Source organism: Sphingopyxis sp. CR5, from assembly GCF_059693785.1.
The window spans coordinates 1-112968 of the sequence record NZ_JCATIE010000012.1; the positions used below are offsets into that span (position 1 = coordinate 1).

The window sequence follows — 112968 nt, forward strand, 5'->3', positions numbered from 1 at the left end:
TGTTCAACAAACTCAAGAATTGGCGCAGGGTCGCCACCCGCTACGACAAAACCAAGGAATCCTACCTCGGCTTCGTCGCGCTCGCCTCAGTTAAACTCTGGATACCCTTTGTCCACGAAGCCTAAACTATTGCCGTTGCGGAGTTAGGCCGGTCCTTTTGCCTGATTCTGATCGTGCGACCTTACATCCAACTTCGATTTTTGCATGGAATGCTTTGCCGGGTCGCAGATTTTATCCCGCCTTGAATTCGCGCGCGATAATCGCCTCGCACTCAGCGCAGCAGTGCGCAGGCCGCGCGGCCTGAATCGATCCCGCTTGCTGGGTAGAGCGAGCCTTGCATCGGATTATTTGCGGCATTATGGGACCAACCTCTCTCAAAGATGAGTTCGGTTGGCGGTTTTGTTGCATCTTGGAGGTTAGTGGTGGGACCTTTCGAGGCTTTTGAGTGCGCCGCAAGGGCTATCGGCCGATCCTAACCCTAACTTTTGCTCTTAAGAGGATAAGATGATAAGCATATAAACGCCTAACTGAAAAAGGACAGGCTGATGGGTGATATTACGCGGTGGACCGTCAACGTCGCATCCGAAACCGATATCGACGTGCGGACATATCTTGCCCAACGTGGCATGAAAAAAGGCGATTTGTCGCGGTTCATCGAAGATGCCGTTAAATGGCGCCTTCTCGATTTGACGCTGGCAGAGGCGCGTGCAGGGTTCGGCGATCTCACCGAAACCGACATGGATGCGCTTGTTGAGGAGGCGTTGGCCGACACGCGGCGGAATTGACCAATGCGCGTCGTTCTGGACACCAATGTTTTTATCAGCGCGCTACTGCATGACCGATCGCTGCCGTTGCAGCTTGTCGCATTGTGGCGGCAAGGCAAGGCGACGCTTCTTACGTCAGAGGAACAGCTTGAGGAGGTCCGGCGCGTTACGCGCTATCCGAAGATTCGGGCGCGACTGAATCCGGCCGTGGCGGGGCGATTAGTAAATGAATTGAAGCAGGTGGCGACAGTCATTTCGAACCTGCCCGAAGTCTCGATCAGCGCTGATCCTTGGGATAATTATTTGCTGGCGACCATAGAGGCAGGAAAGGCCGATCTGCTTGTTACCGGCGACAAGGCTGACTTGCTGCACCTTGAGCGCCATGCAGGGGCGCGGATCGTGACCGTCCGCGAATGTCTGAGACTGTTGACGGGGGCCGACCCTGCCGCCTGAACGAAATAGCGCGTATTTCCCCTTGCGGGCGATCGCCAAGGACTGTCGGCCCGCTAGACTCTCGCCGATCACCGGCTCGTCGCAATTCCGCGTCGCGCCGAGTTATCTGTCGATTGTTGCCTAGAAGTCGGTTTCTTCGAAGCAGATCTGAAACGTGTAGAGCTTGTTGACCACCTAGCTCATCAGGTCGCGCATCTTTCTATCGTCGAACTTCTTTGGACTGGGCTTTTCCTGTTGCCATTGGTCGGGTTTCGAAATTTGTATGCTTCGTGCTACATATTGCTCGAATTTGGAGCACGAAGATAGCATATGCCGACACCTCATAACCCTGCCGCCGCTGTACGGCGAGCGTTGCGCAAGCTGGGAGCGGACATCCACGATGCCCGCCGCCGACGCCGGCTGCCCATGGCGGTTGTGGCCGAACGGGCCTTCACGTCCCGTTCCAGGCTCCAAAGAGTCGAAGCCGGCGACACCAACGTCGGCATTGGCATCTATGCTGGTGTCCTACACTCACTCGGGCTGCTCGATGGACTGAGCCAGATTGCCGACATCGGCAACGATAGTGTCGGACAGGCCCTTGCCCGCGCGGCCCTGCCGAAACATGTTCATATCAAACGGTCAGCCGGATCGTCTCGCGACGGCTGACTTCGGGTTTCACATCGATCAGGAAGATCGCACGCGGCAGATTGGCTGTTGCGGGCTCGGCTAAAACATCTTTTCTCTTCGGGTACGACGGCGAATGTTTGGAACGCCCTGGCGGAATTGCACCGGAGCCCGCTCTCACTCTGCGGCGCGGCCCCTTCCACCGCCGATTGGCTTTTCAACCTTTGGCGATTCTGCGTCTGATACCTGGAGCCGCCGCTTGATGCAGCGCGCGGAGCGCCGCGTTGCCGATCCGTAGTCGCGCCGCCCGGACTCTCGCCGCGAGCGACTATGAGCCTTCGCCGATGCGCGGGAGCATCAAGCGCTGCCTCGTGCTTGAGCCATTGTCGGCACGGTGATTCGCCTGGCTCGGGCACGCGCCGCATCGTGGGCGCCTACGCCATCCTTTGTCTTTCTATCCGATTGTACGACGAACCGATTTTGCTGTTGAAGCTGGCGCATTCCTGCGTCTCTTAATCGCCCCCGTCGAGCCCGGCATACCCGCACGGCTCGCGCAGACGGGGTAATCGATGATCCACGAGCCGAACCGATCGGAAACGCAAAGCCGCAGCTCGCGGATGCTGCGTACCGCGCTCGGCGGCGCGATTGCCGAATGGCTCGCCGACCCGCAGGTCGTCGAGATCATGCTCAACCCCGACGGGCGACTCTGGGTCGACCGGCTGGGCGCAGGGGTCGCTGACACCGGCTGTCACATGCCCGCAGCCGATGGTGAGCGCATCATCCGCCTCGTCGCGCATCATGTCGGAGCCCAGGTCCATCGCGGTGCGCCCTGCGTCTCAGCGGAGCTGCCGGAAGGCGGAGAAAGGTTCGAGGGGCTGCTTCCGCCCGTGGTGGCGGCGCCTGCCTTCGCTATCCGCAAACCCGCGGTCGCGGTCTTCTCGCTCGCCGATTATGTAACGTCCGGCATCATGACAGCGGGGCAGGCCAAAGTTCTGCGGCGCGCCGTCGCGGATCGCGCGAACATTCTCGTCGCGGGCGGCACCGGGACCGGCAAGACCACGCTGACCAACGCCCTGCTTGCCGAGATCGCGCGATCCTCGGATCGCATCGTCCTCATCGAAGACACGCGGGAGCTGCAATGCGCCGCGCCCAACCTCGTCGCAATGCGCACCAAGGACGGCGTTGCCTCGCTTTCCGATCTGGTCCGGTCGTCGCTCCGCCTCCGTCCCGATCGCATTCCGATCGGTGAAGTCCGCGGCGCCGAGGCGCTCGACCTCCTCAAAGCATGGGGTACCGGCCATCCCGGCGGCGTCGGCACGATCCATGCTGGATCGGCGCTGGGGGCGCTGCGGCGCATGGAGCAGCTCATCCAGGAAGCCGTGGTCATCGTGCCGCGAGCGCTGCTTGCCGAGACCATCGATCTCGTCGCGGTGCTCGCCCGCGATGGGACGGGCCGCCGCCTCACCGAGCTTGCGCGCGTCGACGGGCTCGACCCCGCGACCGGTGATTACCGCCTCCATTCCGCCAGCCTGTCAGGAGATCCCCTATGACGTCCAATTTCGTGCATCGCGCGCGCTGCGCGATGCTCGCCTCATCGGCGTTCGTCCTTTCCATCATCCTCTCGGTTCCGGCTCACGCCGGCGGCTCGTCGATGCCGTGGGAGGCGCCGCTCCAGTCGATCCTCGAGAGCGTCGAGGGACCGGTCGCCAAGGCGGTCGCGGTGATCATCATCATCGTCACCGGTCTCAGTCTCGCCTTCGGTGACACGTCGGGCGGCTTCCGCCGGCTCGTCCAGATTGTCTTCGGCCTGTCGATCGCTTTCGCGGCATCGAGCTTCTTCCTGTCCTTCTTCTCCTTCGGCGGCGGGGCGCTCGTCTGATGGACCGGGAAGGAGAAGCGCCCGGCTTCTTTGCTCCGGTCCACCGGGCGCTGGCCGAGCCCATCCTGCTCGGCGGGGCACCGCGGAGCCTCGCGATCGTCAACGGCACGCTCGCCGGCGCGATCGGGCTCGGGCTTCGGCTCTGGCTCGCAGGCCTCGCCATCTGGGCGGTCGGTCATGCGCTCGCCGTTTGGGCGGCGCGCCGCGATCCCGCCTTCGCCGACGTCGCGCGGCGTCACCTCAAATATCCTGTCTGGATGCAGCCATGATGAACCTCTCCGAATATCGAACCAAATCCGACCGCCTCGCGGACTTTCTCCCTTGGGCCTGCCTGGTGGCGGAGGGCGTGGTGCTCAACAAGGACGGATCGTTCCAGCGCACGGCGCGCTTTCGCGGTCCCGATCTCGACAGCGCCACGCCCGCCGAGCTTGTTGCCGTCTCGGCGCGGCTCAACAATGCCCTGCGGCGTCTCGGCTCGGGCTGGGCAATTTTTGTGGAAGCGCAGCGGGTTGCGGCCCAAAGCTATCCGATCTCGGAATTTCCCGATGCCGTCTCCGAACTCGTCGACGTCGAGCGGTGCGAGCAGTTCCGCGAGGAAGGCGCGCATTTCGAAAGCTTTTATTTTCTGACTTTGTTGTGGATGCCCCCCGCGGAGGAGGCCGCCCGCGCTGAGGCATGGCTCTATGAAGGCAGCTTCAGGAAGGGTGTCGATCCGAAGGAACTGCTCGCCGGCTTCCTCGACCGCACCGATCGGCTGCTGCATCTCGTCGAGGGCTTCCTGCCCGAGGCCGCGTGGCTCGGCGATAGCGAGACGCTGACCTATCTGCACAGCACCGTTTCGACGAAGATGCAGCGCATCGGCGTCCCCGAGACGCCGGCCTATCTCGACGCGCTGCTCACCGACGAGCCGCTCACCGGCGGCCTCGCGCCGCGGCTCTGGGTCGCGAAGATCACGCTCGCATTCTTCTTGCGCAGCGTCTTCAGCCATTCGCGCAGCTGCGCGGCGAACGCGGGGCTGTCGAGCACGAGCCAACCCTCGTCGATGATGATGAGCGTCGGCGAGCCGTCGAGCCGACCTTCGATGCGGTGGAAAAGATAGGACAGCACAACTGCTGCCGAGGACGCGCCGACAAGGCCTTCGGTCTCGAGCGCCTGCACGCGGGCATTGCCGAGCCGCTCTTCCTCGGCGTCGAGCAGCCGTCCCCAGGGGCCGCCGACGAGATAGGGTGCGAGCGCCTGTTTCAGGTCCTGCGACTGGAGCAGAACAGCGAGACCGGTGAGCGTCCGCTCGCGCGGCGGCGCGGTCGCGAGCGAAGTGAGCGCCGTCCAGAGATGCTCCTTTGCCGCAGGATCGACGACGACGCCCTCGCCCGCCAGCAAGGCGGCGAGCCACTCGGCGGCCCAGGCGCGTTCGGCGGTCTCGTCGATGCGCGCGAGCGGCTGCAGCGCCACCCCGCGCTCCCCGTCGTGGAGCGCGCCGCCAAGATCCTGCCAGTCGCCGCCCATCGCGAGCGCCGCAGCGCGGATTGAGCCCCCGAAGTCGAAAGCGAAGATCTGGCTCGCGGCGTAGCGCCGGAACTGCATCGCCATGAACGCGAGCAACACCGATTTGCCAGCGCCGGTCGGACCGACGACGAGGCAATGGCCGACATCGCCGACGTGCAGCGAGAAACGGAACGGGGTCGCGCCTTCGGTCTTGGCGTAGAGCAAGGGAACGTCGCCGAAATGTTCATCCTCAGCCGGCCCCGCCCAGACGGCCGAGAGGGGGACGATATGGGCGAGATTGAGGGTCGAGACCGGAGGCTGGCGGACGTTGGCATAGACATGCCCCGGCAGGCTTCCGAGCCAGGCCTCGAGCGCATTCACGCCTTCGACCGTGCAGGCAAAGTCGCGGCCCTGGATTACCTTCTCGGCGAGCCGCAGCTTCTCGGCCGCGAGCGCCGGATCGCGGTCCCAGACGCAAAGTGTTGCAGTGACATAGGCGAGGCCGGCATTGTCGGCGCCGAGTTCCTGCAGCGCGAGGTCGGCCTCGGCGGCCTTGTTCGCCGCGTCGCTGTCGACGAGAACCGACGCCTCGTTCGTCATTACCTCCTTGAGGATCGCGGCGACCGATTTGCGCTTCGCGAACCATTGCCGCCGGATCTTTGTCAGCAGCTTCGTCGCATCGCTCTTGTCGAGCATGATCGCGCGGTTCGACCAGCGGTATCCGAAGGGTAGCCGATTGAGCTCGTCGAGGAGGCCCGGGAAGGTCGCCGACGGAAAGCCGGTGATGGTGAGCGTTCGGATATGATGATCGCCGAGCCTCGCCGACATCGAAAGCTCCGCGATCGCACCGGCGATCATCGAAAGCTGTCCGACGCGGATTTTCCTTCCCAACGAACGCGCGGGCGAACCACAGATCGCGCGGGTCTATGCGCGCTTCGGGCTCAACGACCGGCAGATCGAGATCCTGAGCCGGGCGACCCCGAAGCGCGACTATTATTGCCAGTCGCGGCGCGGCAATCGCCTGTTCGAGCTGGGTCTCGGCGACATCGCGCTCGCCTTCGCCGCCGCGTCCTCCAAATCCGATCAGCTTCGCATCTCCGAACTCGTCGAAGCGCATGCGCCGGCGCGTCAAGCCGCCGGGCGGGTTCGCGCAAGCTTCGCGGAAGGGAAGGCCGGTGCGGCCCCTGCGGCGGCGGCGGCGGCGGCGGAGCCGCCCGCCTGGGCCGCCGCAATGCGGCGGCGTCAGACCCTGACCCACGGCACGGCCGTTACGACGCAGGCGCTGAAGGCTGGCGACAGCCATGGCGCCGGCAGCGCCCCCGACATCAGCGAAAGGGATTGATCGCATGTTTCGACGACCTTCTGTCCGCTACGGGCGTGCGCCCGTTCCGGTGACGCCCTATCAGCGCGCAGCACAAGTCTGGGACGATCGGATCGGCTCCGCCCGCGTACAGGCGCGGAGCTGGCGGCTCGCCTGTTTTGCGTCCCTTGCGCTATCGGGCGGGCTCGCCGCGGGTCTCGTCTGGCAATCGGCGCGGGGCACGATCACGCCTTGGGTCGTCGAGGTCGACAAACTCGGCGAAGCGCGGGCGGTCGCGCCCGCCGATGCCGACTACTCGCCGAGCGATCCGCAGATCGCATTTCATCTCGCGCGCTTCGTCGAAAATGTGCGGTCGATTCCGGCCGACCCGGTGGTGCTCCGCCAAGGCTGGCTGCGCGCTTATGATTTTACCACAACCAGCGGTGCGCAGGCGCTCAGCGATTACGCCCGGACCAACGATCCCTTTGCCGAGGTCGGCAGGCGTCAGGTCGCGGTCGATGTGTCGAGCGTGATCCGCGCCTCGAAGGACAGCTTCCGCATTGCCTGGACCGAACGCCGCTACCAGGACGGAAGCCTGCTCGAAACCTCGCGCTGGTCGGCGATCGTGACGATCACCGTCAAACCGCCGCGCACCCCCGACGCCCTTCGCAGAAATCCCCTCGGCGTCTTCGTGTCCGCTCTCAATTGGTCGAAGGAGCTCAGCCAATGATCCGCATGTCTCTCCTGCTGGGCGCTTCTGCGCTCATTCTTCCCGCGCATGCCGCGCCCGGCGACCCCAAGTCCCAGGTTGGCCGTGCCAACGAGGCTGCGAGGGTGCAGCCCGAACGCGCGACCTTCCTCAATTCGATCCAGACATATGCCTGGGCCGACGGCGCCTTGTTCCAGGTCTATTGCGCGCCGGGCAAGGTGACCGACATCGCTCTGCAGGAAGGCGAGGAACTCGTGGGCGCCGGGCCGGTTGCCGCCGGCGACACCGTCCGCTGGATCATCGGCGACACGCTGAGCGGCTCGGGCGCGTCGCAGCGCGTCCATATCCTGGCGAAGCCGACACGGCCCGACATCGTGACGAACCTCGTCATCAACACCAACCGGCGCACCTATCATCTCGAGCTGCGCGCCACGCCTTCGACCTATATGGCTGGGGTCTCCTGGTCCTATCCGCACGACGAACTCATTGCACTCCGCGCCGCCGAAGCGGAACGCGAACGCGCCGCGCCAGTTGCGAGCGGGATCAGCTATGCCGCGCTCAATTTTGCGTATCGGATCAAGGGCGACAAGGCACCATGGCGTCCTGTCCGGGTCTTCGACGACGGCCGCCACCTCTTCGTCGAATTCGGCGACGATATCGCCAATGGCGAGATGCCGCCGCTGTTCGTGCTCGGCGAAAATGGGAAGGCTGAGCTGGTGAACTACCGGGTCGATAGTCGCTTCATGATCGTCGACCGGCTATTCGAGCGCGGCGAGCTTCGCCTCGGTGCCGGCCGCAATGCGCGCAGCGTTCGTATCGAACGCGTGCCCTCGCGCAATCGGGGCGGAAAATGAGCGCGCTGGAACGCGAAGGGGTAGGGAAAGGGCCGAACCCGGCGGACGCTGTGACGCCGGATGACGCTCGAACCCGTCCGCAAGTCATCCGGCTCATGGGAGAGTTGCCGCCCGTCATGCGTCTCTCGCGCAAGACGTTGGCGATCGCCGGCGGCGCCGCAAGCCTGGCAATCGGCGGCGTCCTGTTCTGGGGGCTCCGATCGCCCGACCCGGGAGCGCCGCCCGAGCCTTATGACGTCAGCTCGCCCAACAGTCCCGAGGTGGTGAGCGGCGCGCCCGCAAGCTACGACGCGCTGCGCAAGCTTGGGCCGCCACCTTCGGCAGAGCCCGCCAAGCCCGTCGGAGCGGGCGGGAATGCCGGAGTAGCTGGACCAGTTCCGCTGGCAGCGCCCGATCCGCAGGCTATCGCCGCCGAACAAGCACGCGAACGCGCACTGCAGGAGCGCGAGGCGGCCGCGGCGAGCCGGCTTTTTCTGAGAGCGAGAGCTGCGGCATCGTCCCCCGATATCGGCTCGCAAGCGGCCCCCACCGCGACTGGGCAGCCGAACGAGCCGGAAACACGCCGAACGCGATCGGCGGCCGGGCGCCAATTCCTGACCGGGGCCGACCGGCCTGCCTTCGAGAGCAGCGAGCGCGTCGTCGCGGCGAGTTCGCCCTATATCTTGCAGGCCGGCGCCGTCATTCCCGCAGCCTTGATAACCGGCATACGGTCCGATCTTCCCGGCCAGATCAGCGCGCAAGTGACGGAGAATGTCTATGACAGCCCGACGGGTCGCATCCTGCTCATTCCGCAAGGTGCGCGGCTTGTCGGCGAATACGACAGCGAGATTGTCGCCGGACAGAGCCGTGTGCTGCTGGCATGGGATCGGCTTATCCTGCCCGGCGGACGATCGATCCGCCTCGACCGTCTGCCCGGTGCCGACGCCGCAGGAATGGCGGGTCTGGAGGACAGTGTGAACAATCACTGGGGGAGGATGTTTCGGGCCGCGCTCGTTTCGTCGTTGCTCGGCGCCGGGAGCGAGCTGGCAGCGAGCGGCGATGGCGAGCTCATGCGGGCGCTGCGCTACGGCGTGCAGGACGGCGCGAATGAGGCAGGACGGCGCGTCGTTGACCGTGAGCTCTCGGTGCCGCCGACGCTCACGGTTCGCCCGGGCTTTGCCTTTCGCGTGCTCGTGACGCGTGACCTTATTCTCAAGCCCGCCGATCGGGGAGAACGGCCATGACCAAACTTCGTCTCGGCGCGATCGTTGAAGAAAAGCCGGTCAAGCTTACAGTGGAACTGTCGGGCGCTTTGATGCGGAACCTTCACGATTATGCAGCGGTGCACGCGAAGCTGACCGGCCTCGCGGCGGCGCTCCCGCCCGAAAAGCTCATCCCGGCGATGATCGATCGATTCATCGCGAGCGACCGTGAATTCAACAAGCAGCGTCGGCGTGGGTGAAAGTCGGGCAATGTCTTTCCCAACGCCTATCTCCCTGCCTGAACATCAACCTCGCTTCCTGAGCGTCCATGGCGCCGCCGTCTTGCTCGACTTGCATCCGAATACCGTGCGCGCCCACGCAAAGGCCGGGCTGATCCCCTGTGTGAAGATTGGTCGGTTCTGGAGGTTTCTGGAGAGCGACCTTGTTGCCTGGACTCGTGCGCGTTATCCTGCGCCCGCACGAATGCAGCCGAGTGCCCCAAACAAGGAGGCAGGCTTATGGCACTCTGGAAACGTGCAAGCATTTACTACGTCAAGATCACAGCAGCTGACGGAACGCTCATTAGACGCTCTACTGGAACGTCCGACAGGCAAAAGGCCCAGGAATATCACGACAGACTGAAGGCCGAGCTGTGGGATCTTGCCCGCTTGAAGCGGAAGCCCCGGCGTAGCTGGGACGAAGCGGCGCTTCGCTGGCTGAAGGAAATGGCGCACAAGAAGTCCTACAGGGACGATGTGAGCCGGATCCGCTGGTTCACGAAGTATTTGCGCGGCAAGATGCTGGATCAGGTGAGCCGGGACATGATCGACGGGATCATCTCGCGCCAGCTTGCCCGTCGCAGCGATCGCACCAAGGATCTCTATGTCGCGCTTATTCGCGCCATTTTCCGGAAGGCGATGCGCGAATGGGAATGGCTCGAGCATATCCCTGCGTTCAAGACCTATGTGAGGAAAGCAAAGCCGCGCGTGCGCTGGTTGACCCACGCACAGGCCGAGCGTCTCTTGCAGGAGCTGCCGGCGCACCAGCAGGACATGATGCTGTTCGCGCTCGCGACGGGCCTGCGGCAGGGCAATATCAAAGGGCTGACCTGGGATCAGGTCGACCTTTCCCGCCGCATCGTCACGATCGGGCACGGCGAGACCAAGAATGACGAGGCGTTGGGCGTTCCGCTCAACGATCTCGCGGTCTCGGTTCTCAGGCGGCGCATGGGGATCCAGCACGAACATGTGTTCACCTTCAAGGGCAGACCGCTCGGCCAGGTGAACACGAAGACATGGCGGGAGGCGCTCAAGCGGGCAGGGATCACCGACTTTCGTTGGCACGATCTTCGGCACACCTGGGCGAGTTGGCTGAGGCAGAATGACGTGCCCACCTGGGTGCTTCAGGAGCTGGGCGGATGGAAGTCGGAGACGATGGTGCGCCGCTACGCGCACATGTCGACCAAGCATCTGGCGCCCTATGCCGACCAGCTGACTTTCGGGGTCACACCGGAGAGTGGCGGACAACCGCCATTCGCGGTTTTGCCCGAAGGTCACAAAAATGGTCACAGCGAGAGCCGTCCGCGGCTCAAGCTCGTGGCCGGGACCGACCTAAGTCATTGAAAGATAAGGGTAAGAAATGGTGGACGCACTAGGGCTCGAACCTAGGACCCGCTGATTAAGAGTCAGCTGCTCTACCAACTGAGCTATGCGTCCACATGCCGATTTCGGCGGTCTCCATCAGCGGCTCTAAAAGTCTTGTGCTGCGAAGAGAGCGGCCCGCTATCATGCTAATCACCGCATGGCAATGGCTTTCGGAGATATTTTTCGAGAGAAACCATTTGACCTCGAACAGGCTTTCAGGACGCATGATGATCTATTTAACGGTCTCTCTCCAGCGTCAGCCAGGTTTGGAACGAACTGTGGGTCGCGTGACATCCATGACGGCATTCGGGGCCGGGATCCGTTGCGATACCGCGAGCTTCGCCTGTTGCGCAGCGAGCGCTATGTCGGCTTCTTAAGACCTGAACCCGAAAGCGGCCAGAAACGAAGAGTTGGTCCCCCTCCCGAATGCATGACCTGTCGGGCGCCCGTGTTCCGACCCCATCACTTCGCATAAGATCATCGAGTCTTTGAGTGGAATAGTCGAGGACAATTTCTGAGCGCAATCTGCCATCGGATCATCGAGGCGGAAATCATGCGAGCCGAACCCCCAACCTTGTCACGCATTGTCAAGAACAGTGTCCGGCTGAATGCCTTCCTGTCGGCACGAGCGAGCGTCCGCCTTGCTCGAAGGGCGCGTTCGCCGCGAGGGGAATTTCTTCGCAACGCATCGTCCCGAACATTCGAAATCTTGGTCACGCTCGTGGCGCTTTCGATGCGCCTTTCCCCTCTCGAGCGCGACATGGTCGCTGCCAGCGTGCTGAGCCTGTTGTATCGATTTCGAAGGTTGGCGCCGCCAGCGTATCGACTTTACGGGCGCGACATCCCGGCACCTCGCCCTGTGCCAAGGAATAGGCTCGCCTCGCCATCGGACTGCAATGGCTAGCCCCTCGTACGATAGGCGAGGGGCGGGCGTTTCGCGATGTTCGAGCCGATCCTCCCCGCGCCCGCATTGCAAAGCGGAGGAGACCCATTGAACGAGGAGAGTCCCGTGGCACAGAAAATCGTCATTATCGGAGCCGGTTTCGCCGGACTGCTGGCCGCCCTTTCGGCGGCACGACTGCGCGACGAGAAAGGCGTTTCCCCCGCGGACCTGACCATCACCGTCGTTGGGCCCGAACCGGCGCTGATCGTCAGACCGCGCCTCTACGAACGCAATCCCGCGTCGATGACGGCTCCCCTCGGCGAGCTGTTCGCAGCGACCGACATCGATTTTCGCGCCGGCTGGGTCGACACGATCGATGCGGCGAAGGGCACCCTCCGTCTGACGGGCGCGGACGGCTCGGTCGAAGTCCTGCTCTATGATCGTCTGATCGTTGCTGCGGGCAGTCAGGGATTTCAGCCGCCGATACCTGGCCTTGCCGACTTCGGCCATAGCGTGAACGACCGGGCTGCCGCGGTCGCACTCGATAAACATTTGCAGGCACTCGCCGATCGACCAGCGTCCCCGGCGCGCGACACTGTGGTGGTGGTCGGCGGCGGGTTCACGGGCATCGAGGTGGCGACCGAAATGCCCGGCCGGCTGCGCGAAATTCTCGGGCAGGACACCCCGGTGCGCGTGGTGATCGTCGAGCATGGGCCGTGCATCGCGCACGACATGGGCGACGAACCGCGTCCCTATATCGAGGCACGGCTGCACGAACTCGGCATCGAGACGATCGTCGGATCGGGCGTTGTCGGTCTCGACGAAGGCGGCGTCACGCTCGGCAATGGCGAGCGGATCGAGACCGACACAGTGATCTGGTCGGCAGGTATGCGCGCCTCGCCCTTGACCGCTCAGTTGCCGGCCGAGCGCGACAATCTCGGCCGCGTCATCGTCGATCCCGATCTGCGGGTGCCCGGAGCGCCGCATATCTTCGCAACGGGCGACACTGCAAAGGCTGCAACCGACGACAAAGGCAATTTTTCGCTGATGTCGTGCCAGCACGCGCGTCGCCTGGGCGCCTTCGCCGGGCACAACGCGGCAGCCGACCTGCTGGGCGAACCAACGCTGCCCTATGACCAGCCATCCTATGTCGTGTGCCTCGATCTCGGTCCCGATGCCGCGATCTTCACCCGCGGATGGTCGCCCCGGACCGTCGAGATCACCGGACCCGAGGCCAAGAAGGTCAAGATGGAGGTCAATACGGTGTGGATATATCCCCCCGCGGCGGAGCGCGAGGCAGCATTCCAGAATGCCTTCGAGGCGCGCACGGTCGATTTCTGAGAGGAGGCCGCTTGGCTCCTGACGGCGCCGAAGCCTCTCTTCAACCAACATCCTTCCGGAGGGCCGCATAGCGGCTCGCCGTTCCCTATCGAACAGGAGCTTCCCATGACGGCTTTGCAATTTCCGCTCGATACGCCCTTCGGTCCCTTCACCACCGCCGCCGACGTCGCCGATGGCGTCGATCTGTCGGGGAAGACCGCGATCGTCACCGGCGGCGCATCGAATCTCGGCTTTGAGACGGTCAAGATTCTCGCATCAAAAGGCGCCCATGTCATCGTGCCTGCGCGCGATGCGGGCGCGGCCCGGCAAGCCTTCCATCATATTCCGAAGGTCGAAATCGCCGCGATGGACCTTCTCGACCCGTCGTCGATCGCGGAATTCGCGTCGGGCTTTCAGGAGAGCGGGCGTGGGCTCGATCTCCTGATCCTGAGCGCTGGAGTCATGGCGACCCCGCTGTTCCGCGATGCCTCTGGTCGGGAAGGCCAGTTCGCGGTCAACCATCTCGGTCATTTCCGTCTTGCAGCGGCGCTGTGGCCTCGGCTTCGAAGCGCAGCCGGCGGCGCGCGTGTGGTCGTCCTGTCGTCGCGCGCGCACCAACTTGGCGGACTCGACCTGTCCGATCTCGATTTCCGGCACCGCGCCTACGACAAATGGTTGGCGTACGGCCAGGCCAAGACGGCAAACGCCCTCTTCGCCGTCGCGCTCGACGCGCGCGGCGGCGAGCACGGCATTCGCGCCTTTTCCGTCCATCCCGGTTCGATACTGGGACCGCTTGCGCGTCACTTGAGCCGGGAGGAGATTGAGCAGTTCGGCGCGGTGCATCCGGACGGCACGGCCGTTGTCGATCCGCGGCGCGACCTCAAGAGTCCGCAGCAAGGCGCCGCCACGACGATCTGGTGCGCCACGTCGCCCGCTCTGGCGGGTTTCGGCGGGGTCTATTGTGAAGATTGCGACATTGCCTTCATCGAGGCGGACGGCGAACTCGGCGGACCTGGCGTGCGTCCTTTCGCCATCGACCCCGACACAGCCGAAGCGCTGTGGTGCGAAAGCGCCCGGTTGCTCGATATCCGTCACCCCGGATATTGCTGATGAGCCCCGCGCCCAAGCAGGAGACGCCGCGCCGGCTTTGCGTTTTTTCCGGGTCGAGCACCGGAATCTCGGCGGCCTATGAATGCGCTGCGCGGCGCCTTGGCGAGCAGCTGGCACGGAGCGGCATCGACCTGGTCTATGGCGGCGCGGCTGTCGGCCTGATGGGCGCCGTCGCCGATGCCGTGCTGGCGGGCGGTGGCCAGGTCATTGGCGTCATCCCGCAGGCGCTGGTCGAAAAGGAGGTCGCGCATCGCAGGTTGACCGAGCTGCGCATCGTAAGCTCGATGCATGAGCGCAAGGCGCTGATGGCGGATCTGTCGGATGGCTTTATCGCGCTGCCGGGCGGGATAGGCACGCTCGAGGAACTGTTCGAGGTCTGGACCTGGGCGCAGCTTGGGACCCATGCGAAGCCGTGCGCCCTGCTCAACGGCCTTGGCTTTTACGACGGGCTGCTCACCTTCCTCGATCATGTCGTCGGACAGGGCTTTCTGAAGCCTGTTCACCGCGAGATGCTGATCGTCGAGGGTGATCCGGCATGTCTGTTGCAGACGATGGCGCGATATCGTGCGCCGGCAGTCGGGAAGTGGGTAGGCCGCCCCGACAGATAGCCGGATCGCCGCAATGGAACCGGGACGGACGCCGCGATCCGTCCCGGATTTTCCCATCAGCTCCGGATGAAGGCCAACATATCCTCGTTGATCACATCGGCATGGGTCGCGGCCATGCCGTGCGGATAACCTTCATAAGCCTTCAGCGTCCCCTTCGCGAGCAGCTTCGCCGATAGCGGGGCGGAGTCCGCGAACGGCACGACCTGATCGTCGGTGCCGTGCATGACCAGCGTAGGGACCGCAATCTTCTTCAGATCTTCGGTGAAGTCGGTTTCGGAAAACGCCTTGATGCAGTCGTAGTGGGCCTTGGCGCTGCCGACCATGCCTTGCCGCCACCAGTTCTGGATCAGGCCCTGGCTGACCTTCGCGCCGTCGCGGTTAAAGCCATAGAAAGGGCCCGAGGCGATATCGAGGTAGAATTGCGACCGGTCCTCGGCCAGTGCCTTGCGGAACCCGTCGAACACCTCGACGGGAAGACCGCCGGGGTTGCTCGCCTTCTTCACCATGACTGGCGGAACTGCGCCGACGAGGATCAGCTTTGCGATCGTTCCGGCTTTGGCGCGTGCGGCATAATGCGCAGCTTCGCCGCCGCCGGTCGAATGGCCGATATGCACCGCGCCCTTGAGGTCGCGCGAAGCGACCAGCGCCGCGACGTCGGCGGCATAGGTGTCCATCTCGTTGCCGTGATCGGTCTGCGTCGAGCGGCCGTGACCACGCCGGTCGTGGGCAATCACGCGGTAGCCCTGAGAGAGGAAGAAGAGCAGCTGGTTATCCCACTCGTCGGCGGTGAGCGGCCAGCCGTGATGGAAGACGAGCGGCTGCGCATCGCGCGGCCCCCAGTCCTTGTAGAAAATCTGCGCGCCGTCACTGGCAGTAATATAAGTCATGGGATCGGCTCCTTTGTGAGCTTTCGGAGGGATTGTGCCAAGGCTGACAGCCGACCAGCCCAGGCCGCCTGCAAGGGTCGCCGCGCCACCGGCGGCGACGAGCGCCCGGCGACCGATCATGAAATCCTGAAGTATGGGCATGCTGTGATCCTTCGCGTCGAACCGATGCCGTATACGGGATGCCCGGGACGGGATCGGCCCACTTGGGATAAGGATTTCAGGCGGCAGCGCGATTATACGGGGGATGCGCCGCGACTATGCCAAGGTCGAGGCAGGTTGGCGACTAGTCCTCGCCGCCCTTCGCTATTGGAAGGGTGAAGGTGAAGCGCGCGCCGGTGGGTTCGACGTTGTTGGCTCGGAGTGGGCCGCCGTGCGCTTCGACGATCGAGCGGCAGATGGCTAGACCCATTCCCATGCCGTGCACCTTGGTCGTGAAGAAGGCTTCCAGCGCGTGATCGGGGTCGGCAAGGCCTGGCCCCGTGTCGGTGATATCGATCCGTATGCGATCGCGCTCAACGGCTCCTTCCAGCCGTAACTTTCGGCTGCCCTCCGGGCTCGCAGCCATTGCCTCGATCGCGTTGCGCAGGATGTTGACGAGAACCTGTTGGATCTGGACGGCATCGATTGCGACGGGTGGAAGGCCGGGGGCGAGCCGAATGTCGAGCGATGTTCGACTTTGCGCGAAGGGCTCGGCGAGAAGGTCTCGCACTTCGCCGACCAGCGCGCCGAGGTCGGTGGATCGGCGCGGACCGGCGCTCTTTTGGAAAAGGGCACGGATGTGGCTGACGATGTCGGCTGCGGATTCGGCGCTTCGCACGATCCGGTCAACGATGCCCCGCGCGCGGGCAATGTTTGGCTCGTCGCCGGCCAGCCACCTCTGGCAAGCCTGGGCGTTGGTCATGATGGCGGCGAGCGGCTGGTTGACCTCATGCGCGATCGATGCCGAGAGTTCGGCAAGGCTCGCCGCCTCGCCGGCTTTCGCGAGTTTATCCTGCGCTTGCCGGAGCTCATCCTGCGCCCGGATCTGGTCGTGGATATCGAGACAAACGCCGTTCCACTGCACGATTTCGCCGGCTTCGTCGCGCATGGCGGCGAGCCGCGTTTCGACCCAGCGAAACATCCCGTCGAAGCGGCGCTGCCGATGGGTGAGCGCATAGGGCTCGCCCGTGCGCAGCGAATGATCGAGACGTTCGTTTACGCGGTCGAGATCGTCGGGATGGATGATGGCGCCCAACAGGCTTTGCAATCGCGGAACATCGGGTTCGTCCTTCGCCGCGACGTCGAAGCCGAGGAATTCGCGCATGTGGCGGCTGAAGTAGATCGGCCGGCCCGAGGGCGTCATGCACCAGATGAGAGCGGGCGCAGTCTCGAGCAGTTCGCGCAGGGAGCGCTCGCTCTCGTGCAGGGCGGCATCGGTCCGGCGGAAGACATCGACGTCGAAACCCGTGCCGTACCAACCCGTAACGCGGCCGTCGTCGGCGCGTGCAGGGCGGATCGCAAAGCGGTGCCAAACATATTCGCCGCTTGCCCGCAGCACGCGATATTCATAGTTGAACGGTGTTCCGCTGCGCATGCAGCGGCGCAGCTCGGCAGAAGCGCCGTCATAGTCTGCCGGATGCACGCCCCTCTTCCAGCCAAGGTCACCGCCGTCGAGGAAAGCCGCATCGCTGAGCGGCTCGTTGAAATCGTCCAATGTCATCGCAAGCGATGTCTGGGCCATGGGGGTCGCATAGGTGAAGCGTCCTTCAGCGTCGAAGGCGAACGCAGAGCCGTAGACGTCTTCGATGATCTTCGCGGCGTTTACCGCATCGCCGGTTTCCCCGAGCGAGGTGGCGAGCGCCCAGTTTTCGTCCGGGTCGTGAACCAAGGGGCGTACGGTGACATTGGAGGAATAGGCAGGTTCGGCGCGATATTTGTGCCATCGCCATCCGTGCCTTGACGAGCGCTGGCGGTAGCTGACGACCTGCGGCACGCCGCTGCAAAAGGCGCGTGCTTCGGCCTGTGCAATGGCTTGGCGGTCTCCGGGATGAATCGCCTCGCCGGCATGGATATGGGGTTCGGTATGGCGCCGCCATACAAGCGCGCCCATCGCGACGCCGATTGCCAGACCGGCGAACAGGCCAGCCGGCTCGATCATGATGCCTGACGCGCGGGCGGCAAGCGGACGCGAAATTCCGCGCCGCCCTCTGGATGGTTGGAGGCTGACACTCCGCCGCCGTGCGCCGCGACGATCGATCGGCAGATTGCGAGGCCGATTCCCATCCCTTGCGCCTTCGTAGTGAAGAAGCCGTCGAAGATTTGGCCGAGATGGTCAGGGTCGATTCCCGGTCCCCGGTCGCGCAAAGTGAACACGGCTTCGCCTTTTGAGCCTGCCGTCGTTGCAATATGGATTTCCCTGTCGGCCTCGCACGATGCCTCGACCGCCTGCGCCGCATTGATCAGCAGGTTGACGATGACTTGTTGGAGCTGGATGCGATCGCCGACGATTTTCGGAACGCGGCGTGCATAGGATGTCGTCACGCGAATGCCGCGTGTTTCGATCTCGTGGCGGACGAAGAGGAGGCTTTCCTGCACGACGTCGTTGAGCGCGATCGGTACCGGTTCGGGTGCCTGTTTGACGGCCATGCTGCGAATGCGGCGCACGATATCGTCGGCGCGGCGCGCGCTCGTCGCGATCCGCGTCGTCAGCTGCGCGACCTTGCCGATGTCGGGCTCGTCGCGGGCCAGCCAGCGAAGGCTGGTCTCGGCATTCGTCATGATCGCCGCCAGCGGCTGGTTGACTTCATGGGCGATCGAACTGGTCAGCTCGCCGAGGGTCGAGATGCGCGCGGCGTGGCTAAAATCGGCCTGGAGTTGCCTGAGTTCGGTTTCGATGCGGAGGCGTTCCGTCACGTCTTCGAGACTGAAGATCGTCGTATCGAGTTCGAGCAGCGGCTCAGGATAGGTGACCGAAAAACGGACGTCGAGCAGGCGGCCGTCGAGCGCGCGTATCTTCATGAACTCGCTGTAATTCTTGCGACCGCTGAACCGCCCGATCATGACGCGGCGCAGCGAGTCCGGGCTTTCGGTGAACAGATAGCCGACGGGCCGGATCAGATCCTGAACGCCCGCGCCGCCGACGAGTTCGATGGCGCAGCGATTGACGTCGGTGACCGGAACGCTCGCTGCTGCGAATTCGACGAGTTCAGGGTGATCGTCGAGATGTCCTGCAAAGTCGGTGACACCGCGCGAGCGCAACTCGGCGTATATCTTGCCCATGTGGCTCGCATCGACCTGCCAGAGCGCGACCGGCATATAGTGAATGAGCTTGCGGTAGCGCGCCTCGCTGGCGCGCAGATAGAGGTAGGATCGATCGTCGTCGGCCGCGCCGTCGACGGCAACGAACAACCGGTCCGGTCGATCGTCGCCCGCGCGCCAAACGGTAACGAGCGGATCGCGCAGGATGCCGTCGGAGGCAAGGCGGCGCTGGACGCTGCGGCCCCCGCGATCCGCGAGCGCATCGATTATGAGATCGGCGAGAATCGTCCGGCTCTCGACCGGCCAGAAAGCTGCGACCGACTGGCCGGCCATCAGGGCTCGCCCGCGGTTGCCGCCGACCAGTCTCGCGGTCCGATCGTTGACCTCGACGATCCGCGCGGCATTGACGAGGCCGTGGAGAAGCTCGTCGTATTCGGGCCTGTGGTCCCCGGGCGTGTGGGCTGCGAGACGAGCGAGGATGTCGGCGGCGGGCGCGACGTCGATTTCCCAGCTCGCCGCCATGAACCGATCCGGGACTGGGTCGTCCGCTCCCGTCCGGCCCGGTGCCTCGGGCTCCGCGTGGGCATATTCGACGACGTCGCGCAGCGTTCCGGCGGCGTCATAACGCAGATGCCGCCGGATCCTTGCGACCCGCACGTCGCCGTCGCGCGTGCGGCGCAGAATACGTCCCTCCCACGCGCCTTCCTGAAGCAATTGCGACCAGGCGTTCGCCTCATCGCCCGGCGCGGGCGACAGCTGGGCGCCATCGGTCCCGCAAACGGCGAGTGCGGGCCAGCCGAACAGGCGCTCGGCGGCCGGGTTCCAATAGCGTATGATCCCGGCGGGATCGAGGATGACGATGCTCTCCGATGCGAGTTCCGCAATGCGCGCCACATCGCTCTCAAGCGGGTCGAGCAAGGTCGCCGTCACCGCTTTGAGCCCGAACCTGAACTCGCGATTGCCTGCTCGATCGCGCCCAGCAGATGCTCGTCGGTGACGGGCTTGGTGAGCCACGCGTACGCGCCGATCGCGAGCGCACGGGAACGCGTCGATTCGTCGAGTACCGACGACAGCACGATCACCGGCAATTCTGCGCGCTCGTCGCGCAATCGTTCGATCAGCTCGATGCCCGACATACCCGGCATGCGGATGTCGGTCACGAGGCAGTCGAAGGAGCGGGTTCGCGGCGCCGCAAGAAACTCGGCAGCGCCCTCGAAACATTCGCAGGCGAGCCCCGAGACCATCAGAAGGTCGCCCAAGGCTTCGCGAACGGCCTCGTCATCGTCCACGATCGCGACGGTCGGCATATGGGACAAGCGGCGGCATCCTCTTTCACGCGGCCTCGCTGGCCGATGGAGTCAATGTCGCGCAGCTTGTAAGCCATTATAACCATACCAAAGTCTAGGCCGGGGCCGGTTCGCGCACCTCCGCCGGCAATTTTTCCCACGCGCGGATCAGTTCGCCGACCGAAGCCGCCTGCATTTTGCGCATCACATTGCTGCGGTGCAGTTTCACGGTGATCTCGGTTATGCCCAGATCATAAGCGATCTGCTTGTTCAGCCGGCCCAGTGCGACCTCGCGCATGACCTGACCTTCCCGCGGCGTCAGTGTCGCATAGCGTTCGACCTGCTCCTGGACGAGCTGCGCATTGGCGCGCTCGGCAATGTCGCGTTCGATCCCCGCAGTCACGGCGTCGAGCAAGGTCTGATCGCGGACCGGCTTGGTCAGAAAATCGACCGCGCCGGCTTTCATCGCCTGCACCGACATGGGGATGTCGCCGTGCCCGGTCAGGAAGACGATGGGTTTGGAAATGCCCGCAGAGGCCAGATGCTGCTGGAGGTCGAGCCCGCTCGCGCCCGGCATTCGTACGTCGAGGACGAGACAGCCCGCGCGATCGAGCAGCGGCGATTCGATGAGGTCGCGGGTCGAGGCGCAGCATTCGGCCTCTATCCCTACCGATAACATGAGCTCGCTGATCGCCGTGCGAACGTCCTCATCGTCGTCGACCACCAGCACGAGCGGCGGCGGCTGTTCCTCGGATGCCGGACGGATCATCTTTGCCTATCCTCTGCTTGCGACGGGCGCGACCGCCGTCTTGCGAGTCGCGCGTCGAACCAGGCTTTGGTGTCGCCGCCGAACTCGGCGGGGGCCTTGCGCTCGAGCCGGCCGCCAATGTCGTCAAGCGTCTCGCCCGCCAGCGCGTCGCGCATTGCCTTTTCGGCCTTGAGCATGACCGCATGGATCGAGCACACGCCGCGCGTCGCCCATTCGGGCGCGCCGTCCTCGAACAGAGCGCAATGCCCGCGTATGTCCTGACAGTCGAACAAGGGTTTGCGCCCCTCGATCGCATCGACCAGTTCGAGCACGCTGATCGCATGGGCCGGCCGCGCGAGCCGATAGCCGCCGCGCACGCCTTCCGCCGCCGTGACGATCCCCGCCTTCTCCAGCTTGGCGAAAATCTTGGCCGCGAAGCTCGGCGAAATTCCCTGGAAGAGAGCCAGATCGCGGGCGCTGCGCGGCGCATCGCCCGCATCGATCAGGCCCAGCAGGCAATGCAGCCCATATTCCACGCTCACGGTCATGCGCGCCATAACGCGGAGTATATTTGTCCGCGTTTGGCAAGGCAAGACATTCCTGCCTCGCCTTGCCTGCCATAGATGTGGCTTTTTGATGGATGACCGATCCTCAAAAGTTCCAGGCGACGCCCGCCAGGACTTGATGTCGGTCCCATTTGGTTCCGTCGCTGCCAAGGTCGCTGTAGCGATATTCGACACGCGCCGAGATATGGTCGGTGACAGCCCGTTCGACGCCGCCGCCAACCGACCAGCCGTCGAGATTGTCCTTGCCGCGGCGCGGACCTTCGAGATCGAGGATCTGCACCCTGGTGCGGATATTCTCATAACCGCCGCGCGCATAGACGAGCGTTTTGTCGGTCACGAGGTAACCGGCGCGGACGCCCAGGTCGAAACCATATTCGGGATTGATCGCGGCCGATGCGTCCTTTTGCGCACGCGACAGGTCGTCGTCGATCCCGAAATTGACCGCCCCTTCGGCCGACAGCACGACCTTGGCCGTTGGCTGGAGATTATAGCCGAAGAAGATGCCGGCGGTCGCCGCATCGCGGCTGTCGTCGATCGTGGCGGTGCCCAGGTCGGTCTCGACCGAGCCGAGCCTGTTCTGGCTCCAGCCGGCCTGCACCCCGACATAGGGACCTTCGAAGGTCTGGGCGGCTGCGGGGGCCGCCGTGCCGACGGCGATCAGCGCGCCGAGCGAGAGGGGGAGAGCAAGATTTTTCAACGCATGTTCCTTTCTGTCGTTTGAAAATTGGGGCGCGCGCGACTGGGGGGTCGGGGCCGCGCGCGCCCCGCAGTCAGGCGCCCTTCCGGGGAGGGAGGAAGGCGCCATCGATGCCGCCCGGCCAGGGCGTCACCGTTTCACCGGCGACCATCCAGGTGCCGGAATCCTTGCGCATGCGAAGCTCGTACATCGCGGGCGGAGCGTCGGAACTCATGCGGCGATAGAGAATCGCCGTCGCATGATCGCCCTGCTGCTCGACGTGAAGCACCCGATGTTCGGTCGAAAGCGGCGCTTCGCCCGCGTCGCGACGCGACCGGAATTCAGCAATCGAATCGTCGCGGCGAATTCGGGTCACCCCGCCGTCGCTGCCGAGCACCAAGAAAATCTGGTCGGGCGTGTAGAGCTTTTCCATGCCTTCGATATCGTAAGCACTGCCGACATGGACGACGTCGTGGATCAAGGCGGCGATGGCGGGGTCAACGGGAGATTGGGTCATGCTGTTTTCCTTTGATGCGTGGGGAGAGATCAGAGCAGCGCCATGCCGCCGTCGACGCGGAGGTTGATGCCGGTCACGAAGCTGCTGGCATCGGACGCGAGGAACAGCGCGCCGCGCGCGAGTTCGTTCGGTCGGCCAAGCCGCGCGAGCGGGATTGCGCCCGCCATCATTTCGGCAAAAGCGCCGCGCGCTTCGGGCGCCACGCCCAGCTTGCCGAGGATCTCGGTTTCCGTCGGCCCGGGGCTCAGCATGTTGACGCGAATGCCGCGGTCCTTGAATTCGAGCGCCCAGCTTCGCGCGAACGCCCCGATCGCCGCCTTGGTCCCGGCATAGACGGCGTGGCCGTCGAGTACCTTGTCGCTCGCGAGCGAACCGACAAGGATGATCGAGGCTCGCTTCTGCAGGTGCGGCGCGATCGCCTGGACCCCAAAGAAAGTGCCGCGGGCATTGATTCCGAACTGGGTGTCATATTCGGCTTCGGACACCTCGCCCGATGGCGTGATCGTGTTGACGCCGGCGTTCGCCATGTAGATGTCCGCACCGCCGAAACGTTCGCGAACAAGGTCCGCGACCGCGCGGTGGTGCGCTGGGTCGGCGACGTCGCCGCAGATCGCCGCCGCAGCAGGCCCGATCGACCGGACTGCCTCGTCGAGTGCGGCCTGGCGGCGCCCGGTAATCACCACCCGCGCGCCCTGCTCGGCAAAGAGTTGCGCGCTCGCGAAGCCGATGCCGCTGTTGCCGCCGGTGATCACGGCGACCTTTCCCTTCAAACTGTCCATGTTTCACCTCTGTGGTTGGAGACGGAGATGAATTTGGCTTTTCCTTTTCGGAAAATTAGACTGGAAGCGGGCATATTATTTTTGCTAAAAACTATCGAATGACCGCTGGCCTCGAACCGACGACCGGACTTCAAGCCTTCGTGCGCGCCGTCGAGACGGGTTCGTTCAGCGCCGCGGCGCGTCTTGCCGGGACCACCCCCTCCGCGGTTTCGAAGAGCGTCGAACGGCTCGAACGACGCCTCGGCGTCAAACTTTTCCTCCGGTCGACCCGGTCGCTGACGCTGACCGTCGACGGGACCGCCTATTACGAGCGTATCGCCCCGCTGCTGCGTGCCCTCGACGAAGCCGGCGATGCCTTGCAGGGTGCCGAACGCGCGCAGGGTGTGCTGCGCGCCAGCCTTCCCGGCGTGCTCGGTCCCGCTTTGATGGAAGCGCTCACCCGGGAATTCGTCCCGCGCTATCCCGAGATCAAGCTCGAGATCAGTATCACCGATCGCCATGTCGACCTGATCCGCGAAGGCTATGATGTGGCGTTGCGCGTCGGCGAAATGGGGAATGTCGACTGGATGGTGCGACGTCTTGCGACCCTGCCGCTCATCCTCGTCGCGGCCCCGCAATGGCTCGAACGCGTTGGGCATCCCGCAACGCGCGAAGCGCTCGCGCAATTGCCGCATATCCGGTATCGCCTTGGGTCGCAGGCCTATCCCATTCGCTTCGCCGACGGGACCGACCTGCTGCCCGAAGGGGCACTCGACATCGATTCGGGTCAGGCGATGCGGATTGCGGCGCTCGGCGGCCTTGGCATTGCGCAACTGCTTCGGCTGGCGGTGGCGGATGACCTCGCCGCGGGGCGCCTCGCCGAGATATTCCCGCACGATCCGCTCGCCGCGGTTCCCGTCCAGGCACTGCACGCTTTCGGTCGCCTCGCACCGCTGCGCGTCCGGTTGTTCACCGATTTTCTTGCCGACAGGCTTGCTGCACATTCGGCCTGAGGGGCCATAAGCGCGCAGCGAGGCGGGGTCGCACGGATGCTGCATTTCGAATATCCTGGACTGGAAGGATCGGGGTTCTGCCGGATTGGGGCGTACCGGCGCGGTCGGTCGGTACGCCCCCGGGGGGAGCCTTTGGTCGGCGATCAGAAATCCCAGAAAGCGGCGACCCAGCGGAAGGCGTCGCCATCGGCGGCGACGCGGCCTACCGACGGGAAGGGCAAATGCGTCGCGACGAGATACTCGCCGCTGGCGGCTGCCTCCTGCAACAGGCGAACGCGCACGCGCACCGACTCTTCGGGATCATGCTCGAAGCCGTTATGCCAGTCGGGATGGTCGAAACCGACGGGGAAGAGCGCGTCACCCGCGAAGGTCAGGCGCTCGCCGCCCGATGCGACATGGACGATGCAATGTCCCGGCGTGTGCCCGCCGGTCAGCTTGGCGACCACGCCCGGCGCCACTTCGCACTCATCGTCGAAGGCCAGGATCTTGTCGGCATAGGCGTCGATGAACTGCGTCGCGGTCGTGCGCAGCACCTCGGGAACGGGGTTCGGCATCGCCGTCTGTTCGAAATCGGGGGTCTGCCAGAAGGCGATTTCGGTGGCCGTGACATGGATGCGCACGTCCGGATTCAGCCGCCGTTTCACGTCCTCCACGAGCAGCCCGCCGACATGGTCCATATGCATATGGGTGATGATGATGTCGGTGACCGACGCGAGGTCGATCCCCGCGGCCTGGAGCCGCTTGGGAAATTGGCCGGCGCGCGGGAAACCGGGGAACTGCCCGCCGAGTCCCGCATCGACCAATATGGTCTTGTCGCCGCTGCGCAGCACGAGGACGTTGAGAGCCCAGTCGAACATGTCGGGTCCGACGAACATATCCTTGAACCATTCGGCGCGGACCGCGGGGTCCACGTTGGTGGCCATCGTTTCGGTGGGCAGCGGCAGTACGCCGTCGCTGACGACAAGCACGTCGATGTCGCCGATCCGCAGCGCATAGCGCGACGGAACCAGCTCTTCGAAGCCCGATTTCTCGGGCGTTGCAATAGTGTCGGGTTTCATGTCTCGATCCTCCTGAAAGCCGTGCAATCACGACGTTCGGCAAGCTAGGTGGCGGTCGGCTCCTGGTCGATTGGATCGAGGCATTGGTTGAGGCATACCTTCGGACAGGGCCGATTGCCGGCATCGATAGGCGCAAAGGCGCTTTCGAGTGCTTTACGCCGCGCGGAAGACGAAGCCAGGGGAGGGCGATCCGACCGCTCTTTCGATCAAGGACAGGTGCAGTTCCACCTTGGCATTGCCATAGCGCGTATCTTCGCGGCGGTGCTCTATTGCCCTGCGCCTGCTCCTTGATGAGTGGGATCGGTATGATCCTGCACTGGGGCCGCGCGAGAGATCCGCGCCTGATCTCGACCCATTGCGGGGCGCGTCCCAGCCGCGCGTTGAAAGGCCGTCGATCGGGCTTGGCGGAGTCGAGGGTGGCAATGCATTTCGTCGATATTTTTTCCGATCATCTCCTCCTCCGGCATCGTCGACGTGTCCGGAACCGCCCGCGCGTACATAGCCTTAGGTTATAGGAAGCCGCCGTCTTCGAAGACGCGCAAGGCCCGGCCTTCGGCCATGATGGCCTCATCCGAAAGCAAGAGGTTCCTTGATGATCGCCGCACCCTATCTTCTCTATCTTGGCAATGTGAACGACGAGGTCGGCATCAAGACCTCGCGCGGGCTCGCGGTCTTCCGGCCCGATCAGTGCGTCGGCGAATTTCGCCACGACGGGTGCGAACTGACGCTGGGGCTGCCGCGCCTGGGCTTTGCCGAGGCGGTGGCGGCGGGCGCCAGGACGCTGGTGCTCGGCATCGCCAATGCCGGCGGGAAGATGGGGGCCGAGTTGATCGCCGACGCGCTCGCCGCGATCGAGGCGGGACTCGATATCGCGTCGGGCCTCCACCACCGGCTGCGCGACGAGCCGGCGCTTGTCGATGCGGCGGCGCGCCACGGGCGCTTGCTCCACGACGTCCGCGACCCGCGCCCCGATATCCCGGTCGGCAACGGCAAGCCGCGGGCGGGGCGCCGGCTCCTCGCGGTCGGCACCGATTGCTCGGTCGGCAAGATGTACGCGACGCTGTGCCTCGAAAAGGGGATGCGCGCGCGCGGGATGAAGGCCGATTTCCGCGCGACCGGCCAGACGGGCATCCTGATCGCCGGCGGCGGCATCCCGCTCGACGCGGTGATCGCCGACTTCATCTCGGGCGCGATCGAGCAATTGTCGCCCGCCCGCGACGACGGCGGCTGGGATCTGATCGAAGGGCAGGGGTCGCTGTTCCACCCGTCCTTCGCCGGCGTGTCGACCGGGCTGCTCCACGGCGCCCAGCCCGATGCGCTGATCCTGTGCCACGACCCGGTACGTCCGCATATGCGCGGCCTGCCGCATTACCCGATGCCCGGCCTGGCCGAGACGCTGGAGGCGAACCTGCGCGTCGCGCGGTTGACCAGCCCCGATGTCCGCGCGGTCGGCATCGCGCTCAACACTTCGAAATTGTCGCCGGCCGACGCGCATCGCCTGTGCGGCGAGACGTCCGACGCGCTCGGCCTGCCGTGCACCGATCCCTATTCGATGGGTGTCGATCCCATCATCGACTGGATGAACCAATGCTTCGAACCCTCGTCGCGCACCGCGATGCCTTCCCTTTAAGGACCCCGTTCCGCATCTCGCGCGGGGTCAAGACCGTCGCCGACGTGGTGACGGTGGAGATTTCGGCCGAGGGTGCGACGGGCCGCGGCGAGGGCGTGCCCTATCCGCGATATGGCGAGTCGGTCGACGGCGCGCTTGCGGCGATCGAAGCGGCGCGCGGCGCGATCGAGGGCGGGGCCACCCGCGAGGAATTGCAGGGCGCGATGGCGGCGGGCGCGGCGCGCAACGCGGTCGACTGCGCGCTGTGGGATCTCGAAGCGAAGCTGGCGGGGCGCAGCGTTACCGAGCGGCTGGGCCGGCCCGCGATCGCCCCGACTCCGACCGCGATAACCGTGGGCCTCGACACGCCGAGCGCGATGGCGGGGGCGGCCGCGGCGCTCGCCGATGTTCCGCTCATCAAGGTCAAGGTCGACCGCTCCGATCCCGAAGCGCAAATTCGCGCGGTGCGCATCGCGGCGCCGACCCCCCGAATGATCGTCGACCCCAACGAAAGCTGGACGATGGCCGAGGTCGAGCGGCTCCAGCCCTTGCTCGCGGACCTGCGCATCGACCTGCTCGAACAGCCGCTTCCCGCCGACGACGATGGCGCGCTCGCGGGCTTTGCACCGCTGGTTCCGATCGCCGCCGACGAATCGGCGCACGTCGCGGACGATGTCGGTGCGCTGGCGGACAAATATCAGGTGATCAACATCAAGCTCGACAAGACGGGGGGGCTGACCGGTGCGCTCGCGCTCGCCGATGCCGCGGCGCGGGCCGGGCTCGGCGTGATGACCGGCAGCATGATCTGCTCGTCGTTGTCGATCGCGCCCGCGCTGGTCGTCGCAGCGCGCTCGGCCTTCGTCGATCTCGACGGGCCGCTGTGGCTCGCGGCCGACCGGCCGGGTGGGGTCCAGGGCGACGCCGGCGTCTTGACGCCGCCCGCGCCGGGCTTTTGGGGAAGCAGCTAGGACCGATTTTCGAACCGCAGAAACAGGGGTGTCGCCATGAAATCTTCGATCAAATTTGCCGCTGCAACGCTTGCGCTTCTTTCCGCGACGGCGATATCGACCCCGCCGGGCGCCGCCCAGCAAGGGGGGCAGGCCGACGTCATCCTGCGCGGCGGGACCATCTATCCGGGCGGCGCGGCGCCCTTCACCGGCGATGTCGCGATCCGCGGCGACCGGATCACCTATGTCGGCCCCGCGGCGCCGGGCGGCGCAAGGCAAGTGATCGACGCGAGCGGACTGATCGTCGCGCCGGGCTTCATCGATCCGCATACGCATGTGAACGACGCGCTCGATTCGGCCGACCCGGCGGCGCGGCTGGTGCTGCCCTTTCTGACCCAGGGCGTCACCACGGCCTTCATCGGCGTCGACGGCGGCGGCGATCCCGACATCGCCCGGACCTTCGGCATGACAACCGGAGAGGCGACGGGCGAGCGGGCCAGCGTCGGCCAGTCGTCGCGCGATTACGGGATCAATTTCGCGAGCTACGTCGGTCTCGGCGCGGTGCGGATGAAGGTGATCGGCCCCGACGACCGCGCGCCGACGCCCGCCGAACTCGAAAAGATGGTCGCCCTCGTCGACCAGGCGATGTGCGAGGGCGCGCTCGGCTTTTCGACCGGACTTTTCTATGCACCGCAGAGCTTTGCCAAGCGCGACGAAGTCGTGGCGCTCGCCCGCGCCGCGGCGGCGAAGGGCGGGGTGTACGACAGCCACATTCGCGATGAATCGAGTTATACGATCGGCCTGAAGGGCGCGATCGACGAAGCGATATCGATCGGCCGCGATGCGAAAATCCCGGTCCATATCGCGCATATCAAGGCGCTGGGCGTCGACGTGCATGGCGAAGCTCCGCAGATCATCGCCGAGATAGAGGCGGCGCGCAAAGCCGGGCTCGTCGTCCATGCGGACCAATATCCCTGGTCGGCGTCGGGCACCGGGCTCTCGGCGGCGCTGCTACCGCGCTGGGCGCAGGACGGCGGACGCGCCGAGATGCTGAAACGCTTTGCCGACGATGCGGTGATGGCCAAAATGCGGCCTGAGATTGCCGAGAATCTGCGGCGGCGCGGCGGTCCGGCGTCGCTTCTCATCACGTCCGGGCCCGCCGGCGTCGAGGGCAAGACGCTCGAAGAGGTGGCGAAGGCGCGCGGTGTCGATCCGGTGGAGGCGGCAATCGCGATCCTGACCGAACGCGAAGCGGGCGTCGCCTCTTTCAACCAGGACGAGGCCGACATCGCCGCCTTCATGAAACAGCCGTGGGTGGTAACCAGCTCGGATGCGTCGCGCGGCCACCCGCGCTATTATGCGTCGTTCGCGCGCAAATATGCGACCTATGTCAAGGACAAGAAGGTCATCGGGCTGCGCGATTTCATCGATCGCAGCACGTCGGTGACCGCCGGCCTGTTCGGCCTCGAAGGGCGCGGCACGCTGAAAGCCGGGGCGTTTGCGGATGTCATCGCCTTCGATCCGGCGACCTTCGCGCCGCGCGCCGACTTCACGCACCCGACGCTGTTTTCGACCGGCATGCGCTTCGTCCTGGTCAACGGCAAACTCGCGGTCGAGGACGGCCAGCCGACTGGCGAAGCCGGCGGGCGGCCGCTGCCGCACCGGCCCGCATCCGGCACCTGCCCGGCATCATAAGGAGGATGACCCGCCGCAACGCTCCGGCGGACCTTGAAGGCGTCCTGCACGCACAGTGATAGAAAAAAGGGGAAAATACATGTCCAGATCCATGCCGATCGTTTCGGTCGCGGCGCTCTCCGTGGCCCTGCTTTGGAATTCGCCCGCGCTCGCGCAGGAGGCTGCGGACGCCGACGGCGGCACCGTCGCATCGCCCGACGCCGAAATCACCGTCACCGGCACCCGCATTCAGCGCAACGGCTATCAGGCGCCGACCCCGCTGACGGTTCTTGGCGCCGACGATATCGAAGCGAACGCGCCCGCCAACATCGCCGACTATGTCAACGATATTCCGTCGCTGGTCGGCAGCGCGACTCCGGCGAACTCGAACCTAAACATCAGTTCGGGCACCTCGGGCATCAACGCGCTCAACCTGCGTTCGCTGGGGACCGAGCGTACGCTGGTCCTGCTCGACGGCCAGCGTTCGGTCGGATCGACGACCGGAGGGCTCGTCGACGTAAACACCTTTCCGCAAGGACTGATCAAGAGCGTCGAGATCGTCACGGGCGGTGCGTCGGCGGCCTATGGGTCCGATGCCGTGTCGGGCGTCGTCAACTTCATCCTCGACAAGGAGTATACGGGGCTCAAGGGATCGGCCGAATATGGCATCACCACTTATGGCGACGCGCCGACCTATCGCGCGACGCTGACCGCGGGCAAGGCCTTCGCGGGCGGTCGCGGCCACGTCCTGCTCAACGGCGAACTCGCGGTGAAAAAGGGGCTGTTCAGCGTCCCGCGCGACTGGAACCAGCAAGGCTGGTACATGATCAACAATCCCGCCTATGTCGCGGGAAATGGCGAACCCGAACGCCTCGTCGTCTCGGGCGCGGGGCTCAGCCTCGCGACGCCGGGCGGCACGATTACCGACACGGCGCTGCGCGGCACCACCTTCGGCGTCGGCGGCGCGGTCAGCCAGTTCGACTATGGGACGGTGCGCGACCCGTGGATGATCGGCGGCGACTGGCAATCGACCCAGGTCAACAGCTACCAGTCGCTCGACCCGGCGGAGAATCGCAAGAGCCTGTTCGGGCGGCTCAGCTACGAGGTTGCCGACTGGCTCAACGTCTTCGTCCAGGCCTCCTATGCGAAGTCCAAGAATCTCGGTCATCTGGGGATTCAGCTCAACCAGGGCAATGTCACGATGCAGTCGGACAATGCCTTCATTCCCGAAGAGGTGCGGACACGGCTCGACGCGCTCGGCATCACCCAATTCAAATTCGGCACGACCAATGCCAACCTGCCGGTGCGCAAGAACGACACGAAGCGCGAGTTGCAGCGTTATGTCGTCGGCGCGAACGGGACGTTCGGCCTGTTCGGGTCCGAGGCGCGCTGGGACGCCTATTATCAAAAGGGTATCAGCCGCACCCGCGAAATGGCGCGCGACATTTCGAACAATGCGCGCCTTGCGCTGGCACAGGATGCGGTGTTCGCCCCCGCCGGCAATGCGCTCGGCGTGGCCGAAGGGACGATCGTCTGCCGATCCTCGCTGACCGACCCCGATAACGGCTGTATCCCGTTCAACCGTTTCGGCATCGGCACCGCAAGCCAGGAGGCGCTCGACTGGGTAATCGGCAATCCATTCCGCAAGCAGAAATTCCAGCAGGACGTCTTTGCCGCCAACCTCTCGTTCGACGCTTTCGACCTGCCGGCCGGGCCGGTCTCGGTCGCGATCGGCGGCGAACATCGGCGCGAGAAAGTCACGGGCGAAGTCGCGCCCGAATATCAGTCGGGCTGGTTCGTCGGCAATTTCCTGCCCAGCTTCGGCTCCTATCATGTGAGCGAAGCCTATCTCGAACTGCTCGTCCCGGTGATCGAGGGGCTCGACCTCAACGGTGCGGTGCGCGGGACCGACTATTCGACCTCGGGCTATGTGACGACATGGAAGGCCGGGCTGACCTTCGAGCCGATCCCCGACATCCGCATCCGCGCGACGCGGTCGCGCGACATTCGCGCGCCGAACCTCGGCGAGCTGTTCACCGCGGGTTCGACGCGCATCAACGTGCTGATCGACCCGACGCAGAACAATGCGTCGGTGCAGTTTGCGGGGACCACGCGCGGCAACCCCGATCTCCAGCCCGAAAAGGCCGACCAATGGGGTGTCGGCGTCGTCTTGCAGCCGCAGTTCCTGCGCGGTTTCGCGCTCTCGGTCGATTATTACGACATCAAGATAAAGGGCGCGATCGGGTCCGTCGCGGCCCAGACGATCGTCGATCGCTGCGCCGAAGGGGTGCAGGAGTTCTGTAACGCGGTCGTGCGCGGCCCGAACGATTTCGGCAACAACCTCCAGGTCTTCGAAAGCCCGTTCAACTTCGCCGTCCAGCGCGCCAAGGGAATCGACTTCGAAAGCAGCTATCGTGTGCCGGTCGGGGTCGGCGACCTGACGCTGCGCGCGATGGCGACCCGCTATATCAAGAATTATTTCGACAATGGCATCGACGCTCCGGTCGACCGGGTCGGACAGAATTCGAACGGCGGCACGCCCAAATGGCTCTATCGCGTCCAGGGCACCTACAAGAATGACGATGTCACCTTCACCCTGACCGGGCGCGGGATCAGCAGCGGCGTCTATGACAACAGCTTCGTCGAATGCACCTCGGGCTGTCCGGTGTCGACCGTGACCAACCGGACGATCAACGACAATCATATCGACGGCGCCTTCTATCTCGATACGTCGCTGACCTTCGATGTCGAAACGGGCGGGAAGGACATGCAATTCTACCTCGCCATCACCAACCTGCTCGACAAGGACCCGCCGGTCGTCGCGCCGGGGCCCGCGGGCAGCGCCTATGCGACGCCGGCGACCAACCAGTCGCTCTATGACCTGCTCGGCCGCACCTTCCGGGTCGGCGTGCGGTTCGAAATGTAACGGAGGCGATGATGGAACGCCTGGCGCTATCGTTCGCTGCCTTGCTGGCTATCGGCTCTCCCGCGCTGGCCCAGCATTATGATGTGCTGATCCGCGGCGGCACGGTCTATGACGGCAGCGATGCGCCGGGGCGCCCCGCCGACGTCGCGATCGAGGGCGACCGGATCGCGGCGGTCGGGGTCATCCCGGCCTCCGCGACCGCCGACCGGCTCGTCGATGCCCGCGGCAAGATCGTCGCGCCGGGCTTCATCGACCCGCATTCGCATGCCGCCCCAAACATCCAGACGCCCGAACTCGCGGCGGCATTGCCGATGTTGTTCCAGGGCATCACGACGCTGATGATCAACCCCGACGGCGGCGGACCCGCCGACCTGACGGCGCAGATCGCCGACCTGCGGACGAATGTCCCGGGGGTCAATGTCGTGCCGCTGATCGGTCATAACGCCGTGCGCCGCGCGGTGATGGGCGATGTCGACCGGCTGCCGACCGCGGACGAGCAGGCGAAGATGGAAGGGCTCGTCACCGCGGCGATGCAGGCGGGCGCCGCGGGCCTGTCAGACGGACCCTTCTATATCCCCGCCAAATATTCGAACACGGCAGAGATCGTCGGGCTGGCGAAGGCGGCAGCGCGGTTTCCGCACGCGGTCTACACCAGCCACATCCGCGACGAAGGCAATTATAACGTCGGCGTCGTCGACGCGGTCGAAGAGGTGATTACCGTGGCGCGCGAAGCCGGGATTCCGGGGGTGGTCACGCATATCAAGGTGCTCGGCCCGCAAGTTTGGGGCAAGTCGGCCGACGTCATCGCCCACATCGACAAGGCCCGTGCGGCGGGGGTTCAGGTCTGGGCCGACCAATATCCCTATACCGCGTCGGGATCGAGCCTGATGGCCTCGCTCGTGCCGGGCTGGGCGCAGGAGGGAGGAGCCGCAGCGCTGGCGAAGCGTCTGCAGGACCCGGCAATGCGCGCAAAGATCCGGGCCGAAATGGTCCCGAATCTCGAACGGCGCGCCGGACCGCATGCGCTGATGATCCGCCGCTTCGCGCCAAATCCGTCGCTGGAGGGCAAAAGGCTCGACGAAATCGGGAAAATGCAGGGCAAGGACCCGCTCGACGCGGCGATCGACATGCTCATCCAGGGCGGTGCGCCGACCGTCTCGTTCAACATGAGCGACGACGACGTCACCGCCTTCATGCGCCAGAAATGGACGATGACGTCGACCGACGGCGGGCTGCCCGCCTTCGGCAAGACCTCCGAACACCCCCGCGCCTACGGGGCCTTCCCGCGCAAGCTGCGTCGCTATGTTCTCGACAAACCCGTAATCTCCCCACAACACGCCCTCCACGCCGGAACGGGATTGACCGCGCAAGTCTTTCATATCCCCGACCGGGGCGTGCTCCGAAAAGGCGCCTTCGCCGATGTGATCGTGTTCGATCCGAAGACGGTCCGCGACGTTGCGACCTATGAACAGCCGCATGCCTATTCGATCGGCATGGACTATGTTTTCGTAAACGGGGAAGCCGCGATCGCCGGAGGCGAGGCCGCTGCCGCGCGATATGGCCGCGTCCTGTTGCGCGAACGCTGACGACGCGGTTCGGAATGCTGCACCGCAAAAATAGCTTGCCGCGACGGCGCTAGGTCGCGACGATGGCCGCGATGAACCTGCGTCACATCGAGATTTTTCACGCCGTCTACACCAACGGTTCGGTCAGCGCGGCGGCGCGCGCGCTGAACGTGTCGCAGCCGTCGGTGTCGAAAACGCTGCGCCACGCCGAATCGATGCTCGGCTTCCGGCTGTTCGAGCGCACCAAGGGGCGGCTGGTGCCAACCGACGACGCTCACGCCTTGTTTCAGGAAGTGGGCGAAATCCAGGAGAGAGTTCAGGCGTTGCGCGAGGGCGCGCGCAATCTGCGCCGCGGTGCGGGCATGATGCTGCGCGTTTCCGCACTGCCATCGCTCGCGCTCGGCGTCTTGCCCGAAGCGGTCGCCCGCTTCCTGCCGAGCCACCCCAATGTTCAATTCGATCTCCAGACCGTCCATCACGACGATCTGGTGCGCAAGCTGCACGAGCGCGAGACCGACATCGCGATCGCGGTCGAAGTGCCGCAGAAGGCGCCGGTCGGCAGTCGCTGGCTGGGCGAGGGGGAACTCGTCGTGCTGTACCGCGAAGAGGATATGCCCGACGCGCCGCCGCGGCTCGAGCTTGCGGACCTCAAGGGTCATCGCTTCATCAGCGTTGCATCGAGCGGGCCGATCGGGGAGATTTTCGTCCGCGAACAGCAGCGCCTTGGATTGGCGCTCGACGATACGATATCGACGCGCACCTTCTATATCGCCACCGCGCTGGTCCGGGCCGGTGTCGGGCTGACCATCGTCGACAGCTTCACCGCTCAGGCTGCGCTTGCGCCGGGGCTCGCGGTGCGTCCGCTCAAGCCGCCGTTGACCTTCGACCTGTACGCGATGCACCTGCTGAACAGGCCGCCGACCGCGGTTGCGACCGACTTTCTCAAGGTCGTTTCGAGCGTGATCGAAAGCATATAGCGATGGGTTATGGGGGCGGGTGCAGATGATATGCCAGAGTCGGCCGGCGACGTGCATAGGATATGGGCGATGATCGAAATCGCGTGCTCCTCCGTCCGTCAATCCGCCGCGGGCGCGCGATGATGCGCCGCTGGTTCGCCATATCCTTGTGGAAGCGAGTCCTGGGCGGACTCGTGCTCGGCCTGCTCCTCGCGCTCGTCTGGCCCGATGCCGCGCCAAGCGTCGCGGTGTTCGGGGATCTGTTCGTGCGTGCGATCCGCATGCTCGTGGCGCCGATCGTCCTCGTGACCATTGCGGCGGGCATCACGTCGCTCGCCGACCCGAAGCGGCTCGGCCCGCTCGGCGGGCGAACGGTCGGCTTGTTTGCGCTGACGACCGCCATCGCCGTGTCGATCGGGATGATCGTTGCCGGCTTGATCCAGCCCGGCGTCGGCGTTCCGGTCGGCGATGCGGCCCCCCAGGCACTTGGCGACCCGGTTCCGCTCTATGACCAGCTCGTCGGGATCGTCCCGACCAATATCGTCGGCGCGCTGGCGAACGGCGACATGCTCGCCCTGATTTTCGTTGCGATCCTGACCGGGGTTGGCACCGTTCTCGCGGGTGAGGCCGGCAAACCCTTTGCGGGGCTGCTGCAATCGCTGTCGTCGGTGTTGCTGCGCATCGTGGGGCTGGTGATGGAGGCGACGCCGATCGGCGTTTTCGCTCTCATCGCGAATGCCGTCGCGACCAACGGCGCGGCGGTGTTCGTCAATATCGGCTGGCTCGCCCTTGCCGTGGTGTTGGGATCGCTGATTCAGATCCTGCTCGTCCACAGCCTGCTCCTGCGTTTGCTCGCGCGCTTGCCGGTGCTGCCCTTCTTTCGCGGCATCGTCGACGCGCTGGTCGTCGCCTTTTCCACCGCGTCGTCATCGGCGACGCTGCCGGTCGCCATGACCGTTGCCGGACGCAATCTCGGGGTCTCGTCGACGGTTTTTTCGACCGTGCTGCCCCTCGGCGCGAGCATCGGCAAGGACGGCACGGCGATGTACGTCGGCCTGCTCAGCATCTTCAGCTTGCAGGCGTTCGGGGTGCCGCTCGATGCCGGAACGGCGTTCGTCGTGCTGTTGACCGGGGCGCTCGCGGCGTTCGGGACCGCACCGGTCCCGTCGGCATCGTTGTTCATGCTCGCCGCGGTGCTCTCGGCGGTCGGCATCGCGCCCGAACAGACCGCGCTGATCGTCGGCTTCGTCCTGCCGTTCGACCGCCTGCTCGATATGACGCGAACGGTCCCGAGCGCCTCTGCCAACCTGGCCGTCGCGACGACGGTCGCGCGCTAGGAAGGTGAACTGGACGAAGCCGCCTATCGCGCCCCGCCGCAGCGCTGATCCATCAGTCGATCGTCAATGGAACCGGCGCGTTCCCGTCTTGCTGTCGTTCTCGATCGCCAGGATGATCCCCACGCAGGTCATGATCGTCAGCATCGACGATCCACCATAGGAAAAGAGCGGCAGGGGAATGCCCACGACGGGGGCGAGACCCATGACCATCATCAGGTTGATCGCCATATAGAAGAAGATCGTCATCGTCAGGCCCGTCGCGACGAGCTGGCCGAACCGCGTACGCGCGTTGATGGCGACGCGGGTCGACCAGCGCAGCAGCAGGAAAAAGCCGAGCAGCAGCACGAACCCGCCGATCAGGCCCCATTCTTCGGCCATTGTCGCAAAGATGAAGTCGGTGTGCCCCTCGGGCAGATAGTCGAGGTGGCTTTGCGATCCGTTGAGGAACCCCTTGCCGCCGATCCCTCCCGATCCGATCGCGATCTTCGACTGGCTGATGTGATATCCTGCCCCCAGCGGGTCGCTTTCGGGGTCCAGGAAGATCAGGACGCGCTTTTGCTGATAATCGTGCAGCATCGAGAAAAGCACGGGAAGCGCGGCGGCGCCGGCGAGCGCGGCGCTGCCGAACCACCATAGCGGCAGCCCCGACACGAACATGACCACGGCCCCGCTCGCGCAGATCGCGAGCGCGGTGCCGAGATCGGGTTGGAGCATGACGAGCCCGGCGGGGAGGCCGATCATCACGAGCGCCGGCCAGAGGGCGGTAAAGGTGCGCGTGTTGCCCGGCGGCAGCTGCGCATAGAAGCGCGCGAGTGCGAGCACGATCGTCACCTTCATAAGCTCGGAAGGCTGGAGGTTCATGAACCCCAGGTTGAGCCAGCGCTGGCTGCCACCGCCGACGAAGCCGAGAAGCTCGACCGCGAACAGGAGCGCAATGACGCCCAGATAGGCGAGATAGGAGAAGTCCTCGAAAAAGCGCAGCTTGAAGCGTCCGAGGATCAGCATGCCGACCAGAAAGACCAGGTAACGCACGCCCTGGTTCAGCGCCCAGGGGGTCATGCTGCCACCCGCCGCCGAATAGAGAACGAGCAGCCCGAATCCGGTGATGGCCGACAGCAGCGCGATCAGCTTCCACGGGATGCGCTGGACCGCGGGCGGGACGGGGATCATTCGCCGCCCTCCGGCGCGGGCTGCGTCGCGCCCGCTTTCCACGCCGCGAAATCGCGCGCCATGCGCTCTTCTATCGTGCCGCCCCAACCGGCTTCATATTCGGTAAGCGCCGCCATCGCCTTGTCGCGATCGAACAGGAAGGTCATCACGTCGCGCGCTACCGGATAGGCCGAACTCGACCCCGCTCCATGTTCGATCACGACCGCGGCGGCATAGCGCGGCGCGTCGAAGGGCGCGAAGCAGATGAACAGGCCGTGGTCGCGATATTTCCACGGCACGCCCATGCCGCCGCGGCCCTTGCTCAGACTGACGACCTGCGCGGTGCCGGTCTTGCCCGCCATCTTGACGTCCTCGATCGGCAGGCGCGCGCGGCCGGCCGTGCCCGCGCCGTTGACCACCTGGTTCATCGCCTCGCGCACCAGCCCGATATGATCGGGGGCAAAGCCCAGGCTTTCGGTCGGGGGCCGGTTCGCGTCGCGGGTCAGATGCGGCATCAGCCGGTTTCCCGTCGCGAGCCGCGCCGCCATCACCGCAAGCTGGGTCGGGTTGACGAGCACATAGCCTTGGCCGATCGTCGCGTTCACCGTATCGGCGATCGTCCAGGGGCGGCCGTATTTTTCCTGTTTCCAGGCCGGGCTGGGCATCGTGCCATAGCTTTGGCTGGGCACGGGCAGCGGAAATTTCTGGCCCAGGCCCAGTCGCTTGCCCATCGCCGCAATGACGTCCATGCCCATCTGCTGCGCGAAGTGATAGAAATAGACGTCGCAGCTCTGGTAAATACCCTTGGCCATGTTGACCTGGCCGTGGCCGCGTCGGTTCCAGCAGTGAAACACGCGGTTGCCGACGCGCAGCCCGCCGCCGCAGAAGGTGGTCGCCTCGGCGGGAAGTCCCGCCTCGAGGAAACTCATCGCGACCATCGGTTTGACCGTCGACCCGGCGGGATAAAGCCCGCTCAGCGTCTTGTTCCGCAGCGGCACATGGTCGTTCTGGCTGAGCCATTTATATTCGGCGACGCCAATGCCGCTCGAAAAGCTGTTGGGATCGAAGCTCGGCATCGATGCCATGGCCAGAACATCGCCGGTCAAACAGTCGATTACGACGACCGATCCCGATTCGGGGCCAAGTCGCCGCGCCGCATAGTCCTGCAAATCGGCATCGACGGTCAGGTGCACCGTCTTGCCCTGGATGTCGGGCTGCGACGACAGGTCGCGCACGACCTTGCCGCGCGCGGTCACCTCGACCCGGCGCGCGCCGGGCTTGCCTCGCAGAACGGGTTCGAAATATTTTTCAAGCGCCTGTTTGCCGATCTTGAAGCCCGGTGTGATGTAGAGCGGGTCTTTCGCCTCCTCATATTCCTCGGCATTGGGGGCCCCGACGTAGCCGATCAGGTGGCCGACCGCGGCGCCCGTCGGATAATAGCGGGCAAAGCCGCGTGCCGGGGCGATGCCGGGCAGGTCGGGCAGGCGGACGAGGACCGAGGCGTATTCGGCTTCGCTGACGTCTTCCTTGACCGCGACCGGCTGCGATCCCGACGAAACCTTGAGGTCGCGATTGATCCGCTGCATCGCGTCGCCGTCGAGGCCGAGCAGGGTCTGAAGCTGGCCCAGCACCGCTTCCTTGTCGTGAAGCCGGTCGGGAATGATGTCGATACGAAGCGACACGCGATTGTTCGCCATCGCCTTGCCATTGCGATCGACGATCCAGCCACGACGCGGCGGGACGAGCGTCAGATTGACGCGGTTGCTTTCTGATTCAAGGACATAGCGGTCGTTGTCGATAATCGATATATAGGCCATCCGGGCCGCGAGCGCGACCCCCACCGCTGTTTGCGCTCCGCCGACGACGAGCGCCCGGCGCGTGAAGGTAATGCCTCTCCAGGCTTCGGTGATCGGCGGACGCTTTTTTCGGGACATCGATTAACTATCGGCGTTTCAGGCGGAAATTGTCAAACCGGCCGGTCAGGCGAAGAATGAAGGGGACGAGCAGCGCCGAAATCACGATCTGCGGCGCCACCAGGCCCAGAACTTGGCTGGCGGGCGCGTGCGGGTGCGCGATCAGCGCCGCGACCGCCTGGACGACCGCCACGAGCAGTGCCGCAATCCCCCAGTCGTGGAAAAAGCCGCGCCAATAGATGCGCTGCGAGAAATAATGGATCGCAATGCTGGCCAGCGTCCACAATCCCACTGCGGTGCCGATCGGCGCGCCGCTGAACAAGTCGTCGAACAAGCCAAGCGGCAGGCCGACCCATACCGGCCACATTTCGATGCGCAGCAGTTGCCAGCACAGAAAGAAGAGCAGGCCGAGCGGAGGCAGCACCGGCGAACTGGCGACCAGCGGCAGCATCAAGGGCAGCGCGGACGCGACCATCACCGTCGCCACCGGCACCGCGCGCATTCGCCAGAGCGATGCGGGTTCGCCGATCCGGGGCGCGGCGCGATTCATGGAGCCTGCGTGGGGGCGGGAACCGCCTGCGCTTCGATATCTTCGGGGGTGTAGGGACGCAGCACCGCGACCGCGTCGACCTTGGCCGGGTCGGCAAGGGGGCGTGCCAGCGCGCCGTCGTCCTGTCGGCTGACCACGATCGCGACGGGAATGTTCGGCGGATAGAGGCCGCCGGTTCCGGAGGTGACCAGGATGTCGCCCGGCTTGAAGGGATTGTTCGCGATGTTCAGCGTGCGAACATCGAGATTGCCGTTGCCGCGTCCCGACGAAATGGCGGGCAGGCCGTCGCGCGCACGGCGCACGGGGACGACATTGTCGACATCGGTGAGCAGCAGCACCTGCGAAACCGAAGGCCCCGCCGTCAGGATGCGACCGATCAGGCCGTCGGCCCCGCGGACCGGCTGACCCGCGGCGACGCCAAGGTTGCGCCCGATGCTGAGCAGGGCGATGCGCCGGCTGCTCGTCGACGTCGACGTGAGCAGATAGCCGTGGGCGAGCGCCGCACGGTCGGTTTCCTGCAGCTTCAGGAGTGCCTTGAGCTGACGATTTTCCTCTTGCAGCGCGCTCGTCGCGACCAGCTTGCGCCGTGCGCCGGTCAGTTCCTTGCGCAGTCGCCGGTTTTGCGTCCCGGCCTTCACATAGGCCGACACATTATCGTCGATACCGGATATCGATCCGGTGACCGAACGGGTGACGCGGGCGATCGGCGCCGCAAGCTCCTGGCTTGCGATGCGAAGCTGCGCGAAGCCGACGGGATCGACGACCGACAGGACGGCAAGCAATAGCCCGGCCACCGCCCCCGTCACCGCAATGACATAGGCAGCGAACAGGCTGTACTGCGCCTTTCGGGATTGTCCCGGACGCCTGTGTGCCGGGCGAGCCACGGACTGCTTAGGCTTGCTGGAGCACGCCGCGGAAGGCGGGGTCCTCCATGGCGCGGCCGGTGCCGATCGCAACACAGGTCAGCGGATCGTCGGCAACGGTGACGGGCAGGCCGGTCGCGTCGCGGAGCAGTTCGTCGAGTTCACGGATCAGCGCGCCGCCGCCGGTCAGGACAATGCCTTGGTCGACGATATCGGCCGCGAGTTCGGGCGCGGTGTTCTCCAGCGCGATGCGCACGCCCTCGACGATGGTGCCGATCGGTTCGGACAGGGCCTCGGCGATCTGCGCCTGGTTGATCGAAATTTCCTTGGGCACGCCGTTGACGAGGTCGCGTCCCTTGATGTGGATCGTCAGCCCGCTGCCGTCGGCAGGAATGCGCGCGACGCCGAAATCCTTCTTGATTCGCTCGGCGGTCGCTTCGCCGATCAGCAGATTGTGGTGGCGGCGGACATAGGAGACGATCGCTTCGTCCATCTTGTCGCCGCCCGCGCGGACCGACGTGGTATAGGCCAGACCGCGCAGGCTGAGCACCGCGACCTCGGTCGTGCCGCCGCCGATGTCGACGACCATCGATCCGATCGGCTCGGTGACCGGCATGTCGGCACCGATCGCGGCGGCCATTGGTTCCTCGATCAGCCACACCTGGCTCGCGCCCGCGTTCGAGGCGGCATCGCGGATTGCACGGCGCTCGACGCTCGTCGAACCCGATGGAACGCAGATCACGATCTCCGGGCTGCGAAACGCATTCGGCTTCCCGCCGTGCACTTTCTTGATGAAGTGGGCGATCATCTGTTCGGCGACATCGATATCGGCGATCACGCCGTCGCGTAAGGGGCGGATCGCCTCGATGCTGTCGGGGGTCTTGCCCATCATCAGCTTGGCGTCGTCGCCGACCGCCTTGACCCGCTTGATCCCGTTCAGCGTCTCGACCGCGACGACAGACGGCTCGTTGAGCACGATGCCCTTGCCGCGAACATAGACCACCGTGTTCGCGGTGCCGAGGTCGATAGCCATGTCTTGCGAATTGAATTTCAGAAACCGGGAAAAGAAGGACATCGATACTGCTTCCTGTCATCGAAGCCGCCAGCCCCGAACGGACCGCGCCCCCGCCATAGTCGTGGTCGCGAAACCAGCCCCGGCAACTGGACCAAATCAGGGAGAGATTCCGGCTCGACCGGAGGGGTCATGCTGGACAAAGCGATCAGGCTGTGCGGATGGGTCGCGATTTGCGTCCGACTGCGCTAGGAGACGCTTCATGTCAATACGCCGCCTGCCGGAAAAGCTCGTAAATCGGATCGCAGCCGGCGAAGTGGTCGAAAGACCCGCCGCGGCGCTGAAGGAACTGGTTGAAAACGCGATCGACGCGGGGGCGACTCGCATATCGGTGCGACTCGCCGAAGGCGGGATAGCGAGGCTCGAGGTCGAGGATGACGGATGCGGAATGACCGCGGGCGACATGGCGCTCGCGCTCGAACGCCATGCGACCTCCAAATTGCCCGACGAGGCGATCGAGGATGTTACCACGCTCGGCTTTCGGGGCGAGGCGTTGCCGTCCATCGCCAGCGTCGCGCGTCTGACCCTCGAAAGCCGGGTCGCCGGCGGCGACGGCTGGCGGCGTGTCGTCGACAATGGCGCGCTTGCGGACGAGGGACCCGCGGCGCTGGCTCCGGGCACGCGCGTCCTCGTCGAGGATCTGTTCGCGCGCGTCCCGGCGCGCCGCAAGTTCCTGCGCAGCGCGCGCAGCGAATATGCGGCGTGCCAGGACGTCGTGAAACGGCTCGCGATGGCCAGGCCCGACATCGGTTTCACCTTCGAGCACGACGGACGCCGCATACTCGATGTGCAGGGAGGGCAGGACCGGCTCAGCCGCGTTTCCGCGCTGACGAACCGCGACCTCGCCGCGAACAGCATCGGCGTCGACCTCGATCGCGGCCCGGTGCATCTGGGCGGCGTGATCAGCCTGCCGACCTATAATCGCGGCATAGCCGACCACCAGTATCTGTTCGTCAACGGACGACCGGTGAAGGACCGATTGCTCGTCGGGGCGTTGCGCGGTGCCTATGCCGACCTGCTCGCGCGCGACCGGCATCCCGTCGTCGCGCTGTTCCTCGATCTTCCGACGAGCGAGGTCGACGTGAATGTCCATCCGGCCAAGACCGAGGTGCGCTTTCGCGACCCGCAACTCGTTCGCGGGATGATCGTCGGGGGACTCCGCCGCGCGCTCGACGAGCATGGCTTTCGCAGCGTCCAGCGTCCCGCAGAGGCGGCGCTTGCGGCGTGGCAACAGGAACCGGTCGCGCCCGCACTGCCGGCGACGGGCTTTTTGTTCGGCCACTACCCGCCGAACGAAGCCCCGGCGGCTCACTTGTTCGGCGCCGATCAGGCGCCCGTCCCCGACGCCGCGACGGCGCGCGTCTATGACCGGATGACGGCGTTCGCCCCGGCGCCGCCGTCCGGCCGCGCCGAAATCGCCGTTACCCCGCCCCCCGATGCCGCCGCGCATCCGCTCGGTATCGCGCGCGGGCAGATCGCCAAAACCTATATCGTCGCCGAAGCCGAGGACGGGCTCGTCATCGTCGATCAGCACGCCGCGCACGAACGGCTCGTCCTCGAAACGCTGAAGCGCGGGATGACGGGGCCGGCGGTGCCCTCGCAAGGTCTGCTGATGCCCGAAGTCGTCGAGCTCGACGAACCCGCATGCGATCGCCTCGAAGCCGCGGCGCCGCAACTCGCGGCGCTTGGCGTCGAGCTCGAGCGCTTCGGTCCCGCCGCGGTGATGGTGCGATCGACGCCGGCGATGCTCGGGCCGATCGACTGCATCCGGCTGGTCACCGATATCGCCGACGATCTTGCGGGCTATGACGCGGCGCTCGGCCTGTCGGAAAAGCTGGAACTCGTCGCTGCGACAATGGCCTGTCACGGCTCGGTGCGTGCGGGGCGCACGTTGAACGTCGCCGAAATGAACGCGCTGCTCCGCCAGATGGAGGTCACGCCGCATTCGGGCCAGTGCAATCACGGCCGGCCGACATGGGTTAAGCTGGCGATGGATGACGTCGAAAAACTCTTTGGAAGGAAGTGAGATGCGAAAGCTGATCGGATTTGCATTGGCGGCGGGACTAGCAGCCGCGATGGCGCCGGTGCCGGCGCTTGCGGACGACGGTGCCGCATGTCCGACCAAGCCGGTCTTGCCTGCGCCGCTTGGCGGTTGGACGGCGGAAACCGGAGGCGAGGGTGTCGCGGCTGCTGATCCTGCCGATGCCTCGGTTCCGCTCGCGCTGGGCCGGCGCGTTCGCCTTGCGCTGTTTGCCGGTGAGACGATTGCCTATGCCGCGGCGCCCGAAAAGGTGCCGGACAAGAACAGGATGGGCGCGGTGGTCGCGATCGACGTTGCAAAGGCGGGAAAATTGACCGTCGCGCTGGGGCAGGGGGCGTGGATCGATCTGGTGCGCGAAGCTGCCGCCGTGCCGTCCACGGGGCATGGCCACGGCCCGGCCTGCTCGGGCATTCGCAAGATGGTCGACTTCGCGGTCGTGCCCGGACGCTATCTGTTGCAGGTGTCGGGCGCCGCGGCCGAGGAAATCGATGTCATGGCGGTCTTGCGCGACTGAAGCTGTCCCGTTACGGGTCTCCGCGTCAACGGGAGCGACCGCGCTTTTGGTGCGTTTCTCTCGCGACCAAAGGAGAATATTTGATGCGATCCCCTCTTGCGGCGCCGCTCGGCGCCCTGTTTCTGCTTGCCGCCTGCTCGGGCCAGACCCCGACCGAAAGCCAGCCGACGAAGACCGAAGCCGCCAACGACGAGAACAAGCTGCCCGATACCGGCAGCGGCGAACCGATTGAACTCAGTGCGATCGGCAAGGGCGAGATGTTGCGTCTCGACGGCGAACTCGGCTGCGGTTTCACGGTCAAGGGCCAGTCGGACCCCGCCTTCATCGCCAAGGCCAATGTCGGCGACGACCAGCTGGCGTCCGGCGCGGTCAAGGTCGGCGGCCAGGTTCAGCGCGTCGCCGGTTCGGGCGGCTTCGGTGCGCTCGAAAAAGGTCTCGAAATGTCGGGTCCGGGGCTCAAGCTGACGCTCGACCATGCGTCGGACAAGCCGGTCCGCACCGAAGGCGAGCAAAAGATCTATGACGCCACGCTGACCGTCAATCGCACCTATGGCGGCAAAGGCAGCTTCGAAGGCGAATGGAGCTGCGGCGCGTAAGGTGTCAATCCGCGTCCGGGGTCCGGACGCGGATCAATCCGGTCGAGCGCATCGTCATCACCGGTTCGTCATGCTGGTTGAAGACGGTGAGCTTCGATTCGAACAAGCCCATTTCGCGCCGGCTGGCGGACCGCCGCTTGCTCAATATTTCGGTCTCGCAGCGCAGCGTATCGCCCGGATAGACGGGCTTCAGCCAGCGCAGCTCGTCGATCCCCGGCGATCCGAGCCCGGCTTGCTGATTTTCCTTCATATTGTCGACCATCATCCGCATCGCCATCGATCCGGTGTGCCAGCCGCTCGCGGACAGCCGTCCGAAATAGGTTTCGGCTGCCGCTTCGTCGTCCAGGTGAAACGGCTGCGGATCATATTTGCCGGCAAAGTCGACGACTTCTTCGCGCGTGACCAGCTTGTTTCCAAAGCGCCGGACCGCGCCGACCTCGATGTCTTCATAATGGAGCATGGCGATCCTATGAGGCGAGCCGCGCCTCGAAAGCAAGCCGCCTAATTCGCGAGCCGTTTCGCCAAGACTCCCGTCGCATCGCTTGGAAGGGGTGCGACGCCCAGCAGTTTCATCAGCAGGGGATAGACTTCGATATTGTCGACGATACCGACGTCGCCCCTCAGGTTCGTGCCGGCTGCTATGAACAGCGCCAGCATTTGCGGGTCCTGATTGTCATAGCCGTGCGCGCCGCCCTTTACCGGCCATTCGGGCTCTCCCGCCAGGATCGTCCAGCCCGCCTCGGCGATACAGATGATCGCGGCGACGCGCGGATTATGGCCATAGTGCAGCCGTTCGGGCAGGTCTTCGCGGCGATAGCAGCTCATATGCTCGTGCGGCTTCAGCAGCGCCGCTGCGACGCGGTCGTCGGTCGCGGCCGCGGGCTCAATCGCCGCATAGGGGCCTGTCTCGACCGCGATGATGCTCGGCAGGTCGATCAGGTCGGCAAGCTGGACAACGCGCGCGGCATCGACCGCGCGCATGCCGTGATCCGCGACGATCAACAGCCGGGCTGGCTGGTGCAGATCCGCCAGTCCCGCCACGAGCGAGCCGATTTGGGCGTCCACCGCCTCGATGGCGTCGTTCACCTCCTGGCTGTCGGGGCCGAAGCGATGCCCCGCGGTATCGACGATATCGAAATAGAGCGTCGCGAAGGCGGGACGCGTATCGGCGGGCCGTCGCATCCAGTCGAGCACCGCGTTGACGCGCTGCTCGCCCGAAACATGCTGGTCGAACCGTTGCCAGTCGTCGGGCCGCGCATCGTGAATGGCGACTTCGCTGCCCGGCCAGAACATCGTCGCGCTGCGTACGCCCGCCTTGTCGGCCGTTACCCATGCGGGTTCGGCCTCACCCCACCAAAAGGGATCGAGCGACTGTTTGGCATCGCCCAGGCTGAAGATCTGGTCGGGGCGTCGGGGGTCGATCATCCGGTTGCCGACAATGCCATTGGTGTCCGGACGCTTGCCGGTGACGATGGCATAATGGTTGGGAAAGGTTTTCGTCGGGAACGACGGGCGCAAGGCTCCATGCGCGCCCTCGGCTGCGAGCCGCGACAGCGTCGGCGTGATGCCGCGGTCCAGATAGTCGGCGCGAAAGCCGTCGATCGAGATCAGGATCGTGACCGGCGTGCGGGTCTCGCCGTCTTCGGCACGAAGCGGTGCGACGGCAACGACAAAAAGGGCGAGGAACAGTGAAATGATTCGGGTCATGGCCATGCCGCTAGGATGGCCGGATGACAGCGCGGCTACAAGTCGAGCGTCGACAGGTCCGGTCCTTCCAATGCAAATCTCTTGCAATCTCCGGAGACGCATGGTGCCTCCTGTTCCCGTTGCAAAGGCTGGCCGAACCGCTATCCGATCACGCCGGAGCCGGGCTATTACGGGTCCGGCATGACGATGAAATGGAAAAGGCGGCTTCACGCGGACATTTTGATCCCCGCGACGCCGTTTTCGACCACGCCCGTGGCGCGCTTCGATAGCGTGTTCACGGGTGTCGTGACCTTGTCGACGACCATGAAATGCGTCTGCCAGGCCTCGCGGGTCACGTCGCACACCAGATAGCCACGCTGGTCGTTGGCGAATTTCAGCTCGGGATTATTGGCAAGGAAGCGGTCGGTGCCCGGCCTCTGGTCGCTGCCGTCGCCCCCGCTCGAAATCGATGTGCCGACGAATTCGGCGCCGACGACCTTGTCCTTCAGGATCAGGTCGCCACAGAAATTCTGGTGCTCATCGCCGGTCAGGACCACGGGATTCTGCACCCCGCCAAGGCGCGCGAGCATCCGTTCGCGCGGCGCTTCATAGCCCGCCCAGCTATCGAGGTTCAGGATCTTTTGCTTTTCGTCCGCATAGCGGCGGCGGTCGAGCGACATCATCGTCACCTGCTGCGCGATGGCGTTCCACGTCGCCCGACCTTCGCCAAGATTCCTTGCGAGCCATTCCTCCTGCGCCTTGCCCAGAACTTCGGCGCGTTTGTCGAACACGCCGGGGCAGGCGGGTTTGAAACCGTCGCCGCATGGCTGGTCGTCGCGATATTGGCGCGTGTCGAGCAATTGCATCGACATCAGGTCGCCGTAGCGCAGCTCGCGGTTGAGCGCGACCATGCCGTTCACCGGCAGCATCGAACGGCGGACCGGCATATGCTCGTACCACGCCTGCATCGCCGCCTGCTTACGGAGCATGAACACCTCCGGCGGCGGCGCGTCGGGGTCGTTGCCGTCGAGGCCCATCTTCCAATTGTCCCAGACCGATACCCAGTCGTTGCGGATTTCGTGATCGTCGAAGCTCGACAGGAAGGGGTGGATCGATCGCGCCGCCTGCAGGTCGATATCGCCGAGTTGCTGCGAATAGGCAGCGCGGAAATCGGACAGGTCGATCAGGTTGCGCCGCGCGTTGGTACGCACCGGCCGCGTCGGGAGGCCCGTATCGAACAGATAGTCCTGACTATATTCATATATGAAATCGCCATAGTGATAGACGAAGGCAAGGTCTTCGCGTGCAAGGTGGCGATAGGCGCCGAAAAACCCCGATTCGAAATGCTGGCATCCGCAAACGCCGAATTTCAGCGCGTCGACATGCGTGCCGACCAGCGGCAATGTGCGCGCACGACCGCGGAGGCTGCGCTCCCCCGCAGCGGTGAAGCGATAATAATAGGGCCGATCGGGTTGGAGCCCGGCAACCTCGACATGGACGCTGTGGGCGAGTTCGGGGCGCGCGAGCGCCGTGCCCTTTGCTACGACATCGCGAAATCCACCGTCGCTCGCCACTTCCCAATCCACGGGGAGCGACGCTAGTGGCATGCCGCCGTGCGGGTCCAGCGGCTCGGGTGCGAGCCGCGTCCAGATGACGAAGCCGTCGCTCGCCGGATCGCCCGACGCGACGCCGAGGCTGAACGGGAAGTCGCGAAACAAGCCTCCTTCGGCCCGCAGGACCGTCGGCGCGGCGAGCCCCGCCAGGGTGGCGCCGGCAAGGAAATGGCGGCGATCGAACATAGTGGAAGCTCCTGAACGCGAATCGGTCGGTCCCGGATAGACCAGCCGCCGGCCAGATCAATGAACTGTCTCTCCGCCGTCAGAACCAGACCCTCAGCCCGGCGACGAAAGCGGGTCGCGATGCGTCGTCCCCCGCGGCCCGCGCGCGCCGAGCCGTTCCGCCCAGCTTTCGCTCCCACGTCACCCCGATATAGGGCGCAAATTCGCGCGCCACTTCATAGCGCAGGCGCAGCCCGGCCTCGATTGACGTGAAGCCGCTGCCGGTGTCAAGTTCGGGCGTCGCCTGAAATGCGACATTCGCCTCGACGCGGGGTTGCAGGATCAGCCGTTGGGTGATTCGCTGGTCATAGCTGGCTTCGGCCCGGGCCGAAGCATCCCCCTCGTCGGACAGGAACAGCGCGCCTTCGACCTCGAACCAGTAGGGCGCGAGACCCTCTATGCCGAAAACGGCGTATGTCGGAGACGGGCCGGGGCCGAAATCCTGTCGAATGCCGGTCTGGGCGTTGAAATAGGGGCCGATGGCATGGCTCCACAGCGCCTGCACTTCGCCGCCCTCGAACGGACCGCCGCGATCGCCTTCGCCCTCGGTCTTGACTGTCAGCCGGTCGATATCGCCGCCGAACCAGCCTTCGGCATCCCACGCATAGCCGTCCCGTCCGTCGCGTGTGCGCCACTCGGCGCGATCGATCATGATTTGGGAAAAGGCGCCGCCGCCATGTTCGGCGTACAGCTGCTTTCGCGATGCCGCCATGGCATCGGCACCGAAGATCGCATCGGCGGCATCGACGCGCGGCGCCGGCGGAGCGGGCGCATCGGGCACGGATGCTTCGGGCACGGACGGGGACGGTGCCGCGTCGGCCTTGCAATGGCCCATCGCCGCATGGTGCGGCGGGCAGGGCGGCGCTGGAGCCTCGACGGGTTCCGCAGCCGCCGCGCCTGGCTTGCAGTGCCCCATCGCGGCATGTTCGGGGGGACAGGGACCAGCCGGCGTCGCCGGCGCCTGCATCGATGACTGCATTGCGAGCAGGGCGATCGCGATCATGCGGCCGCCTCCGGTCGCACCGTCACGACCTGCATCATCCCCGCGTGCATGTGATAGAGCAGGTGGCAATGGAAGGCCCAGTCGCCATAGGCGTCGGCGGTGACATCGAAGGTCACCGTTCCGCCGGGCTGGACATTCACCGTATGCTTGCGCGGTGCATACTCGCCCTTGTCGGTCACCAGTTCGAAAAAATGGCCGTGCAGGTGAATGGGGTGCGCCATCATCGTGTCATTGACCAACATGACGCGCACACGCTCGCCCTGCGTAAAGGGTATCGGCGCCGTCACTTCGTTCAGCTTCACCCCGTCGAACGCCCACATATAACGTTCCATATTGCCGGTCAGGTGGATCTGCATCCGGCGCGTCGGGGCGCGCGTGTCGGGGTTGCGATTCAGCGCGATAAGATCGCGATAGGTCAGCGCCCCGGCTACGCCCTCCAGTCCCTGCCCCGGTTCGCCGGTGCGGTCGGTCGGCATCGGCGAAATGCTCTGCACGGTCGGGGTTTTGGCGACCGTGGGCGCCAGGCTCAGGTCGCGCATCTTGTGATCCATCTTCGCACTGCCGCCGGCCGGCTCGTGAGTTATCGCGTCATGGTTCATGCTGCCCATGCCCATGTCCTTCATCGACGCGAGCGGGCGCGCGCGCAGCGGCGGGACGGGCGCCGTCATCCCGGCGCGCGGGGCCAGCGTCGCCCGCGCCATGCCCGACCGGTCGACACTCTCGCCGACGATCGTGTAGGCGCGATCTTCGGGAGTGACGATCACGTCATAGGTTTCGGCGACCGCGATCTGCATCTCGTCGACGGGGAGCGGCCGCACATCTTGTCCATCGGCCTGGACCACAGTCATCTTCAGTCCGGGAATCCGCAGGTTGAAGGTCGTCATGGCGGACGCGTTCACAAAGCGCAGCCTCACGCGTTCGCCCGGAGTGAACAGGGCGGTCCAGTTGTCGTCCGGTCCGTGGCCGTTGACGAGATAGGTATAGGTCGATCCGGTGACGTCGCTGATGTCGGTCGGGTCCATCCGCATCGCTCCCCATGCGGTGCGCTCGCCGATCGATTGATCTTTACCGGCGAGCAGCCCCGCCAGGGTCTGCTTCTGCCGGTTGAAATAGCCGCCCATCTGCTTGAGCTTCTTGAAGATCATGTGTGGGTGAAGCGCACTGAAGTCGGACAGGACCACGACATGGTCGCGATCATGGGGCTCGGCTTCATTTACCGGATCGATCACCAGCGGGCCATAATGCCCAAGCTGTTCCTGGAGCCCCGAATGGCTGTGATACCAGTAAGTGCCTGTCTGCCGCACCGGAAACTCATAGGTAAAGGTCTCGCCGGGCGCGATCCCGGGAAAGCTCAGCCCTGGAACCCCATCCATCTGAAAAGGCAGGAGGAGGCCGTGCCAGTGGATTGAGCTGGGTTCGTCGAGTTCATTGGTGACATGGATGCGGGCGGTCTGTCCTTCTTTCAGGCGGATGAGCGGGCCGGGGACGGTGCCGTTGATCCCGATCGCATGGTGCATCCTGCCGCCCAGATGCAGCATTTGACGCGCGATCGTCAGGCGAATGTCGTCGCCGCCGACCGTGGGCAGACCCGCCGATACCGGCCGCGCCCAGGCGGGAAGCCAGGGCGCGAGCGCCGCGGCGCCGCCCGCGACCAGCAGCGAACGGCGATCGAGAAGGGCGCTCACACGGGCCTCGCGAGCATCCAGATCGCCATGCCGACCATCGCGAGATTTTCGGTGAGCGAGACGAAGCCCAGCGGCACGTTGCTGCCGCCTCCGACGCAGGCGCATCTGAGCGCTCGGCGGTCGACATAGACCGCCTTGAACACCGATACCGCGCCGATACCGCCGATGAACAGCGCGACCGGGATCGACAGCCAGTCGAGCGCCTGCGCGGTCATCAACACGCCGGCGAGCCCCTCCGCAAAGGGATAGATGCTGCCATAGGGCACCCAGCGCCGCGCCAGCAGGTCGTAGTTCAGGAACATCGTCGAAAAACTTTCGACGTCCTGGAGCTTCAACAGCGCGAGCGCACACATGCTGAACGAGACGAACCACTCGGCCGCGCGGACCGTGAAGGGCGAGCCAAAGGCGGCGAAGGAGGCGGCAAGCGCCATCAGCGCGGTCATCGCGAACAGCGCGACGACGGGCCGATAGCTGGTCGCGTCGGGATCGCGCACCGTCAGCCCGAAATGGCGGCGCAGATCGTCGTAACCGCCGATCCGCCGGCCGTCGATGAAGGTCTGCGGGGTGGTCCCGACATCGTGCTCGGCCTTGAACGCGTCGGTTTCCTCGCGCGTTTTCAGCCAATGATCGTCGACCGCGAAGCCGCGGCTCTTCAAAAGATGCTTCGCCTTCAGCCCATAGGGGCAGATATGGCTCGGCATGACCATGCGATAGAGGGTGGCGGTGCTTGTCCGGTTCGTCATGCGTCCCATATAGCGTCCGTACCATGGTACGGAGTCAAGCGATGCAACTGACGATTGGAAAGCTGGCCGCGGCGGGCGGGGTCGGGGTCGAGACGATCCGCTATTATCAGCGGCGCGGCCTGATCGCGACGCCGGCGAAGAGCGGCGGCGACGGCTGGCGCGGCGGGGTGCGCCGCTATGACACGGGTGACCTGAGGCGGCTGAAATTCATCCGCTCGGCGCAGACGGCCGGCTTTACCCTCGACGAGATCGGCGAATTGCTGGGCCTCGAACAGAGCGACGACCGCCCCCGCGTCCGCGCGCTCGCGCATCAGCGGATCGCGGTGCTCGACGAAAAGATCGCGCAAATGACCGAAACCCGCGCGGCGCTGGCGCGCTTGGCCGACGAATGCGCGGCGAGCGACAAGGGACCGTGCCCGATTTTGGCGGCGTTCGAGGGGTGATGTCATTGCGAGGAGCGCAATGACGAATGGTGATCAGCTGTGCAGGAAATGCATCACGTCGCCGTCGTGGACGACATAGCCCTTGCCCTCGGCGCGCAGCTTGCCCGCTTCGCGCGCCTTCGCCTCGCCGCCGAGCGCGACATAATCGTCATAGGCGATCGTTTCGGCGCGGATGAAGCCCTTTTGGAAATCGCTGTGGATCTCGCCCGCCGCTTCGGGTGCGCTGGCGCCCTTGTGGACGGTCCACGCCCGCGCTTCCTTCGGCCCCACGGTGAAGAAGGTGAGCAGGTGCAGCAGTTCGTATCCGGCGCGGATGACGCGCGCGAGCCCGGTTTCGTGCAGCCCCATTTCCTCGAGGAACAGCATGCGCTCGTCGGCGTCCATCCCGACGAGTTCGCTCTCGATCGCCGCAGAGACGATCACCGCCTGCGCGCCCTCCGCCTTGGCGCGTGCGAAGACGGCCTCGCTATGCGCGTTGCCGTTCGCGGCATTGGCTTCCTCGACATTGCAGACGTACAGGACCGGTTTCACCGTCAGCAGCTGTGCCTGCTTCAGGATGCGCTCTTCCTCGACATCCCTGGGCTCGGTCAGCCGTGCGGGCTTGCCCGCCCGCAGCAGGTCGAGCGCCTGGCCTAGCACCGAGGCCGCGACCTTGGCTTCCTTGTCGCCGCTGGTCGCCTTTTTCTGAAAGGCCGGCACGCGCTTCTCGAGGCTTTCGAGGTCGGCGAGCAGCAACTCGGTCTCGACCGTCTCGGCATCGGCGACGGGATCGACCTTGTTCTCGACATGCTGGATGTCATCGTCCTCGAAACAGCGCAGGACATGGACGATCGCATCGACCTCGCGGATGTTGCCGAGAAACTGGTTGCCGAGCCCTTCGCCCTTCGACGCGCCGCGTACGAGGCCCGCGATGTCGACGAAGGCAAGCTGGGTCGGGATGATCTTTGCGCTGCCGGCGATCGCGGCGAGCTTGTCGAGGCGCGGGTCGGGGACCGCGACATTGCCGATATTCGGCTCGATCGTGCAGAAGGGATAGTTCGCCGCCTGCGCCGCCTGCGTTTCGGTCAGCGCGTTGAACAGGGTGGACTTGCCGACGTTGGGCAGGCCGACGATCCCGCATTTGAAACCCATGAAATCATCCGATCGATCTGGAAAGAGGCCCGCCCCTTAACCGCAGGGGCGGGCCATTTCCAGAAGCGATTGCGGCGCCGCTACTTGCCGACGGGCGCGCTGTCGCCGCGCTGGATCACGACGGTCGACGACCGCGGCTGTTCGCCGTCGATCGGCCAGTTGCCCGTCGGATGCTGAATATTGACGAAGAAGGTCGTCAGATCGGGCGTATAGGCGATGCCGGTGATTTCGCAGCCCGTGGGCCCGACGAGGAAGCGCTTCGATTCCTTGGTCGCCTGGTCGATGTAGAACATCGCGTTGTGGCCGAAGACATCCTCGATCGTCGTTCCGGGGATGCCCGAATTGCCCGGAATGCTGTGATCGGTCTGCACCCACAGGCGCCCTTGCGGGTCGATGCGGATGCCGTCGGGGCTCGAAAACGTGTCGCCGTCGATGTCGCCGACCAGATTGCTGCCGCCGTTCGCCAGCGACGGGTCGCCCGCGAGGAGGAAGATTTCCCAGCTGAACCCCGTCGCCAGCGGATCATTGCCCTGTTCGCTGAACTTGATGATATGGCCGTGCAGGTTGGTGACGCGGGGGTTGGCGGCGTCGGTTACCTGACGGCGGCTGTTGTTGGTCAGCGTGACGAAAACGGCGCTGTTGTCGGGGGCGACCGTGATCCATTCGGGGCGGTCCATCACGGTGCCGCCGGCGACGCGCGCCGCCGACTGGCATTTGATGAGCACGTCGGCCTGGTTGTTGAAGTCGACCGTGGTCGGCGCGGGCGGCGTCGTGCTCTGGCTGACATTGCCGGGATCCTGTGCGCCCGCGGTCAGGCCATTCTGCCCAACGGTCAGTTCGCGCCACTCGCCCGACCCGTCGGCGTTGAACCGCGCGACATAGAGCGTGCCATAGTCGAGCAGGTCGGTGTTCGCCGCGCGATTGTCCGGGTTGAATGCCCGGTCGCACACGAATTTATAGATGCACCCCGGGGTCGAATCGTCGCCCATATAAAAGGCGACGCGATTGTCGCCATTGGCCATGAAGCTGACATTTTCGTGGCTGAAGCGGCCCATCGCGGTGCGTTTTGTCGGGGTCGCCAGTTCGCGGAACGGGTCGATTTCGACCACCCAGCCATAATTATGTTCGGGCTGGGTCGGGTCGAGATAATTGTCGGTCGTTTCCTCGCAGGTGAGATAGGTATTCCAGGGCGTCCTGCCGCTCGAACAATTGTTGAGCATCCCCTTGATAGACCCCGACAATATCCCGGCGGCGGGTCCGCCCGCGCGATAGGTGTCGTTGCCGGTGTAACGCCGGTTGTAGGTCGACCCGTCCTTGACCGACCAGGTGCCGTCGCCGCCCTTTGCGACTTCGATGACGCCGATGCCGACGGCGGACAAGGCGATCGCCTTTTGGTCGGCCGACGCGGTGGCGGGGTCGTAGCTGTCCGCCATCAGGATGTTGAAGTCGGGATATTCGAAGTTCATCGCGATCAGGCCGCCGCTGTTCGGATCGACGCCCGCCAGCTCGAAATATTCCATGCCGTCGTGATTGCCGCCGGCCCATTTTTCGGCATCGGCGGGGGTCGGATAGCTGCCTGAATAGGGGGCGCCCGATTCGACAGAATCGCCGGCTTTCAACAGAACCGCGACCGAATAGCCTTCGGGCACCGTCACGGTGTCGTCCTCGTTCGCCGCGACGGGATCGAACGTGACCTCGTAGCTGACCGGGGTGGGCGTCGGTGTTGGCGTCGGAGTCGGAGTCGGGGTCGGGGCGGGGGTCGAATCCTCGTCGTCGTCGCAGCCGGCCAGGGCCACCGCGGGGATCACCGAGAGACCGAGCAGCCCCTTGCGCAGAATTGAACGGCGCGACGGATTTTGCGCGACGATCGCTTCGAGGCTGTCCGGCCCGTTCAGATCGTCGGTTTCGCGTCGATAAGGCGCGCGCGCCTCGTCGGTCAGATATGACATGCAGTACCCCTTTTCGCTGTGGCGACGATGCGAGAGGCGGCATGCCTCCGCATTGGCGGGGTGGTGGTCGCAGAGGCGCGTTGCACCCCGGTTGCGATTCCGGGTCAAAACGAAGTTTGCAGATTACGCGTTTGTTACAAGCACTTGCAAGTCACCTGGCGAGCCAGCGGGCAAAGACCTGAACCTTCTGCGGTTCCCACTCCAGATGGCGATACAAGGCCGCGGCGTCATTGCCTTCGCGCACCATCAGTTCGACTTTCGGACAGCCGCAGGCGCGCAGCCAGTCGCATGCGGCGTCGAGCAGGCGGCGCGCGAGGCCGTTGCCGCGGGCGGCGGGCGCGACACCGAGATAGTAAATCCAGCCGCGATGGCCGTCGAAGCCCGCCATGACGGTCCCGGCGATGTCGGCGCCTTGCCCGGCGACGAGCACGGTCGCGGCCGCATGGCCGAGCGCGCGGTCGAAATCGGCCTGTGGGTCGTTCCAGGGACGGGTGAGGTCACAGCTTTGCCACAGGGCGATCACCGCGTCGGCATCGGCCGCGTCGGCCGGCCGGATCGCGGTCACGGTTGCAGCCGCAGCGCAAGGTCGCTCTGAAAGCGGGCCTCGTCGCCATCCGCGAGCCAGGGCGCCTCGGCCGCGATCGCGCCGAGCAGGTCGGTCAGCGGCTCGATCTCGCTCTTTGCATAATTGCCGAGAACATAGCCGGTGACCCGTGCCTTGTGCCCCGGATGGCCGATGCCGATCCGCACCCGGCGAAAATCGTCGCCGATATGGCTGATCATGCTGCGGATGCCGTTATGCCCCGCCGCGCCGCCGCCCTGCTTCACCTTCACCTTCATCGGCGCGAGGTCGAGTTCGTCGTAGAAGACGGTGACGTCCCGCGGCGTCAATTTGTAGAAATCGAGTGCGGCCCGCACGCTGCGGCCGCTTTCGTTCATGAAGGTGGCGGGTTTGAGCAGCAGTACGCGCTCGCGGCCGATGCGGCCATCCTGAAGCCAGCCCTGAAATTTCTTCGCGGGCGGCGAAAATCCGTGCATGTCGGCGATGACGTCGACGGCCATGAAGCCGACATTGTGGCGGTGCATCGCATATTGGGGCCCGGGATTTCCGAGGCCGACCCAGAGTTGCATGGTCTTGCCTTTCCCGGGGTCTGGAAAAACCCCCTCCCCGAGCCGGAGAGGGGGCTGATCCTGTGGAATCAGGCTTCTTCGCCGCCTTCGGCAGCGTCTTCGCCTTCGCCCTCATCCTTGGTCGTATCGCCTTCGCTCGACTTCATTGCCGAGGGCGCCACGATCGTCGCGATGGTGAAGTCGCGGTCGGTGATCGCGCTCTCGCTGCCGGTGGGCAGCGTCACGTTGCTGATGTGGATCGAATCGCCGACGTCGTAGCCGGTCACGTCGATCTCGATGCCGTCGGGGATCTTGTCCGCGTCGCACACGAGTTCCAGCTCGTGGCGGACGATGTTCAGCACGCCGCCGCGCTTCAGGCCCGGCGACTTCTCTTCGTTCTGGAAGCTGACGGGCACCGACACATGGACCTTGGCGTCCTTTGCGATGCGCAGGAAGTCGGCATGGATCGGGCGATCCTTGACCGGGTGGAAAGCGACGTCCTTGGGCAGGGTCCGGATGGCCTTGCCGTCGACTTCGATCATCACGACCGAGTTCATGAAGTGACCCGTCATCAGCTGCTTGATCAGCAGCTTTTCCTCGACGTGGATCATCAGGGGGTCTTCCTTGCCGCCATAGACGACGGCGGGGACGCGGCCGTTGCGACGCAGGTCACGCGAGGCTCCCTTGCCTCCGCGTTCGCGCGTCTCGGCCGTCAGCGTCAGCTGATCGCTCATATCATTTCTCCGAGAAACAGTTCAACAAACCCGCCACGCCTCCAGGGATGACCATGACGGAAGCGCGGGCGCATAGCCGGGTAAGCGCGGGAATGCAAGCGGGGTCGGCGCCGCCCGGCCGGGGGGCAGGGCGATTTGCCGCGGCTTACCGGCTCGCCCCCATCTGCCGGGCATAGCCGGCCTGGACCATCTTGCTCATCCGCTCGAACAGCGCGTCGGGGTCGCCGCGGCGCAGCGCCGGGATTTCGGCTTCGGCGCCGTCGGCCACGACGATTTCGCGCTTGCCGCTTTCGACCGCGTCCAGGATCCGCGCCGCCGCGTCGTCGGGCGAGAGGCCGTTGTCGATCGCCGCGTCGCTCGCGCCGCGAATGCTGCCGTCGGCGTTGAGCGCATTGCGGCTGACATTGGTGCGGACCGATCCGGGCGCGACGACGAGCACCTTGAGGCCGAGATGCTCGTTTTCGGCGCGCACCGCGTCGTGATAGCCGATCAGCCCGTGCTTCGCCGCCGAATAGGCGCTGCGGAGCGGGACGCCCGCGATCCCGGCGACGCTCGAAATCGCGACGATCTGGCCGCCGCCGGCCTCGACCATGCGCGGCAACAGCTGCTGCGTCAGCGCGATCGGCGCGAGGAGGTCGACGTCGACGATCTTCTGGTAGACCGAAAAGTCGGTCTCGATCGCCAGGCTGCGCTGCGAAATGCCCGCATTGTTGACGAGGCCGTCGATCCGTCCGCACCAGTCCCAGGCTTCGCGCGCCATGCGGGGCAGGGCATCATAGTCGGTCGCCTCGAAGGGAAGGACCATCGTCCCGGCGCCGCATTCGCGCGCCACCTCCTCGAGCGCGGCGACGTTGCGGCCGGAGAGGATCAGCCGGGCCCCGCGTGCCGAAAGCCCGCGCGCCAGGGCCGCGCCTATCCCAGACGACGCGCCCGTTACCCACCAGATTTGATCCTGCATATCGGCATCCTTATATGTGTTTCGGTTGCAAGGTGAAACGCGCATCGGGTGCCGTCAAGTCGCCGATCCCGCGGGATTCCGTGTGGGGGTGGCAATTTTGTTGCGACTCTGTTATAATTCGTAACAACACGTCGACAATCTACCCCTTCCCGCCGCCGGGCTGGGGCGCATTCGGCGTTTCCGATGGAGCCATATCCCTTGTCACTCTAGACTGGCGAGCGCCGCCCGAACTGCTTCGATCCCCCTCCTGCCGAGGGCTGGATGCACCGGTGTTGACGCGCTTTCCCGTCCCGGCAAGGCCAAAGAAAGGAAGCTGCATGTCCGCAAATACGCTCGTCTTTGAAGTCGGGGATTACGTCGTTTATCCGAAGCATGGCGTGGGGCGCGTCATCGAGCTGCAAAAGTCCGAAATCGCGGGCATGCAGCTGGAACTGTACGTCCTCCGCTTCGAAAAGGAAAAAATGACCCTTCGCGTCCCGACGAACAAGGCCGAGGGCGTGGGGATGCGCAAGCTGTCGTCGGACAAGACGCTGAAGGAAGCGCTGCAGGTGCTGACGACCAAGCCGAAGGTGAAGCGCACCATGTGGTCGCGCCGCGCCCAGGAATATGAAGCGAAGATCAACTCGGGCGACCTGGTGTCGATCGCCGAGGTGACGCGCGACCTGTTCCGCGCCGACGACCAGCCCGAGCAGAGCTATTCGGAGCGCCAGATTTTCGAAGCCGCGTCGAGCCGCCTCGCGCGCGAGCTGGCCGCGATGGAAGAAAGCGACGAAAAGACCGCGCAGGCGAAGATCCTCGATATCCTGAACGAGCATGCGCCGAAATATTACACCGAGAAGGCGTAAGCGCCGAGCCCGGTGAAGCATGAAAGGGCGGTCCTGCGGGGCCGCCCTTTTTCGTTCCAGCCCTGTCATCGTCATGCCGGACCCTTCGACAAGCTCTGGACAGGCTTGATCCGGCATCCCTTTCGGCGGTGGTGTCCTGGACCGCCGATCAGGTCCGGGGTGACGACCGATTTCCATCAGGGGTATCTGGCTTCGACGAAATAGAGCCCGTCGGGCGGCGCGTTGAGGCCGAGGGCATCGCGATCGGCGGCGTCGAGCGCCGCCTTCAGGTCGCGCGCCGACCATTTGCCCTGGCCGACGAGGACAAGGCAGCCGACCATCGAGCGCACCTGGTGGTGCAGGAAGCTGCGCGCGGCGGCTTCGATGATGATCTCGTCCCCGTGGCGGCTGGCGGTCAGCCGGTCGAGCGTCTTCACGGGGCTTTCGGACTGGCAATGGGCCGAGCGGAAGGTCGTGAAATCGTGCCGCCCGACAAGCGCCTGCGCCGCGCCGTGCATCGCCTCTGCATCGAGCGGCTTCGCAACCTGCCACGACAGTCCCTTGTCCCACGTCAGCGGGGCGCGCCGGTTGACGATGCGATATTCATAAGCGCGGCCGATGCACGAAAAACGCGCGTGCCAGTCGTCGGCGACGGCTTCGCAAGCGAGGATGGCCACCGGCGCCGGGCGAAGCTGGGCGTTGAGCGCCTCCATCAGGCGAAAGGCGGTAAGCGGTTTGTCGATGTCGACATGCGCCCGCATCGCGATCGCATGGACGCCTGCGTCGGTCCGCCCGGCGCCATGAACGACCGCCTCTTCGCCGGTGATCCGCGCGGCGGCGTCCTCGATCGCCTGCTGGACGCTCGGCCCGTGCTTCTGGCGTTGCCAGCCCATGAAGGGGCGGCCGTCATATTCGATGGTGAGCGCGAAGCGGGTCATGGGCGCTTCCATTGCCCATTTTCGTCACCCCGGACTTGATCCGGGGTCCAATCACACGACGGTGGGAGAATGGACCCCGGATCAAGTCCGGGGTGACGAGGTGAGGGGGGCCTGGTCATGCGAGCCGCACACCCTTCGCGATCGGCCGCCCGCGCAGCAGGTCCGCTGCGTCCATCGCCGGCTTGCCCGCGCGCTGGACGCGCGTCGCGCGGATCGCGCCGGGGTTGCAGGCGATGGTGAGCGCGTCGTCGAGCGTAACGCCGGGAGCGGCGCCCGCGACGGTGTCGGCCGGGTGGACGACCTGGGCGGCAAGCAGCTTGAACCGCTCGCCCTCAAGTTCGAAAAAAGCCCCCGGGGCCGGGTCGAAGGCGCGGATCTGGCGCTCGACCTGCACCGCGCTGACCAGGAAATCGAGCCGCGCCTCGCTCTTGTCGATCTTTGCGGCATAGGTGACGCCGTCGCCCGGCTGCACCTCCGGTGGAAAGGCGGACAGATCGGCGAGGACGCGGACCATCAATTCGGCGCCAAGCGCGGCGAGCTCGTCGGTCAGCGCGCCCGCGCTCTTGCCGTCCGTCGGCGTGCGTCCGATCAGCCGCATGCCGCCGGTGTCGAGGCCGGCGTCCATCTGCATGATCGTCACCCCGGTCTCGGCATCGCCGGCGAGGATCGCGCGCTGCACCGGCGCCGCACCGCGCCAGCGCGGCAGGATCGACCCATGGACGTTGAGGCAGCCGGCGCGCGGCGCGTCGAGCACCGCTTGCGGCAGGATCAGGCCATAGGCGGCGACCACGGCGACATCGAGGCCGAGCGCGGCGAATTCGGCCTGCGCGTCGGGGTTTTTCAGGCTACCCGGCGTGCGGACGGGCAGCCCATGCGCCTCGGCCCAAAGGTGAACCGCGCTCTTTTGCAGCTTCTTCCCGCGCTGAGCGGGGCGCGGCGGTTGGGTATAGACGGCCGCGATCTCGTGCCCCGCGGCGTGCAGCGCGGCGAGCGTCGGTACCGCAAAGGGCGGGGTTCCCATGAAGGCGATGCGCATGGCTGCGCGCTTTGGCGGAGCGGCGCGTGCGGTGCAAGCCCCCTCTCCCGTTGGGAGAGGGTTGCAAAGCCTTGCGAACTTGTTCGCTAGGCGACGCTGGGTGAGGGGATGTGTGCCATCGAGAGGGCGCAGCCCCTCACCCAGCTCCAGCTAGGCAGCAAGCTGCCAAGCTTGCACATCCCTCTCCCAAGGGGAGAGGGAGATATTGCGCCTGCCCCCGCGCCCCACTACCACCTTTGCATGGCGTCCACCGAAATCGAAGCCCTCGTCCAGCAACTCGCCCGCCTGCCGGGGCTTGGCCCGCGGTCGGCGCGGCGCGCGGTGCTGCATCTGATGAAGAAGCGCGAGAGTGCCTTCGCGCCGTTGCTCGCGGCGCTGCAGACGGTATCCGAACGGCTGGTGACGTGCGGCATTTGCGGCAATGTCGACACGCAGGACCCGTGCGCGATCTGCGCCGACCCGCGCCGCGACGGCCGCAGCCTGTGCGTCGTCGAGGAGGTGTCGGATCTGTGGGCGCTCGACAAGTCGCGGCTGTTCCCCGGCAAATATCATGTGCTCGGCGGGCGGCTGTCGGCGCTGGAAGGGGTGCGGCCGCAGGACCTGAGCATCGACGCGCTGGTCGCGCGCGTCGCGGCGGGCGGGATCGACGAGGTGGTGCTCGCGATGAACGCGACGCTGGAGGGGCAGACGACGGCGCATTATCTCGCCGAGCGGCTTGAGGGCTACCCGGTGCGGTTGACCCAGCTGGCGCATGGTTTGCCGGTTGGGGGCGAACTCGATTATCTGGACGAAGGGACGCTGGCGCAGGCGCTGCGCGCGAGGCGGCCGGTGGGGTGATCCGCATTTACCGATCATTGACCGCCGGACCGCGCATACCTAAATGGCACCCATGGCCCTGCTACCCATCATAGAGACGCCCGATCCGCGGCTGCGCGTCATTTCGAAGCCCGTCGAAACCTTCGATGCTGAGCTGAAACAGCTCGTCGCCGACATGTTCGAGACGATGTACGACGCGCCCGGAATCGGTCTGGCGGCGATCCAGGTCGGGGTGCCTCAGCGCATCCTGGTGATCGACCTGCAGGAAAACGACCCCGAGGACCCCGAGGGCAAGAAGGTGATCCGCGAGCCGCGGGTGTTCATCAACCCCGTCTTCTCCGACGAGAGCGAGGAGCATAGCGTCTATCAGGAAGGCTGCCTGTCGGTTCCCGAGCAATATGCCGAGGTGACGCGCCCCGCCGAGGTCACGGTCGAGTGGCAGGATGTGGACGGCAAGTCGCACAAGGAACGCATGACCGGGCTGATGGCGACGTGCATCCAGCACGAGCACGACCATCTGGAGGGCATATTGTTCATCGACCATCTGTCGCGGCTGAAGCGCGACATGGTGCTGAAGAAGCTCGCAAAGCTGCGGAAGGCGGCTTGATACCCTCTCCCCTTGTGGGAGAGAGCAGCGAGACTTGCGAACTTGTTCGCTAGTCGTAGCGGGAGAGGGGATCGCCCTTGCGTTGGCGCGCGACCGCCGAACCCCTCACCCAGCTTCGCCTAGGCGGCAGAGCCGCCAAGGCTGCACAACCCTCTCCCACAAGGGGAGAGGGGGTTATCAATCCACCTTCTTGGCGACCCCCACCATCGCGGGGCGCAGCAGGCGGTCCTTCATCATATAGCCCGCCTGCATTTCCTGGACGATCGTACCGGGATCCTTGTCGCTGGGGATTTCGAGCATCGCCTGGTGCTGGTTCGGGTCGAGCGGAAGGCCGACCGCGGCGATGCGGGTGATGCCGTGGCGTTCGAACACGCTCATCAATTCGCGCTCGGTCGCCTCGAGCCCGGTGAGCAGCGGCTTGATCGCCTCGTCGGCGCGCTGGTCCTCGCTCAGCGAGGCAAGCGCGCGGCCCAGATTGTCGGCGACCGACAGGATGTCGCGTGCGAACTTGGTCGCGGCATAGGCATGCGCGTCGGCGATTTCCTTGTCTTTGCGGCGCGTGACATTCTGGGTCTCGGCGCGGGCATAGAGCAGGTCCTGCTGAACCGCGGCGAGCTGTTCGGCGAGCTTGGCCGTTTCATCCTTCGGCGGCGCTTCGGCGGTCGCGGCCTCTCCGCTCGCTTCGGGAGTTTTGGCTTCGGGGGGTGTGCCGTCGTCGACGGGGGTGTCGTTTTCGATGTCAGTCATGGGCCTTATCGTATCAGTCTTGAAAGCGATTGTGCGGTGAAATCCACCATGGGTACGATGCGCGCATAGTTCAAGCGCGTCGGGCCGATCACCCCGACCACGCCGACCACGCGACCGTCGCTGCCATGATAGGGGGCGGCGATAACCGACGAACCCGACAGCGAGAAGAGCTTATTCTCCGACCCGATGAAAATGCGCGTCGCGCTGCCTTCGCGCGCGCTGTCCAGCAGCTGCGCGATATCCTGCTTGGTTTCGAGTTCGTCGAGGAGCAGGCGCACGCGGTCGAGATCGCCGACGGCGTTGTCGTCGAGCAGATTGGCCTGGCCGCGCACGATCAGCACCGGGCGGTCGGCGCCGTCGGTCGACCAGAGCGCGAGCCCGCGCGCCAGCAGGTCCTGCGCGGCGCGGTCGATCGCGATACGCTCGGCCTCTATCTCGCGCCGGATACGCGCCTGCGCTTCGGCGAGGGTCAGGCCGCCGAGCATCGACGAGATATAATTGCCCGCCTCGACCAGCGCCGACGGGGTGAGGCCGGGCGGAATGTCGACGACGCGATTTTCGACCGCGCCGTCGCCGGCGACGAGCACGACGAGCGCCTGGGCATCGGACATGGGCACGAAAGCGAGCTGCTTGAGCACGCGTTCGTGCTTCGGCACGAGGACGAGCCCGGCGCAGGCCGACAGGCCCGAGAGCGCGGAGGTCGCCTGCGCCAGCGCGCTTTCGATCGGTCCACCGTCGGCAAGGCTCGCCTCGATCTGCGCTCGGTCCTCGGCGCTCGGTTCGGCGACCTGCATCATGCCGTCGACGAACAGGCGCAGCCCCTGTTCGGTTGGCAGTCGACCGGCGCTGGTATGCGGGCTGGCGAGCAGGCCCAGTTCCTCCAGATCCTGCATCACGTTGCGGATCGACGCGGGCGACAGGTTGAGGGCAGCGAGCTTGGAAAGGGTACGCGACCCGACCGGCTGCCCGGTTTCCAGATAGGCGTCGACGACAAGCCGGAACACGTCGCGTGCGCGCGTCGTCAATTCGGTGATCGGCGGGGTCGTCATGGCATGGATTTAGGGATGCGAAGGGGCGGGGGCAAGCATCGCCTCTGCCCCCATATCCAACCTTCGTCATTCCCGCGAAAGCGGGACCGTGGCGAACATCTTGCGGGAAGGACGAAAAGAAGTGCAAATCGTCACCCATCTGCCTAGCCTTCCCGCCAGGGGAGGACGGCATGACCACAGATTTACTCGATCGCGACGATCCGCTGGAGGATTTCGAACACCGCGATATCGCGCTGCTCGGCCGCAAGCACTGCGTTTACACGATGGGCCGCGGCCCGGCGGTGATCGTGATGACCGAAATGCCGGGGATCAGCCCGCACGTCGCGCGCTTCGCCCGCTGGGTCCGCGATGCCGGTTTCACCGTCTATATGCCGCATATCTTTGGCAAGGATGGGGCGGTGCCGCGAATGCCCGGCGCATTCTTCACAATGATCGGCGGTTGCATCAGCCGGCAGTTTCGCGCCTTCCAGGCGAATGAAAGCTCGCCCGCGACGCAGTGGCTCCGCGCCCTCGCGGCCGAGGCGCATCGCGAATGCGGCGGCAAGGGCGTCGGGGCGATCGGCATGTGCTTCACCGGCAATTTCGCGCTGTCGATGATGCTCGAACCCGCGGTGCTCGCGCCGGTGCTCTCGCAGCCGTCGCTGCCGCTGAACGACCCCGCCGGCCTGCACATCGCCCCCGACGAGCTGGCGGCGGTGAAGGCGCGGATGGAGGCCGAGGACCTGACCGTGCTCGCCTATCGCTTCGAGGGCGATAAATTCTGCAAGGCGGCGCGCTTTGCCGCCTATGAGGCCGCGCTCGGCGATCGGTTCGTCGGCCGTGTCCTGCCCGACAGCGCGGCGAACCCCGACAGCCCGATGAAGAACCCGCACAGCGTCGTGACGCTCCACCTGATCGACGAGGCCGGACAGCCGACGGTCGCGGCGCGGGACGAAATCCTCGATTTCTTCAAGATGCGGTTGAGCGATTGACGGCGCGCGCCTAAGAGCCGCGGCACTCTTCAATCGAAAGGATCATCATGCGACCCTCCGGCCGCGCGCCCGACCAGATGCGCCCCATCGCCATCGAAACCGCCTTCACCATGCACGCCGAAGGCAGCGTGCTCGTGAGTTTCGGCAACACCAAGGTGCTGGTCACCGCCAGCGTCGAGGAAAAGGTGCCGCCCTTCCTGCGCGGCAAGGGGCAGGGGTGGGTGACCGCCGAATATGGCATGCTGCCCCGCGCGACGCACACGCGCGGCAGCCGCGAGGCGGCGCGCGGCAAGCAGTCGGGGCGCACGCAGGAAATCCAGCGGCTGATCGGACGCAGCTTGCGTGCCGTCGTCGACATGGAAAAGCTGGGCGAGCGGCAGATCCTGGTCGACTGCGACGTGATCCAGGCCGACGGGGGCACGCGCACCGCCTCGATTTCGGGCGCGTGGGTCGCGATGCGCCTCGCGGTCGACAAGCTGCTCGAAGCGAAGGCGATCGCCGAGGACCCGATCGCCGACCAGGTCGCGGCGATTTCGTGCGGCAATTATCAGGGCACCGCGGTGCTCGACCTCGATTACGACGAGGATTCGGTCGCCGAGGCCGACGGCAATTTCGTGCTGACCGGCAAGGGCCAGATCGTCGAGGTGCAGGCGAGCGCCGAGGGCGCGACCTATGACGAGGAAGGCCTGCTGCGCCTGCTCCGCCTCGCGCGCATCGGCTGCGGAGAGATTTTCACGGCGCAGGCGAAGGCGGTGGGGCGCTGAGGTGACCCGCAAACTCACCCCGGGCAAACTCGTTATCGCGAGCCACAATGCGGGCAAGGTGCGCGAGATTCGGGCGTTGCTCTTACCCTATGGAATCGAGCCGGTGTCGGCGGGCGACCTAGGCCTGCCCGAGCCCGAGGAGACGGGCACGACGTTTCGCGACAATGCGCTCCTGAAGGCGCATGCGAGTGCCAGCGCGGCGGGTTTGCCCGCGCTTGCCGACGACAGCGGGCTCGAGGTCGCGGCGCTCGGCGGGCGGCCGGGCGTCTATACCGCCGACTGGGCCGAGCGGCAGTGGTTCGAGGGCGAAAAGGGGCGCGACTGGTATATGGCAATGGGCAAGGTCGAGGGGCTGCTTGCCGAGCAGGGGCCGGACATCGACCGCAGCGCCGCCTTCGTCTGCACCCTCGCGCTCGCGTGGCCCGACGGCCATGCCGAGGTTTTCGAGGGACGCGCCGAGGGGAGCCTGACCTGGCCGCCGCGCGGCACATTGGGCTTTGGTTACGATCCCGTTTTCGTGCCCGCGGGCAGGACGCAGACTTTCGCCGAGATCGACCCGGCCGAAAAGCATGCGATCAGCCACCGCGCCGATGCCTTCGCGAAGCTGGTGGCGGGGGTGTTTTGATCACAATGAGCGGGAGTGTTCGATGCGACTGTTGATCTTGATCGGCGGCTTGTTGCTGTCATCCTGCACGAATTTGTCATCGCAGGAAGAGGAACTGATGAACGCGATCGAGCGCGCCGTCATACTTTCGCCCCCGATGAAGTCGCTTGATGCCTATGGGCGCTATTATCGTTATGCTGAGCCGGGAAACATAGCGGCGGTATATCTGATTCCAGCCCCGTCGAGCGAGCCTGAAGGCTGTTCGGTGATGACCGAAAACGATATGCGCGACTGCACGGCGGAGGAGGTGGACGAACTTCGCCAACGTGCTGCCACCAAAGTCCCCCGCGAACTGCCGGCCGGTGCGCGGCGCTGGGTCGATAAGGCGACCGAGATTCCAGAGATTAACGATGGCGGCTGTCAGCAGGTCAATATTCTTTACGATGTTGCGACACGGCGGTTCTTGCGACTGGAATGCAATGGGGAGGCGTGATGTCCCCTTGCCGTGGAAGACATGGCGCGAAAAATCCCTATATGCCCGCGCATGACCGAACCGCTCGCCCTCTATGTCCATTGGCCGTTCTGCGTATCGAAATGTCCCTATTGCGACTTCAACAGCCATGTGCGCGAGAGCGTTGATCAGGCGGTCTGGCGCGATGCGCTGCTGGCCGATCTGCGGCACGAGGCGGCGCTGTTGTCGGGACGCCGAGTGTCGTCGATCTTCTTTGGCGGGGGCACGCCGAGCCTGATGCCGCCGGCGACGGTGGCGGCGGTGATTGCCGAGGCCGACGCGCTGTGGGGGCTCGCCGACGACTGCGAAATCACGCTCGAGGCGAACCCCAATTCGGTCGAGGTCGCCAATTTTGCGGCGCTCGCCTCGGCGGGGGTCAACCGCGTGTCGATCGGCGTTCAGAGCTTCGATGCCGAGGTACTCGGCTTTCTGGGCCGTGCGCATAGCGGCGACGAGGCGCGGCGGGCGATCGCGGCGGCGCAGGCGCATTTCGCGCGCGTCAGCTTCGATCTGATCTATGCGCGGCCGGGGCAGTCGGTGGGCGCGTGGGAAACCGAACTGGGCGACGCGCTGGCGTTCGGCACCGGCCATCTGTCGCTTTACCAGTTGACGATCGAGCCGGGGACGCGCTTTGCCACGCTCGCGGCGAAGGGCGCGCTGGCCATTCCCGATGGCGATGCCGCCGCCGACCTGTTCGATGCGACGCAGGCGTCGACGCGCGCCGCGGGCCTGCCCCGCTACGAGGTGTCGAACCATGCCCGGCCGGGCGAGGAGAGCCGGCACAACCTGACCTATTGGCGCTATGGCGACTATGCGGGGATCGGCCCCGGCGCGCACGGGCGGCGGCTGGCCCAAGCGACCGAGCGGCACAAGAAGCCCGAAAATTTCCTCTCCGCGGTGACGCGCAACGGGCAAGGGCTGAAGGTCGAGGCCGACCTGCCGCCGCAGGAGCTTGCGACCGAAGCCATGCTGATGGGGCTGCGGCTGACCGAGGGCGTCGACCTGGCGCGCGTCGAGGCGCGGAGCGGATTGGCGCGCGAGAGCTTCGTCGATGGCGGGGCGGTGGCGCGGCTGGCGACGCAGGGGCTGATGGTGCAGGAGGGCGACCGGCTGACGGTGACCGACGCGGGGATATTGCTGCTCGACTCGATCCTTTCGGAGGTGGTGCGGACAAGCTAAGCTGTCCCCGCTCCGTTCGGGCTGAGCTTGTCGAAGTCCTGTCCTTTCTTGGCGCCCGGAGATTGGAAGAACGGCCCTTCGACAAGCTCAGGGCGAACGGATTTGGAATTGGCAGAAGCGAACGACATCATCCGCGAGTGGGACGCGCATCTGGCGAACGAAAAGCGCCGGTCGGAGCATACGCGCCGCGCCTATGTCGCGACCTCGGCGCGGTTCTGCGCCTTTCTGGCGCCTTATCGCGGCAGAGTCGTCGATGTTTCGATGCTGAAAGCACTGACGCCGAACGATTTGCGAGCCTATCTGTCCGAGCGGCGCGGCGAGGGGCTGGGCAATGCGTCGGCGGCGCGCGAATTGTCGGCGCTGCGCAGCTTCCTGCGCTTCGTCGGCGGGTCGAACGCCGCCGTGCCGCAAATGCGCGGGCCGCGCGTCAAAAAGGGGCTGCCACGCCCCGTCGCTCCGCGCGAGGCGATGCAACTCGCGCAGGATGTGGAGGACAATGCGCGCGAGGGCTGGGTCGGCGCGCGCGACTTCGCGCTGCTGCTGTTGCTGTATGGCGCAGGGCTGCGCATCGGCGAGGCGCTGTCGCTGACCGGCGCGGTGCTGCCGCTCGGCGAGACGCTGCGCGTCACCGGCAAGCGCGCCAAGACGCGGGTCGTGCCGATCCTGCCCGCGGTCGCGGCGGCGGTGTCGCGCTATGCCGCGGCGTGTCCCTGGCCGATTGCAAAGGACGCGCCGCTGTTCCTCGGAGCGCGTGGCGGGCCTTTGCAACCCGGGGTGGTGCGCGCGAACGTACGGTCGGCACGCCGCGCGCTGGGCCTGCCCGAACGCACGACGCCGCACGCGCTGCGCCACAGCTTTGCGACCCATCTGCTCGCGGGCGGCGCCGACCTCAGGAGCTTGCAGGAACTGCTCGGCCACGCGAGCCTCGCCTCGACGCAGGTCTATACGGCGGTCGATGCCGCGCATCTGCTCGACATCTATCGCAACGCGCACCCGCGCGCCGAATAGGTCAGTCGCGCTGCGACCGCGGCTTCCAGGTGAAGATGCGCCAGAGATAGAGGAGGACGAGCCCCCCGATCGCCGCCACCGCGACAGGGCCTACGAAGGCGTCGAGGTTGGCGAACCGCTTGCCGAACCAGCTTCCCGCGCCCGCCAGCGCCGTGATCCAGATCGTCGATCCGGCCGCGGTCCAGACGAGGAATTTCGCCTGGTTCATATGCACCATGCCGGCGGGAAGCGAGACCATCGTGCGCGCCACGGGCATGAATCGCGCGGCGAAGACGATGCCGGGCCCGAAGCGCAGGAATCCTTCGTGCAGCCGCTCGACCTCGCCCCAGTCGAGGGTCAGCCAGCGGCCGTAGCGATCGATGAAGGGCTTGAGGCGCTTGTAGCCGATCCAGCGGCCGATGCCGTACCAGACCCAGTTGCCGACGGTGGTGCCGGCGACGGCGACGGCGATCAGCGTCCAGAAGTCGAAGCGTCCCTGTGCCGCGGCGATGCCGCCGAGCGCCATGATTACCTCGCTGGGTATCGGCGGGAAGACGTTTTCGAGCGCCATCAGCACGAAGATGCCGAAATAACCCCAGCCCTGGATCAGATCGAGAATGAAGCCGGTCATGGGCAGGCTAACGCGGCACGTGCATCAATCGATCCGGCGCGCGATCGCGTCCCAGATCATTCCTGCGGTGTCGCTGTTGTTGAAACGGTCGATGGCGACGATTCCGGTGGGCGAGGTCACGTTGATCTCGGTCAGCCATTCGCCGCCGATCACGTCGATGCCGACGAAGATCAGGCCGCGCTCCCTGAGCGCCGGGCCGAGCGCGGCGCAGATTTCCTGTTCGCGCGGGCTGAGGCCCGCGGCCTCTGCATAGCCCCCGACCGCAAGGTTCGATCGGAATTCGCCTTCGCCGGGCTTGCGGTTGATCGCACCCGCGACCTCGCCGTCGACGAGGACAATGCGCTTGTCCCCCGCCGACACGCTGGGCAGGAACTGCTGCACCATGAACGGTTCGGGCCAGACCTGGCCGAAGAGTTCGACGAGCGCGCCGAGATTGCTGCCGTCCTCGTCGATCCGGAACACCGCCTTGCCGCCGTTGCCGTGAAGCGGCTTGATGACGACCGCGCCGTGACGCTTGTGGAAATCCTTTACCGCGTCCAGATCGCGCGTCACCATCGTCGGGGGCATGAACTGCGGGAAGTCGAGGACGAAGACCTTTTCGGGCGCGTTGCGGACCGACACCGGATCGTTGACCACCAGCGTTTCGCCCCGAATGCGCTCGAGCAGCCAGGTACCGGTCAGATAGCCGAGGTCGAAGGGCGGATCCTGGCGCATCAGCACGACATCGACGTCGCGGCCGAGATCGAGCGTCACCTCTTCGCCGAAGCGGTAATGATCGCCCGCCTCCCGCTTTACGTCGAGGACCGGATGCGCGCGCGTCGTCAGCCGCCCGGCTTCCCACGTCAGCCCGCGAACGTCGTAGTGAAACAGGCTGTAGCCGCGCTCGATCGCTTTCAGCATCAAGGCGAAGCTGCTGTCGCCCCCGATATTGATCTGGTCCATCGGGTCCATTTGCACGGCGGCGCGCAGGGTCATATTTTCATCCTTTCAAGCCCCTCCCCTTCAGGGGAGGGGTTGGGGTGGGGCTGGCGGTTCAAAGCCCACCCCGCTGCGACTAGCGAACAAGTTCGCAAGTCTCGCTGCCCCTCCCCTGAAGGGGAGGGGCTTGTGTCGTCCAGCCTCACGGCTGCCAGACGTGGACCAGATGGCGTGGCAAGCGGCGCGGCGCAAGGAGCATCACGTCGATACGGACGTCGTCGCGGGGGCCGGCGAAGCGCGCGCGCAGCATTTCGGCGGCCGCGGCGACGCGGCGCAGCCGATAGGGATCGATGGCATGGTCGAGGTCCGCCGCCCGGTCGCGCCACTTCACCTCGACGAAGGCGACCGTGCGCCCGCGCCGCGCGACAATGTCGACCTCGCCCGTGGGCACGCGCAGCCGCTGGCCCAGAATGCGCCAGCCGTGGAGGCGCAGCCACCATGCCGCACGCGCCTCTGCCTTGCGCCCGCGCGCTTCGGCGGCNCGCCCGTGGGCACGCGCAGCCGCTGGCCCAGAATGCGCCAGCCGTGGAGGCGCAGCCACCATGCCGCACGCGCCTCTGCCTTGCGCCCGCGCGCTTCGGCGGCGGCGCGGGTCAAGCCTGCGCCTTCAGCTCGATCGCGCGCGCATAGACCGCATGGCGGTCGCGGCCGAAGCGTTTGGCGATCGCCTTCGCGGCCTTGGCGACGGGCTGATCGGCGAGGGCGTCGCGCAGCGCGGCGTCGACGGTCGCCTCGTCGGCCATTTCGGCCTCATCGTCGGCGGGCGGGGCGACGACGATCACGATTTCCCCTTTCGGCGGGGCGTCGGCATAGCGCACGGCCAGCTCGGCGAGGGGGCCGGCGACGCATTCTTCGTACATTTTCGTGATTTCGCGCGCGACCGCGGCGTCGCGGTTGCCGAGTCCGTCCGCCAGCGCCGCCAGCGCCGCCGCCAGGCGCGGTCCGCTTTCGTAGAAGACGAGCGTCGCGCGCAGCCCCGCGAATTCGGCGATCGTGTCGGCGCGCGCCTTTGCCTTGTTGGGCAGGAAACCCGCGAACAAAAAGCGGTCGCTCGGCAGGCCCGACAGCGTGATCGCGGCGATCGCGGCGCACGGGCCGGGCAGGGTGGTTACGTGCCGCCCCGCCGCGCGCGCATCGCGGACCAGCTTGTATCCCGGGTCCGAAATCAGCGGCGTTCCCGCGTCGGAGACAAGCACGACGACCTCGTCCGCCATGCGGGCAACCAGATCGGCGCGCGCGCGTTCGTCGCTATGGTCGTGATAGGGGGTCTTTTTTATCCGCAAGCCAAGGTGCGACAGCAGCTTCGCGGTGACTCGCGTATCTTCCGCCGCGATCAGGTCGGCGCGCGCGAGCACCGCCGCGGCGCGGGCGCTGATATCGCCAAGGTTGCCGATGGGCGTCGCCACGATATAGAGACCGGGCAAGGGAGAAGTTGAGATGGTCGAATCCGGCATGACGCCGAAAATGGCAGAAACCGCGGCGGAGCGCCAAGAGATTGCGTCGCCCCGGCGCAGGATGCTGCGCGGCATGGCGACGCTCGCGCTTGGCGGGCTGCTCGCGGCATGCCAGGTCGTGCCGAAAACCGCGGGTCCGCCGCCCCCGCCACCGCAGACGGGCGGGGAGACGATCGAGCCCGGCTTGCCCACCGACACCGATCGCCACCGCGTCGCACTGCTGCTCCCCGAAACCGGGACCAATGCGGACGTCGGCACCGCCATCGCCAATGCGACGACGATGGCGCTGCTCGATACCAAGACCGAAAAGCTGCGCATCACCACCTATGATACCGCGCTCGGCGCCGCGGCGGCGGCACGGCAGGCGGTCGCCGACGGGAACAAGCTGATTCTCGGCCCGCTGCTCAGCGAGGATGTCGCCGCGGTCGCGCCGATCGCGCGCGCGGCGAAAGTTCCCGTGCTCAGCTTCTCGAACGACACGGGAGTCGCGGGGAACGGCGTGTTCATCATGGGGTTCGTGCCGGGCCAGTCGGTCGAGCGCGTCGTCGCCTTTGCCCGCAGCAAGGGACAGACGCGTTTCGGGGCGCTGGTGCCCAAGAATGTCTATGGCGACCGCTCGGTTGCCGCTTTCCGCGATGCGGTGAAGCAGGCCGGCGGAACGCTGGTCGCGGTCGAAAGCTATGATCGCAGCGCCACCGCGCTGTCCGGCGCGGCGCGGCGGCTCGCCAACGCGGGCGAGATGGACGCGGTGCTGATCGCCGACGTCGGCGGCAACGCGATCCGCGCGGTGCCGGTGCTGCGCGGAACCGGGGACAAGCAGATCCTGGGCACCGAATTGTGGAACACCGACGCGTCGCTGGGCAGCAACCCGGTCATGCGCGGCGCCTGGTTCGCAAGCGTGTCGGACGGCCTCTATGGCCAGCTCGCGACCAAATATCGCCAACGCTATGGCAAGGCTCCGTACCGGCTGGCGAGCCTGGGATATGATTCGGTCCTGCTGACGGTGCGGATCGCACGCGACTGGAAGCCGGGGACCAATTTTCCCGTGACCCGGCTGCTCGCATCCGACGGGTTCGGCGGGATCGACGGAATCTTTCGCTTCAACAACCGCGGGATCGCGATGCGCGCGCTCGAAGTCAGCGAAGTCGGGGCCGGGGGCTTTCGCGTCGTCGATCCCGCGCCGACCAAATGGTAGCGCGGACGCGCCGGTCTGGCGTGGCATAGCCGCCACAGTCGGACGAAAAGCGTGACCCGATGGGCACGGGCAGCCTTTACGAAGGCGGCGCGTTCACTATATGACCATCAGGCGCATCGACGTGGGATGCCGTGCGCCCATCGTAAACGACACAGGAGATATAGCTATACGCCCGCCCATGACACGCCGCCCGCTGGGATCCATGCCACCCAAGAACGGCCCGCGATACAATGAGTTTATTTCGTCCCCCAAGGTCCGCGTGATCGATGAGGAGGGAGAAAATCTGGGCGTAATGCTGACCGCAGAAGCGATCGAACAGGCGGCCGAAGTCGGCCTCGATCTGGTCGAAGTGTCCCCGAACGCCGATCCGCCGGTCTGCAAGTTCCTCGACGTCGGCAAATATAAATATGAGGCCCAGAAAAAGGCCAACGCCGCGCGCAAGACCCAGAAGACGCAGGAGATCAAAGAGATCAAGATGCGTCCGAACATCGACGACCATGATTTCGACGTGAAGATGAAGAAGGTCTTCGACTTCCTGGAGGAAGGCGACAAGGTCAAGATGACCATGCGTTTCCGCGGCCGCGAGATGAGCCATACCCAGCTCGGCCTCAATGTGCTTCAGCGCGTCGCCGAAATGACCGCCGAAATCGCGAAGGTCGAGGCGCATCCGCGCACCGAGGGTCGCCAGATGCTGATGGTGCTCGCGCCCAAGTAAGGCGTCGTCTCAACCGATCCGAATTTCCAGGGCGGTCGTTCCGGTGGGACGGCCGCCCTTTCCATATCTGTTTTCGGTCAGATGCGCGGTACCGCCCGTGTCGATCGCGATCAGGGTCGAGGCGCGCGTGCCATAGACGTCGCCGTGCAGGAACAGCGCCGGATCGCCGGTCGCGGTCAACGTGTCGAGCAGGCCGGCGGGATCGCTCCCGGCGTCGACCACCGCCGCGAGGGCGGCGCGCAGCCGCTCGGCCCGCGGGCAGGGGCGATCCGCCGGTTCGTTGGCGATCGCGTGGACGCCGGCATCGAGCAAAGCGATCCGTGGGGCCGGGCGGTTCGTCAGCAATCGGGCTTCGCCGTCGGCGGCAAACAGGTTGAACGCATTGAAACGATCGAGGTCGGATTCGGCGGGCGCTGCGAAGCGGCCGCTGCCGCGCAGCAGGTCGGTGACCAGCGCGCCGCGCGATTCCTTTGCGGGGTCGGGCATTGCGCCGCGGACATTGGTGACGACGACGACGCGCCCGCTCGGCGCATGGAGGCCCATCCAGGTGCCGCCCGCCTGAAGGTCGCGGCCCGCGACGATACCGCTACCGTCGTCCCAGGCGGCGAGCGGCGCGCTCGGCCGGTCGTGGAATTCGTCGCGGTTCCCGACGAGGATCAACGGCCAGTCCGGATGAACCCGCCAGGCAAGAGCAACGACGCACATGCGCGCGCTATCGCCGCTCGCGCGCCCGATGCCAAGGGGCGCGTCGCTGTCATGTCGAATTAATACAGTTCCCACCCCGCGGGAATGATGATAGGTTGCCGTCATTCACTGGGGAGGGGTTCGCCATGAATACCATTGTCAAAACGCCCGTACATCTTTGGATCGTAGGGGGAATTTCGCTGCTGTGGAATGCGTTTGGCGCAATCGACTATACGATGACCAACATGAAGAATATGTGGTGGCTCAAGGATTTCGCGCAGCTGACGTCTGAGCAGATCGCCTATTTCGACACATTTCCCGGCTGGGCTACAGCCGCCTGGGCGTTCGGAGTATGGGGCGCCTTCGCCGGGTCGCTGCTCCTTCTGATGCGTAGCCGCCATGCAGTTACGGCTTTCATCGTGTCGCTCGCGGGCCTCGCGGTCAACACCCTCTTTCAATTCGGGTTGTCGCCGGTCAATCCGACGGAATTGTTCGGCCCCGGCCCGATGTGGACGACGCTGGTTATCTGGGTGGTCGCGATCGCGCTGCTCTACTATGCCCGGCGGCAGGCAGCGGCGGGCGTGCTGCGCTGAGGCACGTCGAGCGAGGGGCCGCGCGCGCCCGCTCTACCGCCCCCACTTCGTCTTGCTCGACTTCCCGAAGCGCCCCTTGCGCGTTCCCGGCTTGCCTTCATTGCTCCGGCCCACGCGCGGCGCGACCTGCTCGTCCGCCGGCAGACCCAACTCGTCCGCCTCCAGCCGACGGATCTCATCGCGCAGGCGGCCGGCCTCTTCGAATTCGAGGTCGGCGGCGGCGTCGCGCATCTTCTTTTCGAGGTCGGCGATGTAGGCGCGGAGGTTGTGGCCGACCATGTGCTCGGGCTTGTCGTCGCCCAGGTCGATGGTGACGCCGTCCTTCGATGCGACATGCGCGATGATATCGCCGATGTTGCGCTTGATCGTCGTCGGCGTAATGCCGTGCTCGGCGTTATACGCTTCCTGCTTTTCGCGGCGGCGGTCGGTCTCGCGCATCGCGCGCTCCATGCTGCCGGTGATGCGGTCGGCGTAGAGGATGACGCGCCCGTCGACGTTGCGCGCGGCGCGGCCGATCGTCTGGACGAGGCTGGTTTCGCTGCGCAGGAAGCCTTCCTTGTCGGCATCGAGGATCGCGACGAGCCCGCATTCGGGGATGTCGAGCCCCTCGCGCAGCAGGTTGATGCCGACGAGCACGTCGAACACGCCGAGGCGCAGGTCGCGGATGATCTCGATGCGCTCGAGCGTTTCGACGTCGCTGTGCATGTAGCGCACCTTGAGCCCCGCCTCGTGGAGAAATTCGGTCAGGTCTTCGGCCATGCGCTTGGTCAGTGTGGTGACGAGGGTGCGATATCCCTTGGCAGCGGTCGCCTTGGCCTCGGCGATCAGGTCGTCGACCTGCTCTTCGACCGGCTTGATCTCGACCGGCGGGTCGATCAGCCCGGTCGGGCGGATGACCTGTTCGGCGAAGACGCCCTGGGTGCGGTCCATCTCCCACGTCCCCGGCGTTGCCGAGACGCTGACCGTCTGCGGGCGCATCATGTCCCATTCGGAAAAGCGCAAGGGGCGGTTGTCGATGCACGAGGGCAGGCGAAACCCATATTCGGCGAGCGTGATCTTGCGGCGATGGTCGCCCTTTGACATGGCGCCGATCTGGGGGATCGTCTGGTGGCTTTCGTCGACGAAGAGCAACGCATTGTCGGGCAGGTATTCGAACAGCGTCGGCGGCGGCTCGCCGGGAAGGCGACCGGTCAGGAAGCGGCTGTAATTTTCGATCCCGGCGCAGCTGCCGGTCGCGGCGATCATCTCGAGATCGAAATTGGTGCGCTGTTCGAGCCGCTGCGCCTCGAGCAGCCGCCCCTCGGCTTCGAGTTCCTTGAGCCGCTCGGCAAGCTCGTGACGGATCGCCTCGGTCGCCTGTTTGAGCGTCGGACCGGGTGTGACATAGTGGCTGTTGGCATAGATGCGGATCGAATCGAGCGTTGCGATCTTCTTGCCGGTCAGCGGGTCGAACTCGGTGATTTCCTCGATCTCGTCGCCGAAGAAGCTGACGCGCCACGCCATATCCTCATAGTGCGAGGGAAAGATTTCAAGGCTGTCCCCGCGGACGCGGAAATTGCCGCGCGCGAAGGCCTGATCGTTGCGCTTGTACTGGAGCGCGACGAGCTTGCGGATGATTTCGCGATTGTCGGCGACCTGACCCCTTTTCAGATCGAAGATCATCGCGGAGTAGGTCTCGACCGAACCGATACCATAAAGGCACGAGACCGATGCGACGATGATCACGTCGTCGCGTTCGAGCAGGGCGCGTGTCGCCGAGTGGCGCATGCGGTCGATCGCCTCGTTTACCGAGCTTTCCTTCTCGATATAGGTGTCGCTGCGCGGCACATAGGCCTCGGGCTGGTAATAGTCGTAATAGCTGACGAAATATTCGACCGCGTTGTTCGGAAAGAAGCTCTTGAACTCGCCATAGAGCTGTGCCGCGAGGATCTTGTTCGGCGCGAGGATCAGCGCGGGCCGTTGCAGCTCCTCGATCACCTTTGCCATCGTGAAGGTCTTGCCCGATCCGGTGACGCCGAGCAGGACCTGATCGCGCTCGCCCTCCTTCGCCGTGTCGACGAGCTCGCGGATCGCGGTCGGCTGGTCGCCGGCGGGCTGATAGTCGCTGATCAACTCGAAACGGCGTCCGCCCTCGACCTTGTCGGGACGCGCGGGGCGGTGGGGGACATAATCCTCCGCCGTGTCGATTTCGTCGAGCGACGTGCGAATCTGAATTGCCATCGCGGCCAATATGGGGAGGATGAGAGGCTTCGGCAATGACGGGAGAGCGACGATGAACAAGCCTGTGATCGCAGCGGCGGCGGCATCCATTCTGGTGCTGGCGGCGTGCGGGAAATCGGACGAAGGCGTATCGGCGAAAAACGCGTCGGTCGACGAAGTTCAGGAAAAGGTCGCCGCGGCCACCAAGTCGGGCGAGTTCATGGCGCCGGGCCAGTGGAAGGGGTCGATGAAGGTCACGAACCTGGCGTTTCCCGAAGAAGAGAAATTGCCCGCGGCGATGCGCGACCAGATGAAGGCGCAGATGGCCAAGGGGCACAGTTTCGAAAATTGCCTGACGCCCGAGGAGGCGCGTGACCCGCGCAAGAACCTGGCCGATAACCAGGGCGGCCAATGCACCTACGATCATTTCGAGATGGCGAACGGGGTTATCGACGCAAAGATGACGTGCAACGCCGGGGGCGCCAAGCGGGTGATGACGATGAACGGCACCTATAGCCGCGACAGCTATGACATGAAGATGTCGGCGCGCGGCGACGGCAGCGGGCCGGCGGCGATGTCGATGGACATGGAAATGTCGGCGCGCCGGGTCGGCGAATGCAAGGCCGGCGACAGCTGATTGCGCGCTGCCGAGCGAAAGGCTGACAAGGGAACCGGGGAGGGGGCGGACTTGCCGGCCGGGAGGTAGGTGGGGCTACGTTCCCGACCGGCGAAGTCTCAGTGTATGGAACCGGCAAGTCCGGTGAAGAATGCCAGGGACCAGCTCGCATCCTTCGACCCACCGGTTCCAATTCGTCTACCTGAGAAATATCTCAGACCAGACCGCGGCATCGTGGGGACGCCGCGACCATTGAAAAATTGCAGGAACGGACCTGCGATGTGAGTTACAAGGGGTCACGTATCGGCATGTCGCCGAATCTTAGGGAAGCATTAACTTCATTTCTTGGTTTTTTGCGCAGAATTCCGCGGAACGAATGCGGCGAGCGCGCGTTTGAAGCGGCCTGTTACCGTTACATGGCAGTAACTATGGGTGGTGGCGGGTGTCGTTTGGCGTATCTACCGCGCTTCGAAGTGCCGGGGGGCATCAGAGGGTAGGGAATGGACCGCACGAAGACCAATGACGCCGACCATGCGGACGAGACCGATCGCATCATCGCCGAAGAACTCGAACGGCTTCTGGCGTCGCCGCTGTTCGTGCGCTCGCCGGTGCTGTCGCGCCTGCTGCAATTTCTGGCCGATCATCGGTTGCGCGGCGGCCGGAGCGCCCCGAAGGCCTATGCGATCGCCACCGAGGCTCTGGGCCGGAGCGCCGATTTCGACCCTGCGATCGACAGCTATCCGCGCGTGATGGTCGGCCGCCTGCGGGGACTCCTCGACCGCTATTATGCGGACACCGCCTGGGTTCACCGGCTGCGCGTCCCGCAAGGCAGCTACGAACTTGTGGTCCAATATCGGGTGGCTCCCCCGTCGCGCGCACCCGGCGACGGCCAGGCGGCGACACAAGCCGATGCTGGCGGCGCGGGCGCGGACGCCGCCGGCAAAGCGAGCGGCGACAGCGCGCGCCGATGGATGTGGGGCGCTGCCGCATTGCTCGCGGCGGCGATGCTCGCCGCGATCTGGTGGTATTTCCGCGGCGAAACCGAATTGCTGGGGCCCGAGCCGATGCCGCTGCTCGAAGTCAGCGCCCCGTCGGCGGGTGAAACGCCGGTCTCCCGGGCGATCGCCCGGGCGCTCGACGGTAAGCTGCGCGACGGGCTGCGGCGGTTCGACCTGGTCGACTTGCGCAGCGCGCGGTCGCCGGGCGGCGCGGCCCCCGACGGCGCGGCGGACTATCGGCTCGATTCCTCGATCGTACGCACGACCGAGGGGCCGGTCGACATTACGCTCGTCCTGAACCGCGTCGAGGATCAGCGGGCGATATGGTCGACGCAAATTCGGGTGACCGACGGCCAGATCCCCGAATTCGGGCCGCTCGCACCGGCGATTGCCCAGCTTGCCGGCGATTATGGCGTCATCGTGCGCGACCAGATACAGCGCCGGCCGGACGATTTCGCCCCGGGCTATCCGTGCCTTGCGCAGTTCAATCGCATGCGCCAGATGCGCAGCACGGCCAATGCGCGGCAGGTCGAGGCGTGCCTGCGGGCCTCGATCGAGGAGCGACCCCGCGATGCGACGCTGCTCGGCGCGCTCTCCTGGCTTCGCTTCGGCGACTGGCAGCCGCGGCGGGATACCGCAGCCGGAAAGGCGGCTTTCGCCGATGCGCGGAGCCTGGCCGAGGCCGCATATGAAAGCGGGCCGAACAGCACCGCGGGCCTGTTCGCGATGGCGCGGACCCATTTCTATGCCGGCGATTGCCAGGCGGGCATGGCGATGGGCGACGCCGCCGCGCTGCTCAATCCCTATGATCCCGACATTGCGGGATTCCTGGGGCTGTTCAAGGCATCGTGCGGCAACAATGCCGCAGCGATCCCGCTGCTCCGGCGCTCGGTCGAACTCGACCCCACCTATGCCGGGGTCCCGGCGGTGACGCTCGCCTTCATGCTGGCGCAGGGCGGCGAGGTCGATCAGGCGCTGGCGATTCTCGACCGCATGCCGTCGCCGAGCAATCTGGAACCGCAATATCTGATGACCCGCGCGATCGTGCTGGCGCGCAAGGGCGACATGGTGGAAGCGCGCGCGATGTGGCAACGCGTGCTGGCCTATACGAAAAAGCCCGCCAGTGCGCCGCCCGAGGAGGTGCTGCGCCAGTTCATGATTACACCCGCGGTCATCGCGCGCGCTGCCGACGCGCTCCGCGCCTCGGGCGTGGTCGCTTCGCAGGCCGCAGATCGAACGAGGCGCTGAGCCCGGGCGGTCGAAAGCGCGCCAGCGAAGGGCCGGTGTCGGACGGCGATCACGCCAGCCCTCTTGCCAGTCCCGTCGCTGGGCTCTAGGGCAAATCCCAACATTCACGACATAGCCAGAAAAAAGGAACTGTGCATGAGCGATTCGGCTGAAAAGGTTAAAAAGATCGTCGTCGAACATCTGGGCGTCGAAGCCGACAAGGTCACCGAAGAAGCGAGCTTCATCGACGATCTGGGCGCCGACAGCCTCGACATTGTCGAACTGGTGATGGCGTTCGAAGAAGAATTCGGCGTCGAGATCCCCGACGATGCGGCGGAAAAGATCGCCACCGTCAAGGATGCGATCGACTATATCGAAGCGAACAAGGGCTAAGGCGGCCCGGTCCGGCATGGCCGGACGCGGCGGCGACGCTGCCCACGCGTTTCCGGCTTCCCGGTCCCTGACGCTCGCGCGTGAGAGGCCGGGAAGCTTTTTTTATGGGCATGCCCCGACAGAGTGATGCCGTGCCCCGGACAGGCCGGGGCCGACGAAAGGAATGACTATGCGCCGGGTTGTGGTGACGGGTTTGGGTCTGGTGACGCCTCTGGGCGGCGACGTCGAGACGAGCTGGGCCAATCTGATAGCCGGAAAGTCGGGTGCGGGAACGATCACCCGCTTCGACGCATCCGACCAGAAATGCACGATCGCGTGCGAGGTCAAGCCGGCCGACCATCCTTATGGCTTCGACCCGATGAAGCGCGTCGATCACAAGGTGCAGCGCCAGGTCGATCCGTTTATTATCTATGGCATCGATGCGGCCGGGCAGGCCCTCGAGGATGCCGGCCTCACCGATATGGACGAGGACACGAAGCTGCGCGCCGGCTGCTCGATCGGATCGGGCATCGGCGGCCTGCCGGGGATCGAGAGCGAAAGCCTGCTGCTCGCCGAAAAGGGGCCGGGCCGCGTCAGCCCGCATTTCGTCCACGGTCGCCTGATCAACCTGATTTCGGGACAGGTCAGCATCAAATACGGTCTGATGGGACCCAACCATGCGGTCGTCACCGCCTGTTCGACGGGCGCACATTCGATCGGCGACGCGGCCCGAATGATCAAGGACGGCGATGCCGACATCATGTTGGCGGGCGGGTCCGAATCGACGATCTGCCCGATCGGCATCGCGGGCTTCGCACAGGCGCGCGCGCTCAATATGAGCAGCAACGACGCGCCCGAAAAGGCGAGCCGTCCCTATGACAAGGACCGCGACGGCTTCGTGATGGGCGAGGGGGCCGGCGTCGTGGTGCTCGAGGAATATGAGCATGCCAAGGCGCGCGGCGCCAAGATCTATGCAGAGGTCGTGGGCTATGGTCTGTCGGGGGACGCCTATCACGTCACCGCACCGCACCCCGAAGGATTCGGCGCCTATCGTTCGATGGACATGGCGCTCAAAAAGGCGGGCATGGCCCCTGCCGATATCGACTATATCAACGCGCACGGCACCTCCACCATGGCCGATACGATCGAGCTGGGCGCGGTCAAGCGGCTGTTCGGCGATGCGATCGGCGGTGTGTCGATGAGTTCGACCAAGTCGGCGATCGGCCATCTGCTCGGCGGGGCCGGCGCCGTCGAGGCGATCTTCTGCATCCTGGCGATTCGCGACCAGATCGTTCCGCCGACGCTGAATCTCGACAATCCCGACGAGGGAACCGAAGGCGTCGACCTGGTCCCGCACACCTCGAAAAAGCGCCCGGTGAAAGCGGCGCTGAACAACAGCTTCGGTTTCGGCGGCACCAATGCCAGCCTGATCCTGAAGGCGGTCGACTGATCCTTCGCGTTTCCAAACTCCGTTCGCCCTGAGCTTGTCGAAGGGCCGTTTTTCCTTCAGACCTGAAGGCAAAAGGACGGTGCTTCGACAAGCTCAGCACGAGCGGAAGAGGGTTTGCGCAGCATGACACTCGCGCGGTTTTTACAGGCTATGATTCTGGCGCTGCTTCTCGCCGCCTGTTCGGGCGGCGCGCCGCGCGACACCGTCGTGGTCATCCCGTCGGGGGCCAGCATCGCCAAGGCAGGCGAGATACTCGAAGAGGCGGGTGCGACATCAGCCTCCGCCTTTGTCAATCATGCGCGCTTCCTTGGCAGCGACGACCCGATCAAGCCGGGCGAATATGAAGTGAAGCAGGGCATGAGCGCGGGCGACATCCTGGCGCTTCTGCAATCGGGCAAGACCGTCCAGCGGTTCGTTACCGTGCCGGAGGGCATGCCGTCGATCATGGTGTGGGAACGGCTGATGGCCGAAAAGCGGCTGAAGGGCGAGATACCGGTCCCGCCCGAAGGGAGCATTCTGCCCGACACCTATGCCTATACCACCGGCGAGACGCGCGCCGCGGTGTTGAAACGCATGCAGGCGGCGATGGACAAGAGCTTTGCCGAGCTGTGGGCGAAGCGCAGCCCGCGGACCGCGGCCAAGACGCGCAACGAAGCCCTGACGCTTGCGTCGATCGTCGAAAAGGAAACCGGGGTCCCCGCCGAGCGCCGCACCGTGGCCGGGGTCTATACCAATCGGCTGGCGGTGGGCATGAAGTTGCAGGCCGACCCGACGATCATCTATCCGATCACCAAGGGCAAGCCGCTCGGCCGCCGGATCAAGCGGTCGGAGATTCAGGCGGTGAACGACTATAATACCTACAGCATGACCGGGCTGCCCAAGGGGCCGATCGCCAACCCGGGCAAGGCCTCGATCGCGGCCGTGCTCGACCCCGAAGCGAACGACTATCTCTATTTCGTTGCTAAGGGCGACGGCGGCCACGTCTTTGCACGCACCCTTGCCGAGCACAGCGCGAATGTAGAGAAATGGTACGCGCTGCGGCGTGAGCGGGGCGAGATGTAGGACGCCGGTGGGCCGGCCCCGTTCGTGGGTGGCACCAGGATCGGAGCGACGCGGCGAAGCGGGAGTGAGCGAGATGACGGCAAAGCTGTTCCTCCACGGTGTGCCCGACAGCCCCGCGATCTGGAGCCCGCTGATCGACGCGCTCGATCTGGGCGACACGCCGGTCGCGGTGCCGGCTCTGCCTGGCTTCACCGGGCCTTTGCCTGCTGGTTTTGCGGCGACCAAGGACGCTTATGCCGACTGGGCGGTGGGGCAGGCGGAGGCGCTGGCGGCGGCGCACGGACCGATCGACATCGTCGGGCACGACTGGGGCGCGCTCATCGCGCAGCGGGTCGCGATGCTGCGCCCCGACCTGATCCGCAGCTGGACGGTTTCGAACGCCGTGATCGATCCCGACTATCGCGGCCATCGTATCGCGCACATCTGGAACAGGCCGATCATCGGCGAACTCTTCATGGCGCTCAGTCGGCCCGCGTCGCTCGCCAAAGGATTGTCGGCGCAGGGTGTGCCCGCCGGTATCGCCGCCGAAGAAGCCCGCCAATGGGCGCACAAGGACAAGCGCCGCGCGATCCTGAGGCTCTATCGATCGGCGCATGGCCTGGACTTTTCGCGCGACTGGGCGTGCGATCTGGCGCGGTTGCCGCGACGCGGCGCGCTGATCTGGGGCGCGGGCGATCCCTATGTCGACCTGTCGGTCGCAACGCGCTTTGCCAGTCGGCAACAGGTGCCGCTGACGGTCGTCGAGGGGGCTGGCCATTGGGCGATTGCCGAGCGGCCGCGCGATGTCGCGGAGGCGCTGCGCGCCTTTTGGGACCACCAGGCGGCGTGACCGAAACAATCGATCATTGTAAGGCAAATTATCGATTGGCCTTATCGACGCCGCGGCGCCATCTGTCCGCCCGTCCCCGACGCCCATCGATCCGCTTGCGGGTTTCGGCAGGGGCACTGAAATAGCCGGCGCGGTCATCCCCCCTCCCAACCGCGTCGCTGGCGCCGCGCCCATCGTCGTCACTGGAACGATGGGTGCGGCCGACCAGCGCCATTTCGATGCGCTGCGCACCGCGCATTTCCCGCCCGAGCGCAATCTCCTGTCGGCGCATATCACCCTGTTTCACCAGCTGCCGCCGTCGTCGCTCGATGAACTGGCGCAGCTTGTCCGGGCGATCGTTGCCGATACGCCGCCGCCCGATGCCATGTTGCGCGAGGTCTATTCGCTCGGCCGCGGCGTCGCGTTTCGCGTCGAAAGCGCCGGGCTGCTGGCGGTGCGAGCGCGGATCGCCGACCGCTTTGCCGGCTTGCTCACCGCGCAGGACCGCGGGACACCCCGGCTGCACATCACGGTGCAGAACAAGGTCGAACCCGCGCGCGCGCAGGCCTTGCTCTCCGAACTTGCAGAATCCTTCCGTCCCCGCCCGCTCCGGATCGTCGGCCTGGCCGCCCATCATTATCGCGGAGGACCGTGGGAGCTGGCGTTCGAACGGAAATTTCGCGGCGCGCGCACAGGATATTGACCCGCGCCGCAGCCCTGCCTATAGGCGCTGCTCGCCCGCACGGGCGGCCTTTCGGGGCGGAGTAGCTCAGCTGGTTAGAGCAGCGGAATCATAATCCGCGTGTCGGGGGTTCAAGTCCCTCCTCCGCTACCATTCCTTGATCCGGAAGCTTCCACTAGCTTCCGCATTTTTCCAAAAATCGAAAGAAAAGCAGAGGGTTGCGGGTGATTCGCGTCCGCATGCGCCCATGGTCTTCCACATGCAGCCAGATTTGGTGTGGGGGTATTTTGGGGGTATTTTCGCGGAGTATCGGAAAGGAGCGATACCCCCAATGCCTCTCACGGAGATTCAGGCCCGAAATTCCAAGCCACGCGAGCGCGCCTACAAGATGGCCGACGGGGAGGGATTGTTTCTGTTCGTCCAGCCAAACGGGTCAAAGTTGTGGCGGATGAAGTACCGCTTCGCGGGCAAGGAGAAGTTACTCTCGTTCGGCGCCTACCCAGACCTCGGGATAGCTGCAGCGCGCGACAAGCGCACAGCCGCAAAGGCGTTGCTAGCCGAGGGCAAGGATCCAATGAAATCCAAGGGAGAAGTGATCTCGCAGGAAGGAGCCACCTTCTTCGAGGTCGCAAAGCGCTGGCATGAAAATCGAAAGAGCGCGTTGAATGCCGCGCACGCTGAACGCGTCTGGTCGCGCATGGAAAGGGACGTTTTTCCAGCCATCGGCGAGAAACTCGTGAATGAAATCACGGCACCCGACGTCCTGGCAATGATCCGCAAGATCGAAGCAAGAGGCGCGCTCGATATCAGCCGGCGTGCGAAACAAGGGGTGGGGCAAGTCTTCCAGTTCGCAATCGCGTGTGGTCTGGCCTCGAACGATCCGACGACGCATTTGCGCGGGGCTCTAAAGCCGCGACCAAGAGTGAAGCATATGAGCCGGCTGCCGCTCAGCGAGTTGCCCGCATTCATCGAGAAGCTGCATGCCTACCAGGAAGAGGGCGAACGACGGTCCGCGATCACCCGTGACGCAGTTCTCTTTGCGCTCCTGACTTGGGTTCGAACCAAGGAACTGCGTTTCGCCGCCAAATCCGAGTTTGAAGACCTGGGCGGGAAATCACCTGTCTGGAGGATACCAGCCGAGCGAATGAAGATGGGACGAGAGCATTTGGTACCCCTCTCGCAGCAGGCAACGCACATCGCGAAATCCATGATAGCAGCAGCGCCTGGCGAGTTTCTCTTCCCGGGCAACGGCCCGAACAAGCCGCTTTCAGAGAACACAATGATCTACGCGCTCTATCGCCTCGGATACCACAGCCGCCAAACCGTACACGGCTTCCGGGCCTTGGCGAGCACCTGGGCCAATGAGCAGTTGGTAGAGTTCGGTAAGCCGCCCATGTGGATCAGGAAATACCATGAGGATTGGGTCGAACTACAGCTCGCGCATTCGGAGAAAAACGATGTGCGTGGAGCGTACAATGCCGCTGAATACCTGGCTCCTCGGCGCCGGATGATGCAGGACTGGGCTGACTATCTGAGCGGCGGGAAGGTGATCGACATAAAGAAGGCAGGGAAGCGGGCAGCCTGATAACGATGGCTTCGATCAGACCGGTCCAATCCAGTCCGCGCGCAATCGATCTCGACCTGCGACAACGCCTTCGACAATCACTGCTAATCCGACGAATTCGCATTCGGGTTCGTCGCTCTCGATGATCCAGACGACTTCGTCTGTTGTGGTCAGGAACATTCCGCGTCTACCGCGGCTTAACGTCCCCGACACGCGTATTCGACCTGCACTCACAATGCCCCCCGCTCAAAAACGCCAATGGCGCAGCACTTCGCGCACATAGGCCGGCGTCTCGCCATTGCGTGGAACACCGCCGGCGCGCTCGACGGCACCGGGACCTGCATTGTAGGCGGCGAGGGCCAGATGAACTACCCCGAACTTGTCTAGCATCTGGCGTAGGTATCTGGCCGCACCTAAGATATTCGCCTTGGGATCGAAGCGATTTGAAACGCCAAGGTCCCGCGCTGTCCCTGGCATCAATTGGCCCAAACCTGCGGCCCCGGCCTTGCTGATGGCCATCGGATTATATCGTGATTCCGTCCATACAAGAGCGTCGAGAAGGCCGCTTGGTAGCGAGTATTGAGCCTCAGCAGCGTAAACATGAGGAAGGTAGCTTGCCCGACGGAAGCCCGATGGCGCGCCGCCTTGGGGCTTTGGATATCGATAGGGCAGATAGGTTCGACCCGCATTGGTAGCCGGCGGCTCGGACGAGTCCATTGGAGGTTTTCTCCAAATGCCATGTTCGACGAGAAGGAAGCCATCAGTCCCTTCTGCAACGCGGAAGCCATCGGTCGTCAACTCCGAGGCAACGGTCATCTGAGTGGGCTCAAGTTCCTGCGCGTGAGCGGGGAGCGCGAGCCCAAATCCTACCGTTGCCGCTGCGGCTACTGCCCATTTCAATCTCATTCCCGAATCCTTTAATGGTCGAATCGGGAAAGAACATATATAGAACATATGATGTAGGAAAATGAAACCTCAACGACGCAGAGCGGAGGCTGCGCGGGTGGAGGCACGTTACGATGGAGATGCCCCCATGCGCCAACACCGATCATCCCAATTCCAAGGCGGGCAATTGGAAACCCGCGCGCGCAAGATAGTCGAGCAGTTGGGCGGTGTTTGGTCGCGTTCGCGCGGAATGTGCTGCTGCCCGGCCCACGACGACCGCACTCCTTCGCTAAGCATCACACTCGGAAAGCGCGCAATCCTCGTTCATTGCTTTGCCGGCTGCACGAACGAGGCAGTGATAGAAGCCATGGCCGGGCTCGGAATACGAATTGCGGACCTGTTCGATGGCACGAGTGGTCCGATCGTGGCCGAACCGCGCGAGGAAGTTGCCAATCGCAATGCGCTGAGGCTCTGGCGTGAGGCGTCGACCATCGCTGGCAGCCCCGCCGAGAAGTACCTCGCGTCCAGAGGCATCACGATTTCTTCGCCGGAGCTGCGTTTCCACCCGCGTATGCCGCTGGGGCCAAAGGGGGCTGTCCGGTTTCTACCCGCGATGGTGGCGGCCGTGCGCAATGATGCCGGAATTCTGGCGCTGCACCGCTCCTTCCTTGACCTCGACAAAACCAGCTTGGCTTCTTTCGATCAGCCCAGGCGTGCGTTAGGTAGTCCCGGTTCTGGCGCGGTGCGTTTTGCGCACCCGGATGGGGGGCGCCTTGGCCTCGCAGAAGGAAACGAAACGGCCCTCTCAGCGATGCAAATGTTCAATGTTCCCTGCTGGGCGACGCTGGGAAACGAACGCTTCGGCCTGGCCACCATCCCGGAATCGGTGCGGCAGCTGTATCTCTTTGTCGACAATGATGCGGGCGGGCACCTTGCTGAGGAGCGCGCGCGCGAGGCTTACGCTTGCAAAGGGCGGCTGATTGTCACCAACCGGCGTGCTCCACGCCCGGTGTCGAGCTCCCACACCCCGCCGCCCGAATGCAGTTCAAGTCCGAAGGGGCCTTCGGCAAGACGGCCTGTCAGACAGAGTTCCGGGCCTAGCGGCATGCGGGCCCTTTCCAGTAGCGATCCCAACGCAGCACTGTGCGTGTCTGGATCATCGCGCAGGAGAGATCGGCTCCGTTCGGCAGTCGGCACCAGGCAGCCGTCCGGTTGCCGCCTGCCGAACCTTCCGACCGGCATGTCAATCTCGGTCCACGAACTACGACATGCCCTGTCGAGATGGTCCCGCGAGGGCCGCCAAGAAGATCGACAAGAGCGTTACGCGCTTCGATTGCCGACGCGTCGGGGCAGGGCTGGTTGGTTCGGCATGTTCCGTCCATTTCGCGTGCGGCGATCCCTGCAATGCGGACATGGGGGCCTTCGCCGCACCATATAGGCCCGTCGCCATCCCAGACATGCGTGGGTGTGCAGGTAAAGGTCTGGCCAGCAGCGACGATCGAGGCAGCGAGGAGGGCAAGCATTGGCGAGCTACCTAGCGAAGCGCGCGGCCGAACCAAAGCACGCGGCCGACAATATTGATCGTCCGCTTCTCCAGTCCGCGCCAACTGGGATAGGCCGGATTGTCGCTGAGCACCGAGACCCGCTTGCCTTGCGGCTCGATTGCGACCCGCTTGACGCTGAGCATGTCGTCCATGCGCAGCACATAGATCCCGTCGCGCAGCCGCGACTGTCCATCGTTGAGATCGACCATGACTTCATCGCCGTCATGCAGCGTTGGCTCCATCGAATCCCCGTGCACGGCGATGATCGAAAGGCTCGTCGCCTTGCTTGCGGTCAGACGGCGCAGCCACTTCTCGTCGAACCCGAACTGGGCGCATTTGGATTCCATTTCGGCCAAAGCGCCGTGCCCTGCCGAGGCCTCGACATCGAGAACCGGGACATGGACCAGTTCGACGACCGGGCCGGATCGCCGTTCGGGAGCGCCGAGGATCTTCTCGTCTACTCCGAAGAAGCGGGCGAGCACGGAGCGGTCCTGCTCGTCCAACTGCCGGGGACTGCCGCGGCGAATGTATTGCTGGATGTAGGCCGCGTTGCGTCCGAGAAGGCGGGAGATCGACGAGTAATTACATCCTCGTTGCTGGATCAGATCGTCCAGGGCTTTACGTGCATCTTCCATCGCCGCGGGTCCTATCGCATCCGTCTAGGAAATTCGATCCTAGACTCTAGGAAGCCTTCCTAATAAGAACATAACAAGAACACAAGCGGAAAGCGAGTCGAAGGCGATGGAGCTCCTGGACCAGATTGAGGGCTATTTGGCGCGAAGCGGTACGAAGGCCAGCATGTTTGGTAGGCTGGCCGTTGGGGACCCCCGGTTTGTTCAGGATCTTCGCGAAGGGCGCCGGCCGAGGCGCAAAACGCAGGAGCGGGTGAGGCAATTTCTGGCGGAAAGGGGCTGAGCTCCTACTGTCTGCTCTCGCCAACAAAACGGTCGTTGATCTGCCCAGATTGCACTGTTCGGAACCGTCAATCATTCAGGAGTTACGGACAATGGCAACGGAGCCGATTGCCATCCGGCTGACCTCGGGCGTCACGACAGCATCGTCAGACTGAGTAACGATTGAGGCGCACACGTACTTCGGCTGCCGGCAATCGGCAGCGCGGATGCGTCGAGATCGTCTTCAGCCCTGCATGCAACTGCGTATAGCCAAGCACTTCATGTTCCTCGAAGCGGTCGCATAGCCAGAGCAGGCCATGCGTTTCAACTCCGCTATCGGCCGCAAGGCGCCTCAGAGCACCATCGCCGGTCAGCAGTGCCCAACGCCGCTGCTCGGCAATCGCAAAGGCAAAGGTGTCGGGCGCGGATAGAACTGTGCGCTCCCGGCGTACGGCAATGGCACGCGTTAGTTCGGCAGGGTCAAGTTCTTGGATAATCAGACCGAGTGCAACCAATCGATCGCCTAGCTCCCCTCGCAGTTCGCGGTGAAACAGCAGATCGGGAACCGCGAATGCATAGGGCAGGCGAAAGAGGTCTTCGAGAAACCCGCCTCGTTCCAGATCGATAATCACAGAAGTATCCGAAACGAGGACGGGCAAAGGCTACACCATGTTCTGATCCAGTCGCGCATCGAGCTCGCGCACGGAAATGCCGAGCAGTTCCGCTGCCCGAGCCTCTCCAATTACTTGCTCTGCCAATGCTCTATAGCACAGCCGTTCGAACCGGCGAGGCTCCTCTTCTTCAGGTTCCATCCGCGCTGGCTCCTCATAAGGCGGCGAGCGCCAGCCCCGTTCGGCGAATATGCGGAACAGTTTTCCCAGCGACGCCTGGCTCAAGATGCCCACGTCCTTGCAGCGATAAGCCAGCGCCTGGATGCTCACGCCAAATCGTTCCTTGAGCGCAACCAGTTCGCCAATGCTGATTGACGATCGATGAGCGCCGACCTCTGAACGCAGCACATCGGCAGGCATCAGAAAGGCACCGGCAAAGCGATGCGCTGCCTTCTCTTCGTCGACACCGCCTTCGGGTGCCAGAACCATATGGCCAAGTTCATGTGCAAGATTGAATCTCTTGCGCTCGGACCACGAACTCTTTTTGATGACGATCACTCGTGAGGCAGCCCGGTCTTTGCGTCTAACCTTGGCGGCCAGCCCGTCGATCTCGTCGAGATCGAGCGACATCACCTTTATCCCGCGCTCTTCCAGCAGTTCCGACAGTTTGGGAATGGGATCATTGCCCAGCCCCCAGTCCTCGCGCACCGAGCGCGCCGCGTCTTCCGCATCCCGCAAATCTGCAACCGGATGCGGCGCGCTGCGCGGCTGCTCCCAATCGACGCTGCGCAGGTTGAGCATGTCCTCAACTGCCAGATAGCGTTCGAGCATATGGATCGTGCGCGCTTCGAGCTGGGCTTCCTCGCGCGCCGAAGCGATCGCCTTCTTGCGAAAGTCGACCCCTTCGAGCTCGAGTTCCTCTGCGCTCAGCAGATAATCGACCGACACGCCCAATGCATCGGCAAGCGCAATCAGCACACCCGAACCCGGCATGGCCTCGTCGCGCTCATATTTGCCGATGGCCTGGGCGGACACGCGGTTGTCGATCGCCTCAGCGAGCCCGCGCAGCGACAGGCCGGCGGCCGAGCGCGCCACCTTGAGCTTGCGTCCTATCATATCGACCTCCTGCGATGCAGTTTACAAACTGCCATATAGAAATATTTTTGTAAACCGAAACCCCTTGAAATGGTTTAATGCCATCCTAAATGTGCGATTATGAGGCCCAAGATATCGGGTTTGTAAACCGAAGCGCGATGAAACGCCCCGCAGCCGGGACCCGATACCGGCGCAACCGGCGAGCCAGCGCGCGAATGTTCAGGGAGTGCCCAAGATGGCATTGAGCAATACCGCGCTGCGCTATTACGACTGCAATGTGCTTCGCCTGCCGGCGGACAAGCGCAAGGAATATCACGAGCAGGTCGACCGTCTGGTCACGGAATTGTGCAAGTCGTTGCGCAACCGGACCGAGGTTAAGATCACCAAGGTCGTCAAGGCCGGTTCCTTCGCCAAATACACCATCCTGCGCAAGACTTCGGTCGACCCGGTTGATGTCGATGTCGTGGTCTATATCGCCGACATGGATGCGGACCAGGAAACTCTGCAAAGCCTCAACGACACGATCTACGAACTGCTGATCAAGCAATATCCGACCAAGTCGGTTGAAGACTTCGAAATCCAGCGCAAGGCCGCAACCGTCACCTTCGCTGGCACCGGCCTCAGCGTCGACATCGTGCCGGTGATCGAAGATCCCGACCGGCCCGGCTATGGCTGGCAGTTCGACCTTCAAACCGGCGATCCGGTCGAGACCTGCGCACCTGGCCAGATCAAGTTCGTGCGCGACCGCAAGGATGTGGACGGCGACTTTCGCACGCTCGTGCGCATGGCCAAGAAATGGCGCAACCACCATGGCATCACAAAGCTCAAATCCTTCACCATCGAACTGATCATGGCCCATGTGCTCGATACGCAGGGCACTGGCGGCAGCATCGACCAGCGCTTCCGCAATTTCCTGCTCTATATCGCCCAGTCGGGTCTCCTGGACGAGATCAGCTTTCCTGAAAACACCCTCCCGCTCGGCGAGTTCAACGACCCGGTGGTGATCCTCGATCCGGTGTCCAGCCAGAATAATGTGGCCAGCCGCCTGTCCGAGCAGGAACGGCGCGACATCGTCGCGGCCGCGAACGAGGCTTGGGAAACTGCCAGCTTCGCCTCTGCGGAAAACGACAATGAGGTCTGGAAAGAGATTTTCGGCCCGCGCTTCAAGACGGAGGACTGAGCCATGAGCCAGACCGCAACCAGAACCAGCACTTACACCACGGCCGATATCGAGAAGGTCGTCACCCGTGTGCGCTCCGACCTGATGATGATCGGTGACAGTACGGGCGCATGGCCCCCCGAAAATCTCGTTCGGCGCCCCGGCGACATTGCCGGCCCGCTCGCCATCGCTGTCCAGCACTACAAGACCGAAGACCAGATCCCCGAGGATCAGGCGGAGCTATGGGATCGGTTGCGCGATAGCCCGCTGGTCGAGATCGAAAACGCCGCGCAATGGAACATGAACAGCAAGCGGATGGAAATCCAGGCGCGATCAGGCGATATCTTGATTACGCTCGGTGGCGGTGAAGGAGTGCTCTATCTCGCCAATCTCTATCATGCCGCGGGCAAGCCAGTGATACCGCTCGATCTGCCTCTCACCACAGACCATGAAGGGGCACGCCAGCTCTATCGGTTCGGGCTGCAGCCCGCTCAAGCCGAACGTCTGTTCCGCACAAATGACGACCAAAATTCGCATGCCTGGCTCAATCGCATCCGCTTCCCGGCACGGCAGAAAGTCGACGAGCGAGTTAATCAGCTCATCGAACTGCTCGAAGCATTGGAGCCACCGCGGGCCTTCGCTGTCCGGCTGCTCAATGACAAGCACCCGGACTATCGCCCGGTCGAAGACCATTTTGAGACCGTCGTTCGCCCGATCATCGAGGGCGAATTGGGCTATCGTCTTGTCGTGATCGATGGCGAACAGGCCTTCGACTATCCTCGCGTCGACCAGGAGATTTTCGAAAAGCTTCATCGTAGCAGAGTGGTACTGGCCGACATCACCGGCGGGCGCCCCAATTGCTTTCTTGAACTCGGCTATGCTTTCGGGCGCGCGCTACCGACGATGGTGATGGGACGTGCTGGCACGGACTTGCCTTTCGACATTACGACCTTTTCTGGCCTCCTTTGGGATGACAGTTTATCGCTGAAGGAGCGTCGGGATGCGTTTCGAACTCACTGGCAGGCGATCCGCAATCGTCCGCCCCTGGTCTCCCCGGAGCCTTTGATCTGATGACTGTATTCGAGGAGATATTCATCTCGGTCGATGTTGAGACATCGGGGCCGATCCCCGGTGAATTCAGTCTACTGTCGATTGGTGCATGCGCCGTCGATAGACCCGATCAGCGTTTCGAATGCCTACTGAAGCCGATCAACCACCCGACGACGAGAAGCAGGAAATAGTTGCAGAGGTTGAACGGCTGAAAGTTCTTTTCGCCGATAACTACTCCGCCCAAAGGTATCTCGGTGAGTTCCTCGACATCGCGCGTATCATGGCGATGGGCGGCATCTCCTTAGACGATGCGACACTCAAGCAGGCGATCCTTGAGAACCGTAGCTGGGACTTGCCATTTTCGCTGAAGTTCGCGCTCGGCGGCATGATCGCCGAAGGCAAAGCCTTCGATGCCGAATGGCTGCATCTCTGGCTGCATTGCCACCCAGAGCGACGCCTTCGCACTCCAGCCGAGCGTTGCGGTGACGAATTCAAGGCACTTTTCAAATTGAAGTTCGACGCGCTTTATCCTGATGGCTTGAAAGTTCGAACGCCTCGCAAGCTTCTGAAAATGGACTATCGTGCTGCATCCAGCGAGTTCAATTGCTCGGTCAATCTCACGGCGGGAGATGGCGGAGATGTGGCGATCCCCGACGTTACTGATTTGCGGTCGCCAGTGCAGAAGGCGCAGAAAATCGCAGATGAGGCTATGGATGAACTCGACAAGTTCAGCCGGTATCTTGGACGAAATCCAGATGGCCGTGGGAGCATTGAAGCACAGGCGCTGCTACCTGCTGAGCTTTGGGGTCTGTTCCCGTCAGAAGAGTTGGAAGAACTCAAGGACTGGGCGCGCGAACAAGTAGCCGCAGGCGGGTTGGTCCCAGCACTTGATGTGATCTCGCGCCTGGAAGGAGAAACGCGGGAGAAGCTCGGCAAGCGGAACTTGACTGGCGCAGCAGATGCACTCGCCCGGATCGGCTTCGGCATGGCTCCCGACCCAAGATTTTCACTGCGTGGACCGAAGATCGACGAACCCGTTGTGATCTTCGAACTCGGCGAGCCGGTCGAACAGCTTGAAGACGTCTCCCCGGCCTATCGAACCGAATTGTTCGAACTAGCGCTGGCGACCTTCGTGGCACATGCCGATAGTAAGATCGTGGAAGCAGAGCGCCGAGCCCTCCGCAACAAGGTCGAGGCAACTAAAGGGCTGACAGAGCTAGAACGAAAGCGACTTCACGCCAACCTCGAATGGTATCTCGATGTTCCGCCGGACATGTCATGGCTGCGCAGTAAGCTGAAAGATGCAGATGCAGAGCATCATCTCGCTTTGCGCGCGGCAGTTGTCGCGATTGCCCATGCTGATGGCGTTATTCAGTCCGATGAAGTCGCCAGTATTGAGAAAATTTACAAGGCATTAGGAATCGATGCTGGCCTCGTCTACGCTGACCTTCATGCCGGAGACGTTGCCGATGGCCCTGTCCGGGTCAAGGCCGCCGAAGCGGAGGTCCCCGGCGAACAAATCCCCGATGAACCAAAGGCAAAGGCGGCCTCCCTCGATGCGGCGCGTATTGCCGCTATTCGAAATGACACCGAGCGCGTTTCAAGCGTACTGGGCGAGATTTTTTCGACCGACGAAGACGTGAGCGACGAGGCCACCGCAGCACATGCTTTTCCATCATCAATGGCTGGCCTCGATCCCAAGCACGCGATGCTTGTGGAGCAGATAATCCAGCGCGAACACTGGACTGACGAAGAGTTTGACGAGATCGCCGGTAAGCAAGGGCTCATGCCCTCTGGCGCGCTTGATCCGCCGGTATTGGGAGGGACATGAAACCGGCGATGAAGAACTGAAATCGGCAGCAATTCGATGGCTGCGCGGCGAATTTGCGACCAAGACCGATGCTCGCAAGGCTCTCGGTGTTCGCACCATCGTCAATGACGCCAGCGTCTACGACCACCTCAAACTGATGTCGGCATTTGTCTGTGAAGCGGGCTACAAGGGCCTGCTCGTTGGCCTGGACGAGATGGTCAACCTTTACAAGCTGACTTCATCGCAAGCCCGCAATGCCAACTATGAGCAAATCCTGCGCATCCTGAACGACGTTCTGCAAGGGAGCGCGGAGAACCTTGGGTTCCTCATGGGAGGAACGCCGGAATTCCTCATGAACACGCGGCGCGGCCTCTACAGCTATGAGGCCCTCCAATCTCGCCTCGCAGAGAACACCTTGGCCTGAATGAATTGACTTGAAACGTCGCAAATCGCCTGCGGGCTCCTGAACGTCCGGTTCAATGTCAGCCGCGTTGCGGCCGGGAAGATCTTTTCGAACTCCGGCATCACAGAGATGTCGGCGCCGGCGAAGCGGTTGATACCTTGCCAATCATCGCCAACCACACACAAGTGCCTGGATGCCTCATGGGGGCCGGCCAAAGCCTTCAGCAGGCGGATGCGAGCACGTGAGCTGTCCTGGAACTCATCCGACAGGATGAAAGTGAACGGGTTGCTGTAGCGGCCACTCTCGACATGATCTGCCGCGAGGATGAGCATGTCTTCGAAGTCGATGTAGCCACCATCCTTTAGTTTGCTTTCCCAGCCTGCCGCAACGCGTTCGTAGATGCTGACAAATCTGGCTAGCCGATCCGCATGGGCATTCTTCGACTGAGCCTTCAAAGCTTGCTGCAGATCTGCGTGCCAATTCACCGATGCGCATTGATCCGGCCCCTTGACCCTATAGTGACTTCAGGGTGCATATGGTGGAGCCATGACCGATTCCAACACCGACAGGTACATCAATGGCTGGATGTGATTGCGCGCCGAGCGATGAACCCGCCGACGATCCCCAATGGCGCCGGGCACTCTGGATCGCGCTGGCGATCAATCTGGCGATGTTCGCGGGAGAAATCGGTGCGGGGCTGGTCTCGGGCTCGCAGGCGCTGCGGGCCGACGCCCTCGACTTCCTGGGCGATGCAGCCAATTACGCGATCAGCCTGGGCGTCGCCGGTTCGGTCCTTGCATGGCGCGCGAAGGCGGCGCTAGCCAAGGGCGCGACGCTCGCGCTGCTGGGGCTGTTCGTTCTGGTCTCCACGGGTATCGCGCTGATGAACGGCACCGTGCCGCGGGCCGAAATGATGGGCGTCGTCGGAGTCATCGCGCTGATCGCCAATGGCGCGGTGGCGATCATGCTGTTCCGTTTTCGCAGCGGCGATGCGAACCGGCGCTCGGTCTGGATATGTTCGCGCAACGACGCAATCGGCAACATCGCCGTGGTTGCCGCTGCCGCGGGTGTATTCGGAACCGGCACGGCCTGGCCCGATCTCATCGTCGCCGCAATCATGGCGGCATTGGGCCTGTCCGGCGGGTGGCAGATCATGCGGCACGCTCTGCGCGATCTCGGCGAAGCGTCACGTTCGTCCAATTCATCGGTCAATACTCATTTTAATAATGCGTCGCAATAGCCTTGACCCTGTAGCGGCTTCAGGGTGTATGCGCGCCGCATGACGAATCTCGGATCGAATCGCATGATCCGCCATCTGGGCGGATTTCTGGCAGTCCTGCTCATTCTCGTGGCATCGGGGCTCACGGCGTCGCCTGCGGCAGCCCAGTCGCTCGGGCCGGCGACCGTCCAACGGGTTGGTACGACGTGGAAGCTCCTCGATTACATCGCGGTCGATTACGAGGGCGCGGTGTCGGGGGGCAGGATCACCAGCGACGGCGAATATGCCGAGATGCAGGAGTTCGCGGCCACGATCGCGGATGAGATCGATCAACTGCCGGAGCGGCCGCAAAAGGCCGAACTCGTTCGCGCGGCGCGCGCCCTGCGCGACCAGATCGCCGCGAAAGCTCCGGCAGCGCGGATAGCTGCGACCTCCCACACGATCTCCGGCGTGCTGCTCGCGGACTATCCCGTCCCGGTCGCGCCTTCGACGGCGCCGGACGTCGCGCGCGGTGCAGCTCTCTTTGCCGATAACTGCGCCGCCTGCCACGGCACGAGCGGGAACGGCAAGGGGCTCGATGCTGCCGGGCTCGAAACGCCGCCGGTTGCGTTCACCGACACCGACCGCGCGCGCAAGCGCAGCCTCGCGGCACTGGAACAGGTCATCTCGCAAGGGATCGACGGCACCGCGATGCAGAGCTTTCGCGACCTTCCTGCGGGAGATCGCTGGGCGCTCGCCTTCCGCGCCGGGGAGTTCGCCTTTTCTCAGGCCGATGTGCGCCGCGGCGAAGCGTTGTGGAAGAGCAGCGCGGACATTCGCGCGAGAATTCCCGACCTCAAGGCTCTGGTGACGATCACCCCCGAAGCGCTGGGCGAGCAGATCGGACAGGCGCGGGCCGACGCCGTCATGGCCTATCTCCGCGCCAATCCCGAAGCCGTTACGGCGCGGGCTTCGGGCGATGCCGGCAAAGCCATCGCCACGACCCGCGCCAGGCTCGGCGAAAGCGTCGACGCCTACCGCTCCGGAGACAGGAAACGGGCCAAGGCGCTCGCTCTGTCGGCCTATCTCGACGGCTTCGAACCCATCGAGCCGCTGCTCAGCGCCAAGGACGCCGGACTGATGGCGAATATCGAGACGCGCATGGGTGCGTTCCGGGCAGCGATCGGCGACGGAATAGCGCCCGATGCCCTGGCGACGCAGGCGGGAGCAATCGATACGCTCCTCGATGACGCCGAGCGCGCCCTCGCGCCCGGCGCGTCGAGCGCCGTCACCACGTTCGCCGGCGCGTTTGCCGTCCTGTTGCGCGAAGGCCTCGAAGCGCTGCTCATCGTCGTGGCGATGCTGGCGTTTCTGGAGAAGGCGGACCGCAAGGACGTGTTGCGCTACGTTCACGGCGGCTGGACGAGCGCTCTCGTTGCCGGAGGAGCGACCTGGCTGGTGGCCACCTATGCGATCGGCATCAGCGGCGCGAGCCGAGAGCTGACCGAAGGGTTCGGCTCCCTGTTTGCGGCGGTCGTGCTGCTGTCGGTGGGCATCTGGATGCACGGCAAGGCGCAGGCCGGCCAGTGGCAGAGGTATATTCAGGAAAAGCTCGCCAGGGCCTTGGGCGGCCAGTCGGGCTGGTTGCTGTTCGGCCTCGCTTTCGTCGTCGTATACCGCGAGGTGTTCGAGACGATCCTGTTCTTTGCCGCCTTGTGGTCGCAGGGCAACGGAGCGGCAATGCTTGCTGGAACGGTCGCCGCCGTGCTCGTGCTCGCCGGCCTCGCGTGGACGATGCTGCGGTACAGCCGGCAACTGCCGATCGCCAGCTTCTTCCGCTACAGCTCCTGGCTGATGGCCGCGTTGACAGTGGTGCTCGCGGGCAAGGGTGTCGCCGCATTGCAGGAGGCAGGCTGGATCGATATCGCGCCGCTATCGTTCGTGCCGCGACTTTCGATCATCGGCCTTTTCCCCACGCTCGAGACGATCGCGGCGCAGATTCTCGTCCTTGTCGCGCTTGTCCTCGGCTTTGCGGTCAATCGTCGCCGAGTGGCCGCAGACTGATGCGCTGCCTTCCTGACGATTTAAGACTGCGGCTCGATGCGGCCGCCGCTCTGGCGCGGCGCCAGCTTAGTGGCAAATCCGACCGTCCAGCATCACGCTTACCTACCGGCGACACGGAGTCACACTGGTTATGAAAGCGAAAGTTCTTCGGTTCAGGGGCCTATCCGCAAAAATTGTTTGAAGACCGGCTATTGGTCTTGCCCGCTCGGACTTCGCTGCACGGACCACTGGAGGCCGTTAGCTAATCGGGTCCTACAATGCGATTTCCATCAAACCTGATCTTGGCGATTTTTCGCCGGGAATATGACAGCTCCGAAAGCTGTAATATCACGTCTCGACAAGCGTCTGTGGCCTTGTGCACGGAAACGCCTGCCAGCAAAAATTTGCCGATCAGTACGCGTTGCGCGGGCTTGGTACATCTCTTTGTGTCCTCGCAAGAGGTGCGTGTGCACAAAGAAAAGGACGATCATGGCGAAGATGATCAGGGATACCTGAGCCTGGTGCCGCCATAAGCGTCGTGCCGTGATCGCTACGACCCGGAGCATGACCGAAGCGAGCAAAGGTTTGATGTTCCGACGGCGGTGTTCGCCGGCCCGAATCCATCCGGGCGCCGATCAGGGGGCGCGGTAAGGGCCCGTAGCGGACTTGGCTGCTGGTTCTGTGCACTGGAGAAGGTCTGAACTTTACCGTTCCCCAACCAGATTACGCGGCTCGCCACGCCCGAATGCCTCGATATTCTCCACGGTGGTTTCGATGATCCGCCGAACGGCGCTTTGCGTATTATAGGCATTATGGGGCGTCACAATCACGTTCGGGAACCGCAGCAAGACGTGATTGGCGACGAGCGCCTTGAGGTCGTAGCCATCGCTCGACGCTCCCCGAAAAATCTGCGCCTCCTCGCGCACCACAGGCTCCTGTGGCAATACGTCAAGTCCCGCCGCCCGAACCTTGCCATCGGCCAGAGCTCGTACCAGCGCAGGCACATCGACAACGTTGCCCCGCGCAGTGTTGATCAGGAGTGCGCCGGACTTCATCAGGTCGAACTCGCGGTCGGAAAGTAGACTCGCGGTTCCCGGGTTCGCCGGCACGTGGAGTGTGATTACGTCCGCATCTGCGAGAACTTCATCTAAAGCGGCATAGCGAAACCCGAATTGTGTTGCCGCGTCTTCATCCGGATAGAGATCGTAGGCCACGACATTCATGCCGAACCCGCCAGCGATCTCGATCGCGCGGCGGCCTATTCGTCCGGTTCCGATGACGCCGAGCGTCTTGCCGCGCAGTTCGAAACCGCGCAGCCCGGCTTGCGAGAAGTCACCGCGGCGTGTGCGCTCCACCGCCTCGACCAGATTGCGGGCGACGGCCAGGAGCAGGGCGAAGGCATGCTCCGCCACGGTCGAATCGCCATAATCGGGTACGTTCGCCACCGCGACGCCGTGCGCCTTGCACCAGTCCAAATCGACATGGTCGTATCCGGTAGACCGGGTTGCGATCAGCTTTAGACGCGGGAACTGAACCAGCACGTCGGCACCGAGCTGCGAGTTCACGAAGGTGCTTACAATTTCTGCGGAAGCGTAGGGCGCGGCCGTTTGTGGGTCGAGGCGCTCGCGGGTGCATTCGACCTCATGCTCGGGTTCAAGCCTCAGACAGGCCTGGTGTTCCCACTCTTCCGTCTCGAACACGACGACCTTCATCGAGAAGTGTCCGGCTCGGAGGTTGTTCGCGCCGGCGCGGCCTTCAGACTCTGCTCGACTTGGGCAACGTTGCGAAGCGTAGAGACGAAGCTGTCCGGGTTGAGCGAGATCGAATTGATGCCTTCTTCAACCAGAAACGCGGCGTATTCGGGATAGTTGCTGGGGGCCTGGCCGCAGATCCCGATCTTGATGCCCGCGGCGTGCGCCTGGACGATCGCTGCGCGAATCGCACGCTTTACCGCTTCATTGCGCTCATCGAACAGGGGGGCGAGATCGCCCGAATCCCGATCAACCCCGAGCACGAGCTGCGTGAGGTCGTTGGAACCAATCGAAAAGCCGTCGAAGCGCTGCGCGAACTCTTCGGCAAGGAAGACGTTGGCGGGAATCTCGCACATCATGTAGACCTCGAGGCCGTCCCGGCCGCGCTCGAGTCCGTTCTCTTTCATCACGGCAAGCACGCGATCAGCCTCCTCGAGCGTGCGGCAGAATGGCACCATGACGATCACGTTCTCCAGACCGATCCTTTCGCGAACCGTCTTCAGCGCACGGCATTCCAGCGCAAAACCCTCGCGATAGCGCGCGTCGTAGTAGCGCGAAGCACCGCGCCATCCGAGCATCGGATTTTCCTCGTCCGGTTCGAAAACGCTGCCGCCGAGGAGGTGGGCATATTCATTGGATTTGAAGTCGCTCAAGCGAACGATCACGGGGTGCGGGTGGTAGGGTGCTGCGAGCTTGGCAATTCCCAGCGCGAGCGTCTCGACGAAGAAGTCCACTGGGTCATCGTAGCCGCGCGTGCGCTGGCGGATCTCTCGCCGCGCCGCTGGATCGGTCACGCGGTCGGGATGGATCAGCGCCATCGGATGGATCTTGATCAGATTGTTGATGATGAACTCCATCCGCGCAAGGCCGACCCCGCGCGCAGGCAGGCGCCACCAGCGGAATGCGGCGGCAGGGCTGGCGATATTCACCATCATCGCGGTTCGGGTTTCTGGCAGATCGGAAACATCCACCTGCGATGACTCGAATTCCAGGATGCCTTCGTAGACTACGCCGCGATCACCTTCAGCGCAGGAAAGCGTGATGTCCTGCCCGTCAAGCAGCAGTTCGGTGCCGTGGCCCGTGCCGACGATGGCGGGCACTCCCAGTTCGCGGCTGACGATGGCGGCGTGGCTGGTCGTGCCGCCATGATCGGTGATAATGCCGGCGGCCTTCTTCATGATCGGGACCCAGTCGGGGTCCGTCATGCCGGTCACGAGAATGGCACCGTCGCGGAAGGTGTCGATGTCGGCGGCGCTGCGAATGGCACAGACTTGACCCGAGGCAATCGCTTCGCCGATCGCCGAGCCGGTGATGATCGGCTTTCCCTTCGTCTTCAGACGGTAGCTCTTGATTTGGCCGGTTTGCCGGGACGACTGCACCGTCTCGGGCCGCGCCTGAACCATGTAGAGTTCGCCGGTCTCTCCGTCCTTGGCCCATTCCATGTCCATCGGCCGGCCGTAGTGGTCCTCGATCGTTGCGGCCCAGCGGCCGAGCTCCAGAATTTCCGCTTCGCTGAGAACGAAGGCCTGGCGCTCCTTCTGGGTGGTTGCAACTGTCGTGGTGCGCTCGCTCCCGCCGGTCGCGTAGATCATCTTGGTCTCTTTGGCGCCGAGCGTCTTTTCGATGATCGGGGTGTAGCGCCGGTCGTCGAGCAAGGGCTTGAAGACGAGATATTTGTCGGGATCGACCGCGCCCTGCACGACGGTTTCGCCGAGACCCCATGCGGCGCTGATCACGGCGACGCCGGGAAATCCGGTTTCCGTATCGATCGAAAACATCACTCCCGAACCTGCCAGGTCGGAGCGTACCATCCGCTGGACGCCGATCGACAGCGCGACTTCCAGATGATCGAACCCCTGGGTTTCGCGGTAGCTGATCGCCCGGTCGGTAAACAGCGAGGCGTAGCACCGCCGGCAGGCGTCGAGCAGCGCGCGCTCACCGCGCACATTGAGAAAGGTTTCCTGCTGACCGGCAAAGCTCGCCTGGGGCAAGTCTTCAGCAGTCGCACTCGAGCGCACAGCAACACTGATCTCGTCCTGGCCGCTGCGACGGGAAAGCTCGCGATAGGCGTCCCGGATTTCTGCGGCGATCGCCTCCGGGAATTCTCCGTCGAGAAACAGCCGGCGGATCGTTTCGCCCGTTTCATGCAACGAACCCTTTTCACTCTGCAATGCCGCAATGCTGGCGCGCAGCTCCGGCTCGATTTGGTTGGCAGCCACATATTCGCGAAAGGCCGCGGCGGTCGTCGCGAAGCCGCCCGGCACACGCACGCCCTTCTCCTCAAGTGTGCGTACCATCTCGCCAAGCGAGGCGTTCTTGCCGCCGACGATGGGAACGTCGCCCACGTTCAGGGTCTCAAACCAGGCTATGCGTTTTTCCGTCATCGCTGCGCTCCTTGTGCACTCACGGCTGATATAAACCCTATTGCCGACTATCTGCCGCGAAGTGATTTCCGACAGCGAACCTATGACCGCTCTTGCGGCCGCGCCGGCCAGTGACAGACTATTAGTGTGTCCCGGAAAGGACGCAGGGAAGCACCCGACCTTACAGTACCGCGTGGTGCGGGACCCCCGGCAAACCGGCCAACGGATTTCCTTGCTGCTGCCAGACTCGTCATTTCAGACGCGGAGATCGGCGCGCTTGCACGCGATTTGAGATGGCGTTCTGGTAAGGATCGGCCCGCTGCGACGTCTCTTTGATGACGCGCCAATGCGCGTGCCTGTTGCAGATACGAGCAGTGACGAGAGACGTGACGAAGACGGTGTCGCAATTCGGACGCGGGTCGATCGGCGGACGACGTTCGGAATGTGCTGGGGCCGTGCCGTTGCCGGACGTTTGAAAGATCGCAGGACAAAGCGTGAGTTGGCCGAAAGCCCGGCCATTGAAAGTTGTGTGCTGGACGAGGAGACATCGAATGAGGCGAACCATTGCTGCTCTGTCGGCGCAGGAGATTCTTGATTCGCGCGGTTGGCCCACGGTCAAGGTGACAGTCCGTCTGGAGGGCGGTATCGCCGCAAGCGCGTCGGTGCCCTCGGGAGCATCGACTGGCCAGTTCGAGGCCCACGAACTTCGCGACGGCGATGCGGCGCGGTATGCCGGTCGCGGGGTCCTGAAGGCGGTCGCAAATGTCGAACGCGAAATCGCGGGCGCCCTCATCGGTCTGGATGTTGTCCGGCAGCCGGAAATTGACCGGTTTATGTGTGAACTCGACGGAACCGAGAACAAGGCGCGGCTCGGCGCGAACGCCGTTCTCTGCGTTTCGCTGGCCGTCGCTCGCGCTGCTGCTCAGGCGATGGGATTACCGCTCTACCAGTACCTCGGGGGTTCCACCGCCCGGCGTCTCCCGGTCCCCATGATGAACATCATCAATGGCGGCAAGCATGCCGCCAATGGGCTCCAGATGCAGGAATTCATGATCGTACCGCATGGTGCCCCGACATACGGCGAAGCGCTGCGCTATGGCTCGGAAACCTATCATGTCCTGAGGGGGCTTCTGGAAGAGAAAGGCCTGGGTGTGGGGGTTGGTGATGAAGGCGGGTTCGCGCCCCATCTGAAAGACGAGCGTCAAGCGCTCGAGCTGATCGTCCGCGCAATTGAGGTGGCAGGCTATGAACCAGGCCGTCAAATTGCCATCGCGCTGGATCCCGCAGCGACCTCCTTCGTCGAGGACGGCGGTTATGTTCTGCCCGGGCTTGGCGGAGCGCATATGACCAGTGACGAACTTCTGGCCGTCTACGCTGACTGGATTGCCGCATTTCCGATCGTGTCGATCGAGGATGGTTTCGGCGAACAGGACTGGCCCGCCTTTGTAAAGCAGACCCTGGCGATGGGAGACCGCATCCAGATCGTCGGCGATGACCTGTATGTCACCAATTCGCGCTTCATCCAGCGGGGCATTGATGACAAAGCCACGAACGCTGTTTTGATCAAGCCCAACCAGATCGGCACGGTGACCGAAACGGTGGCGGCGATCGAACTGTGTCGGCGAGCGGGACTGCGCTACAAATTCTCCCATCGCTCCGGCGAGACAGAAGACGACTTCATCGCAGATTTTGCCGTCGCGATGACCGGTGGTCAGTTCAAGGGCGGAGCGCCGTGTCGAGGTGAACGTCTCGCCAAGTACAATCGCTTGCTGGAAATCGAACACCAACTCGGCGGCGAAGCCATCTTCTCATCGCCATTTGTCGCATGAGCGCCGCCAGGCGACTGCATCGCCATTGCTGCGCCCTGATGATGCCTGCGAAGCTCGATCGCCTTGGGGCGAGGACTCAGATGCTTGACGATGCGCTTGATCGTGCCGTCCTTTGCGCTGCATCGCGCCCTTCCAGAATGATCAGCAGCTTGCGACCACCGGCGATCACCTGGCGTTGCAACGCGCTGGGCCCGATCTCAAGCGCATGGAGCTTCTCGGCGTAGCCGGGCGCAGATCTGTCCTGCTTGTTCTTGCTCATATCGATCTGACAATCTCTACTAGGGCTTCGTCCTGGGCCGTTTTAGAATGGGCGGCGCGGTCGGCTTTTGGGCAGATTTGGATCACCTGACCGCGAGCGCGACAGCTTGGGAATAAAACCCGGGACGCGCGCCATGTAGGCTCGATAATCCTGGCCGAAAGCGGCGAGCGCCTCGCGCTCCTCGCTCCGGGCGAGACGCACATACATGACAACCAGGACCGGGAACATCGCCAGCGTCAGGACAGTCGGCCATTGGAACAGGAAGCCGAGCATGACGAGGATGAAGCCGTCATATTGCGGATGCCGGACGTAGGAATAGATACCTTCAGTTGCGAGCTTCTCTTGCTTCTGGGCCCGGTAAAGCCGTGCCCAGCCGCTCGATACTATCCAGAAGCCACCGCCGATCAGGATGAAGCTCAGGATATGAAAGGGGCCGAAGTGAGGGTTGGCTTGCCATCCGAACAACTCCTCGAGCAGATGGCCGGCGTCATGCGAGAACCAGTCCACCTGCGGATAGTTGCTCTGGAGCCAGCCCGAGAGCAGGTAGATGGTCAGCGGGAAGCCGTACATCTCCGCAAAAAGTGCGACGAGAAAAGCACTGAAAGCGCTGAATGATCGCCAATCGCGCTTGGTTTGCGGTTTGAAGAAGCTGAACGCGAAGAAAATGAAGATCGCGGAGTTGAGGATCACCAGACCCCAAAGTCCATAGGCGGCGGATGCGTCGCTATGCATGACAGGTTTCTCCGGAGCTATCGGCGACGGGCGCTGGAATCGGCGACCTTGTGTCCGCTGTGGCGATCGCGGACCGGACTCGCGCCGTTGTTGCTGGTGCGCTGATCATCATCATCACCGCCTTGGCCGCCATGACCTCCGTGTCCACCGTGTCCACCGTGCATAAACATGTGGAGCAGCGGGCAGGCCAGCAAGAGCAAGGCCCAAGGAAGTATGCTGAGCGCGTGAACCCTATGCTCGGCAAGCAGGAAATACCCCGCTATCGCTGCAAAACCGAGGAAGACGATCGGCATCCGCCATCCCCGTCTGTCGGACGCGTGCTTGTGACCTTGCCTCATATCTTGCTCCCACTTTCGGCCTAAGGACGGTCGCCATCAAAGAAAGGAGGCCGCCTCAGCATCATGGACGCGCGGCGGCTCCCCAAATTACAGTCGCTCGGCAGAACAGCACTTGACCCTCATCGAGCACCGTGATGGGGGACCGCTAAAAGTTACCACGAGCACGCTCCATTTTGGCTTGAGAAGCTGCGTGTCAGGAGGCGATCAAGGTCTTCGCCAAACTGGGAGTATGACCCGGCAGATGGTGACCTGACCCCCTGATTTTCCTCCAGTCTCGATTAGAGTCCGGCCCTGATGGAAGGACGGACGAGATGAAGAGAACGAGGTTTACCGAAGAGCAGATCATTGGCGTGCTGAAGGAAGCCGAGGCGGGAGCGAAGACCGCCGACCTGGCCCGGCGGCACGGGGTGTCGGAAGCAACGATCTACAACTGGAAGTCGAAGTATGGCGGGCTCGAGGTGTCCGAAGCCCGGCGGCTGAAGGAGCTCGAGAGCGAGAACGCGAAGCTCAAGCGGCTGCTGGCCGATGCGATGCTCGACCAGGCTGCGCTGAAGGATCTCCTGGCAAAAAAGTTCTGACGCCCGCCGCGCAGCGGGAAGCTGTCGCTCATCTCCAGGCGTGCCACGGAATGAGCGAACGGCGGGCGTGCCGTGTCATCGATGCCGATCGCAAGAGCGTGCGTTACCGTTCCACCCGGGAGGATGATGCCGATCTGCGTGAGAAGCTGCGCGAGCTGGCCAACCAGCGTCGCCGGTTCGGCTATCGCCGTCTGCACATCCTGCTGCGCCGGGAGGGCGTGATGATCAACCGGAAGAAGACCCAGCGGCTCTATCGGGAGGAAGGCTTGGCGGTGAGGCGCCGACGCAGCCGCAGGCGCGCAGTCGGTACGAGAGCACCTGCTCCGGTGCTGGCACTGCCGAACCAGCGCTGGAGCCTCGACTTTGTTCACGACCAGATGGCCTCAGGCCGGCGGTTCCGCGTGCTCAACGTGGTCGATGACGTGACCCGGGAGTGCCTTGCGGCGGTGCCGGACACATCGATCTCGGGTCGGCGGGTCGTGCGCGAGCTGACGGAGCTGATCGCACAGCGCGGCAAGCCGGGGATGATCGTCAGCGACAACGGCACGGAGCTGACCAGCAATGCTGTGCTGGCATGGTGCGGTGAGATCGGCGTGGAGTGGCACTACATCGCTCCAGGCAGGCCCATGCAGAACGGCTACGTGGAGAGCTTTAACGGCCGTATGCGCGATGAACTGCTCAACGAGACGCTGTTCCTGAGCCTCGCCCATGCCCGGGTCGAGATCGCGGCCTGGGTCGAGGACTACAACCGGGAGAGACCGCACTCGGCTCTAGGATACCAGACCCCGGCGGCGTTCGCCGCCGAACTGCAAAGGCAATGGCCTGCTTCGCTACGCCCTACGGGCTCCGCTACGCAGCCCATTGCCTCACCCGCGCGCATGCGCAACAACGCGGCTCGGCTCTAATACCAGCTGGGGGAAAGCTGGGGGTCACGTCAATGACGTCCGTTCATCAGACCTGGTGCGCTCGGTCCTCTTTTGGCGCAAGAAAGAGAAGCTATGATTCGTCTGGTCATCATGGGCGCGGCCCTCATCTTTGCATCGAATGCGGCACATGCTCGGCAAACCGGAGCGCCAAATGAGGCTATCATGGGTGTTTGGGCTAACCCGTCCGGAAGTGTTCGTGTCCGAATCGAGGAATGCGGCACGAAGCTTTGCGGCGTCGTTGTTTATGCAAACGAGAAAGCGAAGGCCGACGCAGCGAAAGCCGGAACCGACGTGCTCATAGGCATCAATCTTTTTCGCGAGTTCTATCGGTACGGCCGGAACAAATGGCGCGGGAAAGTTCTGGTTCCCGATCTCGACAGAACGGTCGGCGGGGAATTGAAACCGATCAGTGCCGACACCCTCCAGGTTCATGGATGTATGTTTGGGCATGTGGGGTGCAAGAACCAGAAATGGACGCGGGTTTCAAACTGATGTGTGTTGCCGGGAGCGTTACAACCGCAGAAAGCACGTTGAACACGATCGTCCCTTTGACCTCTGCCGTTTGCATTGCGGAGTAGGAAAGTGAAGAGGCAGGCTGATTCCCTGCGTCACGACGAAGGGATCGTCGCCGCCTTCTCTCCGTGCATTGTGATTGGTGACCGATAGGTACGCCATATGACTCCTATATGGCTGATGTGTCGGTCACTTATTACTTTAGCGGGCCAATTGATCCTCAAAGCGACCATCCACGACACTGCTGCGAACCGAGACGACCACGCCAACGTTCGCCAATCGCGCTGCAGTGCTCATGGCGTCGTGCCAGATGTACTTGCCAGCTGACCTTGGCGTCCCGACGGCCGACAATTCTGCAAGGTTCGACGGGCGGAGAATGGGCAGGGGGAGGGCTCCGCCCCTCGAACGGCGCCTGCGCGCTGCTGTTTGTTGCCATTATCGCGCGCAGGAACGATCGAAATCAGGGATGCGCGCAGCAACAGCGAGGGGCATCTCCCGACAGCTTGGCTTCGGTCGGCGCTGCTCGCGGTACCTTGCCTTGCTCTCGACCGGATCGTGGGTTGTCGCGGCAGCAAACCGATTTGTGCGAGTGGCTTTCGGCTTGTTCCGAGCTGGACGGCATCTGAGAATCTCCGTTTGCAAAGTCGTTTTTGGTCAACTGCGGCGCGCTTGGGGCTGCCGCAGCGACTGTCCTTGTTGTTTTTGACGTTCTTCAATCCGCGATTCTTACACTTGGAATCTGATCTCTTGGCCTGCGTGGTCTCAAGAGGCCTGCCATGGTCGAATCGAGCATGTCGGTCGTCCCCGACCTTCCGGTGCTGAGCCCGAACGCCTGACATGCATCATTGCTTGGTCCGGATCGTGTCACGGCGGGCAACTGCGCACGGGCCCGGGAGATCACCGGCATTCTCCCCATACGCCGATTTGGCCTGGGTAAAGGCGATTGGAGGTCTGGGAACCTTCCTTCATTCCATGGCTCTGTAAGATTTCAATTTCGGCGCGTCTTTGTTGGCGTAGTTGCCTCCTATTGGGGCAAACAGCACATGACAGTGTCCAAGTGATCAGAGAACGAGATGCAGTCCTGCCCCTTGCCCGGACTTAAAAAGAGGAAGATGCCTTCACTATGAGATACAGATCGTTCTGGCGCCAAGCGCTTGCTGCGGTGGGCCTAGCAGGAATGCTCTTCGCTCCGGTCACAGCCAATGCGGGTGTAATCGATGGTTCTCAGAGCGCGGGTGGTCTCACGGTGTATCTAGGCGTGGTGCCGGCGGCAGTGGTGAAGGGTCATCCAACCGGCCATCCCGAGGCGGAGATGCATGGCGGCACGCCGGCAAGCTCTCACAGCATGCACATCACGGCCGCTGTCTTTGAAAAGGCTTCAGGGGCCAGAATCAGGGACGCGAATGTCACCGCGCATATCCTCGAACCTGGCGGAATACAACGATCGGTTCGCCTGCAACCGATGACTGTCGCGGGCGCGCTGACTTTCGGCGGGTACACAACCTTTGCCCGAGGCATCAATTACCGGATCGGAATTGTCGTGGACCGCCCGCCGCACATGCTACCGTCGCAATCGAAGCAGGCTCCGCACGCGATGCATCGCAAGCCGCCTGTGACGGTGCATTTCACCTATACCCATGACTGAAGCGTATCGCGCCGCAACCGAGCCCGCTGGACAGGTGCGTTCAAGCGACGACGGAGGTCTTCCTCTTCCATGGCGCTCTTGTCGTCTAAAGCGGGTCTGCATAACGACAGCAAACTGTAATTCACCGGAGGCTCAAACGTCTTCAGACGGCGGCGGCAGAAATCCGGCACCGTCAGCGGTCCGGCGCAGGAGGACTTCACAATGGCAGACCCACTCAAAACTCTAGATCAGCACGCTTTACGGTCCCACGCGGGGGCGCCCGCGCAAATCTACGATTCGGGGCTGCGATCCTATATGCTCGGCGTCTACAATTATATGGCCAGCGGATTGCTGCTCACCGGCTTGGTCGCGCTATTCGTGGCCAGCACGGACAGTGTACGCGCACTGTTCTTTGCTGCAACCGGAGCGCCGACAGGATTGGGATGGGTCGCTGTATTCGCGCCCCTGGCGCTAGTGCTTGCCCTGAGCTTTGGCATCAATCGGTTTTCCGAGACGGCGGTCAAGGCCATGTTCTGGAGCTACGCGGCACTCATGGGCGTGTCGCTCGCTACTATTTTCCTTGCTTACACTGGAGTCAGCATCGCCCGAACCTTTTTCGTGGCGGCATCGGCCTTTGCCGCGTTGAGCTTGTGGGGCTATACGACCAAGCGCGATTTGTCCGCGTGGGGATCGTTCCTGATCATGGGGGTGTTCGGCCTGATCATCGCCATGCTCGTCAACATGTTCCTGAAATCCTCGGTGATGGACATGATCGTGAGCGGCATTGGAGTTCTGCTGTTTGCCGGGCTCACGGCCTATGACACCCAAAAGATCAGGAATATCTATTCTGAGGTTAGGGGCAGCGACTTCCGCGGCAAGGCGATCGTAATGGGTGCACTGACGCTGTATCTCGATTTCATCAACCTGTTCCTGTTTCTGCTCCGCTTCATGGGTGACCGCCGATGACCATACCCGCTGGCAGCTCCAACGCGCGCGGTATTCTGGTCCGAGGTCCTGGTGTCGGCGAGCACGGCACATTTAGCCGGAGGTGCAAGGCGTGAAATCTCCCGCGGACGGAAGTGACACGCAAAAAGGCAATCGACGCCCGGATGAACGGAGGCAGTGCATGCACGACCCGGTACTGATGGCACAAATCATTGGCGGTGCGGGCTTCGTTGCTGCGCTCGACCAGTCAGGCGGTTCGACGCCGACTGCGCTGGCAAACTATGGCATCAGCGCTCACGATTATTCCGGTGAAGAGAAGATGTTCGCCCTCATCCATAAGATGCGGAGCCGGCTCATTACCGCTCCGTCGTTCGATGGCCGCAAGATCCTGGGTGCGATCCTGTTCGAGAAAACGATGGATGGCGAGGTGGACGGCACACCCGTGCCGGACTTGCTCCGGCAGCGTGGCATCGTGCCCTTCGTCAAGATCGATCGGGGTCTGGAAGACGAAAAGGATGGGGTTCGGCTCATGAAGCCGATTCCGGCTCTCGAGACCTTGCTTGTCCGCGCAAAGGCCAAGGGCGTTTTTGGTACGAAAATGCGTTCGCTGATCAACGAGGCGTCCACCGGAGCCATTGGCGCTATTGTCGATCAACAATTCGACATCGCAAATCAAATTCTGGATAAGGGCCTGATGCCAATCGTCGAGCCGGAGGTGAACCTGAAAAGCAAGTCGCGCGCGGAATCCGACGCGATACTCCTTGGCGCACTAGCGAAGGCACTCGATAAGCAGCCAATTGGTCGCCGGGTGATGCTCAAGCTTTCCATGCCAGCAGCGCCAGACCTATTTGCGCCGCTTGTGGGACATCCCAGCTGTGCGCGGGTGTTGGCGCTTTCTGGCGGGTATTCGCAAGAAGAGGCTTGCAACGAGCTGGCGAAAAATCATGCGCTTGTGGCAAGCTTCAGCCGTGCGCTCCTGCAGGATCTACGCGCCGGGATGGATGACGAGGAATTCAATCGCGTGCTCGCCGAAGCCATTGAGCGGATTTACCGCGCGTCGACCGTGAAGACGGCCAAAAACCCGGTGTGAATTTTTCGAGAGCTGCCAGCGTGGGCTGCATTCGCCTGTTCCCGCTTACGTTGACCTCGGCCGCCGTCATCCGCGATGATGTCGGCGCCGGGCGAGTCGTACCGGCACCAGCTTTCGCAAAAAGTTTCGAGATCGCCGCGGTCGCCCGCTTCCGCAACGAGGGTCCGTATAAAGGTCTGCGAGGGACAGTGGGTCTAGTGGGTGATACGGTCGTCGCCTCCCCGGCGCGCCTCGACCGCGTAACCCGGTGCGCTGAATGAAAAGCGCAGCAGCAGTCCTATCGTGCCGCGTAGCCGTTTGCCGGGATCCTGGGTGACCAGGTGGAAGGGAAGCGAATTCAGCCGGAGAAGAAGCGCATAGACGTTCCACCCGATGTCGGCGACCGCGCTCCGCGACGATTCTCTGGAAAGCCCTGCTTCGAGCAAGGCCCGATAGGCCGCGGCGGTATAGATGGCTAGCTCCACCATGAGGCGATTGCCTGCGCTCGGAAGTTGACCAAGATCGGACAAGGGGCGCAGTTCCTTCGCCTGTGGCTCCA

Annotated in this window: 107 protein-coding genes, 2 tRNA genes and 5 pseudogenes (1 of these 114 only partly in view); 62 read left to right on the forward strand and 52 right to left on the reverse strand. The window is 64.2% G+C overall.

Features of this window, described 5'->3' with window-relative positions:
• The 7 genes and pseudogenes from AC58D2_RS16890 to AC58D2_RS16920 form a co-directional block, all read left to right on the forward strand.
• A pseudogene (locus AC58D2_RS16890) lies at nt 1-125 on the forward strand (IS5 family transposase); the annotation flags it as partial.
• Between the two features lie 420 nt (nt 126-545).
• Nucleotides 546-785 (forward strand): ribbon-helix-helix domain-containing protein, encoded by a 240-nt coding sequence (locus AC58D2_RS16895; RefSeq protein ID WP_497392249.1) that lies wholly within the window; start codon nt 546-548, stop codon nt 783-785.
• A 3-nt stretch (nt 786-788) separates the two neighbouring features.
• Nucleotides 789-1217, forward strand: coding sequence for a putative toxin-antitoxin system toxin component, PIN family (locus AC58D2_RS16900; protein WP_497392251.1), 429 nt, complete (start codon nt 789-791; stop codon nt 1215-1217).
• Nucleotides 1218-2389: 1172 nt separating this feature from the next.
• Nucleotides 2390-3370 (forward strand): P-type conjugative transfer ATPase TrbB, encoded by a 981-nt coding sequence (gene trbB / locus AC58D2_RS16905; RefSeq protein ID WP_497392252.1) that lies wholly within the window; start codon nt 2390-2392, stop codon nt 3368-3370.
• Between the two features lie 32 nt (nt 3371-3402).
• A complete protein-coding gene (locus tag AC58D2_RS16910) occupies nt 3403-3699 on the forward strand; it encodes a TrbC/VirB2 family type IV secretion system protein (protein ID WP_497392379.1) in 297 nt (98 codons plus the stop codon).
• Nucleotides 3699-3968: a VirB3 family type IV secretion system protein gene (locus AC58D2_RS16915; protein WP_497392254.1), complete on the forward strand. Its 270-nt coding sequence runs from the start codon at nt 3699-3701 to the stop codon at nt 3966-3968. The genes AC58D2_RS16910 and AC58D2_RS16915 overlap by 1 nt, the downstream gene beginning before the upstream one ends.
• A pseudogene (locus tag AC58D2_RS16920) lies at nt 3965-4636 on the forward strand (conjugal transfer protein TrbE); the annotation flags it as partial. The gene AC58D2_RS16915 and the pseudogene AC58D2_RS16920, both read left to right, overlap by 4 nt.
• Here AC58D2_RS16920 and AC58D2_RS16925 read toward each other — a convergent pair.
• A pseudogene (locus AC58D2_RS16925) lies at nt 4633-6012 on the reverse strand (VirB4 family type IV secretion/conjugal transfer ATPase); the annotation flags it as partial. The pseudogenes AC58D2_RS16920 and AC58D2_RS16925 overlap by 4 nt on opposite strands.
• Nucleotides 6013-6530: 518 nt before the next feature.
• Between AC58D2_RS16925 and trbF the strand changes: the two are divergent.
• From trbF to AC58D2_RS16955, 6 genes and pseudogenes are all read left to right on the forward strand, one after another.
• Nucleotides 6531-7214: a conjugal transfer protein TrbF gene (trbF, locus tag AC58D2_RS16930; protein ID WP_497392256.1), complete on the forward strand. Its 684-nt coding sequence runs from the start codon at nt 6531-6533 to the stop codon at nt 7212-7214.
• On the forward strand, nt 7211-8047 hold the full coding sequence (gene trbG / locus AC58D2_RS16935; protein WP_497392258.1) for a P-type conjugative transfer protein TrbG: 837 nt from the start codon (nt 7211-7213) through the stop codon (nt 8045-8047). Before trbF ends, trbG begins: the two co-directional genes overlap by 4 nt.
• Nucleotides 8048-8163: 116 nt before the next feature.
• Nucleotides 8164-9270: a TrbI/VirB10 family protein gene (locus AC58D2_RS16940; RefSeq protein ID WP_497392260.1), complete on the forward strand. Its 1107-nt coding sequence runs from the start codon at nt 8164-8166 to the stop codon at nt 9268-9270.
• Nucleotides 9267-9488 (forward strand): DUF2274 domain-containing protein, encoded by a 222-nt coding sequence (locus AC58D2_RS16945; RefSeq protein WP_497392262.1) that lies wholly within the window; start codon nt 9267-9269, stop codon nt 9486-9488. The genes AC58D2_RS16940 and AC58D2_RS16945 overlap by 4 nt, the downstream gene beginning before the upstream one ends.
• Before the next feature lie 10 nt (nt 9489-9498).
• A pseudogene (locus AC58D2_RS16950) lies at nt 9499-9681 on the forward strand (helix-turn-helix domain-containing protein); the annotation flags it as partial.
• A 65-nt stretch (nt 9682-9746) separates the two neighbouring features.
• On the forward strand, nt 9747-10850 hold the full coding sequence (locus AC58D2_RS16955; RefSeq protein ID WP_497392264.1) for a tyrosine-type recombinase/integrase: 1104 nt from the start codon (nt 9747-9749) through the stop codon (nt 10848-10850).
• 17 nt (nt 10851-10867) lie between these two features.
• On the opposite strand, the gene AC58D2_RS16960 is transcribed toward AC58D2_RS16955, so the two are convergent.
• Nucleotides 10868-10943, reverse strand: a tRNA-Lys gene (locus AC58D2_RS16960).
• A gap of 937 nt (nt 10944-11880) precedes the next feature.
• Between AC58D2_RS16960 and AC58D2_RS16965 the strand changes: the two genes are divergently transcribed.
• The 3 genes from AC58D2_RS16965 to AC58D2_RS16975 all read left to right on the forward strand — a co-directional run bounded on the left by AC58D2_RS16965 (nt 11881) and on the right by AC58D2_RS16975 (nt 14792).
• Nucleotides 11881-13095 carry an NAD(P)/FAD-dependent oxidoreductase gene (locus AC58D2_RS16965; RefSeq protein ID WP_497392266.1) on the forward strand — a complete coding sequence of 405 codons (1215 nt, stop codon included), beginning with the start codon at nt 11881-11883 and terminating at the stop codon, nt 13093-13095.
• Nucleotides 13096-13200: 105 nt separating this feature from the next.
• Nucleotides 13201-14184, forward strand: a complete 984-nt coding sequence (locus tag AC58D2_RS16970; protein WP_497392267.1) for an SDR family NAD(P)-dependent oxidoreductase — start codon at nt 13201-13203, stop codon at nt 14182-14184.
• Nucleotides 14184-14792, forward strand: coding sequence for an LOG family protein (locus AC58D2_RS16975; RefSeq protein WP_497392269.1), 609 nt, complete (start codon nt 14184-14186; stop codon nt 14790-14792). Before AC58D2_RS16970 ends, AC58D2_RS16975 begins: the two co-directional genes overlap by 1 nt.
• 56 nt (nt 14793-14848) lie before the next feature.
• On the opposite strand, the gene AC58D2_RS16980 is transcribed toward AC58D2_RS16975, so the two are convergent.
• The 9 genes from AC58D2_RS16980 to AC58D2_RS17020 all read right to left on the reverse strand — a co-directional run bounded on the left by AC58D2_RS16980 (nt 14849) and on the right by AC58D2_RS17020 (nt 23488).
• A complete protein-coding gene (locus tag AC58D2_RS16980; protein ID WP_497392271.1) occupies nt 14849-15679 on the reverse strand; it encodes an alpha/beta fold hydrolase in 831 nt (276 codons plus the stop codon).
• 283 nt (nt 15680-15962) lie between these two features.
• Complete coding sequence (locus tag AC58D2_RS16985; protein ID WP_497392272.1) at nt 15963-17816, reverse strand: PAS domain-containing sensor histidine kinase; 1854 nt, start codon at nt 17814-17816, stop codon at nt 15963-15965.
• Complete coding sequence (locus tag AC58D2_RS16990) at nt 17813-19846, reverse strand: sensor histidine kinase (protein ID WP_497392274.1); 2034 nt, start codon at nt 19844-19846, stop codon at nt 17813-17815. The genes AC58D2_RS16985 and AC58D2_RS16990 overlap by 4 nt, the downstream gene beginning before the upstream one ends.
• Nucleotides 19843-20223 carry a response regulator transcription factor gene (locus AC58D2_RS16995; RefSeq protein ID WP_497392380.1) on the reverse strand — a complete coding sequence of 127 codons (381 nt, stop codon included), beginning with the start codon at nt 20221-20223 and terminating at the stop codon, nt 19843-19845. Before AC58D2_RS16995 ends, AC58D2_RS16990 begins: the two co-directional genes overlap by 4 nt.
• Nucleotides 20224-20317: 94 nt before the next feature.
• On the reverse strand, nt 20318-20971 hold the full coding sequence (locus AC58D2_RS17000; RefSeq protein ID WP_497392276.1) for a response regulator transcription factor: 654 nt from the start codon (nt 20969-20971) through the stop codon (nt 20318-20320).
• Complete coding sequence (locus AC58D2_RS17005) at nt 20968-21507, reverse strand: RrF2 family transcriptional regulator (protein ID WP_497392278.1); 540 nt, start codon at nt 21505-21507, stop codon at nt 20968-20970. The genes AC58D2_RS17000 and AC58D2_RS17005 overlap by 4 nt, the downstream gene beginning before the upstream one ends.
• A gap of 94 nt (nt 21508-21601) precedes the next feature.
• A complete protein-coding gene (locus tag AC58D2_RS17010; protein ID WP_497392280.1) occupies nt 21602-22213 on the reverse strand; it encodes an outer membrane protein in 612 nt (203 codons plus the stop codon).
• 73 nt (nt 22214-22286) lie between these two features.
• On the reverse strand, nt 22287-22709 hold the full coding sequence (locus AC58D2_RS17015; protein WP_497392282.1) for a hypothetical protein: 423 nt from the start codon (nt 22707-22709) through the stop codon (nt 22287-22289).
• A gap of 29 nt (nt 22710-22738) precedes the next feature.
• Nucleotides 22739-23488: an SDR family NAD(P)-dependent oxidoreductase gene (locus tag AC58D2_RS17020; protein ID WP_497392284.1), complete on the reverse strand. Its 750-nt coding sequence runs from the start codon at nt 23486-23488 to the stop codon at nt 22739-22741.
• A 98-nt stretch (nt 23489-23586) separates the two neighbouring features.
• Here AC58D2_RS17020 and AC58D2_RS17025 point away from each other — a divergent pair, with 98 nt between their 5' ends.
• Nucleotides 23587-24480: a LysR family transcriptional regulator gene (locus AC58D2_RS17025; RefSeq protein WP_497392286.1), complete on the forward strand. Its 894-nt coding sequence runs from the start codon at nt 23587-23589 to the stop codon at nt 24478-24480.
• A 143-nt stretch (nt 24481-24623) separates the two neighbouring features.
• Here AC58D2_RS17025 and AC58D2_RS17030 read toward each other — a convergent pair whose 3' ends face one another.
• Entirely contained in the window at nt 24624-25538 is a 915-nt protein-coding gene (locus AC58D2_RS17030; RefSeq protein WP_497392288.1) for an MBL fold metallo-hydrolase, read from the reverse strand.
• Between the two features lie 592 nt (nt 25539-26130).
• Between AC58D2_RS17030 and dgcN the strand changes: the two genes are divergently transcribed.
• The 7 genes from dgcN to AC58D2_RS17065 all read left to right on the forward strand — a co-directional run bounded on the left by dgcN (nt 26131) and on the right by AC58D2_RS17065 (nt 36552).
• Nucleotides 26131-27168, forward strand: a complete 1038-nt coding sequence (gene dgcN / locus AC58D2_RS17035) for an N-acetyltransferase DgcN (protein WP_497392290.1) — start codon at nt 26131-26133, stop codon at nt 27166-27168.
• Entirely contained in the window at nt 27126-28115 is a 990-nt protein-coding gene (gene dgcA / locus AC58D2_RS17040) for an N-acetyl-D-Glu racemase DgcA (RefSeq protein WP_497392292.1), read from the forward strand. Before dgcN ends, dgcA begins: the two co-directional genes overlap by 43 nt.
• Before the next feature lie 36 nt (nt 28116-28151).
• Complete coding sequence (locus AC58D2_RS17045) at nt 28152-29789, forward strand: N-acyl-D-amino-acid deacylase family protein (protein ID WP_497392294.1); 1638 nt, start codon at nt 28152-28154, stop codon at nt 29787-29789.
• Between the two features lie 79 nt (nt 29790-29868).
• Entirely contained in the window at nt 29869-32694 is a 2826-nt protein-coding gene (locus AC58D2_RS17050) for a TonB-dependent receptor domain-containing protein (RefSeq protein ID WP_497392296.1), read from the forward strand.
• An 8-nt stretch (nt 32695-32702) separates the two neighbouring features.
• The gene (locus AC58D2_RS17055) at nt 32703-34280 is read left to right on the forward strand and encodes an N-acyl-D-amino-acid deacylase family protein (protein ID WP_497392298.1); all 1578 of its coding nucleotides are present in this window, start codon (nt 32703-32705) and stop codon (nt 34278-34280) included.
• A 71-nt stretch (nt 34281-34351) separates the two neighbouring features.
• Nucleotides 34352-35236 carry a LysR family transcriptional regulator gene (locus tag AC58D2_RS17060; RefSeq protein ID WP_497392300.1) on the forward strand — a complete coding sequence of 295 codons (885 nt, stop codon included), beginning with the start codon at nt 34352-34354 and terminating at the stop codon, nt 35234-35236.
• Between the two features lie 119 nt (nt 35237-35355).
• Nucleotides 35356-36552, forward strand: a complete 1197-nt coding sequence (locus AC58D2_RS17065) for a dicarboxylate/amino acid:cation symporter (RefSeq protein ID WP_497392302.1) — start codon at nt 35356-35358, stop codon at nt 36550-36552.
• 63 nt (nt 36553-36615) lie between these two features.
• On the opposite strand, the gene rodA is transcribed toward AC58D2_RS17065, so the two are convergent.
• Genes rodA through AC58D2_RS17090 form a run of 5 tightly spaced genes read right to left on the reverse strand, consistent with a single transcriptional unit; the run spans nt 36616 to nt 42102 of the window.
• Entirely contained in the window at nt 36616-37722 is a 1107-nt protein-coding gene (rodA, locus tag AC58D2_RS17070; protein ID WP_497392304.1) for a rod shape-determining protein RodA, read from the reverse strand.
• A complete protein-coding gene (gene mrdA / locus AC58D2_RS17075) occupies nt 37719-39635 on the reverse strand; it encodes a penicillin-binding protein 2 (protein ID WP_497392306.1) in 1917 nt (638 codons plus the stop codon). Before mrdA ends, rodA begins: the two co-directional genes overlap by 4 nt.
• Before the next feature lie 7 nt (nt 39636-39642).
• Nucleotides 39643-40164 (reverse strand): rod shape-determining protein MreD, encoded by a 522-nt coding sequence (locus tag AC58D2_RS17080; RefSeq protein WP_497392308.1) that lies wholly within the window; start codon nt 40162-40164, stop codon nt 39643-39645.
• Nucleotides 40161-41048: a rod shape-determining protein MreC gene (gene mreC / locus AC58D2_RS17085; RefSeq protein ID WP_497392310.1), complete on the reverse strand. Its 888-nt coding sequence runs from the start codon at nt 41046-41048 to the stop codon at nt 40161-40163. The genes AC58D2_RS17080 and mreC overlap by 4 nt, the downstream gene beginning before the upstream one ends.
• A 7-nt stretch (nt 41049-41055) precedes the next feature.
• Complete coding sequence (locus tag AC58D2_RS17090) at nt 41056-42102, reverse strand: rod shape-determining protein (protein WP_497392312.1); 1047 nt, start codon at nt 42100-42102, stop codon at nt 41056-41058.
• Nucleotides 42103-42301: 199 nt separating this feature from the next.
• Here AC58D2_RS17090 and mutL point away from each other — a divergent pair, with 199 nt between their 5' ends.
• The 3 genes from mutL to AC58D2_RS17105 all read left to right on the forward strand — a co-directional run bounded on the left by mutL (nt 42302) and on the right by AC58D2_RS17105 (nt 45250).
• Nucleotides 42302-44125, forward strand: a complete 1824-nt coding sequence (mutL, locus tag AC58D2_RS17095) for a DNA mismatch repair endonuclease MutL (RefSeq protein WP_497392314.1) — start codon at nt 42302-42304, stop codon at nt 44123-44125.
• A 1-nt stretch (nt 44126) separates the two neighbouring features.
• Nucleotides 44127-44654: a hypothetical protein gene (locus tag AC58D2_RS17100; RefSeq protein WP_497392316.1), complete on the forward strand. Its 528-nt coding sequence runs from the start codon at nt 44127-44129 to the stop codon at nt 44652-44654.
• A gap of 83 nt (nt 44655-44737) precedes the next feature.
• Nucleotides 44738-45250, forward strand: coding sequence for a hypothetical protein (locus tag AC58D2_RS17105; protein WP_497392318.1), 513 nt, complete (start codon nt 44738-44740; stop codon nt 45248-45250).
• A gap of 4 nt (nt 45251-45254) precedes the next feature.
• Here AC58D2_RS17105 and AC58D2_RS17110 read toward each other — a convergent pair whose 3' ends face one another.
• The 6 genes from AC58D2_RS17110 to AC58D2_RS17135 all read right to left on the reverse strand — a co-directional run bounded on the left by AC58D2_RS17110 (nt 45255) and on the right by AC58D2_RS17135 (nt 52205).
• Complete coding sequence (locus tag AC58D2_RS17110; protein WP_497392320.1) at nt 45255-45710, reverse strand: MaoC family dehydratase; 456 nt, start codon at nt 45708-45710, stop codon at nt 45255-45257.
• Nucleotides 45711-45751: 41 nt separating this feature from the next.
• Nucleotides 45752-46963 carry an alkaline phosphatase family protein gene (locus tag AC58D2_RS17115; RefSeq protein ID WP_497392322.1) on the reverse strand — a complete coding sequence of 404 codons (1212 nt, stop codon included), beginning with the start codon at nt 46961-46963 and terminating at the stop codon, nt 45752-45754.
• A 200-nt stretch (nt 46964-47163) separates the two neighbouring features.
• Nucleotides 47164-48735, reverse strand: coding sequence for an alkaline phosphatase D family protein (locus tag AC58D2_RS17120; protein ID WP_497392324.1), 1572 nt, complete (start codon nt 48733-48735; stop codon nt 47164-47166).
• Nucleotides 48736-48814: 79 nt separating this feature from the next.
• On the reverse strand, nt 48815-49777 hold the full coding sequence (locus AC58D2_RS17125; protein WP_497392325.1) for a copper resistance protein B: 963 nt from the start codon (nt 49775-49777) through the stop codon (nt 48815-48817).
• The gene (locus AC58D2_RS17130) at nt 49774-51462 is read right to left on the reverse strand and encodes a copper resistance system multicopper oxidase (RefSeq protein WP_497392326.1); all 1689 of its coding nucleotides are present in this window, start codon (nt 51460-51462) and stop codon (nt 49774-49776) included. The genes AC58D2_RS17125 and AC58D2_RS17130 overlap by 4 nt, the downstream gene beginning before the upstream one ends.
• Nucleotides 51459-52205 carry a MauE/DoxX family redox-associated membrane protein gene (locus AC58D2_RS17135; protein ID WP_497392327.1) on the reverse strand — a complete coding sequence of 249 codons (747 nt, stop codon included), beginning with the start codon at nt 52203-52205 and terminating at the stop codon, nt 51459-51461. The genes AC58D2_RS17130 and AC58D2_RS17135 overlap by 4 nt, the downstream gene beginning before the upstream one ends.
• Before the next feature lie 41 nt (nt 52206-52246).
• On the opposite strand from AC58D2_RS17135, the gene AC58D2_RS17140 reads away from it, so the two are divergent.
• Nucleotides 52247-52648, forward strand: coding sequence for a MerR family transcriptional regulator (locus AC58D2_RS17140; RefSeq protein ID WP_497392328.1), 402 nt, complete (start codon nt 52247-52249; stop codon nt 52646-52648).
• A 33-nt stretch (nt 52649-52681) separates the two neighbouring features.
• Here AC58D2_RS17140 and ychF read toward each other — a convergent pair whose 3' ends face one another.
• From ychF to AC58D2_RS17170, 6 genes are all read right to left on the reverse strand, one after another.
• On the reverse strand, nt 52682-53779 hold the full coding sequence (gene ychF, locus AC58D2_RS17145) for a redox-regulated ATPase YchF (protein WP_497392329.1): 1098 nt from the start codon (nt 53777-53779) through the stop codon (nt 52682-52684).
• An 80-nt stretch (nt 53780-53859) separates the two neighbouring features.
• Complete coding sequence (locus AC58D2_RS17150) at nt 53860-55728, reverse strand: PhoX family protein (protein ID WP_497392330.1); 1869 nt, start codon at nt 55726-55728, stop codon at nt 53860-53862.
• Nucleotides 55729-55879: 151 nt separating this feature from the next.
• Complete coding sequence (locus AC58D2_RS17155; protein ID WP_497392331.1) at nt 55880-56293, reverse strand: GNAT family acetyltransferase; 414 nt, start codon at nt 56291-56293, stop codon at nt 55880-55882.
• Nucleotides 56290-56859: an aminoacyl-tRNA hydrolase gene (gene pth / locus AC58D2_RS17160; protein ID WP_497392332.1), complete on the reverse strand. Its 570-nt coding sequence runs from the start codon at nt 56857-56859 to the stop codon at nt 56290-56292. Before pth ends, AC58D2_RS17155 begins: the two co-directional genes overlap by 4 nt.
• Nucleotides 56860-56927: 68 nt before the next feature.
• Nucleotides 56928-57572, reverse strand: coding sequence for a 50S ribosomal protein L25/general stress protein Ctc (locus AC58D2_RS17165; RefSeq protein WP_497392333.1), 645 nt, complete (start codon nt 57570-57572; stop codon nt 56928-56930).
• A gap of 145 nt (nt 57573-57717) precedes the next feature.
• Nucleotides 57718-58530 (reverse strand): SDR family NAD(P)-dependent oxidoreductase, encoded by an 813-nt coding sequence (locus tag AC58D2_RS17170; RefSeq protein ID WP_497392334.1) that lies wholly within the window; start codon nt 58528-58530, stop codon nt 57718-57720.
• A 317-nt stretch (nt 58531-58847) separates the two neighbouring features.
• On the opposite strand from AC58D2_RS17170, the gene AC58D2_RS17175 reads away from it, so the two are divergent.
• The gene (locus tag AC58D2_RS17175; RefSeq protein ID WP_497392335.1) at nt 58848-59375 is read left to right on the forward strand and encodes a CarD family transcriptional regulator; all 528 of its coding nucleotides are present in this window, start codon (nt 58848-58850) and stop codon (nt 59373-59375) included.
• Nucleotides 59376-59551: 176 nt separating this feature from the next.
• On the opposite strand, the gene truA is transcribed toward AC58D2_RS17175, so the two are convergent.
• The gene (truA, locus tag AC58D2_RS17180) at nt 59552-60292 is read right to left on the reverse strand and encodes a tRNA pseudouridine(38-40) synthase TruA (RefSeq protein ID WP_497392336.1); all 741 of its coding nucleotides are present in this window, start codon (nt 60290-60292) and stop codon (nt 59552-59554) included.
• A gap of 115 nt (nt 60293-60407) precedes the next feature.
• Nucleotides 60408-61328: a methionyl-tRNA formyltransferase gene (gene fmt, locus AC58D2_RS17185; protein ID WP_497392337.1), complete on the reverse strand. Its 921-nt coding sequence runs from the start codon at nt 61326-61328 to the stop codon at nt 60408-60410.
• A 240-nt stretch (nt 61329-61568) separates the two neighbouring features.
• Between fmt and recR the strand changes: the two genes are divergently transcribed.
• A complete protein-coding gene (gene recR, locus AC58D2_RS17190) occupies nt 61569-62165 on the forward strand; it encodes a recombination mediator RecR (RefSeq protein ID WP_497392338.1) in 597 nt (198 codons plus the stop codon).
• 52 nt (nt 62166-62217) lie between these two features.
• Nucleotides 62218-62751 (forward strand): peptide deformylase, encoded by a 534-nt coding sequence (gene def / locus AC58D2_RS17195; protein WP_497392339.1) that lies wholly within the window; start codon nt 62218-62220, stop codon nt 62749-62751.
• 177 nt (nt 62752-62928) lie between these two features.
• On the opposite strand, the gene grpE is transcribed toward def, so the two are convergent.
• Together grpE and hrcA are read right to left on the reverse strand one after the other, a co-directional pair.
• Entirely contained in the window at nt 62929-63498 is a 570-nt protein-coding gene (gene grpE, locus AC58D2_RS17200) for a nucleotide exchange factor GrpE (RefSeq protein ID WP_497392340.1), read from the reverse strand.
• 5 nt (nt 63499-63503) lie between these two features.
• Nucleotides 63504-64547: a heat-inducible transcriptional repressor HrcA gene (gene hrcA / locus AC58D2_RS17205; protein WP_497392341.1), complete on the reverse strand. Its 1044-nt coding sequence runs from the start codon at nt 64545-64547 to the stop codon at nt 63504-63506.
• 170 nt (nt 64548-64717) lie between these two features.
• Between hrcA and AC58D2_RS17210 the strand changes: the two genes are divergently transcribed.
• The 6 genes from AC58D2_RS17210 (at nt 64718) to AC58D2_RS17235 (ending at nt 69584) form a co-directional block, all read left to right on the forward strand.
• Nucleotides 64718-65518, forward strand: coding sequence for a dienelactone hydrolase family protein (locus AC58D2_RS17210; RefSeq protein ID WP_497392342.1), 801 nt, complete (start codon nt 64718-64720; stop codon nt 65516-65518).
• 47 nt (nt 65519-65565) lie between these two features.
• Nucleotides 65566-66282, forward strand: a complete 717-nt coding sequence (gene rph, locus AC58D2_RS17215) for a ribonuclease PH (RefSeq protein ID WP_497392343.1) — start codon at nt 65566-65568, stop codon at nt 66280-66282.
• 1 nt (nt 66283) lies between these two features.
• The gene (gene rdgB / locus AC58D2_RS17220; protein WP_497392344.1) at nt 66284-66907 is read left to right on the forward strand and encodes an RdgB/HAM1 family non-canonical purine NTP pyrophosphatase; all 624 of its coding nucleotides are present in this window, start codon (nt 66284-66286) and stop codon (nt 66905-66907) included.
• A gap of 22 nt (nt 66908-66929) precedes the next feature.
• Nucleotides 66930-67379 carry a hypothetical protein gene (locus AC58D2_RS17225; RefSeq protein ID WP_497392345.1) on the forward strand — a complete coding sequence of 150 codons (450 nt, stop codon included), beginning with the start codon at nt 66930-66932 and terminating at the stop codon, nt 67377-67379.
• A gap of 51 nt (nt 67380-67430) precedes the next feature.
• Nucleotides 67431-68576, forward strand: a complete 1146-nt coding sequence (gene hemW, locus AC58D2_RS17230; RefSeq protein WP_497392346.1) for a radical SAM family heme chaperone HemW — start codon at nt 67431-67433, stop codon at nt 68574-68576.
• 108 nt (nt 68577-68684) lie between these two features.
• The gene (locus AC58D2_RS17235; protein ID WP_497392347.1) at nt 68685-69584 is read left to right on the forward strand and encodes a tyrosine-type recombinase/integrase; all 900 of its coding nucleotides are present in this window, start codon (nt 68685-68687) and stop codon (nt 69582-69584) included.
• Nucleotide 69585: 1 nt separating this feature from the next.
• Here the strand turns inward: AC58D2_RS17235 and AC58D2_RS17240 are convergent, their stop codons facing one another.
• The 4 genes from AC58D2_RS17240 to rsmI form a co-directional block, all read right to left on the reverse strand.
• Nucleotides 69586-70194, reverse strand: a complete 609-nt coding sequence (locus tag AC58D2_RS17240) for a DedA family protein (protein ID WP_497392348.1) — start codon at nt 70192-70194, stop codon at nt 69586-69588.
• A gap of 24 nt (nt 70195-70218) precedes the next feature.
• Nucleotides 70219-71169, reverse strand: a complete 951-nt coding sequence (gene gshB / locus AC58D2_RS17245; protein ID WP_497392349.1) for a glutathione synthase — start codon at nt 71167-71169, stop codon at nt 70219-70221.
• 145 nt (nt 71170-71314) lie between these two features.
• Nucleotides 71315-71716, reverse strand: a complete 402-nt coding sequence (locus AC58D2_RS17250) for a YraN family protein (RefSeq protein WP_497392350.1) — start codon at nt 71714-71716, stop codon at nt 71315-71317.
• 49 nt (nt 71717-71765) lie between these two features.
• Complete coding sequence (rsmI, locus tag AC58D2_RS17255) at nt 71766-72626, reverse strand: 16S rRNA (cytidine(1402)-2'-O)-methyltransferase (protein ID WP_497392351.1); 861 nt, start codon at nt 72624-72626, stop codon at nt 71766-71768.
• Nucleotides 72627-72687: 61 nt separating this feature from the next.
• Here rsmI and AC58D2_RS17260 point away from each other — a divergent pair, with 61 nt between their 5' ends.
• Nucleotides 72688-73821, forward strand: a complete 1134-nt coding sequence (locus tag AC58D2_RS17260; protein WP_497392381.1) for a penicillin-binding protein activator — start codon at nt 72688-72690, stop codon at nt 73819-73821.
• 178 nt (nt 73822-73999) lie between these two features.
• Nucleotides 74000-74536 carry a translation initiation factor IF-3 gene (infC, locus tag AC58D2_RS17265; RefSeq protein WP_497392352.1) on the forward strand — a complete coding sequence of 179 codons (537 nt, stop codon included), beginning with the start codon at nt 74000-74002 and terminating at the stop codon, nt 74534-74536.
• A gap of 9 nt (nt 74537-74545) precedes the next feature.
• Here the strand turns inward: infC and AC58D2_RS17270 are convergent, their stop codons facing one another.
• Nucleotides 74546-75241, reverse strand: a complete 696-nt coding sequence (locus tag AC58D2_RS17270) for an NRDE family protein (protein WP_497392353.1) — start codon at nt 75239-75241, stop codon at nt 74546-74548.
• Between the two features lie 125 nt (nt 75242-75366).
• On the opposite strand from AC58D2_RS17270, the gene AC58D2_RS17275 reads away from it, so the two are divergent.
• A complete protein-coding gene (locus tag AC58D2_RS17275; RefSeq protein WP_497392354.1) occupies nt 75367-75813 on the forward strand; it encodes a hypothetical protein in 447 nt (148 codons plus the stop codon).
• Between the two features lie 33 nt (nt 75814-75846).
• Here AC58D2_RS17275 and uvrB read toward each other — a convergent pair whose 3' ends face one another.
• Nucleotides 75847-78033 carry an excinuclease ABC subunit UvrB gene (gene uvrB / locus AC58D2_RS17280; RefSeq protein WP_497392355.1) on the reverse strand — a complete coding sequence of 729 codons (2187 nt, stop codon included), beginning with the start codon at nt 78031-78033 and terminating at the stop codon, nt 75847-75849.
• 52 nt (nt 78034-78085) lie between these two features.
• Between uvrB and AC58D2_RS17285 the strand changes: the two genes are divergently transcribed.
• The 9 genes from AC58D2_RS17285 (at nt 78086) to AC58D2_RS17325 (ending at nt 86812) form a co-directional block, all read left to right on the forward strand.
• The gene (locus tag AC58D2_RS17285; protein ID WP_497392356.1) at nt 78086-78649 is read left to right on the forward strand and encodes a DUF3617 domain-containing protein; all 564 of its coding nucleotides are present in this window, start codon (nt 78086-78088) and stop codon (nt 78647-78649) included.
• Nucleotides 78650-79128: 479 nt separating this feature from the next.
• The gene (locus AC58D2_RS17290; protein ID WP_497392357.1) at nt 79129-80874 is read left to right on the forward strand and encodes a tetratricopeptide repeat protein; all 1746 of its coding nucleotides are present in this window, start codon (nt 79129-79131) and stop codon (nt 80872-80874) included.
• A gap of 135 nt (nt 80875-81009) precedes the next feature.
• Entirely contained in the window at nt 81010-81246 is a 237-nt protein-coding gene (locus AC58D2_RS17295; RefSeq protein ID WP_003039428.1) for an acyl carrier protein, read from the forward strand.
• Nucleotides 81247-81415: 169 nt separating this feature from the next.
• Entirely contained in the window at nt 81416-82675 is a 1260-nt protein-coding gene (gene fabF / locus AC58D2_RS17300) for a beta-ketoacyl-ACP synthase II (RefSeq protein ID WP_497392358.1), read from the forward strand.
• Nucleotides 82676-82825: 150 nt separating this feature from the next.
• The gene (gene mltG / locus AC58D2_RS17305) at nt 82826-83737 is read left to right on the forward strand and encodes an endolytic transglycosylase MltG (protein ID WP_497392359.1); all 912 of its coding nucleotides are present in this window, start codon (nt 82826-82828) and stop codon (nt 83735-83737) included.
• 73 nt (nt 83738-83810) lie between these two features.
• A complete protein-coding gene (locus AC58D2_RS17310; protein WP_497392360.1) occupies nt 83811-84566 on the forward strand; it encodes an alpha/beta fold hydrolase in 756 nt (251 codons plus the stop codon).
• Nucleotides 84567-84756: 190 nt separating this feature from the next.
• Complete coding sequence (locus AC58D2_RS17315; RefSeq protein ID WP_497392361.1) at nt 84757-85248, forward strand: 2'-5' RNA ligase family protein; 492 nt, start codon at nt 84757-84759, stop codon at nt 85246-85248.
• Nucleotides 85249-85303: 55 nt separating this feature from the next.
• A tRNA-Met gene (locus AC58D2_RS17320) sits at nt 85304-85380 on the forward strand.
• A gap of 178 nt (nt 85381-85558) precedes the next feature.
• Nucleotides 85559-86812, forward strand: coding sequence for a tyrosine-type recombinase/integrase (locus tag AC58D2_RS17325; RefSeq protein WP_497392362.1), 1254 nt, complete (start codon nt 85559-85561; stop codon nt 86810-86812).
• A 15-nt stretch (nt 86813-86827) separates the two neighbouring features.
• On the opposite strand, the gene AC58D2_RS17330 is transcribed toward AC58D2_RS17325, so the two are convergent.
• Both AC58D2_RS17330 and AC58D2_RS17335 read right to left on the reverse strand, forming a co-directional pair.
• The gene (locus AC58D2_RS17330) at nt 86828-87025 is read right to left on the reverse strand and encodes a DUF5818 domain-containing protein (RefSeq protein ID WP_497392363.1); all 198 of its coding nucleotides are present in this window, start codon (nt 87023-87025) and stop codon (nt 86828-86830) included.
• A gap of 12 nt (nt 87026-87037) precedes the next feature.
• Nucleotides 87038-87697 (reverse strand): lytic transglycosylase domain-containing protein, encoded by a 660-nt coding sequence (locus tag AC58D2_RS17335; protein WP_497392364.1) that lies wholly within the window; start codon nt 87695-87697, stop codon nt 87038-87040.
• A gap of 346 nt (nt 87698-88043) precedes the next feature.
• On the opposite strand from AC58D2_RS17335, the pseudogene AC58D2_RS17340 reads away from it, so the two are divergent.
• Nucleotides 88044-88592 (forward strand): annotated as a pseudogene (locus AC58D2_RS17340) (DUF7146 domain-containing protein); the annotation flags it as partial.
• A gap of 181 nt (nt 88593-88773) precedes the next feature.
• Here AC58D2_RS17340 and AC58D2_RS17345 read toward each other — a convergent pair.
• The 4 genes from AC58D2_RS17345 to AC58D2_RS17360 form a co-directional block, all read right to left on the reverse strand.
• A complete protein-coding gene (locus AC58D2_RS17345; protein ID WP_494227691.1) occupies nt 88774-89199 on the reverse strand; it encodes a thermonuclease family protein in 426 nt (141 codons plus the stop codon).
• 11 nt (nt 89200-89210) lie between these two features.
• Entirely contained in the window at nt 89211-89855 is a 645-nt protein-coding gene (locus AC58D2_RS17350; protein ID WP_007011047.1) for a S24 family peptidase, read from the reverse strand.
• A 425-nt stretch (nt 89856-90280) separates the two neighbouring features.
• Nucleotides 90281-90772, reverse strand: coding sequence for a PIN domain-containing protein (locus AC58D2_RS17355; RefSeq protein ID WP_120106840.1), 492 nt, complete (start codon nt 90770-90772; stop codon nt 90281-90283).
• Nucleotides 90773-90775: 3 nt separating this feature from the next.
• Nucleotides 90776-91840 carry a helix-turn-helix domain-containing protein gene (locus tag AC58D2_RS17360; protein ID WP_120106842.1) on the reverse strand — a complete coding sequence of 355 codons (1065 nt, stop codon included), beginning with the start codon at nt 91838-91840 and terminating at the stop codon, nt 90776-90778.
• 214 nt (nt 91841-92054) lie between these two features.
• On the opposite strand from AC58D2_RS17360, the gene AC58D2_RS17365 reads away from it, so the two are divergent.
• The 4 genes from AC58D2_RS17365 (at nt 92055) to AC58D2_RS17380 (ending at nt 96262) form a co-directional block, all read left to right on the forward strand.
• Nucleotides 92055-92999, forward strand: a complete 945-nt coding sequence (locus AC58D2_RS17365; protein WP_120106844.1) for a CBASS oligonucleotide cyclase — start codon at nt 92055-92057, stop codon at nt 92997-92999.
• Between the two features lie 3 nt (nt 93000-93002).
• Nucleotides 93003-94049, forward strand: coding sequence for a hypothetical protein (locus AC58D2_RS17370; RefSeq protein ID WP_494227692.1), 1047 nt, complete (start codon nt 93003-93005; stop codon nt 94047-94049).
• 121 nt (nt 94050-94170) lie between these two features.
• On the forward strand, nt 94171-95859 hold the full coding sequence (locus tag AC58D2_RS17375; RefSeq protein ID WP_494227693.1) for a TerB N-terminal domain-containing protein: 1689 nt from the start codon (nt 94171-94173) through the stop codon (nt 95857-95859).
• Nucleotides 95831-96262: a BREX system ATP-binding domain-containing protein gene (locus AC58D2_RS17380; RefSeq protein WP_494227694.1), complete on the forward strand. Its 432-nt coding sequence runs from the start codon at nt 95831-95833 to the stop codon at nt 96260-96262. The genes AC58D2_RS17375 and AC58D2_RS17380 overlap by 29 nt, the downstream gene beginning before the upstream one ends.
• Here AC58D2_RS17380 and AC58D2_RS17385 read toward each other — a convergent pair.
• Nucleotides 96217-96726 carry a UvrD-helicase domain-containing protein gene (locus tag AC58D2_RS17385; RefSeq protein WP_494227695.1) on the reverse strand — a complete coding sequence of 170 codons (510 nt, stop codon included), beginning with the start codon at nt 96724-96726 and terminating at the stop codon, nt 96217-96219. The two genes, AC58D2_RS17380 and AC58D2_RS17385, sit on opposite strands and share 46 nt — an antisense overlap.
• A 92-nt stretch (nt 96727-96818) precedes the next feature.
• Here AC58D2_RS17385 and AC58D2_RS17390 point away from each other — a divergent pair, with 92 nt between their 5' ends.
• Nucleotides 96819-97481, forward strand: coding sequence for a cation efflux transmembrane domain-containing protein (locus tag AC58D2_RS17390; protein ID WP_494227696.1), 663 nt, complete (start codon nt 96819-96821; stop codon nt 97479-97481).
• A gap of 39 nt (nt 97482-97520) precedes the next feature.
• On the forward strand, nt 97521-99503 hold the full coding sequence (locus AC58D2_RS17395; protein WP_497392365.1) for an FTR1 family protein: 1983 nt from the start codon (nt 97521-97523) through the stop codon (nt 99501-99503).
• Nucleotides 99504-100186: 683 nt separating this feature from the next.
• Here AC58D2_RS17395 and AC58D2_RS17400 read toward each other — a convergent pair.
• Together AC58D2_RS17400 and ppsA are read right to left on the reverse strand one after the other, a co-directional pair.
• On the reverse strand, nt 100187-101194 hold the full coding sequence (locus tag AC58D2_RS17400; RefSeq protein WP_497392366.1) for a hydroxyacid dehydrogenase: 1008 nt from the start codon (nt 101192-101194) through the stop codon (nt 100187-100189).
• Nucleotides 101191-103617: a phosphoenolpyruvate synthase gene (gene ppsA, locus AC58D2_RS17405; protein WP_497392367.1), complete on the reverse strand. Its 2427-nt coding sequence runs from the start codon at nt 103615-103617 to the stop codon at nt 101191-101193. Before ppsA ends, AC58D2_RS17400 begins: the two co-directional genes overlap by 4 nt.
• Nucleotides 103618-104147: 530 nt before the next feature.
• Between ppsA and eno the strand changes: the two genes are divergently transcribed.
• Nucleotides 104148-105425, forward strand: a complete 1278-nt coding sequence (gene eno / locus AC58D2_RS17410) for a phosphopyruvate hydratase (protein WP_497392368.1) — start codon at nt 104148-104150, stop codon at nt 105423-105425.
• A 76-nt stretch (nt 105426-105501) separates the two neighbouring features.
• Here the strand turns inward: eno and AC58D2_RS17415 are convergent, their stop codons facing one another.
• The 3 genes from AC58D2_RS17415 to AC58D2_RS17425 are packed head-to-tail and all read right to left on the reverse strand — an operon-like array spanning nt 105502 to nt 106754.
• Nucleotides 105502-105684 (reverse strand): hypothetical protein, encoded by a 183-nt coding sequence (locus AC58D2_RS17415; RefSeq protein WP_231958721.1) that lies wholly within the window; start codon nt 105682-105684, stop codon nt 105502-105504.
• Between the two features lie 42 nt (nt 105685-105726).
• Nucleotides 105727-106416: a methyltransferase family protein gene (locus AC58D2_RS17420; protein WP_497392369.1), complete on the reverse strand. Its 690-nt coding sequence runs from the start codon at nt 106414-106416 to the stop codon at nt 105727-105729.
• 17 nt (nt 106417-106433) lie between these two features.
• A complete protein-coding gene (locus tag AC58D2_RS17425) occupies nt 106434-106754 on the reverse strand; it encodes a DUF2933 domain-containing protein (RefSeq protein WP_119083591.1) in 321 nt (106 codons plus the stop codon).
• Between the two features lie 311 nt (nt 106755-107065).
• On the opposite strand from AC58D2_RS17425, the gene AC58D2_RS17430 reads away from it, so the two are divergent.
• The 5 genes from AC58D2_RS17430 (at nt 107066) to AC58D2_RS17450 (ending at nt 112430) form a co-directional block, all read left to right on the forward strand.
• Nucleotides 107066-108237, forward strand: a protein-coding gene (locus AC58D2_RS17430; protein ID WP_497392370.1) for an IS3 family transposase whose coding sequence is annotated in 2 segments (ribosomal slippage) — nt 107066-107318 and nt 107318-108237 — 1173 coding nt in all. Because the reading frame shifts where the segments join, the coding sequence is not laid out codon by codon here.
• A gap of 93 nt (nt 108238-108330) precedes the next feature.
• Nucleotides 108331-108750 (forward strand): DUF2147 domain-containing protein, encoded by a 420-nt coding sequence (locus AC58D2_RS17435; RefSeq protein ID WP_215227868.1) that lies wholly within the window; start codon nt 108331-108333, stop codon nt 108748-108750.
• Between the two features lie 1198 nt (nt 108751-109948).
• The gene (locus tag AC58D2_RS17440; protein ID WP_215227869.1) at nt 109949-110416 is read left to right on the forward strand and encodes a hypothetical protein; all 468 of its coding nucleotides are present in this window, start codon (nt 109949-109951) and stop codon (nt 110414-110416) included.
• Nucleotides 110417-110617: 201 nt separating this feature from the next.
• Nucleotides 110618-111361 (forward strand): Bax inhibitor-1/YccA family protein, encoded by a 744-nt coding sequence (locus AC58D2_RS17445; RefSeq protein ID WP_119083588.1) that lies wholly within the window; start codon nt 110618-110620, stop codon nt 111359-111361.
• A gap of 160 nt (nt 111362-111521) precedes the next feature.
• Nucleotides 111522-112430 (forward strand): fructose bisphosphate aldolase, encoded by a 909-nt coding sequence (locus AC58D2_RS17450; RefSeq protein WP_497392371.1) that lies wholly within the window; start codon nt 111522-111524, stop codon nt 112428-112430.
• Between the two features lie 194 nt (nt 112431-112624).
• Here AC58D2_RS17450 and AC58D2_RS17455 read toward each other — a convergent pair whose 3' ends face one another.
• A protein-coding gene (locus AC58D2_RS17455) for a hypothetical protein (RefSeq protein ID WP_497392372.1) crosses the window boundary here: on the reverse strand, nt 112625-112968 show its 3' portion. 145 nt of this gene lie beyond the right edge of the window; the window shows 344 of its 489 coding nt (coding positions 146-489); its start codon lies off the right edge, out of view; the stop codon is at nt 112625-112627.

Coding starts and splice junctions, on each gene's coding strand:
- AC58D2_RS16895 (WP_497392249.1), top strand. CDS start 546: ATGGGTGATATTACGCGGTGGACCGTCAACGTCGCATCCGAAACCGAT.
- AC58D2_RS16900 (WP_497392251.1), top strand. CDS start 789: ATGCGCGTCGTTCTGGACACCAATGTTTTTATCAGCGCGCTACTGCAT.
- trbB (WP_497392252.1), top strand. CDS start 2,390: ATGATCCACGAGCCGAACCGATCGGAAACGCAAAGCCGCAGCTCGCGG.
- AC58D2_RS16910 (WP_497392379.1), top strand. CDS start 3,403: ATGCTCGCCTCATCGGCGTTCGTCCTTTCCATCATCCTCTCGGTTCCG.
- AC58D2_RS16915 (WP_497392254.1), top strand. CDS start 3,699: ATGGACCGGGAAGGAGAAGCGCCCGGCTTCTTTGCTCCGGTCCACCGG.
- trbF (WP_497392256.1), top strand. CDS start 6,531: ATGTTTCGACGACCTTCTGTCCGCTACGGGCGTGCGCCCGTTCCGGTG.
- trbG (WP_497392258.1), top strand. CDS start 7,211: ATGATCCGCATGTCTCTCCTGCTGGGCGCTTCTGCGCTCATTCTTCCC.
- AC58D2_RS16940 (WP_497392260.1), top strand. CDS start 8,164: ATGCGTCTCTCGCGCAAGACGTTGGCGATCGCCGGCGGCGCCGCAAGC.
- AC58D2_RS16945 (WP_497392262.1), top strand. CDS start 9,267: ATGACCAAACTTCGTCTCGGCGCGATCGTTGAAGAAAAGCCGGTCAAG.
- AC58D2_RS16955 (WP_497392264.1), top strand. CDS start 9,747: ATGGCACTCTGGAAACGTGCAAGCATTTACTACGTCAAGATCACAGCA.
- AC58D2_RS16970 (WP_497392267.1), top strand. CDS start 13,201: ATGACGGCTTTGCAATTTCCGCTCGATACGCCCTTCGGTCCCTTCACC.
- AC58D2_RS16975 (WP_497392269.1), top strand. CDS start 14,184: ATGAGCCCCGCGCCCAAGCAGGAGACGCCGCGCCGGCTTTGCGTTTTT.
- AC58D2_RS16980 (WP_497392271.1), bottom strand. CDS start 15,679: ATGACTTATATTACTGCCAGTGACGGCGCGCAGATTTTCTACAAGGAC.
- AC58D2_RS16985 (WP_497392272.1), bottom strand. CDS start 17,816: ATGATCGAGCCGGCTGGCCTGTTCGCCGGTCTGGCAATCGGCGTCGCG.
- AC58D2_RS16995 (WP_497392380.1), bottom strand. CDS start 20,223: ATGCCGACCGTCGCGATCGTGGACGATGACGAGGCCGTTCGCGAAGCC.
- AC58D2_RS17000 (WP_497392276.1), bottom strand. CDS start 20,971: ATGATCCGTCCGGCATCCGAGGAACAGCCGCCGCCGCTCGTGCTGGTG.
- AC58D2_RS17005 (WP_497392278.1), bottom strand. CDS start 21,507: ATGGCGCGCATGACCGTGAGCGTGGAATATGGGCTGCATTGCCTGCTG.
- AC58D2_RS17015 (WP_497392282.1), bottom strand. CDS start 22,709: ATGACCCAATCTCCCGTTGACCCCGCCATCGCCGCCTTGATCCACGAC.
- AC58D2_RS17020 (WP_497392284.1), bottom strand. CDS start 23,488: ATGGACAGTTTGAAGGGAAAGGTCGCCGTGATCACCGGCGGCAACAGC.
- AC58D2_RS17025 (WP_497392286.1), top strand. CDS start 23,587: ATGACCGCTGGCCTCGAACCGACGACCGGACTTCAAGCCTTCGTGCGC.
- AC58D2_RS17030 (WP_497392288.1), bottom strand. CDS start 25,538: ATGAAACCCGACACTATTGCAACGCCCGAGAAATCGGGCTTCGAAGAG.
- dgcN (WP_497392290.1), top strand. CDS start 26,131: ATGATCGCCGCACCCTATCTTCTCTATCTTGGCAATGTGAACGACGAG.
- dgcA (WP_497392292.1), top strand. CDS start 27,126: ATGCTTCGAACCCTCGTCGCGCACCGCGATGCCTTCCCTTTAAGGACC.
- AC58D2_RS17045 (WP_497392294.1), top strand. CDS start 28,152: ATGAAATCTTCGATCAAATTTGCCGCTGCAACGCTTGCGCTTCTTTCC.
- AC58D2_RS17050 (WP_497392296.1), top strand. CDS start 29,869: ATGTCCAGATCCATGCCGATCGTTTCGGTCGCGGCGCTCTCCGTGGCC.
- AC58D2_RS17055 (WP_497392298.1), top strand. CDS start 32,703: ATGATGGAACGCCTGGCGCTATCGTTCGCTGCCTTGCTGGCTATCGGC.
- AC58D2_RS17060 (WP_497392300.1), top strand. CDS start 34,352: ATGAACCTGCGTCACATCGAGATTTTTCACGCCGTCTACACCAACGGT.
- AC58D2_RS17065 (WP_497392302.1), top strand. CDS start 35,356: ATGATGCGCCGCTGGTTCGCCATATCCTTGTGGAAGCGAGTCCTGGGC.
- rodA (WP_497392304.1), bottom strand. CDS start 37,722: ATGATCCCCGTCCCGCCCGCGGTCCAGCGCATCCCGTGGAAGCTGATC.
- mrdA (WP_497392306.1), bottom strand. CDS start 39,635: ATGTCCCGAAAAAAGCGTCCGCCGATCACCGAAGCCTGGAGAGGCATT.
- AC58D2_RS17080 (WP_497392308.1), bottom strand. CDS start 40,164: ATGAATCGCGCCGCGCCCCGGATCGGCGAACCCGCATCGCTCTGGCGA.
- AC58D2_RS17090 (WP_497392312.1), bottom strand. CDS start 42,102: ATGTCCTTCTTTTCCCGGTTTCTGAAATTCAATTCGCAAGACATGGCT.
- mutL (WP_497392314.1), top strand. CDS start 42,302: ATGTCAATACGCCGCCTGCCGGAAAAGCTCGTAAATCGGATCGCAGCC.
- AC58D2_RS17100 (WP_497392316.1), top strand. CDS start 44,127: ATGCGAAAGCTGATCGGATTTGCATTGGCGGCGGGACTAGCAGCCGCG.
- AC58D2_RS17105 (WP_497392318.1), top strand. CDS start 44,738: ATGCGATCCCCTCTTGCGGCGCCGCTCGGCGCCCTGTTTCTGCTTGCC.
- AC58D2_RS17110 (WP_497392320.1), bottom strand. CDS start 45,710: ATGCTCCATTATGAAGACATCGAGGTCGGCGCGGTCCGGCGCTTTGGA.
- AC58D2_RS17115 (WP_497392322.1), bottom strand. CDS start 46,963: ATGGCCATGACCCGAATCATTTCACTGTTCCTCGCCCTTTTTGTCGTT.
- AC58D2_RS17120 (WP_497392324.1), bottom strand. CDS start 48,735: ATGTTCGATCGCCGCCATTTCCTTGCCGGCGCCACCCTGGCGGGGCTC.
- AC58D2_RS17125 (WP_497392325.1), bottom strand. CDS start 49,777: ATGATCGCGATCGCCCTGCTCGCAATGCAGTCATCGATGCAGGCGCCG.
- AC58D2_RS17135 (WP_497392327.1), bottom strand. CDS start 52,205: ATGACGAACCGGACAAGCACCGCCACCCTCTATCGCATGGTCATGCCG.
- AC58D2_RS17140 (WP_497392328.1), top strand. CDS start 52,247: ATGCAACTGACGATTGGAAAGCTGGCCGCGGCGGGCGGGGTCGGGGTC.
- ychF (WP_497392329.1), bottom strand. CDS start 53,779: ATGGGTTTCAAATGCGGGATCGTCGGCCTGCCCAACGTCGGCAAGTCC.
- AC58D2_RS17150 (WP_497392330.1), bottom strand. CDS start 55,728: ATGTCATATCTGACCGACGAGGCGCGCGCGCCTTATCGACGCGAAACC.
- pth (WP_497392332.1), bottom strand. CDS start 56,859: ATGCAACTCTGGGTCGGCCTCGGAAATCCCGGGCCCCAATATGCGATG.
- AC58D2_RS17165 (WP_497392333.1), bottom strand. CDS start 57,572: ATGAGCGATCAGCTGACGCTGACGGCCGAGACGCGCGAACGCGGAGGC.
- AC58D2_RS17170 (WP_497392334.1), bottom strand. CDS start 58,530: ATGCAGGATCAAATCTGGTGGGTAACGGGCGCGTCGTCTGGGATAGGC.
- AC58D2_RS17175 (WP_497392335.1), top strand. CDS start 58,848: ATGTCCGCAAATACGCTCGTCTTTGAAGTCGGGGATTACGTCGTTTAT.
- truA (WP_497392336.1), bottom strand. CDS start 60,292: ATGACCCGCTTCGCGCTCACCATCGAATATGACGGCCGCCCCTTCATG.
- fmt (WP_497392337.1), bottom strand. CDS start 61,328: ATGCGCATCGCCTTCATGGGAACCCCGCCCTTTGCGGTACCGACGCTC.
- recR (WP_497392338.1), top strand. CDS start 61,569: ATGGCGTCCACCGAAATCGAAGCCCTCGTCCAGCAACTCGCCCGCCTG.
- def (WP_497392339.1), top strand. CDS start 62,218: ATGGCCCTGCTACCCATCATAGAGACGCCCGATCCGCGGCTGCGCGTC.
- grpE (WP_497392340.1), bottom strand. CDS start 63,498: ATGACTGACATCGAAAACGACACCCCCGTCGACGACGGCACACCCCCC.
- hrcA (WP_497392341.1), bottom strand. CDS start 64,547: ATGACGACCCCGCCGATCACCGAATTGACGACGCGCGCACGCGACGTG.
- AC58D2_RS17210 (WP_497392342.1), top strand. CDS start 64,718: ATGACCACAGATTTACTCGATCGCGACGATCCGCTGGAGGATTTCGAA.
- rph (WP_497392343.1), top strand. CDS start 65,566: ATGCGACCCTCCGGCCGCGCGCCCGACCAGATGCGCCCCATCGCCATC.
- AC58D2_RS17225 (WP_497392345.1), top strand. CDS start 66,930: ATGCGACTGTTGATCTTGATCGGCGGCTTGTTGCTGTCATCCTGCACG.
- hemW (WP_497392346.1), top strand. CDS start 67,431: ATGACCGAACCGCTCGCCCTCTATGTCCATTGGCCGTTCTGCGTATCG.
- AC58D2_RS17240 (WP_497392348.1), bottom strand. CDS start 70,194: ATGACCGGCTTCATTCTCGATCTGATCCAGGGCTGGGGTTATTTCGGC.
- gshB (WP_497392349.1), bottom strand. CDS start 71,169: ATGACCCTGCGCGCCGCCGTGCAAATGGACCCGATGGACCAGATCAAT.
- rsmI (WP_497392351.1), bottom strand. CDS start 72,626: ATGCCGGATTCGACCATCTCAACTTCTCCCTTGCCCGGTCTCTATATC.
- AC58D2_RS17260 (WP_497392381.1), top strand. CDS start 72,688: ATGCTGCGCGGCATGGCGACGCTCGCGCTTGGCGGGCTGCTCGCGGCA.
- infC (WP_497392352.1), top strand. CDS start 74,000: ATGACACGCCGCCCGCTGGGATCCATGCCACCCAAGAACGGCCCGCGA.
- AC58D2_RS17270 (WP_497392353.1), bottom strand. CDS start 75,241: ATGTGCGTCGTTGCTCTTGCCTGGCGGGTTCATCCGGACTGGCCGTTG.
- AC58D2_RS17275 (WP_497392354.1), top strand. CDS start 75,367: ATGAATACCATTGTCAAAACGCCCGTACATCTTTGGATCGTAGGGGGA.
- uvrB (WP_497392355.1), bottom strand. CDS start 78,033: ATGGCAATTCAGATTCGCACGTCGCTCGACGAAATCGACACGGCGGAG.
- AC58D2_RS17285 (WP_497392356.1), top strand. CDS start 78,086: ATGAACAAGCCTGTGATCGCAGCGGCGGCGGCATCCATTCTGGTGCTG.
- AC58D2_RS17290 (WP_497392357.1), top strand. CDS start 79,129: ATGGACCGCACGAAGACCAATGACGCCGACCATGCGGACGAGACCGAT.
- AC58D2_RS17295 (WP_003039428.1), top strand. CDS start 81,010: ATGAGCGATTCGGCTGAAAAGGTTAAAAAGATCGTCGTCGAACATCTG.
- fabF (WP_497392358.1), top strand. CDS start 81,416: ATGCGCCGGGTTGTGGTGACGGGTTTGGGTCTGGTGACGCCTCTGGGC.
- mltG (WP_497392359.1), top strand. CDS start 82,826: ATGATTCTGGCGCTGCTTCTCGCCGCCTGTTCGGGCGGCGCGCCGCGC.
- AC58D2_RS17310 (WP_497392360.1), top strand. CDS start 83,811: ATGACGGCAAAGCTGTTCCTCCACGGTGTGCCCGACAGCCCCGCGATC.
- AC58D2_RS17315 (WP_497392361.1), top strand. CDS start 84,757: ATGGGTGCGGCCGACCAGCGCCATTTCGATGCGCTGCGCACCGCGCAT.
- AC58D2_RS17325 (WP_497392362.1), top strand. CDS start 85,559: ATGCCTCTCACGGAGATTCAGGCCCGAAATTCCAAGCCACGCGAGCGC.
- AC58D2_RS17335 (WP_497392364.1), bottom strand. CDS start 87,697: ATGAGATTGAAATGGGCAGTAGCCGCAGCGGCAACGGTAGGATTTGGG.
- AC58D2_RS17345 (WP_494227691.1), bottom strand. CDS start 89,199: ATGCTTGCCCTCCTCGCTGCCTCGATCGTCGCTGCTGGCCAGACCTTT.
- AC58D2_RS17350 (WP_007011047.1), bottom strand. CDS start 89,855: ATGGAAGATGCACGTAAAGCCCTGGACGATCTGATCCAGCAACGAGGA.
- AC58D2_RS17360 (WP_120106842.1), bottom strand. CDS start 91,840: ATGATAGGACGCAAGCTCAAGGTGGCGCGCTCGGCCGCCGGCCTGTCG.
- AC58D2_RS17365 (WP_120106844.1), top strand. CDS start 92,055: ATGGCATTGAGCAATACCGCGCTGCGCTATTACGACTGCAATGTGCTT.
- AC58D2_RS17370 (WP_494227692.1), top strand. CDS start 93,003: ATGAGCCAGACCGCAACCAGAACCAGCACTTACACCACGGCCGATATC.
- AC58D2_RS17375 (WP_494227693.1), top strand. CDS start 94,171: ATGCCTACTGAAGCCGATCAACCACCCGACGACGAGAAGCAGGAAATA.
- AC58D2_RS17390 (WP_494227696.1), top strand. CDS start 96,819: ATGGCTGGATGTGATTGCGCGCCGAGCGATGAACCCGCCGACGATCCC.
- AC58D2_RS17395 (WP_497392365.1), top strand. CDS start 97,521: ATGACGAATCTCGGATCGAATCGCATGATCCGCCATCTGGGCGGATTT.
- AC58D2_RS17400 (WP_497392366.1), bottom strand. CDS start 101,194: ATGAAGGTCGTCGTGTTCGAGACGGAAGAGTGGGAACACCAGGCCTGT.
- ppsA (WP_497392367.1), bottom strand. CDS start 103,617: ATGACGGAAAAACGCATAGCCTGGTTTGAGACCCTGAACGTGGGCGAC.
- eno (WP_497392368.1), top strand. CDS start 104,148: ATGAGGCGAACCATTGCTGCTCTGTCGGCGCAGGAGATTCTTGATTCG.
- AC58D2_RS17415 (WP_231958721.1), bottom strand. CDS start 105,684: ATGAGCAAGAACAAGCAGGACAGATCTGCGCCCGGCTACGCCGAGAAG.
- AC58D2_RS17420 (WP_497392369.1), bottom strand. CDS start 106,416: ATGCATAGCGACGCATCCGCCGCCTATGGACTTTGGGGTCTGGTGATC.
- AC58D2_RS17425 (WP_119083591.1), bottom strand. CDS start 106,754: ATGAGGCAAGGTCACAAGCACGCGTCCGACAGACGGGGATGGCGGATG.
- AC58D2_RS17435 (WP_215227868.1), top strand. CDS start 108,331: ATGATTCGTCTGGTCATCATGGGCGCGGCCCTCATCTTTGCATCGAAT.
- AC58D2_RS17440 (WP_215227869.1), top strand. CDS start 109,949: ATGCTCTTCGCTCCGGTCACAGCCAATGCGGGTGTAATCGATGGTTCT.
- AC58D2_RS17445 (WP_119083588.1), top strand. CDS start 110,618: ATGGCAGACCCACTCAAAACTCTAGATCAGCACGCTTTACGGTCCCAC.
- AC58D2_RS17450 (WP_497392371.1), top strand. CDS start 111,522: ATGCACGACCCGGTACTGATGGCACAAATCATTGGCGGTGCGGGCTTC.